The organism is Shewanella sp. 433 (genome assembly GCF_059338565.1).
Genome location: NZ_CM181703.1, coordinates 2,364,528 through 2,479,870 on the forward strand (window position 1 = coordinate 2,364,528; position 115,343 = coordinate 2,479,870).

The 115,343-nt window shown below is 45.3% G+C and carries 100 protein-coding genes and 5 tRNA genes (1 of these 105 only partly in view); 62 read left to right on the forward strand and 43 right to left on the reverse strand.

What is annotated here, in order from left to right; all coding sequences use genetic code 11:
- Positions 1-1,579 precede the first annotated feature (1,579 nt).
- Positions 1,580-2,899 carry a tyrosine-type recombinase/integrase gene (locus AC5YB1_RS10430; protein ID WP_475516858.1) on the reverse strand — a complete coding sequence of 440 codons (1,320 nt, stop codon included), beginning with the start codon at positions 2,897-2,899 and terminating at the stop codon, positions 1,580-1,582.
- 296 nt (positions 2,900-3,195) lie between these two features.
- Positions 3,196-3,699 carry a hypothetical protein gene (locus AC5YB1_RS10435; protein WP_475516857.1) on the reverse strand — a complete coding sequence of 168 codons (504 nt, stop codon included), beginning with the start codon at positions 3,697-3,699 and terminating at the stop codon, positions 3,196-3,198.
- 266 nt (positions 3,700-3,965) lie between these two features.
- On the opposite strand from AC5YB1_RS10435, the gene ccoN reads away from it, so the two are divergent.
- The 11 genes from ccoN (at position 3,966) to ttcA (ending at position 13,899) form a co-directional block, all read left to right on the forward strand.
- Positions 3,966-5,393 (forward strand): cytochrome-c oxidase, cbb3-type subunit I, encoded by a 1,428-nt coding sequence (gene ccoN, locus AC5YB1_RS10440; protein ID WP_494519106.1) that lies wholly within the window; start codon positions 3,966-3,968, stop codon positions 5,391-5,393.
- Positions 5,394-5,405: 12 nt separating this feature from the next.
- Positions 5,406-6,011 carry a cytochrome-c oxidase, cbb3-type subunit II gene (ccoO, locus tag AC5YB1_RS10445; protein ID WP_475516856.1) on the forward strand — a complete coding sequence of 202 codons (606 nt, stop codon included), beginning with the start codon at positions 5,406-5,408 and terminating at the stop codon, positions 6,009-6,011.
- Positions 6,012-6,026: 15 nt separating this feature from the next.
- The gene (locus AC5YB1_RS10450; protein WP_475516855.1) at positions 6,027-6,194 is read left to right on the forward strand and encodes a cbb3-type cytochrome oxidase subunit 3; all 168 of its coding nucleotides are present in this window, start codon (positions 6,027-6,029) and stop codon (positions 6,192-6,194) included.
- Between the two features lie 2 nt (positions 6,195-6,196).
- Positions 6,197-7,165 carry a cytochrome-c oxidase, cbb3-type subunit III gene (gene ccoP / locus AC5YB1_RS10455; RefSeq protein ID WP_475516980.1) on the forward strand — a complete coding sequence of 323 codons (969 nt, stop codon included), beginning with the start codon at positions 6,197-6,199 and terminating at the stop codon, positions 7,163-7,165.
- Between the two features lie 109 nt (positions 7,166-7,274).
- Entirely contained in the window at positions 7,275-7,754 is a 480-nt protein-coding gene (locus AC5YB1_RS10460; RefSeq protein ID WP_494519107.1) for a FixH family protein, read from the forward strand.
- A gap of 7 nt (positions 7,755-7,761) precedes the next feature.
- Positions 7,762-10,161 (forward strand): heavy metal translocating P-type ATPase, encoded by a 2,400-nt coding sequence (locus AC5YB1_RS10465; protein ID WP_494519108.1) that lies wholly within the window; start codon positions 7,762-7,764, stop codon positions 10,159-10,161.
- Positions 10,158-10,340, forward strand: coding sequence for a cbb3-type cytochrome oxidase assembly protein CcoS (ccoS, locus tag AC5YB1_RS10470; protein ID WP_494519109.1), 183 nt, complete (start codon positions 10,158-10,160; stop codon positions 10,338-10,340). Before AC5YB1_RS10465 ends, ccoS begins: the two co-directional genes overlap by 4 nt.
- Positions 10,337-11,029, forward strand: a complete 693-nt coding sequence (locus tag AC5YB1_RS10475) for a sulfite exporter TauE/SafE family protein (protein WP_494519110.1) — start codon at positions 10,337-10,339, stop codon at positions 11,027-11,029. The genes ccoS and AC5YB1_RS10475 overlap by 4 nt, the downstream gene beginning before the upstream one ends.
- Before the next feature lie 55 nt (positions 11,030-11,084).
- Positions 11,085-11,834, forward strand: a complete 750-nt coding sequence (gene etrA / locus AC5YB1_RS10480; protein WP_494519111.1) for an electron transport transcriptional regulator EtrA — start codon at positions 11,085-11,087, stop codon at positions 11,832-11,834.
- Between the two features lie 94 nt (positions 11,835-11,928).
- A complete protein-coding gene (gene uspE / locus AC5YB1_RS10485; protein ID WP_494519112.1) occupies positions 11,929-12,861 on the forward strand; it encodes a universal stress protein UspE in 933 nt (310 codons plus the stop codon).
- 84 nt (positions 12,862-12,945) lie between these two features.
- On the forward strand, positions 12,946-13,899 hold the full coding sequence (gene ttcA / locus AC5YB1_RS10490; protein WP_494519113.1) for a tRNA 2-thiocytidine(32) synthetase TtcA: 954 nt from the start codon (positions 12,946-12,948) through the stop codon (positions 13,897-13,899).
- Between the two features lie 130 nt (positions 13,900-14,029).
- Here the strand turns inward: ttcA and AC5YB1_RS10495 are convergent, their stop codons facing one another.
- The gene (locus tag AC5YB1_RS10495) at positions 14,030-14,659 is read right to left on the reverse strand and encodes a DUF2987 domain-containing protein (RefSeq protein WP_494519114.1); all 630 of its coding nucleotides are present in this window, start codon (positions 14,657-14,659) and stop codon (positions 14,030-14,032) included.
- The gene (locus AC5YB1_RS10500; protein ID WP_494519115.1) at positions 14,637-15,464 is read right to left on the reverse strand and encodes a glucosaminidase domain-containing protein; all 828 of its coding nucleotides are present in this window, start codon (positions 15,462-15,464) and stop codon (positions 14,637-14,639) included. The genes AC5YB1_RS10495 and AC5YB1_RS10500 overlap by 23 nt, the downstream gene beginning before the upstream one ends.
- Positions 15,465-15,597: 133 nt before the next feature.
- Here AC5YB1_RS10500 and yvcK point away from each other — a divergent pair, with 133 nt between their 5' ends.
- Positions 15,598-16,503 (forward strand): uridine diphosphate-N-acetylglucosamine-binding protein YvcK, encoded by a 906-nt coding sequence (gene yvcK / locus AC5YB1_RS10505; protein WP_494519116.1) that lies wholly within the window; start codon positions 15,598-15,600, stop codon positions 16,501-16,503.
- A 128-nt stretch (positions 16,504-16,631) separates the two neighbouring features.
- On the opposite strand, the gene AC5YB1_RS10510 is transcribed toward yvcK, so the two are convergent.
- The 5 genes from AC5YB1_RS10510 to AC5YB1_RS10530 form a co-directional block, all read right to left on the reverse strand.
- Positions 16,632-17,825, reverse strand: a complete 1,194-nt coding sequence (locus AC5YB1_RS10510; RefSeq protein WP_494519117.1) for an amino acid aminotransferase — start codon at positions 17,823-17,825, stop codon at positions 16,632-16,634.
- A gap of 297 nt (positions 17,826-18,122) precedes the next feature.
- Positions 18,123-18,208, reverse strand: a tRNA-Leu gene (locus tag AC5YB1_RS10515).
- Between the two features lie 39 nt (positions 18,209-18,247).
- Positions 18,248-18,321 (reverse strand) — tRNA-Cys (locus tag AC5YB1_RS10520).
- 34 nt (positions 18,322-18,355) lie between these two features.
- A tRNA-Gly gene (locus AC5YB1_RS10525) sits at positions 18,356-18,431 on the reverse strand.
- A 243-nt stretch (positions 18,432-18,674) separates the two neighbouring features.
- The gene (locus AC5YB1_RS10530) at positions 18,675-20,111 is read right to left on the reverse strand and encodes a glyceraldehyde-3-phosphate dehydrogenase (RefSeq protein ID WP_494519118.1); all 1,437 of its coding nucleotides are present in this window, start codon (positions 20,109-20,111) and stop codon (positions 18,675-18,677) included.
- 203 nt (positions 20,112-20,314) lie between these two features.
- Between AC5YB1_RS10530 and AC5YB1_RS10535 the strand changes: the two genes are divergently transcribed.
- A complete protein-coding gene (locus AC5YB1_RS10535; protein ID WP_494519119.1) occupies positions 20,315-21,157 on the forward strand; it encodes a DUF2989 domain-containing protein in 843 nt (280 codons plus the stop codon).
- A 222-nt stretch (positions 21,158-21,379) separates the two neighbouring features.
- Complete coding sequence (gap, locus tag AC5YB1_RS10540) at positions 21,380-22,390, forward strand: type I glyceraldehyde-3-phosphate dehydrogenase (RefSeq protein ID WP_494519120.1); 1,011 nt, start codon at positions 21,380-21,382, stop codon at positions 22,388-22,390.
- 333 nt (positions 22,391-22,723) lie between these two features.
- Here gap and AC5YB1_RS10545 read toward each other — a convergent pair whose 3' ends face one another.
- Together AC5YB1_RS10545 and AC5YB1_RS10550 are read right to left on the reverse strand one after the other, a co-directional pair.
- Positions 22,724-22,999: a hypothetical protein gene (locus AC5YB1_RS10545; protein ID WP_494519121.1), complete on the reverse strand. Its 276-nt coding sequence runs from the start codon at positions 22,997-22,999 to the stop codon at positions 22,724-22,726.
- 221 nt (positions 23,000-23,220) lie between these two features.
- A complete protein-coding gene (locus AC5YB1_RS10550) occupies positions 23,221-23,916 on the reverse strand; it encodes an SDR family oxidoreductase (RefSeq protein ID WP_494519122.1) in 696 nt (231 codons plus the stop codon).
- Positions 23,917-24,084: 168 nt separating this feature from the next.
- Between AC5YB1_RS10550 and AC5YB1_RS10555 the strand changes: the two genes are divergently transcribed.
- The 3 genes from AC5YB1_RS10555 to AC5YB1_RS10565 all read left to right on the forward strand — a co-directional run bounded on the left by AC5YB1_RS10555 (position 24,085) and on the right by AC5YB1_RS10565 (position 29,784).
- Positions 24,085-25,092, forward strand: coding sequence for a phosphotransferase (locus tag AC5YB1_RS10555; protein WP_494519123.1), 1,008 nt, complete (start codon positions 24,085-24,087; stop codon positions 25,090-25,092).
- A 313-nt stretch (positions 25,093-25,405) separates the two neighbouring features.
- Positions 25,406-26,593 (forward strand): efflux RND transporter periplasmic adaptor subunit, encoded by a 1,188-nt coding sequence (locus tag AC5YB1_RS10560; protein ID WP_494519124.1) that lies wholly within the window; start codon positions 25,406-25,408, stop codon positions 26,591-26,593.
- Between the two features lie 5 nt (positions 26,594-26,598).
- Positions 26,599-29,784 (forward strand): efflux RND transporter permease subunit, encoded by a 3,186-nt coding sequence (locus AC5YB1_RS10565; protein WP_494519125.1) that lies wholly within the window; start codon positions 26,599-26,601, stop codon positions 29,782-29,784.
- 108 nt (positions 29,785-29,892) lie between these two features.
- Here AC5YB1_RS10565 and pgm read toward each other — a convergent pair whose 3' ends face one another.
- On the reverse strand, positions 29,893-31,560 hold the full coding sequence (gene pgm / locus AC5YB1_RS10570) for a phosphoglucomutase (alpha-D-glucose-1,6-bisphosphate-dependent) (RefSeq protein WP_494519126.1): 1,668 nt from the start codon (positions 31,558-31,560) through the stop codon (positions 29,893-29,895).
- A gap of 162 nt (positions 31,561-31,722) precedes the next feature.
- Positions 31,723-32,313, reverse strand: coding sequence for a replication initiation negative regulator SeqA (gene seqA / locus AC5YB1_RS10575; RefSeq protein WP_494519127.1), 591 nt, complete (start codon positions 32,311-32,313; stop codon positions 31,723-31,725).
- 276 nt (positions 32,314-32,589) lie between these two features.
- On the opposite strand from seqA, the gene AC5YB1_RS10580 reads away from it, so the two are divergent.
- From AC5YB1_RS10580 to AC5YB1_RS10620, 9 genes are all read left to right on the forward strand, one after another.
- Positions 32,590-33,372, forward strand: coding sequence for an alpha/beta fold hydrolase (locus AC5YB1_RS10580; protein ID WP_494519128.1), 783 nt, complete (start codon positions 32,590-32,592; stop codon positions 33,370-33,372).
- Positions 33,373-33,519: 147 nt separating this feature from the next.
- Complete coding sequence (locus AC5YB1_RS10585; RefSeq protein ID WP_475516834.1) at positions 33,520-33,741, forward strand: DUF2788 domain-containing protein; 222 nt, start codon at positions 33,520-33,522, stop codon at positions 33,739-33,741.
- Positions 33,742-33,753: 12 nt separating this feature from the next.
- A complete protein-coding gene (gene ybfE / locus AC5YB1_RS10590) occupies positions 33,754-34,026 on the forward strand; it encodes a LexA regulated protein (RefSeq protein WP_110457905.1) in 273 nt (90 codons plus the stop codon).
- A 52-nt stretch (positions 34,027-34,078) separates the two neighbouring features.
- Positions 34,079-34,606 carry a flavodoxin FldA gene (fldA, locus tag AC5YB1_RS10595; protein ID WP_494519129.1) on the forward strand — a complete coding sequence of 176 codons (528 nt, stop codon included), beginning with the start codon at positions 34,079-34,081 and terminating at the stop codon, positions 34,604-34,606.
- Between the two features lie 161 nt (positions 34,607-34,767).
- Positions 34,768-35,943: an elongation factor P maturation arginine rhamnosyltransferase EarP gene (gene earP, locus AC5YB1_RS10600; RefSeq protein WP_494519130.1), complete on the forward strand. Its 1,176-nt coding sequence runs from the start codon at positions 34,768-34,770 to the stop codon at positions 35,941-35,943.
- Positions 35,944-35,987: 44 nt separating this feature from the next.
- On the forward strand, positions 35,988-36,548 hold the full coding sequence (efp, locus tag AC5YB1_RS10605; protein ID WP_110457908.1) for an elongation factor P: 561 nt from the start codon (positions 35,988-35,990) through the stop codon (positions 36,546-36,548).
- Between the two features lie 273 nt (positions 36,549-36,821).
- Entirely contained in the window at positions 36,822-38,036 is a 1,215-nt protein-coding gene (locus AC5YB1_RS10610) for a pyridoxal phosphate-dependent aminotransferase (RefSeq protein WP_494519131.1), read from the forward strand.
- 203 nt (positions 38,037-38,239) lie between these two features.
- Entirely contained in the window at positions 38,240-38,827 is a 588-nt protein-coding gene (gene yfbR, locus AC5YB1_RS10615) for a 5'-deoxynucleotidase (protein ID WP_110457910.1), read from the forward strand.
- A 46-nt stretch (positions 38,828-38,873) separates the two neighbouring features.
- The gene (locus tag AC5YB1_RS10620) at positions 38,874-40,199 is read left to right on the forward strand and encodes an anti-phage deoxyguanosine triphosphatase (protein WP_475516830.1); all 1,326 of its coding nucleotides are present in this window, start codon (positions 38,874-38,876) and stop codon (positions 40,197-40,199) included.
- A gap of 188 nt (positions 40,200-40,387) precedes the next feature.
- Here AC5YB1_RS10620 and AC5YB1_RS10625 read toward each other — a convergent pair whose 3' ends face one another.
- Positions 40,388-41,020 carry a YchE family NAAT transporter gene (locus AC5YB1_RS10625; protein ID WP_475516829.1) on the reverse strand — a complete coding sequence of 211 codons (633 nt, stop codon included), beginning with the start codon at positions 41,018-41,020 and terminating at the stop codon, positions 40,388-40,390.
- Between the two features lie 565 nt (positions 41,021-41,585).
- Between AC5YB1_RS10625 and adhE the strand changes: the two genes are divergently transcribed.
- Both adhE and AC5YB1_RS10635 read left to right on the forward strand, forming a co-directional pair.
- Positions 41,586-44,186: a bifunctional acetaldehyde-CoA/alcohol dehydrogenase gene (gene adhE, locus AC5YB1_RS10630; RefSeq protein WP_494519132.1), complete on the forward strand. Its 2,601-nt coding sequence runs from the start codon at positions 41,586-41,588 to the stop codon at positions 44,184-44,186.
- Between the two features lie 184 nt (positions 44,187-44,370).
- The gene (locus AC5YB1_RS10635; protein WP_494519133.1) at positions 44,371-45,024 is read left to right on the forward strand and encodes a 2OG-Fe(II) oxygenase; all 654 of its coding nucleotides are present in this window, start codon (positions 44,371-44,373) and stop codon (positions 45,022-45,024) included.
- A 201-nt stretch (positions 45,025-45,225) separates the two neighbouring features.
- On the opposite strand, the gene AC5YB1_RS10640 is transcribed toward AC5YB1_RS10635, so the two are convergent.
- The 3 genes from AC5YB1_RS10640 to AC5YB1_RS10650 all read right to left on the reverse strand — a co-directional run bounded on the left by AC5YB1_RS10640 (position 45,226) and on the right by AC5YB1_RS10650 (position 49,934).
- Positions 45,226-45,957 carry a hypothetical protein gene (locus AC5YB1_RS10640; protein WP_494519134.1) on the reverse strand — a complete coding sequence of 244 codons (732 nt, stop codon included), beginning with the start codon at positions 45,955-45,957 and terminating at the stop codon, positions 45,226-45,228.
- A gap of 144 nt (positions 45,958-46,101) precedes the next feature.
- Entirely contained in the window at positions 46,102-48,150 is a 2,049-nt protein-coding gene (locus AC5YB1_RS10645; protein WP_494519135.1) for a dipeptidyl-peptidase 5, read from the reverse strand.
- Between the two features lie 266 nt (positions 48,151-48,416).
- Complete coding sequence (locus AC5YB1_RS10650) at positions 48,417-49,934, reverse strand: fumarate hydratase (protein ID WP_494519136.1); 1,518 nt, start codon at positions 49,932-49,934, stop codon at positions 48,417-48,419.
- A gap of 130 nt (positions 49,935-50,064) precedes the next feature.
- On the opposite strand from AC5YB1_RS10650, the gene pabB reads away from it, so the two are divergent.
- Entirely contained in the window at positions 50,065-51,507 is a 1,443-nt protein-coding gene (gene pabB, locus AC5YB1_RS10655; RefSeq protein WP_494519137.1) for an aminodeoxychorismate synthase component I, read from the forward strand.
- The gene (locus AC5YB1_RS10660; protein WP_494519138.1) at positions 51,488-52,078 is read left to right on the forward strand and encodes a CoA pyrophosphatase; all 591 of its coding nucleotides are present in this window, start codon (positions 51,488-51,490) and stop codon (positions 52,076-52,078) included. Before pabB ends, AC5YB1_RS10660 begins: the two co-directional genes overlap by 20 nt.
- 70 nt (positions 52,079-52,148) lie before the next feature.
- Here the strand turns inward: AC5YB1_RS10660 and AC5YB1_RS10665 are convergent, their stop codons facing one another.
- A complete protein-coding gene (locus AC5YB1_RS10665; RefSeq protein WP_494519139.1) occupies positions 52,149-52,484 on the reverse strand; it encodes a hypothetical protein in 336 nt (111 codons plus the stop codon).
- Between the two features lie 462 nt (positions 52,485-52,946).
- On the opposite strand from AC5YB1_RS10665, the gene asnS reads away from it, so the two are divergent.
- Both asnS and AC5YB1_RS10675 read left to right on the forward strand, forming a co-directional pair.
- Complete coding sequence (gene asnS, locus AC5YB1_RS10670) at positions 52,947-54,347, forward strand: asparagine--tRNA ligase (RefSeq protein ID WP_494519140.1); 1,401 nt, start codon at positions 52,947-52,949, stop codon at positions 54,345-54,347.
- Positions 54,348-54,549: 202 nt separating this feature from the next.
- A complete protein-coding gene (locus tag AC5YB1_RS10675; protein WP_494519141.1) occupies positions 54,550-54,978 on the forward strand; it encodes a secondary thiamine-phosphate synthase enzyme YjbQ in 429 nt (142 codons plus the stop codon).
- 73 nt (positions 54,979-55,051) lie between these two features.
- Here AC5YB1_RS10675 and AC5YB1_RS10680 read toward each other — a convergent pair whose 3' ends face one another.
- From AC5YB1_RS10680 to AC5YB1_RS10700, 5 genes are all read right to left on the reverse strand, one after another.
- Complete coding sequence (locus tag AC5YB1_RS10680) at positions 55,052-58,285, reverse strand: DEAD/DEAH box helicase (RefSeq protein ID WP_494519142.1); 3,234 nt, start codon at positions 58,283-58,285, stop codon at positions 55,052-55,054.
- A gap of 233 nt (positions 58,286-58,518) precedes the next feature.
- Positions 58,519-60,777, reverse strand: a complete 2,259-nt coding sequence (locus AC5YB1_RS10685; protein ID WP_494519143.1) for a bifunctional diguanylate cyclase/phosphodiesterase — start codon at positions 60,775-60,777, stop codon at positions 58,519-58,521.
- Between the two features lie 70 nt (positions 60,778-60,847).
- Positions 60,848-62,062, reverse strand: coding sequence for an RsmB/NOP family class I SAM-dependent RNA methyltransferase (locus AC5YB1_RS10690; protein WP_494519144.1), 1,215 nt, complete (start codon positions 62,060-62,062; stop codon positions 60,848-60,850).
- Positions 62,063-62,266: 204 nt separating this feature from the next.
- A complete protein-coding gene (locus tag AC5YB1_RS10695; RefSeq protein ID WP_494519145.1) occupies positions 62,267-63,667 on the reverse strand; it encodes a DEAD/DEAH box helicase in 1,401 nt (466 codons plus the stop codon).
- A 240-nt stretch (positions 63,668-63,907) separates the two neighbouring features.
- Positions 63,908-64,276 carry a hypothetical protein gene (locus AC5YB1_RS10700; RefSeq protein ID WP_494519146.1) on the reverse strand — a complete coding sequence of 123 codons (369 nt, stop codon included), beginning with the start codon at positions 64,274-64,276 and terminating at the stop codon, positions 63,908-63,910.
- Between the two features lie 387 nt (positions 64,277-64,663).
- On the opposite strand from AC5YB1_RS10700, the gene fusA reads away from it, so the two are divergent.
- Complete coding sequence (gene fusA, locus AC5YB1_RS10705; protein ID WP_494519147.1) at positions 64,664-66,748, forward strand: elongation factor G; 2,085 nt, start codon at positions 64,664-64,666, stop codon at positions 66,746-66,748.
- An 88-nt stretch (positions 66,749-66,836) separates the two neighbouring features.
- Positions 66,837-67,457, forward strand: a complete 621-nt coding sequence (locus AC5YB1_RS10710; protein ID WP_494519148.1) for a 3'-5' exonuclease — start codon at positions 66,837-66,839, stop codon at positions 67,455-67,457.
- Positions 67,458-67,634: 177 nt separating this feature from the next.
- Here AC5YB1_RS10710 and AC5YB1_RS10715 read toward each other — a convergent pair whose 3' ends face one another.
- On the reverse strand, positions 67,635-68,321 hold the full coding sequence (locus AC5YB1_RS10715) for a DUF3334 family protein (RefSeq protein ID WP_494519149.1): 687 nt from the start codon (positions 68,319-68,321) through the stop codon (positions 67,635-67,637).
- A 454-nt stretch (positions 68,322-68,775) separates the two neighbouring features.
- Here AC5YB1_RS10715 and AC5YB1_RS10720 point away from each other — a divergent pair, with 454 nt between their 5' ends.
- The 14 genes from AC5YB1_RS10720 to AC5YB1_RS10785 all read left to right on the forward strand — a co-directional run bounded on the left by AC5YB1_RS10720 (position 68,776) and on the right by AC5YB1_RS10785 (position 81,099).
- Entirely contained in the window at positions 68,776-70,404 is a 1,629-nt protein-coding gene (locus tag AC5YB1_RS10720) for a methyl-accepting chemotaxis protein (protein ID WP_494519150.1), read from the forward strand.
- A 110-nt stretch (positions 70,405-70,514) separates the two neighbouring features.
- Positions 70,515-70,910, forward strand: coding sequence for an ACT domain-containing protein (locus AC5YB1_RS10725; RefSeq protein WP_494519151.1), 396 nt, complete (start codon positions 70,515-70,517; stop codon positions 70,908-70,910).
- A 31-nt stretch (positions 70,911-70,941) separates the two neighbouring features.
- Entirely contained in the window at positions 70,942-71,199 is a 258-nt protein-coding gene (locus AC5YB1_RS10730; protein WP_494519152.1) for an HPr family phosphocarrier protein, read from the forward strand.
- 13 nt (positions 71,200-71,212) lie between these two features.
- A complete protein-coding gene (gene ptsP, locus AC5YB1_RS10735; RefSeq protein ID WP_494519153.1) occupies positions 71,213-72,919 on the forward strand; it encodes a phosphoenolpyruvate--protein phosphotransferase in 1,707 nt (568 codons plus the stop codon).
- 67 nt (positions 72,920-72,986) lie between these two features.
- Entirely contained in the window at positions 72,987-73,496 is a 510-nt protein-coding gene (gene crr / locus AC5YB1_RS10740) for a PTS glucose transporter subunit IIA (protein ID WP_494519154.1), read from the forward strand.
- Positions 73,497-73,764: 268 nt separating this feature from the next.
- Complete coding sequence (locus AC5YB1_RS10745; RefSeq protein WP_494519155.1) at positions 73,765-74,106, forward strand: ArsC family reductase; 342 nt, start codon at positions 73,765-73,767, stop codon at positions 74,104-74,106.
- Entirely contained in the window at positions 74,106-75,236 is a 1,131-nt protein-coding gene (gene dapE / locus AC5YB1_RS10750; protein WP_494519156.1) for a succinyl-diaminopimelate desuccinylase, read from the forward strand. The genes AC5YB1_RS10745 and dapE overlap by 1 nt, the downstream gene beginning before the upstream one ends.
- Entirely contained in the window at positions 75,230-75,907 is a 678-nt protein-coding gene (locus AC5YB1_RS10755) for a M15 family metallopeptidase (RefSeq protein ID WP_494519157.1), read from the forward strand. The genes dapE and AC5YB1_RS10755 overlap by 7 nt, the downstream gene beginning before the upstream one ends.
- Before the next feature lie 25 nt (positions 75,908-75,932).
- Positions 75,933-76,769 carry an alpha/beta fold hydrolase gene (locus AC5YB1_RS10760; RefSeq protein WP_494519158.1) on the forward strand — a complete coding sequence of 279 codons (837 nt, stop codon included), beginning with the start codon at positions 75,933-75,935 and terminating at the stop codon, positions 76,767-76,769.
- Positions 76,770-76,880: 111 nt separating this feature from the next.
- Complete coding sequence (can, locus tag AC5YB1_RS10765; RefSeq protein WP_494519159.1) at positions 76,881-77,492, forward strand: carbonate dehydratase; 612 nt, start codon at positions 76,881-76,883, stop codon at positions 77,490-77,492.
- A 204-nt stretch (positions 77,493-77,696) separates the two neighbouring features.
- Positions 77,697-78,881, forward strand: a complete 1,185-nt coding sequence (gene kdnA / locus AC5YB1_RS10770) for an 8-amino-3,8-dideoxy-alpha-D-manno-octulosonate transaminase KdnA (protein ID WP_494519160.1) — start codon at positions 77,697-77,699, stop codon at positions 78,879-78,881.
- An 86-nt stretch (positions 78,882-78,967) separates the two neighbouring features.
- Entirely contained in the window at positions 78,968-80,038 is a 1,071-nt protein-coding gene (kdnB, locus tag AC5YB1_RS10775; RefSeq protein WP_494519161.1) for a 3-deoxy-alpha-D-manno-octulosonate 8-oxidase KdnB, read from the forward strand.
- A 76-nt stretch (positions 80,039-80,114) separates the two neighbouring features.
- A complete protein-coding gene (kdsB, locus tag AC5YB1_RS10780; RefSeq protein ID WP_494519162.1) occupies positions 80,115-80,852 on the forward strand; it encodes an 8-amino-3,8-dideoxy-manno-octulosonate cytidylyltransferase KdsB in 738 nt (245 codons plus the stop codon).
- A 16-nt stretch (positions 80,853-80,868) separates the two neighbouring features.
- Entirely contained in the window at positions 80,869-81,099 is a 231-nt protein-coding gene (locus AC5YB1_RS10785) for a DUF2897 family protein (RefSeq protein WP_494519163.1), read from the forward strand.
- Positions 81,100-81,193: 94 nt separating this feature from the next.
- On the opposite strand, the gene AC5YB1_RS10790 is transcribed toward AC5YB1_RS10785, so the two are convergent.
- From AC5YB1_RS10790 to dapA, 5 genes are all read right to left on the reverse strand, one after another.
- A complete protein-coding gene (locus AC5YB1_RS10790) occupies positions 81,194-81,511 on the reverse strand; it encodes a hypothetical protein (RefSeq protein WP_494519164.1) in 318 nt (105 codons plus the stop codon).
- Between the two features lie 151 nt (positions 81,512-81,662).
- Positions 81,663-84,761: an efflux RND transporter permease subunit gene (locus AC5YB1_RS10795; protein WP_494519165.1), complete on the reverse strand. Its 3,099-nt coding sequence runs from the start codon at positions 84,759-84,761 to the stop codon at positions 81,663-81,665.
- Positions 84,758-85,843 carry an efflux RND transporter periplasmic adaptor subunit gene (locus AC5YB1_RS10800; RefSeq protein ID WP_494519166.1) on the reverse strand — a complete coding sequence of 362 codons (1,086 nt, stop codon included), beginning with the start codon at positions 85,841-85,843 and terminating at the stop codon, positions 84,758-84,760. The genes AC5YB1_RS10795 and AC5YB1_RS10800 overlap by 4 nt, the downstream gene beginning before the upstream one ends.
- A 237-nt stretch (positions 85,844-86,080) precedes the next feature.
- Positions 86,081-87,196 (reverse strand): NlpB/DapX family lipoprotein, encoded by a 1,116-nt coding sequence (gene bamC / locus AC5YB1_RS10805; RefSeq protein ID WP_494519167.1) that lies wholly within the window; start codon positions 87,194-87,196, stop codon positions 86,081-86,083.
- Between the two features lie 3 nt (positions 87,197-87,199).
- Positions 87,200-88,084 (reverse strand): 4-hydroxy-tetrahydrodipicolinate synthase, encoded by an 885-nt coding sequence (gene dapA, locus AC5YB1_RS10810; RefSeq protein ID WP_494519168.1) that lies wholly within the window; start codon positions 88,082-88,084, stop codon positions 87,200-87,202.
- Positions 88,085-88,322: 238 nt separating this feature from the next.
- Here dapA and AC5YB1_RS10815 point away from each other — a divergent pair, with 238 nt between their 5' ends.
- Both AC5YB1_RS10815 and bcp read left to right on the forward strand, forming a co-directional pair.
- A complete protein-coding gene (locus tag AC5YB1_RS10815; protein WP_494519169.1) occupies positions 88,323-88,877 on the forward strand; it encodes a glycine cleavage system transcriptional repressor in 555 nt (184 codons plus the stop codon).
- Positions 88,874-89,344 (forward strand): thioredoxin-dependent thiol peroxidase, encoded by a 471-nt coding sequence (gene bcp / locus AC5YB1_RS10820; RefSeq protein ID WP_494519170.1) that lies wholly within the window; start codon positions 88,874-88,876, stop codon positions 89,342-89,344. Before AC5YB1_RS10815 ends, bcp begins: the two co-directional genes overlap by 4 nt.
- A 172-nt stretch (positions 89,345-89,516) precedes the next feature.
- Here bcp and AC5YB1_RS10825 read toward each other — a convergent pair whose 3' ends face one another.
- Both AC5YB1_RS10825 and AC5YB1_RS10830 read right to left on the reverse strand, forming a co-directional pair.
- Positions 89,517-90,641, reverse strand: coding sequence for an AI-2E family transporter (locus AC5YB1_RS10825; RefSeq protein ID WP_494519171.1), 1,125 nt, complete (start codon positions 90,639-90,641; stop codon positions 89,517-89,519).
- 30 nt (positions 90,642-90,671) lie between these two features.
- Complete coding sequence (locus AC5YB1_RS10830; RefSeq protein ID WP_494519172.1) at positions 90,672-90,899, reverse strand: sulfurtransferase TusA family protein; 228 nt, start codon at positions 90,897-90,899, stop codon at positions 90,672-90,674.
- A 163-nt stretch (positions 90,900-91,062) separates the two neighbouring features.
- Here AC5YB1_RS10830 and bepA point away from each other — a divergent pair, with 163 nt between their 5' ends.
- The 3 genes from bepA to AC5YB1_RS10845 all read left to right on the forward strand — a co-directional run bounded on the left by bepA (position 91,063) and on the right by AC5YB1_RS10845 (position 93,366).
- The gene (bepA, locus tag AC5YB1_RS10835) at positions 91,063-92,550 is read left to right on the forward strand and encodes a beta-barrel assembly-enhancing protease (protein ID WP_494519173.1); all 1,488 of its coding nucleotides are present in this window, start codon (positions 91,063-91,065) and stop codon (positions 92,548-92,550) included.
- Between the two features lie 85 nt (positions 92,551-92,635).
- On the forward strand, positions 92,636-92,983 hold the full coding sequence (arsC, locus tag AC5YB1_RS10840) for an arsenate reductase (glutaredoxin) (RefSeq protein WP_494519174.1): 348 nt from the start codon (positions 92,636-92,638) through the stop codon (positions 92,981-92,983).
- Positions 92,984-92,991: 8 nt separating this feature from the next.
- On the forward strand, positions 92,992-93,366 hold the full coding sequence (locus AC5YB1_RS10845) for a DUF2069 domain-containing protein (RefSeq protein ID WP_494519175.1): 375 nt from the start codon (positions 92,992-92,994) through the stop codon (positions 93,364-93,366).
- A gap of 221 nt (positions 93,367-93,587) precedes the next feature.
- Here AC5YB1_RS10845 and AC5YB1_RS10850 read toward each other — a convergent pair whose 3' ends face one another.
- The 5 genes from AC5YB1_RS10850 to dnaQ form a co-directional block, all read right to left on the reverse strand.
- Entirely contained in the window at positions 93,588-95,465 is a 1,878-nt protein-coding gene (locus AC5YB1_RS10850) for a cation:proton antiporter (RefSeq protein ID WP_494519176.1), read from the reverse strand.
- 280 nt (positions 95,466-95,745) lie between these two features.
- Positions 95,746-95,822 (reverse strand) — tRNA-Asp (locus AC5YB1_RS10855).
- Positions 95,823-95,878: 56 nt separating this feature from the next.
- Positions 95,879-95,955, reverse strand: a tRNA-Asp gene (locus tag AC5YB1_RS10860).
- 86 nt (positions 95,956-96,041) lie between these two features.
- Positions 96,042-97,373 (reverse strand): TIGR03503 family protein, encoded by a 1,332-nt coding sequence (locus AC5YB1_RS10865; protein WP_494519177.1) that lies wholly within the window; start codon positions 97,371-97,373, stop codon positions 96,042-96,044.
- Positions 97,374-97,383: 10 nt separating this feature from the next.
- A complete protein-coding gene (gene dnaQ / locus AC5YB1_RS10870) occupies positions 97,384-98,112 on the reverse strand; it encodes a DNA polymerase III subunit epsilon (RefSeq protein ID WP_494519178.1) in 729 nt (242 codons plus the stop codon).
- Between the two features lie 68 nt (positions 98,113-98,180).
- Here dnaQ and rnhA point away from each other — a divergent pair, with 68 nt between their 5' ends.
- On the forward strand, positions 98,181-98,660 hold the full coding sequence (rnhA, locus tag AC5YB1_RS10875; protein ID WP_494519179.1) for a ribonuclease HI: 480 nt from the start codon (positions 98,181-98,183) through the stop codon (positions 98,658-98,660).
- 13 nt (positions 98,661-98,673) lie between these two features.
- Here rnhA and AC5YB1_RS10880 read toward each other — a convergent pair whose 3' ends face one another.
- A complete protein-coding gene (locus tag AC5YB1_RS10880; protein WP_494519180.1) occupies positions 98,674-99,570 on the reverse strand; it encodes a LysR substrate-binding domain-containing protein in 897 nt (298 codons plus the stop codon).
- Between the two features lie 4 nt (positions 99,571-99,574).
- Positions 99,575-100,306, reverse strand: coding sequence for a methyltransferase domain-containing protein (locus AC5YB1_RS10885; RefSeq protein WP_494521622.1), 732 nt, complete (start codon positions 100,304-100,306; stop codon positions 99,575-99,577).
- Positions 100,307-100,489: 183 nt separating this feature from the next.
- On the opposite strand from AC5YB1_RS10885, the gene gloB reads away from it, so the two are divergent.
- Together gloB and AC5YB1_RS10895 are read left to right on the forward strand one after the other, a co-directional pair.
- Entirely contained in the window at positions 100,490-101,269 is a 780-nt protein-coding gene (gloB, locus tag AC5YB1_RS10890; RefSeq protein WP_494519181.1) for a hydroxyacylglutathione hydrolase, read from the forward strand.
- Positions 101,270-101,355: 86 nt separating this feature from the next.
- Positions 101,356-102,894 (forward strand): lytic transglycosylase, encoded by a 1,539-nt coding sequence (locus tag AC5YB1_RS10895; protein ID WP_494519182.1) that lies wholly within the window; start codon positions 101,356-101,358, stop codon positions 102,892-102,894.
- 135 nt (positions 102,895-103,029) lie between these two features.
- On the opposite strand, the gene AC5YB1_RS10900 is transcribed toward AC5YB1_RS10895, so the two are convergent.
- The 3 genes from AC5YB1_RS10900 to AC5YB1_RS10910 are packed head-to-tail and all read right to left on the reverse strand — an operon-like array spanning position 103,030 to position 105,965.
- Positions 103,030-103,608: a BsuPI-related putative proteinase inhibitor gene (locus AC5YB1_RS10900; protein ID WP_494519183.1), complete on the reverse strand. Its 579-nt coding sequence runs from the start codon at positions 103,606-103,608 to the stop codon at positions 103,030-103,032.
- A complete protein-coding gene (locus tag AC5YB1_RS10905; RefSeq protein WP_494519184.1) occupies positions 103,608-105,431 on the reverse strand; it encodes an AsmA family protein in 1,824 nt (607 codons plus the stop codon). The genes AC5YB1_RS10900 and AC5YB1_RS10905 overlap by 1 nt, the downstream gene beginning before the upstream one ends.
- A gap of 45 nt (positions 105,432-105,476) precedes the next feature.
- Positions 105,477-105,965, reverse strand: coding sequence for a putative 4-hydroxy-4-methyl-2-oxoglutarate aldolase (locus AC5YB1_RS10910; RefSeq protein ID WP_494519185.1), 489 nt, complete (start codon positions 105,963-105,965; stop codon positions 105,477-105,479).
- 225 nt (positions 105,966-106,190) lie between these two features.
- On the opposite strand from AC5YB1_RS10910, the gene AC5YB1_RS10915 reads away from it, so the two are divergent.
- From AC5YB1_RS10915 to AC5YB1_RS10925, 3 genes are all read left to right on the forward strand, one after another.
- Positions 106,191-106,505, forward strand: a complete 315-nt coding sequence (locus AC5YB1_RS10915; protein ID WP_494519186.1) for a hypothetical protein — start codon at positions 106,191-106,193, stop codon at positions 106,503-106,505.
- Positions 106,506-107,032: 527 nt separating this feature from the next.
- Positions 107,033-108,013, forward strand: coding sequence for an ABC transporter substrate-binding protein (locus tag AC5YB1_RS10920; protein ID WP_494519187.1), 981 nt, complete (start codon positions 107,033-107,035; stop codon positions 108,011-108,013).
- Between the two features lie 42 nt (positions 108,014-108,055).
- Positions 108,056-109,357 (forward strand): diguanylate cyclase domain-containing protein, encoded by a 1,302-nt coding sequence (locus tag AC5YB1_RS10925; protein WP_494519188.1) that lies wholly within the window; start codon positions 108,056-108,058, stop codon positions 109,355-109,357.
- Positions 109,358-109,397: 40 nt separating this feature from the next.
- On the opposite strand, the gene msrQ is transcribed toward AC5YB1_RS10925, so the two are convergent.
- Both msrQ and msrP read right to left on the reverse strand, forming a co-directional pair.
- A complete protein-coding gene (gene msrQ, locus AC5YB1_RS10930; protein WP_494519189.1) occupies positions 109,398-110,006 on the reverse strand; it encodes a protein-methionine-sulfoxide reductase heme-binding subunit MsrQ in 609 nt (202 codons plus the stop codon).
- Between the two features lie 140 nt (positions 110,007-110,146).
- Entirely contained in the window at positions 110,147-111,178 is a 1,032-nt protein-coding gene (msrP, locus tag AC5YB1_RS10935) for a protein-methionine-sulfoxide reductase catalytic subunit MsrP (RefSeq protein WP_494519190.1), read from the reverse strand.
- Positions 111,179-111,347: 169 nt separating this feature from the next.
- Here msrP and rmuC point away from each other — a divergent pair, with 169 nt between their 5' ends.
- From rmuC to AC5YB1_RS10950, 3 genes are all read left to right on the forward strand, one after another.
- Positions 111,348-112,853, forward strand: a complete 1,506-nt coding sequence (rmuC, locus tag AC5YB1_RS10940) for a DNA recombination protein RmuC (RefSeq protein ID WP_494519191.1) — start codon at positions 111,348-111,350, stop codon at positions 112,851-112,853.
- A 129-nt stretch (positions 112,854-112,982) separates the two neighbouring features.
- Complete coding sequence (locus AC5YB1_RS10945) at positions 112,983-114,944, forward strand: transglycosylase SLT domain-containing protein (protein ID WP_494521623.1); 1,962 nt, start codon at positions 112,983-112,985, stop codon at positions 114,942-114,944.
- A gap of 242 nt (positions 114,945-115,186) precedes the next feature.
- Positions 115,187-115,343: the 5' portion of an AAA family ATPase gene (locus AC5YB1_RS10950; RefSeq protein WP_494519192.1), read on the forward strand. 755 nt of this gene lie beyond the right edge of the window; only the first 157 of its 912 coding nucleotides appear in the window; the start codon lies at positions 115,187-115,189; the stop codon falls past the right edge of the window.

The following is a 115,343-nucleotide window of genomic DNA, read 5'->3' on the forward strand; positions in this document are numbered from 1 at the left end:
ACTTCTATATCCTCACACACATAGCTGCGCACAATGTATATTATGTTAAATGAGGTGTGCGGATGTGGAAAGCTTCACTCAATTTCAGACTCCTCTCATTCCAATTAAGGTGATTAATTACCAATGCCTTGAATCATGGGTCGATAGCTAGCGCTTTTATGTACATCAACATCGTCCAGACATAATTATCGTAGCGTCCTATAACGTCCTAGAATGAAACTGCTTTTTATCGCTTTAGACTGTCAAGCAACGTAACATTGAGTATTGAGTATTGAGCGTTTAGATAGACCCATTTAGATAGATCAATGCTACTGATAATCGTCTGGTACCATGAATCATTAACTGAATCACTGCTCGGTAGTTATCCGCTGAGGTCACATTTGTTGAATACCGCAGACTAGTTATGAACGTATGCAATGCCTAAAGCACCTCTAATCAATTTCGTTTAACAGCATTTGTTGCCCTCAACACTGTAGTGAACGTTAATCGGTTGGCACTCAACTGAGTGCCAGGACACATTTTCAACGCGTCGCTACGTGAAATCTAGCCTAGGTAGACCCGCATTGATTTGTTTTATGCGCGTAGCGCCGCCTGAATTTTAAGCTATTAAACCTTTTTATACCGATATAGCTAGTCAATGACGTTAACACTCACAGTGTTGAGCGATTAATGAGAGTTATCGTTTGACTATGACACGCAAATAAGCTGAGTTTAGAAAGCATTAAAATAAGCCATAAATAAGCTTACCTTACGATTTAAAGTGTGACCGTTGAATCAATTACAAGGTTTCACTGATGTAGTGATAACCACTATTTCATACTTTTCAGGTTGATGCCTTACAAGCTAACATTAAAGATGATCGGTAATGTATTTTATTAATGATGACACTAATGTTAATAATTAAAGCCTACAAAATAGGTTGAGAAAGTCACGGAATAACGGAATAATAGTTGTGAACACAACCCCTTTTCACATTGACCTTTAATGCCGATAAGTATCATTATCGGCATTAAAATATTGGTTAAATATGGTGTAAACTTTTCTTATAATAAGCATCAAGTTCAGATGCATAGCAGATTCAAGTAAATGAATTAAAGGTGATGAACAGTACAGAAAATGTTTACCGCTATGAGTTTAAGCAGATTTGTTTTATTAATTTTTATTGAATCAACATTTTTAGCCGTAATGAGAAGGTTTACGTATAAACAATATGTAACTCTACAAGAATATTTGCGTGGATGTCATTTAAGTGGGTAATACCCTGCCCGCTCAAATAGTTATTCATTACTCTGTGTGGAACAATAAGATCCTCAAACTGAATCGAAAAAGTAAGGTCATGTTTATTTTATAAGTTTGAATAACCTTCGTTGTAACCTCTGACTAATAAGGCATACAAGCGTATAATTAGACTGCCCTAGCCCTCAAAAAAGCTCTCGCAATATACTCTAATTACGACTCAGAATATCTGTGCGATATCAACCATGCAGTCAGGTACAAATGACTTAGAACCATAGATGAAACGGCTGACTGCCTGACTTTGCCGCCTAAACCACCAACACAACTCCCCTTGTCATTTACCTTATTTTATTCCCGATAAGGTATCTATTGGTTTATTCGCCGCACTTTGGTGGCGATCCGATTGACTGGTGTGTAAATATTGCGATGTGGTATCAATACTTTCATGTCCGGCATCGGCTTGTACATGTGATAACGGTCTGCCGTGTAAATTAATATCGTGGGTGATCCCGGTATGACGAATGTTATGTACACTCAATAATCGCATCGCTTTGGCATCTTCTATCATACCGTCAGCTTCGGCGCAGTCGGCACTATACTCGATAATTTTTTGCACTTCTTCCCTCACCTGGCGAATACCAAGATTAGCGTTGATCAGTCCGCTTTCTCTACCTCGGCCAGCAGCGCGATGACGTACAAATAGTGGTGTTTGTTCATTAGAACTTGGTAGATCGCTTAAACCTAAATATTGTCTGTATTCGATTAATGCAGTGAGTATTGCATTGGATAAAGGCACTGAACGCTGCTTGCCGCCTTTGCTTTGCGGGATATTAAAGCGCCAAATACCCGTCTGTTTATTTTGAGTAAATTGCCCCATGATGGGGCTATATCCCGCCCTTGCGCTGACATCTGATACTCGTAAATAGCAAGAGTAGATGAGCTTAATTAAAAATAAACTGCGTTGATGAGTCTCTGGTGAGGTTTGGGCAAGCCCTTCAACACTGCTAATGACATATGACCATTGCAGTTCGGTAAAAGCCAAGCTGTCGATATCGTCTTGATTGACTAAAAATTTATGCTTTTTAGCAAATCGCGAGTGATTCAGCCAAGCCTGCGCTGGATTGCGCTCACAATAATCCTCGGCCATTAAAAAACCATAGTAAGATGACAAAATCGCCATTTTGGTTTTTAAGGCATTGTCACTCAGCTCATAAATCTGCTCGACGCCAAGTTGCTTTTTACCGACAAAGGGTCGCCAAAGCGGATTAGGTAGACGCTGCCCCGTTGCTTTATCAAGTTTAAATTGCGCCACATTATAATAGCCAATAAGCGCTTTAGGGGGCTGCTGGCAATAGGCTACAAACTTGTCGATATCTCGGCGTGAGATCTGCCCGGGTGATTGCTTAACCACATCAAAACACCAATGTAAAAAGCAGCTGAGTTCACTACGGTAACTTTTATAGCTGTTTTCATTGTCGCGCAGAGAAAATAATAGGTCGCAAGAGAGCTCATAAATAAAGCCCGCATCTTCAATGCCATTTATGCTCAATGCAGTGATATGTTGATTGATAATGGGGTTGCCTTGCTCGAGAAAGTCTTTTGACTCAAATAATGGCAATACATTAGGCAATGATGTGATTGATGGAGCGTGATTGTTTGGCATTAGCAAATTACTTGGAGAGTATACCGATTGATACCGCTAATTTTATCATGATTAATGCATTTAATAGCTTAATTTAATTAATCAATTCGAGTATTTAGATTAAACGGAAAACATTGAATCAAAGCTTTACACAGGACAATAAGGTTATCGTGCTTTACTTACCCAATATTAAATCCCAACAGCAAGTTAGTTTAATAAACAGCCTCGATACGCAGCTTAAAACGAACAAGGATGGCCTGATCTTATGTTTCGTCGTTAGCCGTACTCATGATGATGGCCAATCGACAAAAAATGGATTAGCGTGGATTATCGACAGCGTGATTGTCGGCTAAAAAGTCGAACATAACATGCTGTTGTTGCTCAGCGACACTAAAGCTAACAAACATCCGCCAAACCATGTAATTACTGCTACATGAGCCATAGATTAACGTGCCTTTATAGCTGCTTTTGTCGTTTTCAGTTAAATTTAAAGGAATAACCCCCATAAACATATCTCTTCCTTCAACGCGTGCGCTCAATAATTTTACGGGTTTAGAGAAGGTTAATGAAACGGCTAAGGGCTGTTCACTTGGCGTCGAACCTGGTGAAATGCTTAAGCTGACATCAATGTCATTTATTGTTTGTTGACAAGGTTTTTGGGCAAACTGACATAAGGTTTGGTCTACGGTAAATGCAGCTATTTGTCCTGTTTCATCACCCTTTACAACACTATTATTAGGCTCGGAGCATGCACTTAATAAAAGCGTGCTAAGTAGGCTAATGACGGTAATGTTAATGCGAGTTATTTGCTTGTGTAGCACAATTTTTAACCTTTTGAATCATGGTGTTTACATTCTATACGTGGACTTTGATCTGGATCAATGTTGTACTCCGCATAATTCCTATCTTTTTTGATATTGCTCAAGTATCATTGCGATACTTAACATTAATTTACATTAATGCTGAGCAACACGTTGACTCAATCAAGTTTGTTTCGTAGGAAGCAGGCTTTTTAACGTCATTCTCTAACGGGTAAAGTGTCGCTTTACTCTAACAATAAGTACAAGTAATAAGCAGTGGAAGCAATATGATGAATCATTCCCAGCCTCAAGGCGCTGATTACAATTACACTGTTGTCCGCCAATTTGCATTAACCACAGTTTTGTGGGGAATCATTGGTATGTCAATCGGTGTATTGATCGCGGCCCAGTTAATATGGCCACAACTGAACTTTGATACTCCATGGCTAACGTACAGTCGTCTTCGACCTCTGCACACAAACGCTGTGATTTTCGCGTTCGGTACTTCAGCACTTTTTGCAACATCTTACTATATCGTCCAGCGCACCTGTCAAACCCGTCTATTTGCACCTAAGCTAGCTGCATTTACTTTCTGGGGATGGCAAGCAATCCTTTTATCAGCTGTTATTACTCTGCCACTGGGGCTAACCAGTAGCAAAGAGTATGCTGAACTAGAATGGCCTATCGATATCGCTATTGCCGTCGTTTGGGTAACTTATGCGATTGTATTCTTCGGTACCATCATTAAAAGAACAACCTCGCACATTTATGTTGCGAACTGGTTTTTTGGTGCCTTTATCATTACGGTAGCCGTACTGCACATAGTTAACTCTATGGCGATACCTGTGAGCATGTTTAAGTCTTACTCTCTCTACTCTGGCGCAGTTGATGCCATGGTGCAGTGGTGGTACGGACATAACGCGGTAGGTTTCCTACTGACAGCAGGTTTCCTAGGTATGATGTATTACTTCGTGCCTAAGCAAGCAGGTCGCCCTGTTTACTCATACCGTTTATCTATTGTTCACTTTTGGGCTTTGATTGCATTGTACATTTGGGCTGGTCCTCACCACCTACATTACACTGCTTTGCCTGACTGGACTCAATCACTGGGTATGGTCATGTCGCTTATCCTATTCGCGCCTTCTTGGGGTGGTATGATCAACGGTATTATGACGCTATCAGGTGCTTGGCATAAATTAAGAACCGATCCTATTCTACGCTTCCTCGTGGTGTCATTATCTTTCTATGGTATGTCTACCTTCGAAGGCCCAATGATGGCGATTAAGACCGTTAACGCATTGTCTCACTACACTGACTGGACCATTGGTCACGTTCACTCTGGTGCGCTTGGTTGGGTTGCGATGGTGTCGATTGGTTCGTTATATCACTTAATTCCTTCTGTTTATGGCCACGGTCGTATGTACAGCACTCAGTTGATCAACGTGCATTTCTGGTTGGCGACTATCGGTACCGTACTTTATATCGTATCTATGTGGATTTCGGGTGTTATGCAGGGTCTAATGTGGCGCGCAGTTAACTCTGACGGTACCTTGACCTACAGCTTCGTTGAAGGCTTAGAAGCATCGTATCCATTCTACTTTGTTCGTTTCTTAGGTGGCGTGTTCTTTGTCACGGGTATGTTGTTAATGGCATATAACGTGTTCAAGACCGTAAAAGCACCAAAAGAATCTTTGCCAGCACTTGCTGAAGCATAAGGGGTAGATTAGATGAAATTTAATCATGAGATAGTTGAGAAAAACATCGGTCTGCTGGGCATCTTTACCGTTATTGCAATCAGTTTCGGTGGCTTGGTACAGATCACTCCTCTACTTTTTCAAAAAGATACCACTGAACCTGTCGATGGATTACGCCCTTACACAGCCCTAGAGCTTGAAGGCCGTGATATTTATATCCGCGAAGGTTGTGTTGGTTGTCACAGCCAAATGATCCGTCCATTACGTGCAGAAACTGAACGTTATGGTCACTACTCAGTTGCTGGTGAGTCAGTGTGGGAACACCCATTCCTTTGGGGTTCTAAGCGTACTGGTCCTGATCTTGCTCGTGTAGGCGGACGTTACAGTGACAAGTGGCACGAAGTGCACTTAATCGATCCTCGTGCTGTGGTACCTCAGTCAAACATGCCTGGGTTCCCATGGTTAGCAGAAAACGTACTTGACGGTAAGTTAACTGCTCAAAAGATGGAAGTGTTCCGTGGTTTCGGTGTGCCGTACACTCAGGAAGATATCGACAATGCCAAGAAGGCCGTTGAAGGTAAAACTGAGATGCAGGCAATAATTGCATACCTACAGTCGCTAGGTCACGCACTGAAATAAATTGGAGGCATAAATATGGATTACGGCACAATACAAGGGATTATCACCATTGTTGTTATGTTGACGTTTGTCGGTATTTTTGCGTGGGCTTATAGCGGTCGTCGTAAGAATCAATTTGACGAAGCCGCTAACCTTGTTTTCTCGGATGACGAGAAAAACAAGGACTCAGGAGAGCATAAGTGATGATGAGTAGCTTCTGGAGTATTTGGATTACCGTACTCACAATCGTGGTAATCGCAGGATGTTTTATCCTATTAAGACTCGTCTCTAAAAACACTACTGGTGTTGAAGAAGGCAAGTCAATGGGCCATGCCTTTGATGGTATTGAAGAGCTCAATAACCCACTACCTAAGTGGTGGAGTTATATGTTTTATCTCACAATCGTTTTCGGTGTGATTTACCTCGCTCTTTACCCAGGTTTGGGTAACTACAAAGGCTTACTCGGCTGGTCAAGCTCGAACCAAAGCATTGGTACCGAGAATGGTATTAAAGCTGATTCTGCCGCCGCTATTGAACTAGCAGCAAAAGAAGGTCGCTGGGTGCAGTATGACCAAGAAGTGAAGAAAGCCGACGAAAAATTTGGTCCAATCTTCGCGGCTTACCTTGCAACACCGTTAGAAGAATTAGTTAAAGACGAAGAAGCATTGAAAGTCGGTGGTCGTCTCTTCCTACAAAATTGTGCACAGTGTCATGGTAGTGACGCCCGTGGTAGTACTGGCTTCCCTAACCTGACAGACAATGCATGGTTGTACGGTGGTGATTTAGCGACGATTAAAACGACGCTAATGAATGGTCGTCACGGTATGATGCCACCTAAAGGCGGTTTACCTATCGATGATAGCGAACTTGAAGGATTAGCTGAGTATGTGGTTAAGCTTTCTGGTCGTGAACACGACGCCGCACTGGCAGCTCAGGGGCAAGGCTCATTCATGAAAGGCTGTTTTGCCTGTCATGGCATGGACGGTACTGGTAACAAGTTTATGGGTGCCCCTAACCTGACTGACTCTGCTTGGTTATACGGCGGTAGTCGTGGCGTGATCGTTGAAAGCATCAAAAACGGCCGTTCTGGTGTCATGCCAGCATGGAAAGACGTTTTAGGTGAAGAGAAAGTTCACGTGATCACTGCTTACGTTTATAGCTTGTCAAACAAGTAGTTACATATAAGTAACATTAAGGCCTCGAGATGATCGGGGCCTTTTTTTTAGCTGTGCTTTTACTCAATTATCGGTAAAATGAGCCCAACAAATTCAACAGGTAGTTTTCATGAATACACCGCAAGCTTGGTATAAACAATTTTGGCCTTGGTTTCTAATTATTTTGCCCTTGTGCGCCGTCATCGCCAGCATTAATTTACTGATGGTGGCCATCGATACCCAGGACTCGCTCGTGTCTGAGGATTACTATAAAGATGGTAAAGCCATCAATATGGATCTGCGTAAAATTAAGCATGCCAAACAGTTAGGTTTACAGTTTGAGCTGATAGTTAATGATGATGAAGTGCGCATAGTGCAGCACGGTGGTGAAGCATATTTAGCGGCATTAAGCGTATCGTTTTTTCACCCCACCTTAAAGCAGCGTGACTTTAGCCAAATTACCACAGCCGATGGCAATCAGGTTTACCGTATCAAGTTGGCCGAACCTATCTCTGGCGCCTGGGAAGTACGACTCGAAGGATTCGATCAAACTTGGCGTATTCAACAGCGTCTTGATCTTAAAGACGCTGCTCAGTACTGGCTAAATTAGTTTTCACATGAATAACCTTGAGTGTTTTCATTGCAGCGAGCCAGTATTAACTGGCTCGCAGTTTGTCACCGTTATTGATAATACCCCGCAACCCATGTGCTGTCCGGGTTGCCAAGCGGTATCAAAGGCCATTATCGACGCTGGCTTGAGTAATTATTACCGTTACCGTACCGAGCCTGGTAACAAACAGACGGCACTGGTGCCTGAAGCACTCAATGCCAATTCAGCTTTTGACCTTAAAGAGGTCCAGCAAGATTTTGTCCATCAACAGGACAATATTAGTCAAGTTTCATTGACCATCGATGGCATAACCTGCGCTGCGTGTGCCTGGTTGATAGAACATAAGTTAAAGCTGGTCGATGGGATAGTGAACATTGCTGTTAACACCACCACAGAGCGAGCCTTGGTGACTTGGGACCAAAGCCGAATTAAGCTTAGTGAGATCCTCAATTTAATCAGTAATATCGGCTACCAGGCAGCGCCTTATCAAGTCGATGATGAAGAGATCCAGACCAAAAAAAATAGCCGTAAATTTTTATTAAGACTCGGGCTAGCCGGCTTTGCCACCATGCAGGTGATGATGTTCGCCCTCGCCCTCTATTCCGAATACTTTACCGATCTGGATGTTGAATACCGCGACTATTTCCGCTGGGTCAGCATGATGTTTGCCGCACCAGTGGTGTTCTACTCGGCACAGCCTTTCTATTTTAGTGCCATTCGCTCCATGCTTTCGGGGCGGTTAAATATGGACGTGTCGGTGTCGATTGCTATTTGCGGCGCCTATATTGCCAGTTGTATTGCTACCGTCAGCGGCCAAGGAGAGGTCTATTTTGAATCGGTCAGCATGTTCACTTTCTTCTTGCTGTTGGGGCGTTACCTTGAGCAAAACGCGCGTCAAAAAGCGTCCGTCAGCTCCAATAATTTACATAAACTGATCCCCTTAACCGCACATTTAGTTGATGCTGACGGCCAGCACAGTGAAGTTCCTGCGAAACGTTTACGCATTGGCGACATTATTCTCATTAAACCGGGTGAAACCATTAGCGCCGATGGCGATATTATTGAAGGTAGCAGCAGTGTTAACGAAGCAATGTTAACTGGCGAGCAGATGCCGGTGACTAAACGGATGTCGAGCCAAGTATTTGCAGGCACTATCAATGTTGACCACCCAATTAAGGTGCGCGTCACTGCCATCGGACAAGATCAGTTAGTCGCTGAGATCATTCGCCTGCAAGAAGCCGCATCCAACAACAAGCCTGCAGTAGCGTTATACGTTGATACCATCTCTAATTATTTTACTTGGACGATTTTGATTATCGCCTTGTTAACCTACCTAGTGTGGAAGGCCTATTGGCCTGAAGATGCTTTTTGGGTGACCTTATCAGTACTGGTCGCGACCTGCCCCTGCGCACTAGCGCTTGCAACCCCTACCGCCGTCACTTGCGCTACTGGGTTATTTACACGAATGGGTGTCGTAGCGCGTCAATCGGGCGTATTTGAAAAGCTGCCGCTAATTAATCATGTGGTGTTTGATAAAACAGGCACCCTCACCTGTGGCAGCCTGACGGTGGCAAACACTCGGTTACACAGTGATATTAACCAAGCGCAAGCATTGGCCTTAGCGGCGGCATTAGAGTCCACATCACTTCATCCAATCGCGCGTGCCTTTGAACGTTATCGCGCCGATGATATTCGGGTCACTGATAGCCGTAATCATGCGGGTTCAGGTATTGAAGGAATGATAAATCAGCAGCACTATATTATTGGCAGTGCTGATTTTATACACCAGCGTCTTGGTATTGAGTGCCCGCCTAGTGCGCAGCAATGTGTTTACCTTAGCCGCGATAAACAGCTCATTGCCAGCTTCGAATTAATTGATAACATTCGCCCCGATGCCTTAACGACCGTTAACTTGCTACGCGGATCAGGCTGTGAGGTGAGCATTGCCAGTGGCGATAACTCAGCTCATGTTGATGAAGTGGCTCGCGCTATGGGCATAACCAATGTGCATAAAGCACTTAAGCCACAAGACAAGTTACGCCTAATTGAACACTTGCAACAGACACAGCAAGTCGCCATGTTTGGCGATGGTATTAACGATGCACCAGTATTAGCCGGCGCGAATTTGTCTGTGGCTATGGGCAGCGGTGCTGCCATAACCAAAAACAGTGCCGATCTCATTTTACTAGGTGATCAACTGGCCCGCTTTACTGATGCAATGGTGGTTGCCAAGTTAACCGGTAAAATCATTAAGCAAAATCTCTTTTGGGCGTTGGGCTACAACTTATTTATTATTCCGTTAGCGGTCACAGGCCACGTCGTGCCCTACATCGCTGCTATCGGCATGTCAGCCAGTTCACTTATTGTCGTGGCAAACAGCCTTAGACTATTGAAGGTACGAGTATGAGTATTATCTATGTGTTAATCCCCATTGCGATGTTGTTTGTACTCATCGCGGTAGGGATTTTTTTCTGGGCAGTAAAATCTGAGCAGTTTGATGATCTTGACCGCCAAAGCGTATCAATCTTGTTTGATGATGACGTCAAGCCGTCAACGTCAAAAGACGATGAGAGCAAACCGCAGTGATCGACTTTACCGTTACTGGTGCGTTTATTGTGGGCTTGATGGGCGCTGGTCATTGTATCGGTATGTGTGGTGGACTCGTGGGGGCGATATCGCAGCAGATGCCTTCTCAAACGAAAGGCAATGCACTGGCGGCTAAACTGCAATTTATTATCAGCTATAACACCGGACGTATCCTCAGTTATACCCTAGCTGGCGCCTTAATTGGTGGCTCGGCCAGCTTACTCAGTACCCTGTTTAGTTTAGATATCTACTTGCTCACTATGCGTATGTTGGCAGGGGTAATGATGATCGCCACTGGATTATATATCGCCAAAATTTGGTCTGGCATAGTGCAAGTAGAGCGACTCGGAAAACGGGTTTGGCAGGTGTTAGGCCCCATAGCCAATCGCTTACTGCCCATTAAAAGTTTAAAACAAGCTTTTGTGGCTGGCGTAATCTGGGGCTGGTTACCTTGCGGTTTGGTTTACAGCACCTTGACCTGGGCAGTGGCGGCGAATTCGGCGCAACAAGGGGCGCTGATCATGGCGGCGTTTGGACTCGGTACTCTACCAGCACTATTCAGTGCTGGTGTCGCAGCGCAAGTGTTTGCCCAATTCGTGTTACGAAATTCGGTGCGTATGATCAGCGGCCTTCTGTTAGTTGGCTTTGGCATACACACTTTGTATATTGCAATTGCGCAGCTAAACTAGCTCACTCTATTAAATTAGTTTAACATGGGCATAACTGTGAAATTCGAGAGATATTATGACGGATACCATTAAAAATCGTCGTTCAGCAGCTCCTGGCTGCGCTATTCATTGTCATGACTGTAGTATGGGTAGCCTTTGCATACCTTTCACATTAAATAACAATGAATTAGATCAGCTCGACGAGATCATTGAGCGTAAGAAGCCGATTCAAAAAGGTGAGCAGATTTTTAAATCTGGTGACGTACTAAAATCTCTCTATGCCATTCGCTCAGGTACCATTAAAAGCTTTACCATTACCGAGCAAGGCGATGAACAGATCACAGGTTTTCATTTGGCTGGCGATGTGATCGGTTTTGATGGTATTCACTCACAAATTCATCAGAGTTTCGCCCAAGCATTAGAAACCTCAATGGTGTGTGAAATTCCCTATGAAACCCTAGACGATTTATCTGGTACCATGCCTAAATTACGTCAGCAGATCATGCGCTTAATGAGTAACGAGATTCAAAGCGACCAAGAGATGATCTTATTACTGAGTAAGAAAAATGCCGAAGAGCGCCTCGCCGCTTTTATCAGTAATCTCGCTAATCGTTTTGGTAATCGTGGTTTCTCACCTAAAGAATTTCGCTTAACCATGACCCGTGGTGATATCGGCAACTATCTTGGCTTGACGGTCGAAACCATCAGCCGACTACTCGGCCGTTTTCAAAAATCAGAATTGATTGAAGTAAAAGGGAAGTATATTACTATCATCGATTTTGAGTCACTTAATAAACTCGCGGGTAACAATAAAATCGGTCGTTAAACAAGCGAATAAATGGGTAAACTTGATCTAAAACAAGGCAATTTACCCGTTATCGACCATTATTAAATTACAACGTCAGATAAAGGAATAATCTATGAAGGACTATCATAAAATCCTTGTTGTAGTGGACCCTACAAGCGATGAGCAACCGGCACTTGCAAGAGCTGTTGAGCTTGCCGTTAAAAACCATGCCGAAATTACGGTATTCTTGTCTATATTCGATTTTTCCTACGAAATGACCTCCATACTATCGGGCCAAGAACGCGAAGCCATGCGTCAAGGCGTGATAGCGCAGCGTCAAGCATGGTTAGCCGATATTTTGTTGCAATACAAAGATAGCGGTATCGATATTCAAAGTGAAGTCGTGTGGCATAATCGCCCGTTTGAAAGCATTATTCTACATGCGATCGAAGGCGAATTTGACCTCATTGTTAAAGGTACCCATCAGCACGATAAGCTTAAATCGGTGATTTTCACCCCTACCGACTGGCACCTAATGCGTAAAGCGCCTGTGCCGGTACTGCTGGTTAAAGAACATGACTGGCCAGTAGCAGGAAAAATACTGTGTGCCATCAACGTGGCATCAGAAGATGACGATCATCAAACCCTTAATGGCAAGATAATCGAACACGGCCAAGACTTAGCCAAGAAGTTTGATGCTAAAGTGCATCTCGTTAATGGTTATCCAGGCACACCGGTAAACTTAGCGATTGAACTGCCCGACTTTGATGCACATACCTATAGCGAAACCATTCGCATGCAGCATGAACAACGAGTTTGGCATTTGGCCAATCAATATGGCATCTCAACGGATTTTTGTCATATTAAAGAAGGGTTACCTGAAGATGTTATCCCTGAACTGGCTGAACAACTCGATGCAGAACTGGTGATCCTTGGCACCGTTGGTCGTACCGGATTTTCGGCAGCATTAATTGGTAATACCGCGGAGCATGTTATCGATAGCATTAATTGTGATTTATTGGCAGTTAAACCTGATGGTTATAAGTCACCGCTCGAAGATGAGTAACAGCTAACGCACCGCTTCTTTAGACCATTGATTTAAGCTATACTACGCGCCCAGAATTTGATGATACTAGGCGCGTTTTTTATTATGTCTGATGATACTCTCTTAAAAAAACAGACCACACGGTTAAATAAGCTACAGAAGCGTCTTAGACGTGAAGTGGGTAGCGCTATCGCTGATTACAATATGATTGAAGACGGTGATACTGTCATGTGCTGCCTTTCGGGTGGCAAAGATAGTTACGCAATGCTCGACATTTTACTTAATTTACAGCAGCGTGCGCCGATCTCTTTTAAACTGGTTGCAGTCAATCTTGATCAAAAGCAACCGGGTTTCCCTGAAGATATTTTGCCAGCGTATCTTGATACGTTAAATGTACCGTATCATATTCTTGAAAAAGACACCTACTCTATCGTTAAAGATAAGATCCCTGAAGGTAAAACCACTTGCTCTTTGTGCAGTCGTTTACGCCGAGGCACCTTATACGGTTTTGCGCAGCAGATAGGTGCCAACAAAATTGCGCTTGGCCACCACCGCGACGACATTATCGAAACCCTGTTTTTAAACATGTTTTATGCGGGCAAACTAAAAGCCATGCCACCTAAATTACTCTCAGATGATGGCGCTAACGTGGTTATTCGTCCCTTGGCGTACAGCCGAGAGAAAGACATTGCCGAGTACGCCGCCTTAAAAGATTTTCCAATCATCCCTTGTAACCTGTGTGGTTCACAAGAAAATCTTAAACGCGCAGCCGTAAAAGAGATGCTTAGCACCTGGGACAAACAGTTTCCTGGCCGTATCGAAACGATTTTTACCGCTATGCAAAATACTAGCCCATCGCAAGGGGTAGACAGAGCGCAATTTGACTTTACTTCGCTTACGCGCGATCCAGACGCCCCGATGAAAGGTGATGTGGCCGAATCAGATCTGCCCGCCTTTGATTTTCTCGATATTGCCAATAACGGTCATATCGACTTAGATGCGGCTAAGCGCAATACCGATGCCTTAAAAATTGAGGTTGTCAGTACCTATACGCCTTAGCATTTAATGCCCAGAGCGCGACATAAAAAAACCTCCGATGGAGGTTTTTTTATGTCTGTGATTTTTATCCGTTATCGACGATTAACCCTCTATAAAACAACCTGTAAAGGGCTGAGTAACAAGCTATCTGTTATTTATCGCTAGCATTGACCCAAGGGCTGACGACATCAGGGCGGCGATCAAAGCTAATGCTATCTAGCTGATTGATACGTTCACGAGACAATCGGAAAATACCTTCGAAGCCAATGGTTTCGCCATCAATCTTTACTGTTGCGGCTTGGTCAAATTCAAAGTTAAGGCCACGAATATCATCAGTAAAATAACGCATAGGGAAGCCCTGCATGGTATGCAGTAGATCATCCATTTGTGCTTGCAACATGACTAAGTCAGCTTGTTGATATTGCGGCTGTGTTTGCTTGGCGCGTATTTGCATCGCAATGCCACATTGGCTGGCGTCATTTTCCATCTCTAAATGCACTAATGCCCTGTCCGATTTAAGCCTGCCATCATAGGGAATAAAAATGCGCTGCGAGTCAGTAATGGTTAATGGGAACTGCTCTTTTTCGGTCGCAATATAGCCACTTATTACCACGCAGCCTTGCGCTTTGGGTACTGAAAAAGTTAACTCAATCAACGGATAATGGCCTTTACTCACCTGTTTAAGACGTTGATAAAAACCTTGGTATTCCAGCGATATCGGCGTTGCTTGAGCAGTAATACTGCCAAGCAGTAGGCAACTAAACAGCAGAGCCTTGTTCATAGTTTTCCACCAAAAATTGATTATTGTGACGTAACATATCGAGCAATTCTTCGATATAAGCTTCTTGTCGTTCAGAATAATTGAGCAAACCATAGACTAATTTGTCAGCTCTAACGTGCTCCCCTTGAGCGCGTAGATCGGCACGAATAGATCGCAATAGCGAATAGGCGGCGTTCGAATTTAAATTACGCATGTAAGAGCCCACAGAATCATCGACACTGTTAAACACGGCGACTTCATGGCTCATCCCTTCACTGCGTGATTGTGGTACAAGACCACAGCCTTTTCTAAAGCACCATTGACCAAAAAAGTTAAGTCCCTCTTTAGCAAAGCGGCTACTGCCCCAACCCGTTTCATTGGCAGCCTGAATTAATACTAAGTCTTCTGGGATAATATCGACACGTCTAAGTAACTGATTAAGATTCTCAACGGTCACGCTGCGCATGCTGTATTGGTATTTACTGGCTAATTGCTGAATACGAAACTGCTCCGCTTCAGAAAGCACTTCTTCGTCTGCGAGATGTTGTTGCGCTGCAAGCAGAAACTTGCGCTCTTCTGCAATAATATTATTGTGATGCTGCACTGCAGGGCGTAAGAAATCAAAGAAAGCTTTTTTCTTTTCTGCCACATCGGCAATCGCTTCGAAATTTGGGATTTGGCTGTATTGACGCTTATTTTTTAATAACTGGCCTTGGCTGCTCTCTTCGCTGGGCTGCTGGTCAACCAGCAAGAGCTTCACCGCCAATAGGGCTGCCACCACAATGGCCAACGATAAGATAACTTTATTTATACTACCTGTTTTCAAATTGCTAACTCTTTTAAGGGTTTAGGAGGAGATTATATGCGATTTGTGCCGCAAAACAAAACCGCTATGCCTCAAGGCATTATTCGCTATAATATCTCGCGATATATTGGGGATTCAGGAAGGAAAAACCCGCATGCACAACTCTGCACTTAATCAATTTACAAATGTGGTTGCCATTGGTGGCGGTCATGGGCTGGGACGAGTGCTTTCTGCATTATCATTTTTAGGCCCGAGGCTGACAGGCATTGTGGCCACCACTGATAATGGTGGCTCAACGGGGCGATTAAGACAGCAGCAAGATTGCATTGCATGGGGAGATTTACGCAATTGTTTATCACAACTTGCATCGCGGCCATCTGTAGGCTCACTATTATTTGAATACCGCTTTAGTGGCCAGCATGAGTTAAATAATCATAACCTCGGCAACCTTATTTTATTGGCGCTCGATGAACTTTGTGTCCGCCCTCTTGATGCCGTTAACTTGATCCGTAAGCTGCTCAATATCGAAACCCAAGTGATCCCAATGTCGGAGCAGCCAACCCATTTAGTCGCCATACAATCTTGTGGTACTAAGATTTTAGGCGAGGTGGAAGTGGATGGTATGACAGAATCGCCTATCGCTTTATCACTTGAGCCAATGGTTGAGGCAACAGCCGAAGCCTGCAATGCGATAAAAGCCGCCGATTTGATTATTTTAGGCCCTGGTAGTTTTCTCACCAGTATCATGCCGCCCTTATTATTGCCTATCTTAAGCGAAGCTTTGGCGAGCAGTAACGGCAAGGTTATTTTTATCGATAACTTAACTGCCGAGCCGTCATCGGCAGTGGATTTTAGTCTCGAAAAACGCTTACATTGGTGCGAGCAAGTGCTGGGGAATAAAGTGATTAACCACGTATTAAGCCATGGTGAGCAGTGCCACACTGAAGGTAATATCACCTACTTTCCGCTGCGCAGTAAACATCATGTAGGCCTACATGATCGCAGCGCTTTAGCTGAAGCTATCTCCTTTATCACTCAGCTGCCTACGCTCGAATCTTAATGGCTTAACCACCACTCACATCGCTTAAACACGATACAAAGCGAAAGCACTAAAAAAACGGTTAGCGCGTAAGGCGATAACCGTTTTATGAAGAACACATGTGATCAGTACATTAGCGTCGTTGTAATTTACACCACTTGCGCGATAGCCTTGCAGATTGCTGGCATATTGTCACGGGTCATCCCCGCCACACTGATACGGCCAGATCCGACAATATAAATACCAAACTCGTCACGTAGACGTTCGACTTGGGCTTTGTTCAGCCCAGAGAAGCTAAACATGCCATTTTGCGTCGAAATAAAGCTAAAATCTTGGCTAACACCAGCGCTTTTAAGAGTATCAACAAACAGAACCCGCATCTGAGCAATACGTTCACGCATCTGTTGTAGCTCTACTTCCCACATAGCTCTTAATTCATTGTCACCCAAAATGGTGGCTACGATCAGCGCGCCATGAGCCGGAGGATTAGAATAGTTACCTCGAATAGTGCTCTTCACCTGGCTAAATGCAGTTTTAGCTGTGTCTTGATCTTTCGCCACCAAAGTAACAGCGCCAATACGTTCGTTATAGAGGCCGAAGTTTTTAGAAAATGAGTTAGCCACGATCAGTTCAGGAACGATATCGGCAACCAAACGTAACCCTTGGGCATCTTCTTCAACACCGTCACCAAAGCCTTGGTAGGCAAAATCGAATAAGGGCACTAATTCTTTTTGTAAACATAACTCAGCAACGGCTTGCCATTGGTTCTGATTAAGATCGATACCCGTTGGGTTATGACAACAGCCATGCAACAGCACTAAGTCCCCAGCTTTGGCGGTGGCTAAATCAGCCAGCATTGCGTCAAAATCCATGCTATGAGTTGGCGCATCATAATAACGATACTGTTTTACTTGCAGCTGGGCAGACTGAAAAATATTGTTGTGGTTGGCCCAGGTTGGGTTACTCACCCAAATGGTATTAGAGTCAGTATTGCGTGCCACAAATTCAGCAGCCACTCGCAGAGAACCTGTACCGCCTGGCGCCTGAGCGGTCACGGTACGTTGTTGTTGCAATACTTGATGTTGCTCACCAAAAAGCAATGTTTGTACCGCGCTGTTATAAGCCTGTACGCCATCGATACCGAGATAACTTTTACTTGTTTCATTATCAAGCAGTTTTTGCTCTGCTAATTTAACCGACTTAAGAATAGGAGTTTGACCTGACTCATCCTTATAGATCCCTACTCCCAAATTAACTTTATCTGAACGTGGGTCGGCTTTAAAAGCATCGGTAAGGCCAAGAATGGGATCGGCTGGAGCCAGTTCTACCTGGTTAAATATCATGACAGCATTCCTAAAAATTAGAGTAAATGTAGGGAGTTCGCCGCCATTTATACCATTGTCGACGACGGCTTCATAGCGGATTTTCATCAGCATCCGTTTTTTTGCGTTGCGATAGGGTTTATCTCATTTTTCTGCTTAATAACTATCGATATTGCAATATATGGGTAAGATTTTCACGTTCGGTTAATTGCGTAGCGATGACACTCTATCACGGTTTTATATCGCGTTTAATGGCTAAGCAGATTGACGAAAACAAAAAGGCCTCAACTTAGTTGAGGCCTTTTTGTCATCTTAAGATGGTACCCGTGGCCAGACTTGAACTGGCACGCTTATTCAGCGAGGGATTTTAAATCCCTTGTGTCTACCGATTCCACCACACGGGCAATGTGTGCGTTTTATCGCTGTTGCGCTAAAACTTAAAGTGGAGGCGCGACCCGGAGTCGAACCGAGATCGACGGATTTGCAATCCGCAGCATAGCCATTCTGCCATCGCGCCTTATATTGAAGGCGTTAAGGCCAACCCTAAAGATTGGAGCGACATATCGGGTTCGAACCGATGACCTATACCTTGGCAAGGTATCGCTCTACCAACTGAGCTAATGTCGCAAGTCTTAATGCTTTCAATCTCAATCAAGTTCTACTTAAGAAGCTTTCCCCTGACTGCGGAATGGCATTCTACCGATTTACGCCCAAGAGTCAACGCTAAATTATGTAATAATCGAGATTAATTAACTGGTTGCTGCAATATTGCTCGTTGTGACTTTTTGTTAACCAATTTAGGTGATAAGCGAATAAAAAAACGCCTGAATCACTGACTCAGGCGTTTATAATCATGCATAATCGGATACGTTACAGGTTAGGCAATGACTGATATTGTAAGCCCAACATCTTTTGCATCACGCCAACAACTTGGCAGCTGTAGCCAAATTCATTGTCATACCAGACATATAAGATAGTACGATTGCCTTCGGCAATGGTGGCCTGTGAATCAACTACGCCCGCGTAACGTGAACCAACTAAGTCTGACGATACAATCTCAGTTGACTCGGTAAAATCAACTTGGTTTTGCAATTCAGATGACAAGGCCACTTTACGTAGATATTCGTTCATATCTTCTTTATTGGTTTCGCCATTGAGGTTTAGGCTGATAATCGCCATCGAGACATTGGGCGTAGGCACGCGAATGGCGTTACCTGTTAACTTACCTGCCAAAATCGGTAGCGCTTTAGCAACTGCTTTCGCAGCACCAGTTTCGGTGATCACCATATTTAATGGTGCGCTGCGGCCACGACGGTCTGCTTTATGATAGTTATCAATTAAATTTTGGTCGTTGGTATAAGAGTGGATCGTTTCAACGTGACCATTAACAATGCCGTACTTGTCATTGACCGCTTTGAGTACTGGTGTTATCGCATTTGTCGTGCAGCTTGCCGCCGATACGATAGTGTCCTCATCTAAGATATCATTCTCATTCACGCCATAAACGATATTCTTAATCGCGCCCTTCGCAGGAGCTGTCAGCAATACTTTTGCCGCGCCTTTCGACTTAAGATGAAGACCTAAACCGTCTTCATCTTTCCAAATACCGGTGTTGTCGACAACTAAGGCATTATTGATGCCATATTGGGTGTAATCAATTTCATCTGGCGAGTTGGCGTAAATAACCTGAATATAAGTGCCGTTAGCAATAATAGCATTGTTGTCTTCATCAACTTCTACTGAACCATTAAATGGTCCATGTACTGAGTCACGACGTAACAAGCTGGCACGTTTTTCTAAATCGCCTTTACGGCCACCACGAAGTACGATAGCACGCAAACATAATTTGTTGCTCACGCCCGTTCTTTCAATCAATAGGCGTGCTAATAAACGTCCGATACGACCAAAACCATACAGCACAACATCACGTGCTTGTTGATCATCTTCGTGATCGATAGCGCTTGCCAGTTCTTGGCTCATATAGGCTTCTATCTGACTTGCATCCTGATGCTCACGCCAGTAGTTGACCGCTAATTTTCCGATATCAACTTTGCATTGCTTTACTGCAAGCTTGCTGAGTGCTTCTACAAATGGGAAGCTTTCACGCAATCTGAGTTTTTCGCCAACATGACGGCGTACTAAACGATGGGATTTAATGATTTCAATAGTCGAAGCATTAAGAAGGGGTTTACCGTATAGCACGACTTCTACACCTTGATTACGGTACAGCTTACCCAACAGAGGCTGCATCGCTTCTGCCATTTCAAAACGTTCTTGCCAACTTTGTAGGTGTTTATCAGCGGTCATTTACAGATCCTTTATCTCACTTTAACTACTTTATTTGTAGAAATATTTGAGTAACAAAGAGAAAAGCCCAATAATCTACTCTTATCGGTACCAAATCCCCTTATTGGTCGGCGCTATTGTAATGAAAACAAGGCTGACGATCTAGTAAGATATTTCCCGTAAATATGTAATAATATTAGATAAAATCACCAGAGGAACTCAGCTTGCGCATAAAGTTTGTAATCATTACACCATTATTGTCGGTTTTAAGCGTTTTCACCCTTTTTGGCTGTGATAATGGCGTTAATACCAGCACCATTTGTAAAAATAATCCTGAACTTTGTGACGATTTACATCGTGACAGTTGGTGTAAATATGAAAAAGCAGACCTGATTAAACAGCGCTATGTGCTAAAAAACAGCCCATCGCCCTCTGGCGAGCAAGTTTACCAACAGCTGATCAACCTAGAAAACTACAATAAATGTATCGAACTGGCTGCAGGTGTTGAGCATATTTTGCACCCAGAGCGCACTAACGATCGCGCTAAAGCTTTTGGTGTCAGCGCACAAAACCTCTCGCAACTGCAAGCTACCACAAAAAATAATCCAGATATCTATCTGTCATTTTATCACTGGACGCGTTTAAGCGATGCTAAGGCGCAAGCACGAGTGATTAAGGCTGAGCGTGCGGGTAAGATAAATGATCCGTTAATATTGGCGCAGTTGGCTGCCTACTATCAAAAATCAGATGTGAATAAGGCAATGGCGCTATATTTTGATTTGTTAGCGTCCACCAGCCCTGAGCAGTTTAATCCCGACTGGTTATTGGGACTCGCCAGCATTTACCAGCAACAAGGCGATTTAGAGAAAACCTACCTGTTTTCTAAAGCTAACATCTTAATGACCAATAATAAGGCTTCAGCGCAAAAAATGAGTGCCTTAGTCAACGGTAATGCTAAGGTTGAGGCACTCTTAACCGAGCAAGCACAAGCCTTGGTTGTGCATCTCAATCAGGGCGACTACGCTTCTAGTGATATTCGACAGCAATTACACCCAAGTGGGCAGTAAATGCTGTTAAGGTAACTTCCGAGACATGGCGCGTTATCCGAGCTAAAAGTATTTTTTTTACAGAAAAGAACCTCTCTTTTGTAAAAAACCTGATCTTTGTAAAGGAAACAGCAAAATTGTTACGCTATTTGACCGATAATTGCTGATATTGCTTGACGATAGCTGTCATTTTGGTAATTTTACTACCAGATTACTTTTATACATTTACTTGAGGGATATGAGATGACTATCCGCGTTGCAATTAACGGCTATGGCCGTATCGGTAGAAACATACTTCGTGCGCTTTATGAAAGCGACAAAAACTATCCAATCCAGATCGTTGCCATCAATGATTTAGGCGATGCTTCTATTAATGCTCATCTCACCAAGTACGACTCTGTACATGGTCGCTTTAATGCCAAGGTTGAGCATGATGACGAAGCTATCTATGTAAACCAAGATAAAATCTTGACCTTCTCTGAGCGCGACCCAGGCAAACTACCTTGGGCAGAGTTAAATATCGATGTGGTATTTGAATGTACAGGTATCTTTACTTCCAAAGAAGCGGTACAACCACACCTAACGGCAGGCGCCAAGAAAGTGATTATTTCAGCTCCTGGGAAGAATGTTGACGCGACTGTCGTCTATGGTGTTAACAATAATGAAATCACCGCAGATATGACGGTCATTTCTAATGCTTCTTGCACCACAAACTGCCTAGCGCCTTTTGCTAAGCCATTAAACGATGAGATTGGTATCGAGTCGGGTTTGATGACCACTATCCATGCTTATACCAACGATCAACGTTTATCGGATGTGTATCACACAGACTTACGTCGTGCTCGTGCTGCGGCTATGTCGATGATCCCAACTAAAACGGGTGCTGCGGCGGCTGTTGGCCTTGTGGTACCTGAGTTAGCAGGCAAATTTGACGGACTCGCCGTGCGCGTGCCTACGGTTAACGTATCATTAGTTGATCTGTCTTTTATCGCAGCACGTGATACCTCGGTTGAAGAGATCAATGCCATCATTGAAAAAGCGGCAAGTGTTGCGCCAATGAGTGAAGTCTTAGCGGTAAATCATGAACCTTTGGTTTCTATCGATTTTAACCACAATCCTTACTCATCAAACTTTGATGCAACTCAGACTCGCGTTAATGGTCGTCTAGTGAAAGTCATGGCTTGGTACGACAACGAGTGGGGCTTTAGCAACCGTATGCTAGATAACGCCGTTGCCTTAATGAATGCTAAGTGATAATTAAGTCTCACTAACCGATAATTATTACCTAAGTCAATGATCAGCAAAAGGAGCCTAATGGCTCCTTTTTCATTTTCTCTTATTCATTTAATACACTTTTACTTCTGGGAATAGTGTCAATTAGGAGAAATTCAATCGTTAAACAGGGTACTAACAAGCAAGGACTTTTATGAAAGGTAAAATGCTCAGTATTTTGCTTGTCTCATTACCTTAATTGATATTGCTGATGTTGATTTTTTCGTGAACGAGAGACACTTATAAAACTGATAAAAAGTGTAAGGTATAAGCTGAATTGACAGATGAGTTTACGATATAGCATGCCATTGATGCTTAAAAGCGTTTGATCCGCACAACTTTCATCACTTCAAATTCAAGTCCTGCCACGGTTTCAACCTCAGGGTAGTAGGTTATATTCACCTTATGTCCTTGTAAACTACGGTATTTTTTCGTGCGCTTAAATTTAAACGGAGCATCGCAGCCTTCTATCATTACCGTATGTTGTACCCACTCGTTGGTTTCTCTTTGAGTATGAGAAAGAATTTTCACCCCCTCTGAATGCACTAAACCATCATGTTTATCGAGCATTTTATCTACAACATGTTTCATAATCAGACCTTTTTACGATGAGTGAGTTTTAACCTACAAAAATGACAATAAAAAATTATACAACATCTCATCGACTTTGCATGCGGCCTTAAATTGTACCAAATTGAGACCGTTAACAATACCTAATCAATTACTTATTAATCGATTAGGTTATCAAGCCCTATCGTTAACGGCTTATCGAACGCAGCAACCAGTAGCACAGTAGCAAGCCAAAAGTGACCTTACCAAGGGAGTGTGCTGCCGTCGTAATTATAAAATCCACCACTGTCTACTAATACAAGCTTTTCGAAACAATGGCTTAAGCCCGCAACAGACTCTTCCACACTGATAAGTGCATTAGGGCCTCCCATTGCGGTTTGTACCCAGCCTGGGTGATATACAGCACAGGCGATACTGTTAGCATGTAAGTCAATGGCGAGACTTTTTACCGCGGCATTAAGCGCCGCTTTAGATGAACGATACAGGTATGCCCCGCCACTACTATTATCGCTAATACTGCCCATTTTAGAGGAGATAAAAATCACTTTACTCTGCCTGCTTTGCTTTAAGAGCGGATAACAGGCTTGCGTCAGCATGATTGGGGCGATGGCATTAACTTGCATCACCTTAAGCCACTCTTGCTCGTCACAATGGCCAAATGCAATCCCTTTAGGGCCATAGTAACCCGCATTATTAATCAGCAGATCGATTGGCTCACCAGCAAGGCTATCAATAAACGCATTCATCTCAGCTTTAACGGTGATATCTAATTTAGTCAAGGTTAATTGAGAATACTGCTGACTTAATCGCAGCAATGCATCGGCGTGTTGCGGCGTACGGCAACACGCCGTGACGCGCATACCTTGTTTGAGGTAATGGTTAACAAACCCTAATCCTATGCCACGATTGGCACCAGTGATCACTACATGTTGACTCATATTTCCTTCCTTCTTTTGTCTGCATGTTTAACACTATGGGCGTTACACAAACGCCTTATGACATTCATTCTAGCCAGTATGTTATCTGATTTCGCGTTGGTGCCTCTGTTATCAAGAGAATGTTTTTGCCACAATATCCCCCCTTGTTCTTTTAGATGGCCATCTGCTTTGGATATTTGCCAGTATTTAGCGTCGACATTAGATGCCACTCAAGTGGTTAAAGTGGCGAGTCTACAAACCTTATGGAGCGGTTATGGTGAAATCGCCCGCTATCAGGTTCAGCTCAACGCCAAGCGACACAGTGTGATTGTGAAACATATTTGTCCACCACTTGACGTTGACCATCCCTATCAATGGCACAATGCTAATTCACACCAACGTAAGATGCGCTCCTATCAAGTTGAAGCGCATTGGTATCAACACTGGTCGCACTTATGCGGACAAGCCACGCCAATGCCAACTTATATTGGCCATTACCATGATGACAAGACTAACGAGTCGATCATGATACTGTCTGACTTAGATGCTGCAGGCTATCCACTGCGTTATCAGTCGTTAACGGTTACGCAGACCAAGGCGGTATTAAGTTGGCTCGCGGCGTTCCATGGCCAATTTATTATCCAGGATCCCGCACAGGAGTGGCCAGAAGGGTTATGGCCTCAAGGCACCTACTGGTATCTGGCCACGCGAATGCAAGAATATACCGCCATGGATGACGGCGCGCTTAAACAAGCTGCGCAAGCCATTGATGCGCGGTTAAATCTAGCTCAATTTCAAACCTTAGTGCATGGCGATGCTAAAGTGGCTAATTTTTGCTTTCAGCCTGATGCAGCTGAACATGGTGCAAGTGTGAGTGTTGCTGCCTTAGATTTTCAATATGTGGGTAAAGGTTGCGGTGTAAAAGATGTTATCTATCTCTTAGGCAGTTGCTTGGACGAAGCCATTCTCTTTACACATTATGACGAGCTCATGGAATATTACTTTAGTCAATTTCGCAAGTCAGCTAGCGCTATGTTAAGTGATGCTCAAATCAACGCAGCTATCAACGAATGGCAACAACTGCTCCCCTTTGCTTGGGCTGATTTTGAACGTTTCTTAGCGGGTTGGGCGCCATCACACCATAAGCGTCATCGTTTTAGTGACAAGATGACCCGCCAAGCACTAGCGCTGTTGTAAGTTATGTTGCTAAGTTGCCCCTCAATTGACTTGCCGTCAGTGCTCAATTTTAATTGAGTTCAGCTTCAAAACTATGGCTGCGAGCCTTGGGTCAATAACACTGAACTTACGATTCTTGTCAAGGTGGCATCCCGCCCAATAGCGGTTGTTTACCTAATTGTTACATACCTGTTTACATTATTAGGCTGTAACAAATGCGCCATTAGGCTACCATTCCAACCTTGAACTTAAACATGTCCGTATCATCGCCTCCTTATCGAGGCCGTATGACGACAAATAAGCATACCTTCGCTTCAACAAGAGGAAGCCATTTGTGGCAAGTAAAAAACAAATAATATTACCTATTGTCGTGCTCGCCGCCGGGATTGGCGGATACGCCATCATGGCATCGATGAAACAGCCACCGCAAGAGAAGCCCGCTGTTGATACTACCCCTGTGGTATCGGTCGATATTATTGAAAAGCAGCCGCTGACCTTCGCTGTTAACTCTTATGGCATAGTCTCGGCTAAATATGAAACCGAATTGGTATCTCAGGTCAATGGTGAAATCGTTTATTTAGCCGATGCCTTTGTTCGTGGGGGCTTTGTCAAACAGGGCCAAGTGCTGGCTAAGATTGACCCTAGTGATTACGAGGCGGCGTTAATTGATGCCGAGGCCACGCTGGCATCGGCCAAGGCGACCTTAGTACAAGAAAAAGCCTTTGGCAAAGTCGCCGAAGAGGAGTGGAAACGTATCGAAAATGGCGCCCCAACTCCCCTAAGTCTGCGTAAGCCCCAGCTTGCACAAGAGTTAGCTCGTCTGCATTCATCTGAAGCCGGTGTTTTGCGCGCCAAGCGCAACCTCGAGCGCACCATTATCAAAGCGCCCTACGATGCCCTAATTGAAAGCCGTCACGTCGGCCTTGGCTCTTATGTCAGTACAGGCACGGCACTTGGCAATGTACTCAGTACCCAAAAAGCCGAGATCCGCTTGCCACTACCCGATAAAGAAGTTCGCTACCTTAACGATCGTGGCATAGGTGCTAGTGTCACCCTTAAAGGCGAAATCGCTGGCTTACCACAACAATGGCAAGCCACCATAGTCCGCAGCGAGGGCGTCATCGATGACCGTAGTCGCATGACCTATCTGGTGGCTGAAGTGATTGACCCTTATGGTTTGGTATCGCCTAAGCAGCCGCTACGTTTTGGCAGTTATATCACAGCCAATATCAAAGGCCGCCAAGCCAAAAGTGTCACGACAGTTGCACGGCATCTTATTATCGATAACAAAATTGCGTTGCTCGATGATAATAACCAACTTAAATATCAAAAGGTGCAGGTGCTACGAGAACAAGGGGCTCAAGTTGTCATAAGCGAGGGGCTTGAGTCAGGTATGAGAGTGATCACCTCTGCCCTTGACTACCCAATAGCAGGCATGGCATTGGCACTAGAAACGAGGCAACCAAAACTTGATGCGCCTCAGGCCACCCCAACCCAAATGGCAATGGACGATAAGGAATAATTTGGATGCCTGATACTCATAAAGGCATCATTGCCTGGTTTGCACGTAATAGCGTGGCAGCCAATCTGTTGATGATCATCATCATTCTGGGTGGCTTAATGACAGCCAACACCATTCGAAAACAGTTCTTCCCGCAAGTGGAAATTAACTGGGTTCAATTCAGTGCTTTCTATCCTGGGGCGGCGCCACAGGAGGTTGAAGAAGGGATCACCATAAAAGTAGAAGAGGCACTCGAGCGGGTTCAAGGCTTGAAACGGGTGATCACCTATTCAAACCGTAATTCAGCATCGGGTTACTTTCGTATCGAAGACTCCTATGATCCACAAGTGGTGCTCGATGAAATCAAATCTGAAATTGACTCCATCTCCAGCTTTCCCGATGGCATGGAGCGTCCACGGGTTGAGCGCATCAAGTTAAGGCAAGAGGTGTTTTACATCAGCTTGTATGGTGACGTTCCACCTAAACAGTTAAAAGAACTCGGCGAAAAAATTCACGATGAGCTGATGCAACTGCCGCTGGTTAATATCACTGAGTTTTATGGCGGTTTAGGCTATGAAGTTGCCATCGAAGTCAGCAAAGATAGGCTGCGTGAATATAACCTGACCTTTAGCGATGTCGCAAGCGCAGTGCGCGGTTATTCGCGCAATATGTCCGCTGGGCAAATTAAAGCGGAAAACGGTTATATCAATCTTAGGGTACAAAATCAGGCGTATGTGGGCTATGAATTTGAAAACCTGCCGCTGATCACCTTAGAAGATGGCACGAATGTGTTACTTGGGGATGTGGCCACCGTTATCGATGGTTTTGAAGAAGGGATCCAATACTCAAAATTTAACGGCAAAAACTCGGTCACTTTCTTTATTGGCGCATCCAACGATCAGAGCATGACAGATGTGGCCAAAGTCGTTAAGCAATACGTTAACGATAAACAGCAAACCTTGCCAGCAGGGCTCAAGCTAGAAACCTGGGTCGATATGACCTACTACCTTGAGGGCAGGCTCAACCTAATGCTCGACAGCATGAAAAGTGGCGCCGTATTGGTGTTTATCATGCTGGCGCTGTTTTTACGGGTACGTTTAGCGTTTTGGGTCATGATGGGGCTGCCGGTCTGTTTCCTTGGCACATTATTATTTATGCCCATGGCGATGATCGATGTCACCATTAATGTCATTAGCCTCTTTGCCTTTATCTTAGTGCTGGGGATTGTGGTCGATGATGCCATTGTGATGGGAGAAAGCGCCCACACCGAATGTGAAAAGCATGGGCAAAATATCGACAATGTGATCCGCGGGGTGAAACGGGTCGCCATGCCTGCCACCTTTGGCGTATTGACCACCATAGCGGCGTTTTTGCCTATTACGCTCGATAATGGCCCCTCGTCGGCATTTGGCCAATCTATTGGCTATGTGGTGATCTTGTGTCTGCTATTCTCTCTGGTGGAGTCTAAGCTCATTTTACCCGCACACTTAGCCCGCATGAAACCTAAAACCATTGTTAAATCCGGCTCTAAAAAGCCGCTCGACTTACTTAGATTGGCCGTCAACGCGCTGCAATCTCGAGTCGATAACGGCTTACAATATGTGATACGCCATTGGTATCATCCATCATTAACCTTAGCGGTAAAGTATCGCTACGCCGTCATCATGCTGTTTATCAGTTTTATCTTAATCTGCGCTGGGCTCTACTCTGGTGGCATTATCCGCTATGTGGGTCAGCCTAAGATCCCCCATGATTTCCCGCGGGTGAATGTTGAGATGAATGTTGATGCCTCGGAGAAAGCAACTCTGGCGGCCGCCCTCGCTATTGAACAAGCCTTATATGATGTGGATAAAGCCATAGAAGCCGAATATGGGCAAAAAATGATAGCCGATATGCAGGTTGACCTTGAAGGCCGTACCAGTGCCAATATCATGACCAAGTTGGTCGACCCTGAACTGAGGCCAATGGATACCTTTGCCCTTGCCGAGCGTTGGCGACAAGCCATGCCCACCATTGCCGGGGTCAAGTCCTTTACCATACAAGATAATTTATTTGGTGGCGGCCGTGATGACGGTGACATTAGCTTTCGTTTAGAGGGGAAAGATGACGCGCAGCTAGTCGCCGCGGCCTTGGCGTTAAAAGCGAAACTGAACACCTTAAAAGGGGTCGGCGATGTGAATGATAGCCGCCAATCCAGTGCTAAAGAGGTGCAGTTTAAGCTTAAACCCCTCGCTAACAGTGTCGGCTTAACGTTAGCTGATATTGCCGCCCAAGTGAGTGCCAGTTTCTATGGTATGGAGGCGCAGCGGATTTTACGTAACGGCGAGGAGATAAAGGTGATGCTGCGCTATCCTGAGGCGCAGCGTAATGCGATAACCCATGTGACAGAGGTGATGATCCAGACGCCCCAAGGCGCTGAGATCCCATTGTCAGAGCTGGCTGAAATCGAAGTCACTCAAGGGGTGAATGGCATTCGCCGCGAAAACGGTAATCGCACCATCAATGTGTGGGCTACCGTCGATGCTGCGCAGGCTGAACCCTTTAAATTAGCGCAAGATATTCGTGATAACTTTATTCCTGACCTATTGAAGCAATACCCAAGAGTGAAGAGTGAAGTGTCCGGTAATATTCAAGAGCAGATGGAAAGCGCCAGTACTCAGCTACGGGACTTTGTCATTTCGCTCTTGGTGATCTACAGCTTGCTTGCCGTGCCGTTAAAGTCGTACTTGCAACCCTTTATGATCATGTCGGTGATCCCCTTTGGGGTGATCGGCTCAGTTCTGGGCCATATGATCTTAGGCATAGATTTAAGTGCCTTGTCACTGTTTGGGATTATTGCCGCCGCTGGGGTGGTGGTTAATGACTCTTTGGTGATGGTGGATTACATCAATCGCTCACGCCAAAACGGCGTGGCGATGAAAGTCGCGGTGATCAATGCTGGCTGTCGCCGCTTTAGGGCCATTTTATTGACCTCGCTGACCACCTTTATCGGCTTAGTGCCCATCATGACTGAAACCAGCATGCAGGCGCAGATGGTGATCCCTATGGCGGTATCCTTGGCCTTTGGGGTGTTATTTGCGACTGTTGTCACCTTGGTATTGATCCCCTGCCTCTATCTGATGATTGAAGATATTAAGGCGTTATTTCAGCCAGCATCGACAGGAGATACTGCAATGTCACCCACAGATCTACACCCTGAGCCACAATCTTAAATGGTTTAGGCAAGTCGATGACGGTTTAACGACGCAACAAAAAAGCCAGCGAGATGCTGGCTTTTTTATGTTGACCGTCTTTTATGTGACCGTCTTAAGCAATGGCCGTTATGCCGACAGCATGGATTCTATCATCTGCTGCGCCTGTGCCAATAGCTGCTCAAGATGCTCGGCCGATACAAAGCTCTCGCCATAGAGCTTAAACAAGGCTTCGGTACCCGAGGGGCGCGCGGCAAACCAGCCATTCGCCGTCACCACCTTTACCCCCCCAATTGGCGCCTGATTGCCCGGAGCATGGGTTAAGATAGCGGTAATGGCATCGCCCGCCAAAGTATCACTTCCCAATAACTCACAAGTGACACTTTGGGTGATTAATTGATTAAATTTGGCTTTACGTTTGGGAGTTACTGGCGAATCGATGCGCTGATAAAAACTTTGGCCGTGACGCTCAACCATCTTCTGATAACGCTGCGCAGGCGTCTGGCCCGTTACCGCTACGATCTCTGCCGCCAGCAAGGCCATAATAAAACCATCTTTATCGCTACACCAAGTGCGGCCATCACGTTGCAAAAATGCCGCGCCAGCACTCTCTTCACCGCCAAAGGCCAATGTGGCCTCACTCAGGCCATCAACAAACCATTTAAAGCCCACCGGTACTTCACACAATGGCCGACCTTGCTCAAGGCATACCTTATCGATCATCGCGCTGGAGACCAAGGTTTTGCCGATGGCTAAGCTGTCAGCCCACTTGGGGCGATGGGTGAGTAAATATTCGATTGCCACCGCGAGGAAGTGATTGGGGTTCATTAAGCCGGTGCTCGGGCACACAATACCGTGACGATCATAATCGGGATCATTGCCTACACAGATATCAAACTCATGTTGATGCGCCAGCAATCCCGCCATGGCATAGGGCGATGAGCAGTCCATACGGATCTTGCCATCTTTATCTAACGGCATAAAGCTAAAGCTGGGGTCAACCTTGTCATTGACTAAGGTAATATCAAGTTGATAGCGCTTAGCAATTTTGTCCCAATAATGAATACCAGAACCCCCAAGAGGATCGACGCCAATCCGCACGCCTGCACGGCTGATGGCCTGCATATCGATAACATCGTCAAGGGTATCCACATAGGCCGACATAAAGTCGACAGGCTGAATCAAACTGGTGTGGGTCGCCAATGAATAGGTAAGCCGTTTAACGCCCTCGAGCTGCTTAGCCAAATACTGATTGGCGCGCGCTTCAATCCAGGCGGTTATCTCACCTTCTGCTGGACCACCATGTGGAGGGTTATATTTAATACCGCCATCTTGTGGCGGATTATGTGATGGGGTGATGATTAAGCCATCAGTTAATGCCGCGCCAGGTGTTGATTTAGCGCGGTTCGCCCGAACAATCCCATGGGAGATCACCGGCGTTGGCGTAAATTCATCATGGGCTGCCACTCGCGCAGTTACCGCGTTGCCGCTTAACACTTCTAAGGTGGTCACAAACGCGGCTTGTGATAACGCATGGGTATCAATGCCAACTAACATGGGGCCTGTGATCCCGGCTTGCTGACGATAATCGACCACAGCTTGAACTATGGCTAAAATATGCTTTTCATTAAAACTCTTGGCAAAAGCGCAGCCACGATGACCTGAAGTACCAAAACTAACCCGTTGTGAGTCAATGTTGACGTCGGGAGACAATCGATAATAATGGCTCATCAATTTAGGGATATTAACCAAATCCATTTGTGTTGCTGCAAGTCCTGCCCGTTTATCTATCGCCAAAATTGAATCCTGTTTTCGAACACTAAGGGAGTATACCTTGCCAAGGCAAGTACCAAGCTTGTACTGGCAATGTAGTGAATAAATCACTTTTTATAGCCTGAACTTATTACTGAACAATAAAGCCAGTACGCTCAAACTATTGGCGAATTAAAGTCGCACCACTTAAATAAGGCTGACTATCTGTTCAATCTGCTCGCCGTCCACCCCAAACTGGGTTAACACTTCACTTAATATGGTGCGCTTTTTAGCAGTATTGTTATTGGTGGTCACCCAAAAACCGCTTTGGCCAATCTCTTTCGGATTGGCTGACTTACTGGCTTTAAGCAATGAAGCTTTAGAGGTCGCAAAATAGAGACGGTCGCGGCCTTGAATTTGCAATACTTGATCAAATTGCTGTGGCATTGCTTTATAAATGGTTTCTAAACTAAATAAGAAACGACCTACCGCGCCTTTTTGTTGCGCTAAGGCTTCGGTATCGGTCAAGTTATTCACTAAGTTAGGTAACGATGTCGTCGCAACGGCAACAGAAGCAGTCTCATGATTCATCGTGGTTGATGTGACGTGCTCTTGCTGTCTATCCATGCTTGGGTGGCTGATTTTTTCTGGCGGCAGTGTCGTCACGGCCTCCACATCTACACCTTCAATATCTAGGCCCAATAGTCGACGGAGGATCTCAGAAGCACTCTCCCCTATGCGCTCAGTTTTACTTGCGATATGGCGATACAACTCTTCATCAATCTCAATATATTTCATGACCAAAATCTTCCTTAGACAGTGAAAATTAACTCATTATTATTGTTTACTTAGCGATCCATACACTCATTTGTCAGATCCTCCCAAGTGTATGCTATCTGCCCTTATGGAATAAAGAGCTGTGTAGTTAAATTTGATCCATATAGCCCAATGCACCGCAAATTATGGCCCAACAGCCTAAAAACCATGCAGCCAAACTCGGTGTAACGGAATAGCACTGTTATTTAGCCCCGTTTACAGGCACAATTTGGCGCAAATTTTCAACACCGCACACTTATGTCTACTGTCAATTACGTCGTCACAGGCCAAGGGTCGCCAGTTGTCCTGATCCATGGTCTGTTTGGTAATCTCGATAACCTCAAAGCATTAGGCGCTGCCTTGACTAATCATCAAGTGATCCGCGTTGATGTGCCTAATCATGGCCTTAGCCCCCATTGGCAGCAGATGGATTACCTCCGTTTGGCTAAGGCGATGGTTGATCTATTAGATGAGTTGTCCATTGAAGCGGCACATTTTGTTGGTCATTCTATGGGCGGTAAAATTGCCATGGCCACCGCGCTGCGCTATCCAGATCGCGTACTGAGTATGACGGCCGCCGATATTGCTCCTGTAACCTATCAACCTCGACATCAGAGCGTGTTTGCCGGCTTAACAAGCCTAGATGTAAGCCAATTAACCAATCGGGCCCAGGCGCTGGTGCAACTGACTGATGCCGGCATAGACGAAGCAACCGCCCTGTTTTTACTGAAAAACTTACAAAAGTCTGATGTTGGATTTAGTTGGAAGATGAATTTGGCAGGGCTACAAGCCTGCTATGACAACCTTATCGGCTGGCCATTTAGTGACGCCTCCCACTTCCCCCCTTATAGCGGGCCAAGCCTGTGCATTCGCGGCGCAGATTCTGACTATGTTTTAGCCGCGCATCGCCAAGCCTTTCTTGATCAGTTTCCCGCAACTCAAGCTAAAACCATCGCGGGGACGGGTCATTGGCTACATGCACAAAAACCAGCCATTTTTAATCGTATTGTCAGTGAATTTATAGCTCAAAATGATCACTAATGATAAGGGGGTTAACCACATACCGGCTGTGATTAAGGGCAAGCATTACGGCGATAGTTTTCAAATGACGTCGCATAAATCGTATAGCAGCGCGTCATTAACTGTGGTATATTCGCGCCTCTTTTTTTAACCTGAGGGAACGCGGTCATGTTATCTCAGTATATGGAACAGATAGAGGCTTTAGGTTTAAACCTGTTCTTTGCAGCGATATTTTTCTTTATAGGTATGGCGATACATGATGTGCTTAAACAGGGTGAAGTGCCCAAGTTTGGCCGTTACATTGTATGGCTGGTTTTGTTTCTCGGCTGCGCCGGATTTATAGCAAAAGGATTAATACAGATGTCCTGGGAAGGCTCAGGCATTGGTTAACATGTAGTTTCAATGGCAAAAGAATCATCTGACAGAACAACGATAGACCTGTTTGCTACTGAAAAACGTCGAGGTCGTCCTCGCAGCAACCCGTTATCCAGAGAGCAACAGTTAAAGGTCAATAAGCGCAATCAAATACAGCGCGACAGGGCTAATGGTTTAAAACGTATAGAGTTAAAGGTGTCACAAGATTTGTATGACGCCTTGAATGAAAAGGCATTGGCCAGTAACATCAGCCGCAGCCAGTTAATCGAGTCAATTTTGCAGCAGCAGGTTGATCGCTGAACACTTTGCAAATTTGCATCAATAAATTAATGAACTAGATAAAGGAAAGACAATGGCAACTGTAGGTCTTTTTTTCGGCAGTGACACAGGTAACACCGAAGCCGTCGCCAAAATGATCCAGAAGAAACTGGGTAAAAAAATGGTCGATGTTAAAGATATCGCCAAGAGTACTAAAGAGCAGATCGCCGATTACGATCTCCTCATTTTTGGTATTCCCACCTGGTATTACGGCGAAGCGCAATGTGATTGGGATGATTTTTTCCCTGAATTAGAACAAATTGACTTCGATGGTAAGCTGGTGGCCATTTTTGGTTGTGGCGATCAAGAAGACTACGCCGAATATTTCCTTGATGCGATGGGTATGGTTAACGAGATTGTTGAAGCGCGTGGTGCTGTAGTAATTGGCCATTGGCCAACCGACAGCTATGACTTTGAAGCTTCAAAAGGCTTAGCCGATGACAAGCATTTTGTGGGTCTTGGTATCGATGAAGACCGTCAACCAGAATTAACCGAAGAACGAGTTGATGCTTGGGTTAAACAGATCTACGAAGAGATGTGTCTGGCTGAACTAGAAGATTAATCTCCTGCTTTAGTAAGGATGATTGCAGATATATAAAAGCGGCTTATGGCCGCTTTTTTTAGCACATCACTATAGATAGAAACAGCTAGAAACCGCTGCAATTCTAGCCGACAACTTTTCTAGTCTTGTAGATAACCAAAGATAGCAAAGATAACAGTAAGATGGATAACAATAGCACACCTCAACATTGGGATATCTTTTGCGCTGTAGTCGATAACTATGGTGACATCGGCGTCACTTGGCGCCTTGCTAAGCAATTGGCGGCAGAATATCAACTTGAAATTAATTTGTGGGTCGATGATCTGCACAGTTTTTCGCATATTTTACCCAGTCTAGATCCAACTCTGGCGATACAATCTTTTAATGGCGTCACCATCAAGCAGTGGCATCACCCCTTGGATCTTGAGTATCGCTGCGGCGCAGTCTTGATTGAAGCCTTTGCCTGCGAGCTGCCCGAAGCAGTGATTGATACGATCACAGCTTGCCATCGCAGTAGCGAACAAAGACCGCCAGTTTGGCTTAATCTTGAATACTTAAGCGCAGAAGATTGGGTCGAAGGCTGTCATGGGCTGCCATCTCTGCAACATAGTGGTTTAAAAAAGTATTTCTACTTCCCAGGCTTCACCGCTAAAACAGGTGGACTCATATGTGAACGCAGCTTATTCACACAAAGAGATGAGTGGCAGGCAGATCCACAAAACAAACTGGACTTGTTTAAGCAGCTAGGACTCAACGGCATTGCAGCGCAAGACACTGTGGTGAGTATCTTTAGCTACGAGACGCCCTGCCTCAATGGCTTATGCGAGTTATGGCAAACATCAGCGCAAAAGATCCATGCGCTTATCCCCCTTGGTCGCAGTTTAAACAGTCTCAGTCAATCGCTACCGGCATTGGCTAACGCCCCTGCTGGCCAGCAATTTGAATTAGGTAAGCTAACGCTACATATCCTGCCAATGACAGATCAATTGGGCTTCGATCGCTTGTTATGGAGCTGTGACATCAACATTGTACGCGGCGAAGACTCGTTTTTGCGGGCTCAATGGGCAGCAAAACCCTTCATATGGCACATTTATCCTCAAGAAGATGATTATCACCTAATAAAATTACGAGCCTTTTTGCAACTTTATTGTCATAATCTGCCCCCTGAAATAGCCAAGGGCTATGCAGCATTGAATTTGGCCTTCAATCAAGACGACACCACCACATTGATTGAACTGTGGCAAACACTTAATTTAGCCAGTAGGCCGATGATGCAACACGCAAAACAATGGCCTATTGACGCATTAAATGACACAGATCTTGCTTCGCGACTAGTTCAGTTCGTTAAAAATAGCTAAGATACTGCGTTGAAAATAGAAAAACCTAAAATAGGAAAAGTAAAATGAAAACTGCTCATGAAATCCGTCCTGGTAACGTGATCATGTTAGATGGCAGCCCATGGGTTGTGCAGAAAACTGAAACAACTCGTTCTGGCCGTAACGCGGCTATCGTTAAGATGAAGTTGAAGAACGTGTTGCAAGATTCTACAACCGAAACCACCTTCAAAGGTGAAGACAAGATGGACGATATCATTCTAGATCGTCTAGATTGCACCTACTCTTACTATGCTGATCCTATGTATGTATTCATGGACTCTGAATACAACCAGTACGATGTTGAAGCGGATAACCTAGGTGACGCAGCAGCTTATATCGTCGACGGCATGGAAGATATTTGCCAAGTGACCTTCTACGAAGGCAAAGCGATCTCTGTTGAACTACCAACGACTATCGTACGTGAAGTGACTTACACTGAGCCTTCTGCTCGTGGTGACACATCAGGTAAAGTGATGAAGCCTGCAACTATCGCTGGCGGCGCGACACTGAGCGTAGCTGACTTCGTTAAGACTGGCGATTTAATTGAAATCGATACTCGTACTAACGAATTCAAAAAACGCGCTTAATCTTATTTAAACGTGTATCAATTAAGCCAGCATAATATGCTGGCTTTTTTATTATATGCTCGCCACAAACTAGATAAAAACTCCGCGATTTACCACCAACCAGTACAATCATCTAAATGATCTATTTAAGAATGGCATAAACAGCAGTGTGTGCTGAATTTTGCGTGTCTTTTTACTTTTAGCCCCTTTCAAATCAGTGATTTTTTCGTTATTGTTCGCAGACTTAAGCTAGTACCACATTTTTAATACGCTGTTAGCATTGACGAGGTTTAGATGCGCCCAATCATTAAGTCCAACAAACTCGATACCGTCTGTTATGACATTAGAGGACCGGTACACAAAGAGGCTCGTCGCCTTGAAGATGAAGGTCATAGGATCTTAAAACTTAATATCGGCAACCCAGCCTCATTTGGTTTCGACGCCCCAGAAGAGATCGTCCGCGACGTGATCCTCAATTTACCCAGTGCTCAAGGCTATAGCGAATCTAAAGGGTTATTTTCAGCCCGTAAAGCGATCGTCCAACATTACCAAAGCCAAGGCTTATTCGGCGTCGACATCGAAGATATCTACATAGGCAATGGCGTGTCGGAACTGATTGTTATGGCCATGCAAGGCTTGCTTAATAGCGACGATGAAGTGTTAGTGCCCTCACCCGATTACCCATTATGGACCGCCGCGGTGCATCTGTCTGGCGGCAAGGCCCAGCATTATCGCTGTGATGAAGAGTCCGATTGGTTTCCCGATCTTGATGATATCAAAGCTAAGATCACTCATCGCACCCGCGGCATCGTGTTAATTAATCCCAACAACCCAACGGGCGCTGTGTATTCAAAAGCCTTGCTACTCGAGGTGATTGAGTTGTGTCGTCAACACGACATCATTTTATTTGCCGATGAGATATACGACAAAATTTTATATGATGGCGCGGTGCATATTCCAGCATCCACTCTCTCTGATGATATCCTCACAGTGACCTTCAATGGCTTGTCAAAATCGTATCGCGCTGCCGGTTTTCGAGTGGGTTGGATGATGTTATCGGGAAACCTTAAAGCGGCGAAAAGCTATATTGAAGGCTTAGATATGCTCGCTTCGATGCGCTTATGCTCTAACGTACCCAATCAGCATGCGATTCAGACCGCGCTAGGGGGCTATCAAAGCATAAACGAATTAGTGGCGCCTCAAGGGCGACTGGCTGTGCAACGTGACATCTGTTACGAAATGCTAAATCAGATCCCTGGTGTGAGCTGTAAAAAGCCCCGCGGTGCCCTGTATGCCTTTGCAAAATTAGATGCGAAAAAGTTTAATCTACGCGACGATGAACGCTTGGTATTAGATTTACTGAGAGAGAAAAAAATTCTACTGGTACAAGGTAGCGCCTTCAATTGGCCCGAGCCCGATCACCTCAGAGTGGTGTTCTTGCCTCACAAAGAAGATTTAAGTAAAGCCATTACTGAACTGGGTGATTTTTTAGCGAACTACCGCCAATAATCACTCAATACTCAGCTAATAACTCTAACAAGCCTAAGAGAGGTGCCTAAGCGCATAGACTATGCTAAACAATACCTTACTTGGCTGAGTCCATCACTTAAAAAGCGATCAATGTGATCGCTTTTTTTATCGCCTTCCCTCTACGTTTTAATCCATTGGGTGTGTTAATGTAATCATCCAAGTCGTAGAAAATAGATTGAAGTATGAGCCATTTATTTGCCCATTTAGCCAGAATGAAATTAATACAGCGTTGGCCGCTGATGTATAACGTCCGTTCAGAGAACGTGCAGGAGCACTCGTTGCAGGTTGCCATGGTGGCACATGCCTTGGTCGTTATCAGCAATAATAAATTTGCCACAGACTTAAGCCCAGATCGCGCCGCCACCGTGGCGATATTTCATGATGCCAGCGAAATATTAACCGGTGACTTACCAACACCTGTTAAGTATTTCAATAAAGAAATTGAAGCTGAATACAAAAAAATTGAAGCCATTGCTGAACATCGACTGTTAGAGATGGTGCCCGATGATTTTAAAGATGATTATCGTGATCTACTCACAAGCGACAACATAGACCAGCAATATAAACAGATAGTTAAGTCGGCAGACACCTTATGTGCTTACCTCAAGTGTTTAGAAGAGCAACGAGCGGGTAATCACGAGTTTAACACAGCCAAACGGCGTTTATCTGAGTCACTTGCGCAAAATAACGACCCTGCTGTGAAATATTTTATCGATACTTATATTCCCAGTTTTGAACTGAACCTAGACGATATCAATCGCCTATTGTAGTGATTGCGCTAAAGCGTGAATAACACCGGCTTAATAAGGAACCAGTATGATGTCAGGCCTTTGGCATGAGCGACGTTTAGGCGAGGATAAACAGCGCCGTAACGATCACCGCAGCCCATATCAACGCGATAGAGCCCGTATATTGCATTCGGCGGCATTTAGGCGTCTGCAAGCCAAGACTCAGGTATTGGGGGTTGGCATGAATGATTTTTATCGAACCCGACTCACGCACTCTTTAGAAGTGTCGCAAATCGGCACTGGGATCTGCGCCCAGCTAAAACAAAAATACCCTGAGCTACTCTCGCTACTCGACTCTATGAGCCTGATAGAATCTTTGTGCTTGGCGCATGATTTGGGCCATCCGCCATTTGGCCACGGTGGTGAAGTCGCGCTGAACTATATGATGCGCAGCGACGGCGGTTTTGAGGGTAACGGCCAAACTTTTCGCATTTTAACCGCATTAGAGCCTTACACTGAGCACTACGGCATGAACCTATGTCGGCGCACATTACTGGGAGTATTGAAGTACCCTGCCTGTCATGGCCAACTGTATCAGTCACTGCCCAAACCGACTGTGAGCAGTTATCGGCAACTCAAACCGTCACAATGGCAGCCTGTTAAGGGTATTTTCGACGAAGATAAGCCCATTTTAGATTGGGTGCTCGCGCCATTATCAAATAATGATGCCGCGCTGTTTGTCTCTAATACCACCTTAGATCCTAATCAGCACAAACGCACCTTATACAAGTCACTCGACTGTTCCATCATGGAGCTGGCCGATGATACCGCTTATGCTATCCATGATCTTGAAGATGCCATCGTGATGGGCATTGTGACTCAAGCCATGTGGCAAGAGGATGTGGCCGATAAACTCGCTGCAAGTGATGACAGCTGGATAAGGCAAGAGTTTGTTAATATTGGCACTAAGTTGTTTGCCAGTGAACACCATCTACGTAAAGATGCTATCGGTACCCTGGTCAACGGCTTTGTCACTGCCATTGAGATTAATGACAACTCACACTTTAGTGAGCCTTTGCTGCGTTATAACGCAGTATTAGAGCCTGCATTTCAGCACGCGCTGGATATACTCAAGCAGTTTGTCTACCGACGGGTGATCCGTAAACCAGAAATTCAGATGTTAGAATACAAGGGTCAGCAAATTGTGATGGAGTTATTTGAAGCCTTCGCCTCGGATCCCCAACGCCTGCTGCCGCTCAATACCCAAGAGCGTTGGCAAACCACCTATGATAATAACGGCAATGCACATCGCGTCATCGCCGATTATATCTCTGGTATGACAGATGAATTTGCCGCAAGGCTGCATCAGCATCTGTTTAGTGCTCGTGCAGGCTCGCTTATCGATTTACAGTAACGGCTTAGTGTCATTTATCTACTCACTATGCATTCTCTACTCAATAAAAAACGCGCCGATGCGCGTTTTTTATTATTGAATAGAACCATTAGCGAGGGATAGTCACTCAACGATGACGTCACTGCATAAGATATTTTAATGAGTGAGCAGTACAAACAAGACTAGAGTCATGGCTAAAGCTTATTCCATTAGCCCATTAAAGAGGGAAATAAGCCTTTAAAACCCGCGGCAATCACTTCAATACCGATAGACAGCATTAATAGACCCATCAAACGGGTGATGACGTTAATCCCTGTTTTACCTAAGACTTTAAAAATAACTGGCGCCATTCTAAATAAAGCAAAACTGACCAGACCAAAGATAATCACAGTGATCCCCATGCCGATGTGCACCATGATGCTATCGTATCGCGCCGAAGTGACAATCACCGAGCTAATCGCACCAGGACCTGCCATCAAAGGCAAGGCTAGCGGCACAACCGCAACCGACTCCATGCCCGACGCCTCGCGATCTTCTTCTTGGTTGCGTTTAACTTCACCCAATTTACCTTGTAACATCGACATGGCAATTAAGGCGATTAGTGATCCGCCGGCTATCCTAAAGGCAGACAGTGAAATACTGAACATATTTAAGATATGTTGCCCGGCAACGATAGTGACTAATAAAATCACCACCACGGCAAAATTAGCCACTTTGCCCGTATGATTGCGCTCAGCTTCAGTCTGATGACTGGTTAAGCTAACGAAAACCGGTAACAGGCCAATCGGATTGATAATCGCGACTAAACCAAGAAAAAATTTAACATAAAGTGTTAAATCCAATGCCATGTCCTCAGTGACTTTTAACTAGGTTAAAAAGGTTGCTGGTAGAAAAGGCGCTACTGTACATGATCCGTCAGATTTGCCAAATGAGATTTTCTAACGTGTTTCACATCTTGATTAAAATAACGCGATTTTTTGGCTTTGATAACCCCTTATATGAGCTGTCGGCACATATCGATAAGCAAGCGTCACTCTAATGTAGTCGTAAATAGTACATATCGCTAGCCAAGATAGTGAAGCTATATCCTTGATATTATTGCAAGCTCATCATTTTACCTAATGCTATGTCTGGCGCTTAACGTCCACTTTAACTGGGATGCTTATCTTTACACACTTAAGCTCTTCACCTTACGCATACCTGGTTAGTCAGGGCTTGAGTCGATGATTTTTATGGTGCCGATTTAACGTCCATTGCTCAAGCAGGTACTAATGTTGTTATTTTATTACGAAAATAGCTTAATTGTGGCGATGATCACTGTGTTTATAAGCTTATTACTGTAATTTTTATTCACAAAGAGGCTTTAGCAAAAATACATTTTTGCTAAATTTTCTTAAGGAACCCACTATGACGGTCAACAATCAACAGGAACTTAACTTACTGGTGGCAAGGGTCGCTAAGGCCCAAGCCCAATATGCCAACTATAGTCAGCAACAGGTCGATCATATCTTTCGCGCTGCGGCACTTGCTGCTGCCGATGCGCGGATCAGCTTAGCCAAAATGGCCGTGACAGAAACGGCGATGGGAGTGCTAGAAGATAAGGTGATCAAAAATCACTTTGCTTCTGAATATATTTACAATAAATATAAAGATGATAAAACTTGCGGCATCCTAGCCGAAGACCCAACCTTTGGTACCATCACCATAGCCGAGCCCGTGGGCTTAATTTGCGCTGTTGTGCCCACCACAAACCCAACGTCAACCGCGATTTTTAAAGCCTTAATTAGCCTTAAAACCCGTAACGGCATCATATTTTCGCCCCATCCACGCGCTAAAGCCTCCACCATAAAGGCTGCAAAAATTGTATTGGATGCCGCCATTGCTGCAGGTGCCCCTGCCGATATTATTGGCTGGGTTGATGAGCCCAGTGTCGCCTTGTCAAATCAGCTAATGACTCACGATAAGATCAACCTTATTCTCGCCACGGGTGGCCCTGGTATGGTGAAAGCCGCCTACTCTTCGGGTAAACCCGCTATCGGTGTCGGTGCAGGTAATACCCCCATTGTGATCGACGAAACCGCCGATATAAAACGCGCCGTTAGCTCAATATTAATGTCAAAAACCTTTGATAACGGTGTGGTATGTGCATCCGAGCAAGCTGTCATTGTCGTCGATGCCATTTATGACAGTGTCAAACAGCGCTTTGCTAGCCATGGCGGATATATCTTGTCTGCCAAAGAAACTAAAGCGATGCAAAAGGTTATCCTTAACAATGGCGCGCTCAATGCCGATATCGTCGGCCAAAGTGCGGCAACTATCGCAGCCATGGCCAACATTAAGGTGCCAGCATCGACTAAGGTGTTGATTGGCGAAGTCAGCGATATCTCGGCATTAGAAGCCTTTGCGCACGAAAAACTCTCTCCTTTACTGGCCATGTATCGCGCCGATGATTTTAATCAAGCGATGGATAAGGCTGAAGCCTTAGTGACGTTGGGCGGCATCGGCCATACTTCGGGGCTGTATACAGATCAAGATACTCAAGATGAGCGAGTAAAAGCCTTTGGTTTTAGAATGAAAACGGCGCGGATCTTAATCAACACCCCGGCATCACAAGGCGGAATTGGCGACCTGTATAACTTCAAATTAGCGCCATCATTGACCTTAGGTTGTGGCTCATGGGGAGGCAATTCCATTTCAGAGAACGTCGGCCCAAGTCACCTGATCAATAAAAAAACCGTGGCTAAGCGAGCTGAAAATATGTTGTGGCATAAACTCCCCTCTTCTATCTATTTCCGTCGTGGCAGTTTACCGATTGCCCTTGAAGAACTCAGCGATAAGAAACGCGCCTTAATCATCACAGATAAGTATCTATTTAATCATGGCTACTGCGATGAAACCATTAAGATCCTTAAAGCCCAAGGGCTTGAAACCGATGTGTTTTATGATGTCGAAGCCGATCCGACTTTGGCGATTGTGGAGCAAGGCGCCAAGATGGCGCAGAGTTTTCAACCCGATGTCATTATCGCTCTGGGCGGTGGCTCGCCTATGGACGCGGCTAAAATTATCTGGGTCATGTATGAGCATCCAGATGTGGATTTTGCCGATCTTGCGCTGCGCTTTATGGATATTCGTAAGCGTATCTATAAATTCCCGAAATTAGGCAAAAAGGCGATAATGGTCGCAGTCCCTACGACCTCAGGGACAGGATCGGAAGTGACCCCATTTGCGGTCGTGACCGATGAGAAAACCGGCATGAAATACCCCATAGCCGATTATCAACTTACCCCAAATATGGCCATAGTGGATCCCAATTTAGTGATGGATATGCCAAAATCGTTAACCGCCTTTGGTGGTATCGATGCCATCACCCATGCATTGGAAGCCTATGTCAGCGTGATGGCGAATGAATATAGCGACGGTCAGGCACTTCAAGCGTTAGAGCTGCTGTTTGAACATCTTCCCGATGCCTATACTTTAGGCGCGAGCGCACCAATCGCACGTGAAAAAGTGCATAACGGCGCGACCATTGCGGGTATCGCCTTTGCTAATGCTTTCTTAGGGGTGTGTCACTCGATGGCCCACAAATTAGGCGCTGAATTTCACTTAGCCCATGGATTAGCCAATGCACTGCTGATAAGCAACGTGATTCGGTTTAACGCTACCGACTTGCCCACCAAGCAAGCCGCATTTAGTCAGTACGATCGTCCTAAGGCCCTTTGCCGCTATGCCAAGGTGGCTGAACATCTCAAATTAACCGGTGATAGCGATGCACAAAAAGTGGAAGCTTTGCTCGAGAAAATCAGTCAACTCAAGAAGACGATTGGCATTCCTGATTCTATCCAAGCAGCGGGCGTCAACGAAGCCGACTTCTTAGCTAAACTTGACGAACTCGCCGAAGCCGCATTTGACGACCAATGCACGGGAGCGAACCCAAGATACCCATTGATTAGTGAAATCAAGCAATTATTTATCGCGAGCTTTTACGGCAAAGACTATCAAGATAGCTAACGTAACAAGCCAAGCACGTTAACTTCATTTAATGCACGGCACGCGATTTTTATTTAGCCATTAGGCGCCCTTGCTGGGCGCCTTTTTTATATGACACCTACTGATTAAAATTTTTTGTCTACACTATAGAAATTATTCAATAGGTAAATAAGCGTAATTAGTCTATAACGCCTTACCGCGTCATATGAAACTTAAATTATTGAACTCACAAACCAACATGCAACTGACCCCAGATATTTTTGACGATATCTGCGATAGCATCGCCAGTAAAGGCTATGTCGTGTTGCCAAACCTATTTCCCTTGGCAGTACTCAACGCCTTATTAGACAATTTAACCCAATTAGACACCAGTGCGTTTAAACCTGCGGCAATTGGTCGCCATAACACACAACAGGTGATAGACACCATCCGCGGCGATAAAATCTGCTGGTTAAATAAGTCCATGAGCTTCGCCTCAACCTATTTCGATTGGTCAGAGCAACTGCGCCAAGCGGTGAATCGCTATTTTTTCTTAGGCTTGTTCGATTACGAAACCATGTTTGCCTATTATGAACCGGGCGCATTTTATAAGCGTCACGTGGATGCCTTTAAAGGCCAATCAAACCGCAAACTGACGTCCATTCTCTATCTGAACCCCAACTGGCAATCGGGGGATGGCGGCGAATTATTGATGTATCAAGCCGATGAGACCAGCCCTTTTGAGACTGTTGAACCGCGCTTTGGCACCATGGTGATTTTTTTAAGTGAACGTTTTCCCCATGAAGTACTGCTGTCGCATAAAGACCGCTACAGCCTCACCGGTTGGTATCGTATTAATGAAGGTATACCGTTAGATTGATGTTGGCATTATGCTCAATCGCAAAGGTGAGAAGCCAACATTGCTCGTGGGCTCACAAGGTTATAGTAAGTTCGGCACTTTAACGCAAAAAGGTAGCATTAGTTAATGCTACCTTTTTGCATATGCAGGGTAAGTATTCGACAAACTGCAATGAGTGAACAACCGATTAACACCATCTTCTGTTGGTTTTATTTTAAATAATTACTTATAAATATAATTAGTTATAGAGTAACTACCATTATCGACTTGAAAAATAAGAGCCGTGATATCATCAATACGTTGCACCGTGCCCAAACCGCTGTAATTACCGTTAAACTCTCCACAATTGCTGACACCAAGTGAGATGCTATATACATTGATATTCGTATCTGGAGCTTGAATAGAGCCTATATAAATACATCCTCGCGTATCACTCCCAGAAATAGCACCGCCTTTATCAATACCGATACTGGTTTGCTGATCTGCTGTTACGAATGTCCCTGCAACCCTCTCCAAACTTGCACCTAAGTGAGTGCTTGAATCAAGATTTAAGCTAACTTTACTGGTGACATTCCCATTAATGATAGTTTCAGCGTTAATAGTATCCTGAGTATAAGACCCACTAAAGCTGCCACGATATAGAAGCGAACCACTATAGCTATAAGACACCATATTACCGCTGAAAGTTTGTCCATAGAGGTTTAGTTTACCTTTCACCTGCTCACCACTATCAGCAATCAGCCTAGCTTCACCATTAGGAGCAATAAGCCCAACAACCGTATATATAGATCCATCCATTTGGTAAAGAGATGTTCCTTGCCAAACACCAGTTGGCATCATTACTCTTTGTAATAAAGCGGATGAGTTATCACTTTCAGATCCTGAATCACCACACGCGACTAAGAAAAATGCAGACAGTGCTAACGTAAAAGTTGAGATAGAAAATTTACACATTGATTTATATCCTTATAAAGTCTTATGTAACAAACCTTATTAGCTTAGCAGAACCCAACAATATTAAATTTGAAACTTGGATTTTATTGTTCACAAAAAAGCCAGAACACTTGTTCTGGCTTTTTATGATAGGGGCTCAAAAGGTTACTTTTGGGTCCAGCGATCCATCCAACCTAACACATTAGCGTACCATTGCTCTAAGTTGTCAGGGTTTAAGATCCAGTGATTTTCATCTGGGTAAATCAGTAGTTCTGACGGGATCCCTTTACGCTGCATAAAACTAAATGCCGCCAAACCTTGCCCATAAGGGACACGGAAATCTTTTTCACCGTGAATAACTAACATAGGTGTCTGCCAGTTATCGACATAGTTCACCGGATTAAACTTCTCATACAGCTCTTTATTGTCTTGATAAGGGCCACCGAATTCATATTCAGGGAACCATAACTCTTCTGTCACATAGTACATAGAGCGCATATCAAATAAGCCCGCGTGGTTAACGAGACACTTAAAACCGTCATTCCAGTTGCCTTGGATCCAGTTCATCATGTAGCCACCGTAAGAGCCGCCAAGTGCACAAGCCTTGTCAGCGTCTAACCAAGGTTGCTGCTGGGTGACCGCCGCGAGTCCTTTTTGCAGATCTTCTAACGGTTTGCCGCCCCAATCCTGTGTGATTGAGTCGGTAAAGGCTTGCCCATAACCAGTAGAGCCGTGGAAATCGATCATCACCACGCCATAACCTGCTCCCGCCCAAAGCTGTGCATTCCAGCGGCTGCTAAAAGAGTTACCGAATGAGCCTTGTGGACCACCATGCACTAAAAAGGCGATTGGATATTGTGTTCCCGCTTTGTAATTAGTCGGTTTTATCCAGTAACCGTAAACATCTTCATTGTTCCAGCCTTTAAAACTGAACTGCTCATATTCACCAAATTTAATTTGCGAGAGCTTAGCCTCGTTAACCTGTGTGAGTCGGTTAAGTTGCTGACCGTCAAGCGTCACAGTATAAAGATCGCCCGGCTCAACTAAGCTTTTGTGATTAAAGACGATGCGCTCTGGAGTCACGCCAACCACACTGTTGCTGCCTTCGTTGTAGATAGTCTTAACGTCGCCAAACTGAGTATTGACCTCAAAAATACTCACCTGCCCCACATCCTGTGCCGTCACATACAGGGTGCGATTGTCTGGTGCAAAGATTAATGAGCTGGGGCTACGATCCCACAGCGGCGCGACCTCTTTCTCTTGATTGGTCACCGTATCGCGCAACATGATGCGGTAGCGGTCGGCTTCAAAACCCGGTTTGCTCATGGCTAAGTAAGCCATATAACGGCCATCGGCCGAGAAGGTCGGCTGTGCATCCCAAGCTTTATTAGCCTCGGTCAGGTTTCTCGCCTCACCGCCAGTCACAGGCACTTGCCATAAATCGTAGTTGGTTTGCCATGCTTGCGATGAGCTAGGGGCTTTAGCGCTATAAACCACATATTTACCGTCTGGGGTAAAAGTCACCTCTTCCATACCTGAAAAAGGTTTAGGTGGCGTTTCAGTGTCTAAGCCTTGAGTCACATCGATAGGCGCCGTAATGGGCTTGCCATCGAGTTTAGCCACAAATAGGTGGCTACGGGTATGGTCGCCCCAAGTATCCCAATGACGCACCATCAACTGTTTATACTCACGCCCTGTTGAGCTGCGTTCAGCCTCGGCGGCCAACTTATCAGCCGTGCAACTTAACTGTTCACATTGTGGAAATACGCGCATATTGAGTACCACTTGCGCGCCATCTTGTGACAGCTTAAAGCCTTCAATATCCAGCGGTAACGTAGAAATCTGTTTGGCTTCACCACCATCAAGCGCCAGCTCATATAACTGTGAACTGCCATCACGGGCGGCTAGGAAATAGATTTTTTTATCATCGTGACTAAAAGCAACGCTGTGCTCTGTACCTGGCGCCGAGGTCAGCTGTTTTACAGGCTGAGAGCCGTCTAACGATTGAATGTAGAGATCTGATTGTGCCTCACCCTTGTCATCAACTTTTTTAACAGCATAAACGATTTTAGCGCCATCATTAGACAGCGCAGTCGAATGCAGCTTATTCATTTTTACTAGGTGTTGAACCGTAAAAGGCTCTGGTGACACAGCATTCGCGCCAAATGTCATGCCGGCAGTTGCCAAGGCTAATATGAGTGCAGTTTTTTTCATTGTTATTATCATCTTTTTCAAATGAACGCCGGAATAAACCCGACCCGAGAATGTATATGCGCAAGCACACTAAACAAAAATGGGGGATTAGGCAAGTTGCCTATCCCCCATTTTTATTTACTTGGTTAACACAAGTAACCAACACAAGTGACTCACGCCTATAGCGAATGTGTACTTATGCGCTTAACTTTGGTTAATAAGTGCCGCTAAAAACTAGCACACTGGCAGACTGATTAATTCAGATGCGAGTAAACTGTTAAGCGGTATTAACTCAGCTTGACTTTCCACATTGCCGGGCCCGTTTCGTGGGCATTCACACCATCACTGTCCACGGCGACAGTGACAGGCATATCTTGCACATCAAATTCATAGATAGCTTCCATACCTAAATCTTCAAATGCCACGATCCGTGACTTCTTAATCGCTTTGGATACTAAATATGCTGCGCCGCCAACCGCCATTAAATAAACGGCTTTATGCTTCTTAATCGACTCAACGGTTGCAGGTCCACGCTCAGCTTTACCTATCATGCCCATAAGCCCGGTTTTATCGAGCATAAGATCGGTGAATTTATCCATACGGGTTGCGGTTGTGGGTCCTGCTGGGCCAACCACTTCGTTGCCAACAGGATCGACTGGGCCAACGTAATAGATAAATTTACCGGTAAAGTCGACGCCTTCTGGCAAGCCTTCGCCACTTTCTATCAATGTTTGAATGCGCTTATGCGCCGCATCGCGGCCGGTAAGCATTTTACCGTTGAGTAATAGCACATCACCGCTCTTCCACTGCTCAATATCGGCTTGGGTGACGGTATCAAGGTTGACACGGCGCACATCTTCGCCCGCTTCACGGGTGATCTCTGGCCAATCGGCAAGTGATGGCGGCGTGAGCTCTGCAGGGCCAGTGCCATCTAAATGAAAGTGCACGTGGCGCGTGGCGGCGCAGTTTGGGATCATCACCACAGGTTTTGATGCCGCATGGGTTGGCGCCGATTTAATTTTAATGTCGAGCACTGTGGTTAACCCGCCGAGCCCCTGCGCGCCGATGCCTAACTTGTTAGCACGCTCGAAGATCTCCAGACGCAGCTTTTCTTCAGTGGTTTCTGCGCCGCGCGCTTGCAACTCGTGAATATCAACCGGATCCATTAATGATTCTTTGGCCATCACAGCGGCTTTCTCGGCGGTGCCGCCAATGCCTATGCCAAGCATGCCCGGTGGACACCAGCCAGCGCCCATGGTCGGTAAGGTTTTTTCGACCCATGCGGCAATATCATCCGATGGGTTTAACATCACCATCTTAGATTTGTTTTCCGATCCACCGCCTTTAGCGGCAATGGCCACTTCAACATGATTGCCAGGTACCATATCGATATGCACAACCGACGGTGTGTTATCACGGGTATTTTTACGGCTGCCAGCAGGATCGGCCACTATCGAGGCACGCAGTGGATTGTCAGGATTGGTGTAAGCACGGCGAACGCCCTCATCGACCATCTGCTGCACTGTCATGTCGGTCTTGTCCCACTGAACGCCCATGCCCACTTTAACAAAACAGGTGACGATACCCGTATCTTGACATAGTGGACGTTTGCCTTCGGCTGACATACGAGAGTTAATCAAAATCTGAGCGATCGCATCTTTAGCCGCCGCACTCTCTTCTCTGTCATAAGCTTCGGCCATGGCATCGACAAAGTCTTTTGGGTGGTAATAAGAGATATATTGCAATGCATCGGCGATGCTTTCGATAAGATCCGCTTGCTTAATAATGGGCTGTTCTATACTCACAGACGTTTCCTTGGTTGCAGTTTAGTTATTTATGCCCTGTGACAGGGTCGGCTATTTTTTTGAATCCAGTCACAATATGATACTCTTTCGCGACTTTTAGGGGAACATCACATTTTACAAAGGTTAATTGATGGTTTATTCGTCTACTCAAGGTGTTGCAGTAAAAACCTTACCGTGGAAATACTCTACCACCGAGGTATTTAGCCATTTTTCACAGCGTCCTTGGGCCATACTGCTCGACTCGGCCAATGCCGAGCATGTTGATGCCCGTTACGACATCATTTGTCTCGATCCTATCGCCACCTTAGTCACCCAAGGCGACACCACGTTTATCACTCATTTACCGCAAACCAGCGCTATGCAACAGCCACCGTTTAAGAGTGAACATGGTGTAGAGCACAGCAATGCCGATCCCTTTACCTTGCTTAAGCAGCTAATTAAGCGGTATTTTCCCGAGTCTAAAGCCTGCCACTTGCCATTCAGTGGCGGCGCCGTCGGCGCCTTTAGTTATGATTTGGGCCGGCGCTTAGAATCCTTGCCCAGCATTGCAGAAAAAGATATAGACCTACCTGAGATGAATGTCGGCATTTATCCTTGGGCGCTGATTTTTGACTATCACACCCAACAATGGTCAATGGTGCATTATCACGGTGAGGCGCAGTTACAATGGCAACTGACACAGATTGAGCAAGCATTAGCCGGTACGCCAAGCCACGCCCCTTTTGCGCTGACGAGCGACTGGCATGCACAAATCGATGTAACGGACTACCACGCTAAATTTAATGCGGTGCAAGCTTATCTGCACAGTGGTGATTGCTATCAAATTAATCTTACCCAGCGCTTTATGGCTAATTATCAGGGAGATGAATGGCTAGCCTACCAAACCCTGCGCCAAAGCAATGGTGCGCCCTTTTCAGCGTTTATACGCCTAGAACACCATGCCTTATTGTCTATATCGCCTGAGCGTTTTATTCAACTACGCGAAGATCAAATTCAAACTAAACCCATTAAGGGCACCTTACCCCGAGCAGCCGATCCCGTTGCTGACCGTAATGCTGCGGCGCAGCTTGCCAGCTCAGAGAAAGACCGCGCTGAAAACCTAATGATTGTAGACCTGCTGCGCAATGACATAGGTAAAGTGGCCAAACCTGGTAGTGTTAGCGTGCCAAGCCTGTTTGCCATCGAAAGCTTTCCGGCGGTGCATCACTTAGTCAGCACAGTCACAGCAACACTCGACGTGGGTTATCATGCTAGCGATCTGCTGCGCGCCGCATTTCCGGGCGGGTCGATCACTGGCGCACCCAAAATTCGGGCGATGGCGATCATTGAAGAGCTTGAACCTTCAAGACGCAGCCTCTATTGCGGCTCCATCGGCTATCTAAGTCAAGATGGGCAAATGGACACCAGCATCACCATTCGCACCTTAGTGGCTGAAAAGCAGCGTTTATATTGCTGGGCGGGTGGCGGTATTGTGGCAGACTCGCAAGTGGATGCCGAATATCAAGAGAGCTATGATAAGGTAAGTAAGATCCTCCCTATTTTAGCGAAGAGTCATGACACTGGACGAATTTAAGCAGCGCTACGCCCTGCAGCTGTTGCCCGAAGATAACGCCCCTCAAATCACTCGCTCGCTGCGTGAAGCGGCAGTATTGGTGGGGCTAATCGAAAAAGAGCACGAACTGCACCTTATCTTAACTAGGCGCCCGACTCACCTGCGTGCCCACCCTGGACAGATCAGTTTCCCCGGCGGAAAAGTAGAAGCGCAAGATGTGGATTATACTGCGACGGCGCTGCGCGAAGCCTTTGAGGAGATCGCCCTGCCACAAGATAATGTGCAAGTGTTGGGGCAATACCCCATGTTTAATACCTTAACGGGTTTTACCATCGCCCCCATTGTCGGCATTATTAAGCAAGAGTTTGAGATTATTTTAGATCCGGGCGAAGTGGATGAGCTCTTTACTGTGCCGCTGTCATTCTTATTAAACCCAGATAACCGCGTCATGAAGCGATTTACTCGCCGAGGGATAAGTTACCCAGTGTATTTTATTCCCTTTAATCAGCATATGATTTGGGGAGCCACTGCGGCGATGATTGATAAAATGTGTCGTCAGCTTAGTAACGATGTCGATAGAAGCATGGATTAATCCAGTGATTAATCTTTAAATTAACAACAATTATGACACTTACCTCAGTCGATAGCCTATTCACTTTAGCTTAAATCACAAAGCTCAAATAAAGCCCTGCCGCTGTCGAAGTGAGTAACAATAGCGGGATATTAAACCAGTAACCCAATCGACTACGATTCGCCACATAAAAATTAAACCCTAAATTAAGTAGACTTATGGCGGCGCAGGTCCAAATCACATATTCGAGTCGTAAGGTGATTTCAGGGTCCCAACTCAAACGCACACTAGCCCCTTTACTGATAAAGTAACCGACCGCGCGATCAGGCCTTGCTGCATCAAATAACAGCAGCGCATAAACGGCTAACGACCAGCCCAGAATCGACAGTGAGCCTAATAATACATGGAACAGCTTAATTTTTGTCATTGAGTCGCCTTTTATCTGGCATTAACAGTAGATCACTGTTGCTTAGCTCCGTTAGGCCGTCATTAGAGTGGACAATAAGCCCAGAGCCATTAACAAAGTTATCAACCATGCTTATGGATATCCATTTATTCCATCACGTAGCAATCGGCTAATCTTGAGTCTAACTCATTCAATCACCAATGAAAGATAACGATGCACTTTATGGCATCATTTTTTTGGCTGGCGAGATTTTAAACCTAACAAGTACCTCCCTTGCCCCATTGAGTATCATCATGGATTCTCATCCTGACCATAGTCTGTGCTGATAATTGCACAGACTTAACCCAAGCTAACCGTTAAACAGCAGATTATTTGCCGTCAACTGGGTTTATATGTGGTTTTTCCCTTGAGAAAAGCCGCCAGCAAGGTAAGATAAACCTCCAAAATTTTTAATAAAACGATTCGTTGGAGAACTAAGCAACAATGAGCATTGCATCTGTCGCTTCTGTATTTAAAGGTGATTTTGCGGTTGGTTCGCAAGTTACTGTGCGCGGTTGGGTAAGAACTCGCCGAGATTCCAAAGCCGGCATCTCTTTTCTTGCCGTTTATGATGGTTCCTGTTTTGACCCAATCCAGGGCGTGGTGCCAAATAGCTTAGCCAATTATGACGAAGAGGTCCTTAAACTGACCACAGGTTGTTCTGTGATAATGACGGGTGACGTCGTTGAATCACCAGGCCAAGGTCAAGCATTTGAGCTGCAAGTATCTAACATTGAAGTCACTGGTTGGGTGGATGATCCTGATACCTACCCCATGGCAGCAAAACGCCACTCTATCGAACACCTGCGAGAATTAGCGCACCTGCGTCCACGTACCAATATTATTGGTGCTGTAGCGCGCGTGCGTAACTGTCTATCACAAGCTATCCACCGTTTTTATAACGAAGAGGGCTTCATCTGGGTTTCGACTCCACTGATCACCGCATCAGATTGTGAAGGTGCCGGTGAAATGTTCCGCGTATCGACCCTGAATATGGAAAACTTACCTCGCACCGACGACGGTAAAGTCGACTATAAAGAAGACTTTTTCGGCAAAGAGGCCTTTTTAACGGTATCGGGGCAGCTTAACGCTGAAACCTACGCAAGCGCCTTGTCTAAGGTCTATACCTTTGGCCCCACTTTCCGCGCCGAGAATTCAAACACCAGCCGTCACCTTGCTGAATTTTGGATGGTCGAGCCTGAAGTGGCCTTCGCCGATTTAGATGATGTGGCCGGTCTAGCCGAGCGCATGTTGAAATACTGTTTCAAAGCCGTGCTTGAAGAACGCCCTGATGATTTAGCCTTTTTCGCCCAACGCGTCGATAAAACCGTTATTGAGCGTTTAGAAAACTTCGTTAATAGCGACTTTGCCCAAGTCGACTATACCGATGCGGTTGAGATCCTCAAAAACTGCGGTAAAAAGTTTGATTTCAATGTTGAATGGGGCATTGACCTGCAATCTGAGCATGAGCGCTATCTGGCTGAAGAACACTTCAAAGCCCCAGTGGTTGTGAAGAACTATCCAAAAGATATTAAAGCCTTCTATATGCGCCTTAACGAAGACGGCAAAACCGTTGCCGCGATGGACGTATTAGCGCCAGGTATCGGTGAGATCATCGGTGGTGCCCAGCGTGAAGAGCGTTTAGATGTGCTCGATATGCGTCTTGCTGAAATGAACCTGAGCAAAGAAGATTACTGGTGGTACCGTGATCTGCGTCGTTATGGCACGGTGCCACACGCAGGTTTTGGTCTAGGTTTTGAGCGCTTAGTCTCTTATGTGACGGGTGTGTCTAACATTCGCGATGTGATCCCTTTCCCACGCGCACCTAAATCAGCCAACTTTTAAGCGACAACCGATTAGCTTGGTGATCAAGACAAACGCCCCTAAGAGTTAATTTTAGGGGCGTTTTTTTATGGTCTTTATTGTGCGATAAGTTGTAATAGCAATTGAGAAAACATTTACGATAGCCATCAGACAGTGGTTACGATAACCATCAGACAGTGGTTGAGAATCGTCATTTACGATTGCAATGAGGAGATAATGCCCCATGTGGATACAAAAACAGATAATCTTAACGCGTAAGCCACGCGGATTTCATCTGATAACCGATGAGGTAATGGCTGCCGTGCCAGAACTGCACAAACTTAATATTGGTCTGGCCCACCTGCTATTACAGCATACCTCGGCCGGACTGACCCTGAACGAAAATGCCGATCCCAGCGTGCGCGAGGATTTTGAGCAATATTTTAATCGCCTCGCCCCAGAAAATGCGCCTTACTATACCCACACCTATGAAGGAAGCGATGATATGCCTGCGCACCTTAAGTCATCCTTGCTGGGGGCTCAGTTGAGTGTCCCCATCACCCGCGGCCAGTTTAATTTAGGCACTTGGCAAGGGATATACCTGTGTGAGGCGAGAAACCATGCCAGCGAGCGCACGTTACTGATCACCATACAAGGTGAAGAGTCACTGTGACTTAGGTAAAGTAACAAGCCAAGTGACTAAAACCAATAATAACTAGCCAACTGACAAACCACTATTGCCAATATTAACCAGGTGGCACATCATCAATAGGTTGCAATAGCGCGAGCCAATCATCACTGTCCATCTCGGCTACCGACAGGCTTTCTGTCTGATACATGCTTTGCGCTAATGCTTGTTTGGATTGCTGCAGCTGTTGAATACGTTCTTCGACAGTATTTTGGCAAATCAACTTATATACAAACACCGGCTTTTGCTGACCAATACGGTATGCGCGATCGCTGGCTTGCTCTTCGGCCGCAGGATTCCACCAAGGGTCGACATGAATAACCACATCCGCCTCGGTCAAATTGAGGCCTGAGCCCCCCGCTTTAAGGCTAATAAGAAACACATTGACCTCGCCGCTGCGAAACCTGTCGATGCTTTTATCTCGATGGCGACTCTTACCCGTTAACATCTCATAATCGATCCCTTGCTGGTTTAGCTGGGCGGCGATGAGATCGAGCATGGTGGTAAACGATGAAAAAATAAGGATATTACGCCCATCTTCAATCATGTTAGGTAATTTATTGGCAAGCCATGCCAGCTTGGATGACACTTGTGGCCCGTCATCTGTCAGCTCAGCTAACTGAATATCTGCGCCGATAAGTTTGCCCTTGGCGGCCTCGCTAGCGTCGCTGTCATTGCCTTTACCATTATCAAGATATTCGAGCCCAAGGTATTGGGCATCCGTTGCTTGGCTTGTGTCAGACACATTGCCGAGTTTGAGCATAGCCGGATGACAACACACTTGCCGCAGCTTTAACAGTGCATTGCTTATTGCCAACCGGTTGGCCTTGGCCCCGGTTTGCAGTAAGGCCAGTTGCAGCTGCTCAGCGACCGTTAACCTAATTGTTTCATACAGATCGGCCTGTGTTTCGCTAAGTTCAATCAGGGTATTTATGACGGTTTTCTTTGGCAGTTCGGTCGCCACTTCCGCTTTGGTGCGGCGTAGCATAAAGGGCGCGATCCGCTGGGCTAACTTACACCGCGCGGTATCGCACTGATCTTTTTCTATCGGCAGTTTAAATTGACGTTGATATTGGGCGGCAGTGCCCAGAAAGCCCGGCATCAAAAAGTTAAATAAAGACCACAGCTCACCCAAGTGATTTTCCATCGGTGTCCCCGTGAGGCACAGCCGGTGTTGGGTCTTTAACCTATTAACCAATTTAGTCACTTGGCTGCGGCTATTTTTGATGGTTTGCGCTTCATCTAAAATCACTTGATACCATTGCTGGGCTAATAACAGCTGTGCATCTTGAGCCAAGATCCCGTAACTGGTGATCACCATATCCACCTTATTAAGCTGAGATAGCTGCTCATGCCTAGCTCGTCCACTCCAGACTAAGGTCGTTAATGACGGCGCGAAGGTCGCCGCTTCACGTTGCCAGTTACTCAGTAAGCTGGTGGGCGCGATAACCAGCACAGGCGCGGTTAATAGCCCCTGTTGTTTATCTAGCAGTAAACTGCACAAGGTCTGAATGGTTTTGCCTAGCCCCATATCATCGGCCAAGATCCCGGCAAAATGGTGCTGTTTTAAAAACTGTAACCAACTGACGCCTTGGGCCTGATAAGGCCGCAGTTCAGCCTTGAGCCCTGCCGGTGCACTGAAGGCTGCCGCTTTTGGGTTAGCCCGTAAATAGGCGGTCAAGGCCTGTGCTTGTTTCTTCAGCCAAGTGGCACCGAGCCATTTAAGGGCTTTAGTGCGCTTGTCAGTTAAATCTTGGCGCATGGCATCATCTAACTGAGGTAATCGCGCTAACTGGTGACGCGGTAAGGCTAAATGTTGTGCTTCATTAAGCGGTTGCTGGTCAAATAACTCACCCAGTACGCTTAAGATCCGCGCGACTCGGGTTGCAGGCAAGATCAAAATCTCACCCGATTCGAGCTCCAGTGATACGGGCTCGCGCCCCGCTTTATCGGTTAACTTGCCTTGGCGAATAAGATTAATGAGTAAGGGAAGAATATTGACGCGCTCGCCATCTACCTCAACGCCTAAGCTCAGTTCAAACCAATCGGCATTTGGGGTATTAATTTCGGCGTACCAAGTATTGGCCGCTAATTTTACAAAACGATTTTTAGCGGCAAAATGGACATGCCACCCCACCAATGATAACTGGCGAAAGAAGACAGCATGTTCGCTAATATCATCAGGGATCACCCGCGTGCCCGCTGGCACACTCATGGCGATGGGTGGCTCAAAACAATGGCTAACTAGCGCTAACGCATTAAGTTGCAGTTGATACTGAGCGATTTGGCCTAATAAGGGTTGATGATCACAAGCGATATAAAGCAGTTGCGCTAAGGAGTATGCTACGCCGCGATGCACCATAGTAAATACCGCCACATCTAACGGCTGCATCGCCTGCACTTGCCAGGGGAAATCGATACTGTGGCGCACCACTTCGATACAGGGCTGCCATTCTCCGTCACGATCAATGTGTTCAAGCAGTTGCTGGTTTAATTCACTGTTTTGGCGCTCATCAATAACGATTGTGCAGCTTACTGGCTCGACATACACCTGGTCACTGACAGCGACAAGAAAGTGAGTATCGACATAATCTTCATCGTAGTGGGCATCACAACGCAGTGGCGTCTTATCTAACGTTTGGTAGAAACTGCGGCCACTGGCACAGAGTAAGCGATAAAAATCGCTCGTCAATCTTGGCGGTAACGCTAAGTCTATCTGCTCGAACTGCGTGAGGATCTCATCGCCACTGAGCTGGGCTGTTAACAGTGACAATAACTGTTGGTCAGTTTGACTGACATACTTAGGCAATGGCGCACTACCAATGATGTCAAAACCTAACTTGCCCCTTAGCTGATAGGTGCCATTTTTATTCAAATAGCCTTTATGAACACTTAAACGCAGCGCACCTTCATCGCCATAAATCACATACAGTACCCTGTGGCGAGCCATCGCTGGGAACGGGTCAAACTGTTGATTGGCTTCACTCTTAAATAAACGAATTGCCGTATCGATGCGCCGGCTGCGTTCATTGGTATTATTGCTTTGCTGTGCAAGGTGTTCTATGGCCAAAGCGGCGATATGTGCACAGTTGGCAGCGTGGCAGCTGCAATGGCCGCTAAAGCGATCACTGGGCACAAGTGAGAGATGAGCGGCGTAGTCCCCTTGCTCGGTTGTAAAGTGCCCTGCTATCTCAGTGGCGGACAACTTAACGTCGTTAAGTTGTCCCGCTAATAGCAGTTGTAATCCCGCGAAAACTTGTTGATGGGCAAAAACCTGGGTTAGTGCAAACAATGACATCTTCCATAGCCCAATAATCAGGCCATTAATCTTTCGACAAAGGCCGAATCATAGCATTAGTTGCCCGCTTTCCCTAGCCGATAAACACCTCATTTGTCCCTGAGGAACAGATATTGCGCAATCTCGCTAAACTCAGATAAACAGCGGCTGTGGTTGAAGATAAATATAAACCCCTGACATCAGTTAGCGATGTTAAAGGCACTATAAGATCATTGATGTGGGCCATGCTACTGAGCAGAGGTTCTACCATTAACCTCACCCAAAAGCGCGATAAAATCGGCTTTAGGCAAGGGGCGAGAAAAATAATATCCTTGCACCAACTCAATGCCCAGCGACTTTACCAAATCTAATTGTTCTGTATTTTCAACACCTTCAGCAACTACACTAAGCTCTAGTGCTTGACTCATTTTAGTGATGGCATTTACTAATGCTTGTTGCTTAGTCGAGTGCTCGCAGTTATGGATAAAACTTTTATCAATTTTGAGTTGATCGCTTGGAAAGTGATACAGATAAGACAGTGATGAGTAACCTGTACCAAAGTCATCCACCGCAATACTGCAGCCCAACTGCCGTAACTGAGCTAATTGATCGACTAAACTATTCGCTTGCTGAATTAACACCGACTCGGTGATCTCTAGTGTTAAGCGCTTATAGTCAAATGGTTTATCGAGAGTGCTAACAATTGACTCAATCGAAGCCAGTACACCTAGCGGTTGCGAGTGCATCATTAACTCTTGGCTTGATACATTAACCGCGACCGAAAAATCATAACCCTCGCCATGCTCCACAATCAAGTGCATCGCCTGTTCTCGTACCCAATGACCAATATCGATAATTAAGCCGCTCGACTCTGCAACTGGTATAAATTCATCTGGGCGGATAAATTCGCCAGCATGACACCATCTTAATAACGCTTCAGCGTGTGTTATTCTACCGCTAGCGATATTAATAACGGGTTGGAAATACACTTCAAACTCATTATTCAGTAACGCCGTTTTCAGCCACGAGTACAATAACGCCAGACGCTGGGCGTTGTCGCGCATGGTTAGATCAAAAAAAGTGAACTGATTTCGGCCTGCATCTTTAGCGGCATACATGGCTTGGTCGGTGCAATTAAGTAAGGACTCTAAGCTGTCGGCGTCTTGCGGGTAAAGCGCAATTCCGATACTCGAGCTAGTGTAAACCCGTTGAGTATCACTGAGTAAATACGGCTGCGCACACGCCTCGTTTAAGGCACCGGCCAACTCGCCGATTATCTGTTTATCAAGCAGGTTGGGCAGTAGTATTGCAAATTCATCACCGCTAAGCCGACCAACAACACCTTGAGGGGGTTCGGTGTGTGACCCAATGACGTCACTGAGCCGCTGCGCGACCTGTATTAATAGTTGATCACCATAATGGTGGCCTAGGTTATCGTTAACCTGCTTAAAATTATCTAAATCCATCAGCATCAGGGTAAAACCGTAACCCAACTGACTTAGGTCAATTTCTGCTTCAATGCGTTGCAGTAGTTGGGTTCGATTGGGTAAAGATGTTAAGGCATCAAAATTAGCTTGGAAGTCTATTAGGGCTAGATCTTGTTTTCGCACACTAATATCGAAAAATAGCCAAGCATAGAGCCGTTCATCATGGCGGATATCGTCTACCAGCATGACGGTCATATCTGCATAAAATAGGCTGCCGTTCTCGCGGCTGAGCTGCACTTCACCTTGCCAATGAACATGATCATCAAGTTGATTGAATAACCCTGCCAACGGGTGTTTTTCATCGCACAAAATATGCCTGCCAGGAACGAAATGCTCACTTGCCGCCGTCGTTTGCATCAGTTGGTAATAACATGGGTTGGCATCGAGCACACGCCACTGGTCATTGGTGGTAACTAAGGCGATAGGAAGGTGGTTGAAAATAGCACTGGCTTGACGTTGAAACTCAAACGCACGGCTGCGCTCAATGGCGAGACTCGCCAAACGCGCGGCTTCTTGGATTAACAACAAATCGACGGGCTTGGGTGACTTAACTTGCCCATAATACATGGCAAACGTGCCTAAGACATTACCGTTACTGCCTTTAATGGGCTCTGACCAACACGCCAGCAAATCATTATCAAGGGCAATCTGCCGATAATTACGCCAATTGGGATGGTTGGCAATATCACTAGCGATGACGCGTTTACCCGTATAGGCCGCTTCGCCACAAGAGCCGATCCCAACGCCAATCGGAAGCCCTTCGATGGCGTGGTTATAGCGGGCTGGTAAGCTTGGGGCAATACAAAACTGCAAGTGTTGCCCATCACTGCTAAGCAACAATACCGAGCTGCGAGTACCGGGCTGTTGCTGCTCAATTAAGCGCACTAGCGCCGCCAAAATATCACTCAGCGGCGCGCCAGCTAAAAGCATATTGAGAATTTTGTTATAACGTTTAATACTTATTTCAACATCGCTGCACTCATCAATAACGACATCCGTTACGTTATCCCCTGTCTGCATAGCTTTCCTTGTTTTTAGCGCTGCCCTGCGCGCTCTTTACACTATTACTTTATTGCGCTTACTCATCAGGTTATTCGGCATCACGCTTCATTCTAGCAAGATAAAAACCATCAAATCCTGACTCAGCCACACTGATGGTTTCATCATCGATAAAGCTAAAGTGTGGATTGGCGGCCAAAAACGCATCCACTTGTTGACGATTTTCTTGTGGCATTATCGAACAGGTGGCGTAAATCAATATGCCATCGACTTTGACCATACGGCTATAACTTTGCAAAATGTCTTTTTGCAGCTGCACCAGCACAGGTAAACGTTCTGGAGTGTCACGCCATTTAGCATCGGGATTACGTTTAAGGACCCCAAGGCCTGAGCAAGGCACATCGAGCAAGACTCTATCGGCGGTCAATTTTAGGCGTTTAATGGTTTTGCTGCTGGCAATGATCCGAGTTTCGACATTATGTGCGCCGCCACGTCGAGCGCGTTGCTTAAGGCTATCGAGTTTCCACTGCTCGACATCCATCGCTAACAAGCGACCTTTACCTTGCATTTGCGCTGCGATCGACAGGGTTTTTCCGCCAGCACCGGCGCATGCATCAATGACGCGCATGCCAGGTTTGGCGTCCACAGCTGCCGCAACCAGTTGTGAACCTGCATCTTGCTGTTCAAATAATCCCGCTTTAAAACTATCGGTGCGAAACAGTGCCGAGTCAGATGTCACCTGTAGCGCCGTGTCTACGCCATCAACGCGCTGAGTTTGTACCCCTTCGCGAGCCAATTTTTGCTGTAACTCTTCTGGCTGACACTTCAATAAATTAGTACGTAAAAATCGCTGTGGCGCCATGGCTAATGCGGCGCGCTCAGCAGCCCAAAGGCTGCCCATTTGTGCCACGCCGAGTTCGTCGAGCCACTCGGGGCAACCATCAAACAGCGGCTGGTCAAGCTTGGCATGCGCTAAACGCTGGTCAAAATCGGCTTGCTCTATCGTCAAGGTATATGGCAATTTGGGCAATTCAAGCCCATGGAACATATGCCAAGCATTAAGTAACCGTGAACCTAAACGTTCAATATCTACTGGCGCCATATCTGCTAAATAACAATACAGGTTTAACCGACGTAATAAATCGCCCGCTACGGTGGTGATCCTCGCCTGTTCTGAAGGCGCTAACTTTAGCCCAGAAAAATGATGCGAATAGGCTCTATCTAAGGGTTTCCCCTCATTGAGCACCATAGTGAGTACATTAATAACTAATTCGGTTGAACTTGGAGAGAGTGACGCGTTTAGCATGATAAAGCCTGTTAAGAAAAATCGGGAGGATCATAGGAGTTAGCGCGCCAATACGCAAGTACAACGCGCGTAGCTAATGTGATAAAAATAAATAACGTTTGATACTTATATAAACGTATTACCTAAGCTGTCTGCACTGATATCAACAAGCATGTGAATGCTTATTGATATCTTAAGGCCACCATTTCAGCTAATAACGTCAGGTTATGATTTATCGGTCCATGGGTTAAAGCTAGGCTGTGAAGTGGCATTATCAGCCTTTTTACTTATAGAGTTAGTTTTACTGGCACCCGGTTGATGTCGAACAGACCCTGAGCGGCCCTTATTACCATCACCTTGAATGCTGCAGGTTGATTGGCCCTTACTCTTTTGTGGCATTTTGTTACCGTCATCTGCCGATAAAGCGCCTTCTACACGCTGTTTAGGTCGATAATTTAAAATTGAGGTTGGCACGGCTTTACGCGGCGCAAACCCTTCTATTTCTCGGCGCTCCAGTAAATGCCCCAAGCGACTTTCAATCATACATAAATTTTTAAAATCATCTTTAGACACGAGTGATATCGCCTGCCCTTGAGCACCAGCACGACCGGTACGGCCAATTCGATGTACATATTCATCGGCGGGGAATGGCAAGTCATAGTTGATCACCAAAGGCAGATTATCAATATCGATGCCACGGGCAGATATTCCAGTGGAGATAAGATACTTAATCTTACCCGCCTTGAAGTCGGCTAAGATCTGCTCTCGGATCGCCTGAGCGCGGCCGCTGTGAATGCAATCGGCCTCAATGTCACGCTTCTCGAGTTGGCTAACCAACTTCGCCGCGCCATGCTTGGTCTCGATAAAGATCAGCGCCTGCGGCCAATTATGTTGTTGAATAAGGTGACTCAGTAAGGCCGACTTTTTATCTTTATCGACTGTGGTGATCCACTGCTCGATATTGGGCTTGGCTGACTCATCTTTAGTCACCGACAAATGAATGGCATTGGGAACGGTCTCTTTTGCCAATTCGCGAACCTGACGCGATAGGGTCGCCGAAAACAACAAGTTTTGCCTATCTTGTGGCAAACTATCGATGATCTTAGTGATATCTTCGATAAAGCCCATGTCGAGCATTCTGTCGGCTTCATCAAGCACTAACACTTCAATTTCATCAAAATGAATCGCGCGTTGGGTGTAAAGATCCCTTAAGCGACCAGGGGTGGCCACCACAATATCGACGCCATCAATGAGTTGCTGCTTTTGCGCCGCTAACTCCACACCACCATAAATCGCCATCGATTTAAGGTTAAGGTATTTACCATACAGCGCAATGCTGTTGTCGACCTGCAGAGCTAGCTCGCGCGTGGGAGTTAAGATTAATGCCCGCGCCCGTTTTTTACGTTGCGTCTCACCGGTTGCTAGACGAGTCAGAATAGGCAACACGAAACTGGCTGTTTTACCGCTACCGGTCTGGGCTGCGGCAATCAAATTTTTCCCCTTTATCGCCAGCGGAATCGCTTCGGCTTGGATAGGTGTTGGGGTCGAATAGTCTAATTCGTTAAGCGCGGTAATTATGGCGGGGTTTAGCCCGAGTGTAGCAAACCCAAGTGATGAAAATGACATGTAAAATCTCAGTGTGAGTCCTAAACCTGACTTCAAGGCGCCTTGCAAGGCAGCATTAAACGCAAAATGGGACAAAAAAATTAGCTAAATAGATTGTAGCCCTGCTAACTTAATCAACAAGTCTATCAAGAAGCGGCACCACAATCGTGGCGCGGATTATAACAGAACTCCAGCAAGTGTATAAAACCCTTTGCGGCCAGTCACTCCACTGTGTGTGACTGAGCCAATCATAAAATCGACTTAGTGACCCTGATTAATCGCAATTAACCGGGTAATAAAACGCGTTAATGCGGCTGCATCGGCAAATTTAAAGCCTAAACCGTAATGGATACCGTTAAGACTCTTTTGTACTCGCTTAGGAAAACGAGTCATCTCACTATGGTGTACGAACCCTGTTTTATGTTTTACCCCATCAAGAGCTGTCAATTCAGTTAAAAACACTTCATAGGCCGGACGAATAACCAAGAGACAATCTTTTTCAGCGCCGTAGAGATAAAAAGGCTCTTTTAACTCGGGTAACATATATTCGGTCATTTTTTTAACCGTAAAATTAGTTCTGCAGTTAAGCTCGCTCAACAGCCCGGTGATGTCACTGTGTTCAATGGCCACGCTAATACTCCTGATAGATGATGCCCCTTGCCGATGATGTCGCCAGACAAGAGGCCGTTCGTTATGTTAACAGTGCACGGTCCAATAACCTACAAAACACCGCCATTGAATACGCATCACCATCACCACATAATCTTCAGTGCTGAAAGCGGCTTACATTTAAACAAAATAATATAAGTGATAAATGGGCTCGCGCCAAACGCACAAAAAAGCACCAACCCAAGGCATGACAAGGCTTGTAGCTAGGGGTAATCGTTTATGTATAAGGAGAAAGTTGACCTAATTGGGCAAAATTGAATGATTTTAAGAAAAATCTATAAAACAATTCTAAAAGTATTGATATACTTCCCCCCGAATTTTAGAACGTAACTCCAATAGAGTAGAAAAATGACTGATTTATCAAAGTACAGAAACATTGGTATCTTTGCTCACGTTGATGCGGGTAAAACTACTACAACTGAGCGTATCCTTAAGCTAACTGGTAAAATCCATAAATCCGGTGAAACTCATGACGGTGAATCTACAACTGACTTCATGGAACAGGAAGCTGAGCGTGGTATTACCATTCAGTCTGCTGCTGTAAGTTGTTTTTGGAAAGACCACCGTTTTAACGTTATTGACACCCCTGGCCACGTTGACTTTACAGTAGAAGTATATCGCTCTCTTAAAGTACTAGATGGTGGTATCGGTGTATTCTGTGGTTCTGGTGGTGTTGAACCACAATCAGAAACCAACTGGCGTTATGCGAACGAATCAGGTGTTGCTCGTATCATCTTCGTAAACAAGTTAGACCGTATGGGTGCTGACTTCCTACGCGTTGTTAAGCAAACTAAAGACGTACTAGCGGCTACGCCACTAGTTATGGTTCTGCCAATCGGTATCGAAGATGAGTTCAAAGGTGTTGTTGACCTACTGACTCGTAAAGCATGGGTTTGGGATGATTCTGGTGAAGCAGAAAACTACGCCATCGAAGACGTACCAGCTGACATGGTTGACCTAGTTGAAGAATACCGTGAAATGCTAATCGAGACTGCTGTTGAGCAAGACGATGACCTGATGGAAGCTTACATGGAAGGCGAAGAGCCATCTATTGAAGAGATCAAGCGTTGTATCCGTAAAGGTACACGTAATCTTGACCTATTCCCAACATACTGTGGTAGCGCATTTAAAAACAAAGGTATGCAGCTACTACTAGACGCAGTTGTTGACTACCTGCCAGCACCGACTGAAGTTGATCCTCAGCCGCTGACTGATGAAGAAGGTAACGATACAGGTGAAGTTGCCCTAGTTTCTGTAGACGAGCCACTAAAAGCACTTGCATTCAAAATCATGGATGACCGTTTTGGTGCCCTAACCTTCGTACGTATCTACTCTGGTAAGCTTAAGAAGGGTGACACCATCCTTAACAGCGCAACGGGTAAGACTGAACGTATTGGTCGTATGTGTGAAATGCAAGCTGATGAGCGTAACGAACTTGAATACGCACAAGCGGGTGACATCATCGCTATCGTTGGCATGAAAAACGTACAAACAGGTCACACACTATGTGATGTTAAGCACCCTTGTACTCTTGAAGCCATGGTATTCCCTGAGCCAGTTATCTCTATCGCTGTGGCGCCAAAAGATAAAGGCGGCAGTGAGAAAATGGGGATCGCTATCGGTAAGATGATCGCTGAAGATCCATCATTCCGCGTAGAAACTGACGAAGACTCAGGCGAAACCATCCTTAAAGGTATGGGTGAGCTTCACCTAGACATCAAAGTTGATATCCTAAAACGTACTTACGGTGTTGACCTAATTGTGGGTGAGCCACAAGTTGCTTACCGTGAAACTATCACCAAAGAAGTTGCTGATAGCTACACGCACAAGAAGCAATCAGGTGGTTCTGGTCAGTTTGGTAAAATTGACTATGTTATCCGTCCTGGCGAGCAAAACTCTGGCTTTACATTTAAGTCATCAGTTGTTGGTGGTAACGTACCAAAAGAATTCTGGCCTGCTGTTGAAAAAGGTTTCGCCAGCATGATGAATACCGGTACTGTTGCTGGTTTCCCTGTGCTTGACGTTGAACTAGAACTTACCGACGGTGCTTTCCACGCAGTTGACTCGTCAGCTATCGCGTTCGAAATCGCAGCTAAAGGTGCATTCCGTCAGTCAATGCCTAAAGCCGGTGCACAACTTCTTGAGCCTATCATGAATGTGGATGTATTCAGCCCAGAAGACAACGTTGGTGATGTGATTGGTGACCTTAACCGTCGTCGTGGCATGATCAAAGACCAAATGGCTGGTGTTACTGGTGTTCGTATTAAAGCAGACGTACCGCTATCAGAAATGTTCGGTTACATCGGCTCATTACGTACAATGACATCTGGTCGTGGTCAGTTCTCTATGGAGTTCGCTCATTATGCACCATGTCCAAACAGCGTAGCTGAGAAAGTTATTGCTGAAGTTAAAGAAAGAAACGCTAAGAAGTAATTTTGACTTTTTAGCTTAATTCTTAAACTTAAAAACCCTGACGATGTAAATCGTCAGGGTTTTATTTTTTTAATGGATAAACAATAAGATGAACAGTGCAAACAGCGTTGTGGTATTAGATTTCGAAACCACGGGTCTCTCCCCTACTCAGGGTGATCGCGCCATCGAAATTGGTGCAGTGAAATTGCAGCAAGGTGTGATTGTTGACCGTTTTCAGCAGTTAATTAATCCGGGGTTCAAGATCACTCATTTTATTGAGCAGTACACAGGCATTACCAATGCCATGTTAAGCGAGGCGCCTAGTAGTAACGTCGTGATGCATGATTTTGCCGACTTCATGGGTGACGCTAACCTCATCGCACACAATGCCAGTTTCGACCAGCGCTTTCTTGATGCTGAATTGGCACGGATACACCGCCACTATTCTGGCCGTTTTGCCTGCTCAATGTTGGTAGCTCGACGTATTTACCCAGAGGCCAGTAATCATCAACTATCCACCTTAGTGGCTCATAATCGTATCGAGCAACAAGGTGACTTTCACCGCGCATTAGCCGATGCAGAGATGACGGCGTTATTATGGCAACATATTCTCGACACCTTATGCCAACACTGGCAGTGCCATGCGCCAAGTTTTGCGATGATGGCGGCATTGCAGAAACAGCCCAAAGCTAACCTTGAGCGTTTCTTTGCCAAATATGCAAATAAGTAAATTACTACAAGCTATCTCATTTAATCACGGACAAGCGATAACGTTTATTAGCTTCAATACACTGGCATGGCCGCATTATATTGAGCGTCACTTTTATACTGACACTTTAAAGTAACTCTTACTTTCCCAGCGAAGCTGACCTGCCGTTAGTTTTATAGCGGTCAACGCTAGTGTCAATTAAATACCCAACTCCTTCATTAAGTCATCAGTATCGTCGACCACCACCGCTTGATTGACCGATTTAGCCCAAGACGTCGACGCTCCGGTACCATGTTGTGCCAATAGCGCATCGGGATCGTGCTCTTCATCATGCTCAAAATCTGCCAATTTAATAAATTCGGTTTTATCCATGGCAAATTCAAGGTAAAAAATATGGTGTTGCGCTGTCTTAAATGCCACACGCCTTGCCACGGCTTCATCAAGGTTGGTATCAATGGAAATGGTCAGCTCTTTATTAATGGTGAGCATTTTAGGTTGGCTTTGATTAATCGAGGTTTGTAGTTCTTTATTCACCTTAACGATAAAGTCGCCTAAAATCTGATTCATCAGTTCGCCCATAATATCGGCGACTTCATCTGAGGTATGTGAGAAGGCTAACTCAGACTCAGGCATCCCCATCTGCTTCATATAAGCTTGATAAAGTTCGATAGCCGCCTTAGCTGAGAAGTTGATCACCACTAAACCAGAGAAACCACCATCGAAAATAGAGAAACAACCTAGATCAGGTTTTAAGCAGGTCTTATTAATACTCTGCACCATGGCAGCATGCGAGACTGGGCTCGATGTGGCGCTCGACAGCACGTGAGAAACCGAGTGGCAAAGCTTTAATAAAATATCATCTGAGGTGATCACTTGAGATGTCATCGTTACGTTTATTCCAAAAAATACAATGTTTAATTCTGCGCGTAAATGCCATAAAAATCAAAGCTAAAACAATATATTAGTCTGTCTAATCACTAAGCTAATGACTAAATAGTAACTTTTGACTTAAGTCACTGCTCGAATTCACTTCACCTGCGCTTTATTATTACCAAGTTTGTCTGTGTTATCTAAGGTATTAGGCTTGCACACTCATATCACGCCGCCGACTGACAGTTGGGTTTAACGAATCTATTAACAACTCCTGCCTAAATAAAAAATCCATTTCAGCTGGCTAAAGTAGACCTTAGTAGTAAGGCGACCCAATGAATATATATTTCGTGAACTTGATCAATTATTTAATAATTATAACCGCTTAAATCGACTATTCATTCTCGCCCCCACCGATGACAAGGTATATTGGCTGTAGATAATGGCTTGCAACATAAGTAGGGACATCATGCTCGCGATTCTTAGACGATTTACGATACTGCAACGGCTAATTTTTATGCTAGTACTTGCCGCAATTGGCACGTTCGTTTTTGCTAGTTTTTCAATTAATGAGCAACGCAATAATTTAATTAATGAGAAATGGGTACAAAACAATGCCCAACTCGCCACCATGTTAAGCATCATCAAGTCGCATTATTTCCAAGTGGAACAAGGTAAAATCAGTGCTACTGCAGCACAAACCGAAGCCGCCGAACTGGTTAATCACGCTCAATATGGCCAACATGGTTATTTCATCTTGTTTGATGACAGCAACAGTATTATCGCTAACGGCGGCAATACTGATTTAATCGGTCAATCGATCCAGGCTCTTGGTCATGCTGAGGCCTTTAAACAGCTGTTAAGTCAGGCACAGCACGGCGAAACCGCTCAACATATGATCGATATGCTCAACCCCAGTGACGGCAGCCAAGAACAGGCATTGGTCAGTGCCCAAACTTTTACGCCTTGGGGCTGGACCTTGATAACAAATGGCTACATGAGCGATGTCAATGACACAACCATCAGTGTGATGTATGACTATTTAGGCATTATGCTGCTGATTTCTCTACCTATTTTTGCTTTCTTCTTGGTGCTTAATCACTCCATTAGTGCACCATTGACCCAAGCGATTGATGCCATGAATGATATCGCCCAAGGTGAAGGTGACTTAACCAAACGTCTGCCTACTATAGGTCAAGATGAAGTGGTTGAATTGGCCAAAGCATTTAATGTTTTTGTCGGTAAAATCAATCATATGGTCGCAGAGCTGCAACCGGTAGGACATCATCTTAACCAAGACGCCGATCGTTTACTTAATGCAGTTAGCGAATCCAATGCCAGTGTCGATCACTTACATCAAGAAACCAGCAATGTTGCCACCGCCATAAACCAAATGTTGTCGACCACCCAAGAGATGGCCAGTAATACTCAGCAAGCGGCCGATGCCGCAAACAGTGTCAAACGACAAGCCCTTGACAGTAAAACGCAAATGGATAGCACGGTTCGTAATACCCATAAGCTGGTGGAAGAGCTGCGCAGTGCTGAGATGATCACCGAACATCTTGGGGTGTCTTCACAGCAAATTGGCAATATTTTAGAGGTGATCAGAGGCATCGCAGACCAAACTAATTTGCTGGCACTCAATGCCGCTATCGAAGCAGCTCGTGCAGGAACTCATGGTCGTGGGTTCGCCGTAGTCGCCGATGAAGTACGTGCATTAGCCAACCGTACTCAAGACTCAACGAATGAAATCCAAAAAATTGTGACTGATATTCAAACCGGTGTTGCGAGTGTTATCGCCAGCAACAATCAAAATCAAGGCCAATCTGAACAGCTACAGACTCAAGCCCAAGCGGTTGGTGACTCACTCACCGCCATTTTGGAGTTAATCGCCCATATCAGCGATATGAATACTCAATTGGCCAGCGCGACAGAGGAGCAATCTTTGGTGACAGAAGAGATTAATCGTAACGTCTGTAGCATAACCGAACTATCAGAAGTCTCAGTAAAAGCTAACGAAAGTAATCGCCTAGCAGCGGAGTCACTTAAGCAAATAAGTCAGACAAGTACCCAGATCTTGGGGCAATTTAAAGTGTAAGGCTAAAGCCTATACCAGATAGAGGAGCGCGATTTAGCGCTCCTTTTTTTTAAGTAAACTGTGATAAGCTTAACGTTATTGTTACTCCCCCTTAAGCGAGAGCTAGGATTATGGCGCGCATGACATTGGCAGTTCACCCGCAGCTTTACACTATCCACAGCTTTAGTCCTGATGCAATACTTGATCCTGCCGTGTTACATCAACCAATGTTTTTTATTGGGAAAACCAAAGATGAATTGTCTGTGGTGGTCCCAGCCACATTAGCCTTAAACAGTCTTGAGCAGGAAAATGATTGGCGTTGCTTTGAAGTCGTGGGGCCGCTTGGTTTTTCAATGACAGGTATATTGGCAAATGTCTCCGCCACCCTAGCTAAGGCACAAGTGAGTATTTTTGCTATTTCAACCTTCGATACTGATTATCTACTGGTTAAAAAGAATAAGCTTGACATAGCCATCACTGCGCTCAAAAAAAATAATTATCAGATCATTCATTATCAAGGTGAGTAGCAGTATTTTTCCTGGTTAAAAGAGTCCATTTATGTACCAAAAAACAGTGACCATCATGGCTGAGCACGGCATTCATACCCGTCCAGCGGCGTTATTAGTAAAAGCGGCGAAACAGTACGATTGTGATATCCTCGTCGAGTGTCAAGGCAAACATGCTAGTGCCAAGAGCTTGTTTAAGCTACAAACATTAGGCTTATATAAAGGTGTTTCTGTCACCGTCAGTGCGGACGGTGACCAAGCACAACAAGCGGTAGAGCATGTCTCTGCACTGCTGATCACCTTAAGTTAACAAGGAATTGAAGATGAGCATTACAGGTATAGCCGTGGCGGGGGAAATTGCCTTTGGGCAGGCGAAAGTGCTCTCCCCTTATAACAGCCAACTCGATTACCATCTGTTACCGCCTGCGCAGCTGGGCATTGAACAAGCACGACTCGATAAAGCGCTCGCCTCATTAATTCACCAAATCAAGCGCAGCGCAGCGCATCTCGCTCCCAGTAGTGAACATTACCAACTAATCGAGGCTGATTTACTGCTGTTAGAAGATGCAGAGTTGCAAGCGGAACTGCACACGGCAATATACCAGCAACAGTTTTCAGCGGCATTAGCGGTGGAGCATACTTTTGCTAAGCAAGCTCAAGCACTGCAGGCGCTGGATTCCCCTTATTTAGCCAGTCGCGCTGATGATGTCTTAGCGTTAGGCCAAAGAGTTATAACCACACTGCTCACGGGTAAATGCAGTACATTAACCCAGCTGCCCAGTAACAGCATAGTGATCGCCAAAGATATCACCCCTGCAGAATTTGCCTTGTTACCGTTAGATAACATCGCTGGTCTAGTGTTGCAGACGGGGGGGATTACCAGCCATAGCGCAATTTTAGCCCGGAGCTTCAATATCCCCACTCTGGTGGGCTGTGAATGCAAGCTTGAGGATATCGCCGATGGCACCCCCCTCGCCATCGATACCCTCAATGGCTTACTGTATATCAACCCAGATGCTGAGCAGATCACTCAACTGACACTCGCCCAGCAACAAGCATCACAACGCAAAACTGAACTTCTTAAGTATAAAAACCAACCTACTCAAACCGCAGATGGTCACGCGATTACCCTACTGGCTAACGTTGGCTGCATCAGCGAAATTAATCATCTTAGCGAAGTTGGCGGTGAGGGCGTTGGGCTATTTCGCACCGAATTTATGTTGATGAACCGCCAACAACTGCCCGATGAGCAGCAACAATATCAACTCTATTGTGATGCATTGCAGCTACTTGACGGTAGAACACTGACTATTCGTACTATCGATATCGGCGCTGATAAAGAGGTACCAGCTTTATCGATGCCCGTGGAAGAAAACCCAGCATTAGGACTACGCGGTGTACGATACACCCTCGCCCATCCCCAACTATTTTGCACGCAGCTTAAAGCCATTTTGCGAGCAGCCAATCAGGGGCAGATTCGATTAATGTTCCCCATGGTCAATCAAGTAGAAGATCTTGAAGCCATATTGGCGCTTATCGACCAGTGTAAAGCTGAGCTCATTGAACAAGAAAAGGGCTATGGTCCACTATCGATAGGTATCGTCGTCGAGACCCCCGCAGCGGTATTAAATCTCGATTCGATGTTACCACTGCTGGACTTTATCAGCATAGGGACTAATGACTTAACTCAATATGCAATGGCAGCGGATAGAGGTAACCCCGAGCTGATTAAACGCTACCCGGTACTCTCACCAGCTATCGTCAAGCTCATGAGTCAAACCATTAACCAAGCCAATGTAGCCAAGGTGACAGTCTCATTATGTGGCGAATTAGCCAGTAACCCACGCGCCACCGCCCTGCTGGTAGGCCTTGGCATTGATGAGTTAAGCGTCAACTTAGCCGCGCTATTAGAGATAAAACAAGAGCTCAGCCGCTGGACTTATACCGAGTGTGTCGAACTGGCGCAACAGGCTAGAGTGATTTCGCGCATAGATACACTAAATGAGTTGTTAACACGCTGTCACTCTTGATAATTTTTGAGTATGCTATCGAAAACATATTCACCGTTCAGCTGTGCATCAGCATAGGGGAAAATTAATGGGATTTTTAAGTCGAATTCGGCGTTTAGTGTCTGGCCAGCCGCCTGTCAGTGGTGGCATAGATGTATTCGCCCCCGTTTCGGGTGAAATTGTGGCGATAGAGAAAGTACCCGATGTGGTGTTTGCCGAAAAAATAGTCGGCGATGGCATAGCTATCGCCCCAAAGGGCAAGCAAATATTAGCCCCAATCGATGGAACTATCGGGAAAATATTTGAAACAAATCACGCCTTTAGCATTGAGTCGCCTCATGGCCTAGAGTTATTTGTGCATTTTGGTGTCGGCACAGTTGAATTACGCGGTAATGGGTTTAAGCGCTTAGCCGAAGAAGGCCAGCAAGTGAAGATGGGCGATCCTATATTGGAGTTTGATCTCGATTATCTGAAAACCCATGTAGAAAGTCTGTTGACTCCTGTGGTGTTGGCCAATATGGAAGATATTAAGCGTATTGATAAGCATCAAGGTTCTATCGAGGCAGGTAAAGACATAATCTTTTCAGTGCAGTTGTGAGCATCTCCCTTAACCCTAAAGCCCGCTTTAGGGTTTACCGCTTAACAATTACAGATACCTTTGTTAAAACAGCCCTTTCCTCTTAATATAACCAACATATCATTGCGGCCAAATGATGCAATAATCTTACAGCCTTCACGCAAATCGACTGATTTTATATCATTTATTGTTACCGCCTATCGTAACGCTTGAGCCGAACTACACACAATGACACAATGATGATTCATAGCCCAGTGATAAAGCAACTCAAATAGCAAGGAGACCCATTTTGATCCTTTATGGCATTAAAAATTGCGATACCGTTAAGAAAGCCCGTAAGTGGTTAGAACAACATCAACAAGCAGTTGCTTTTCATGATTTTCGTGAGGATGGTTTAAATCGAGATGATTTAGAAGCTTGGGTCGATGCTCTAAATTGGGAGACGTTATTTAACAAACGTAGCACCAGTTTTAGAAATCTGAGTGATGACGATAAGACCGCCATAGACAAAAACAAAGCGATTGAATTGATGCTCGCACACCCGACTTTGATTAAGCGTCCGGTATTAGTCATTCAAGGTAAGGTATGGGTTGGCTTTAAAGCCGAGCAATACCAGGAGATCTTTAGCTAATGACTCAAGATGTCTTAACGCTGGCACAAGATCTGATTAGCCGTGCGTCTATCACCCCACTCGACGAAGGATGTCAGCAGGTTATGGCGGACCGCCTAGCCGCGAAAGGTTTTAATATTGAGTCAATGGTGTTTGAAGACACCACCAATATGTGGGCCAGACGCGGTAATGATGGCCCATTGTTTTGTTTTGCGGGTCACACTGATGTGGTTCCTGTTGGCGATCTCAATCGCTGGCATACGCCCCCTTTTGACCCTGTGGTGATTGACGGTTATCTGCATGGACGCGGCGCAGCTGACATGAAAGGGTCGCTCGCCGCCATGGTGGTCGCCACCGAACGCTTTGTTGAGCAACACCCCAACCATCATGGCTCAATCGCCTTTTTGATCACCAGTGATGAGGAAGGTCCATTTATTAATGGTACGCCACGCGTGATTGACACACTCGAAGCGCGCAACGAGAAAATCACTTGGTCATTGGTAGGTGAACCCTCATCGACCCATAAGTTAGGTGACATAGTCAAAAATGGTCGCCGTGGTAGCCTCACAGGTAACTTGACGGTCAAAGGGATTCAAGGCCATGTCGCCTACCCTCATCTAGCCGATAACCCGATTCATAAGGCCGCGCCCGCACTGGATGAATTGGCGCGCATGACTTGGGATAAAGGCAATGACTTTTTTCCGCCAACCAGTTTCCAAATCGCCAATATTAATGGCGGCACGGGCGCATCGAATGTGATCCCAGGTACCCTTGAGGTGATGTTTAATTTCCGTTACTCGACCGAGGTGACCGCCGAGATATTGATCCAGCGTGTGCTTAACATACTCGATGCACACGGCTTAGATTATGATATCAGTTGGATCTACAACGGCTTGCCATTTTTAACCGAAGATGGACCACTCCTGCAAGCGACCAAAGAAGCCATTAAAGAGCACACCACTCTCGATACCGATCCGCAAACTTCCGGTGGCACCTCTGATGGCCGTTTTATTGCGCCTACAGGTGCCCAAGTCATTGAAGTCGGCCCGGTAAATGCGACCATCCACAAGGTGAATGAATGCGTTAAAGTCGCCGATATTGAACAGCTGGCCTTGATATACCAGCGCATACTGGAAAAGCTATTGTGCTGAGCACTGGCCACCTTTATGGCCTTGAAAATAATCTGCTTATTGATTATCAAGGCCATAAATTACAAAGTGATACTGCTCATCAATTTGCTTTGATGCAAGCCGCGGCTGCCAAAGACAATATTGCACTGCAAATTGGCTCCGCTTATCGCGATTTTGCACGGCAACTCACCATATGGAACGCCAAAGCTAAGGGACAACGTACGGTACTCGATGCGCAATCACAGCCTATCGATATCGGTCAGCTGAGCGAGGATCAATTAATTGATGCCATCCTACATTGGTCAGCGCTGCCTGGTACATCACGCCACCACTGGGGGACTGATATTGACGTATTTGATGCTCATCAAATAGCGCGTATGCAGTTGCAACTTGTGCCCAGCGAATATCAAGCCCATGGCCCCTGCCATGCGCTGCACACTTGGCTCACCCGTTACAGTGGCGATTTTGGGTTTTATTTCCCCTTTCAAGCGGGCTTAAGCGGCGTCAGCCCTGAGCCATGGCATTTGAGTTATTATCCTAAAGCTAACGATAATCTAGCTGCGTTCGATATTCGCACCTTAGCAGCTATCTTGTCGCAGCAACCTATAGCATTAAAAAGCACGATATTAGCTAGACTCGAACACTTAGTCAGCCACTATGTGTTTCATGTTGCCCCCTCTCCTGTGGGCTAACCTTTATACTTTATATTGAGCCACCATGAACCAACATCCAACACAACACACCCAGCTTATTGACGGTCATACCATGCACTACCTTGATATAGGCCAAGGTCCGGTATTGTTATTTGGTCACAGCTATCTATGTGACAGCACAACATGGCAGGCGCAACTGACCACACTCAGTCAAGATTACCGCTGTATCGTGCCAGATCTGTGGGGACATGGTCAGTCTGATAACCTGCCAGCCTCTTGCCGCTCACTTAAACAGCTCGCCGAGCACCATTTGAGCTTGCTCGACAGACTCAATATCGACACCTTTGCCATTATTGGTCATGGTATTGGTGGCATGTGGGGAGCGGAACTCACCTTACTCGCCCCCGCTCGGGTGAACAGCCTGGTGTTGCTGGGCTGTTTTCTCGGTTTTGAACCCGAAGTAAGCCGCGCTAACTATTACGCCATGCTCGATGAGATAAATCTGGCTAAATCCATCTCTAGTGACAATATCGACCAGCTTGCAACACGTTACTTTAGCGCTGTTGCGCAGCAAGATAATCCGCGGTTAATTGAGGCTTTCAAACAACAGCTAAGCACCATTGCACCTGAGCGTATCGACTCGCTATACCGCTTAGGCCGCATCCTTCATGGTAGGCGCGATATCATGGAAGATATTGAGCAATTAACCTTACCTTGTCTTATCATGACAGGTACTGATGACAGACTGCACCCCATACTCGAAGGTTACCTGATGCACGATGCCATTGATGGCAGCCATTATATTCACCTGCCGCAAGCGGGCCACATGGCCAACCTTGAACAAGCTGAGCTAGTCAATCAACATCTGTTAGCATTTCATACTCAGCACATAAAAGGCTAAGCACTGATATAAAAGTATTTACTGTATTTAGCACTGAATAGACCAGCCAAGCTAATATTCGGTGCTAAGATCCCCAGCGAAAAACCTTTAGAAAGACACGATAGTTATAAAATGAAACTACTTAAACCCCTGTTTGACAACAATCGCCGCTGGGCGGGCCGAATTCTCGAAGAGAATCCTGATTTTTTTCAGCAACTGGCACAACAGCAGAACCCAGAATATCTGTGGATCGGCTGCTCCGACAGTCGAGTCCCCTCTAACCAGATAATCGACTTGATGCCCGGTGAAGTGTTTGTACATCGAAATATCGCCAATATGGTTATCCATACAGATTTAAACTGTTTGTCTGTACTGCAATACGCGGTAGAAGTGCTCAAAGTAAAACACATTATGGTGGTAGGCCACTATGGCTGCGGCGGCATTAAAGCGTCGATGGGCAAACAACGCTTAGGGCTGATCGACAACTGGTTAGGCCACATTCGTGATATTTACCGACTGCACGACAGCGAGCTCGCTCAGCTTGATGAAAAGACCCGCTTCGATCGTTTATGTGAGCTCAATGTCATTGAACAGGTAGGCAATGTGGTCAGCACAAACATAGTGCAAGATGCTTGGGAGAGTGGCCACAATGTGGCTGTACACGGCTGGATTTACGGTGTCGAAAATGGCTTACTGACCGATCTCGATGTCACCGTTGATAGAGATATCTTTAATCGACGTTAAGCTTACGTTTGATGAGCTAGTAAAATAAGTCAGCGCACGATTTACACATAGTGCGCTTTTTATATTCAGCCTTAAAGTTGTGCTAAAAAATAGCTATTTCAGATAAATATTGCTTAATAAACATCGCAGTTCCCCTCCTATCCCAGTTATAATCGAGTATCTTTTTTCGCGCAGTGCGCGCAGCGAACGCTAAGGAAACTTTCAATGCCTGGTTTTGAACTATTTGGTCCTGAAGAGAAGCAAGAAGTTGCAGATGTAATGGAAAACGGATTTACCTTTCGATATAACTTCGATCACATGCGTAATGACCGCTGGAAAACGCGTGAGATGGAAACCTTGCTTTGCGAAAAAATGAATGTAAAACATGCTCACTTAGTCTCAAGCGGTACCGCAGCGCTGCAAACGGCTATGGCCGCAGCGGGAATTGGCGCCGGCGATGAGGTCATTGTACCGCCATTTACCTTCGTGGCATCAGTAGAAGCGGTATTCATGGCAGGGGCCGTGCCGGTTTTTGCTGAAATTGATGAAACGCTCTGCCTATCGCCAGCAGGGATTGAAGCGGTGATTACTCCACGCACCAAGGCAATTAATTTAGTGCATATGTGCGGTTCTATGGCGAAGATGGACGACATTAAAGCCATCTGCGAGAAACACAACTTAGTGATTTTAGAAGATGCTTGCCAAGCCATTGGCGGCAGTTATAAAGGTCAAGCACTAGGCACCATTGGTGATGTTGGTTGTTACTCGTTTGACTCTGTTAAAACCATCACTTGCGGTGAAGGCGGTGCGGTGATCACCAATAATGACACCATTTATAATCATGCTCATATGTTCTCAGATCATGGTCATGATCATGTGGGTAATGATCGCGGTGCCGAAGGCCACCCTATTATGGGGCTAAATTTTCGCATTTCAGAAATGAACTCAGCAATGGGGCTGGCGCAGCTGCGTAAACTTGACAAGATTATTGAGATCCAGCGTAAGCATAAAAAATGGCTAAAAGAGGCCATGGCTGAATTACCAGAAGTCTCATTTCGGGAAATTCCCGACCCCGAAGGCGACTCAGCTGGTTTCTTAACCTTTATGATGCCCACCGAAGCCCGCACGATTGAGATCAATAAAAAGCTAGCAGAAAATGGGGTTGACGGCTGCTTCTACTGGTATGTCAATAACTGGCATTACTTACGTAATTGGAAACATATTCAAGAGCTTAAATCACCAGCGGCCTTGCCTATCACTCTCATAAAAGATAAACCTGATTACACTCAGGTTGCAGTTCCAAAATCTGATGCCATCATGGGTCGTACTATCTCGATGCTGATCAAACTCTCTTGGACAGAGGATGAGATCAAGCAACGCATCGAAAACATTAAGCGTGCTTTTGCTTAAAACACCTATTATGCCCGCCGCGCAGTAACCCTATACCAACTGCGAAGCCAGCTCTTACAGTACTAATCCCAAAGGAGAATGTGGTAATGAGTTTTAAAAATTTTAAGTGTGTTCCTAAGATGATCTTTGGTCGAGGCTCATTCGCTGAGCTTGATAAGGTAGTTGGTGCGGAGCGCCAGCAAGCCGATGACTTTGTCGTGTTTCTGGTCGATGATGTTCATCAACATAAACCCTTAGCGGCACGCGTCCCGGCAAAAGCACAAGATTTAACCATTTATGTCAATGTTGATGATGAGCCAACAACGGCACAAGTTGACGCATTAACTGAACAAGTTCAAAAGTTTAATACGAAGCTCCCAGTCAGTGTGGTGGGTTTAGGCGGCGGTTCTACCATGGATTTGGCTAAGGCTGTCTCTTTGATGTTAACCAATCCAGGGGGCTCTGCTATGTATCAAGGCTGGGATCTGATTAACCACCCAGCGGTGCATCATGTAGGTATTCCAACCGTATCGGGTACAGGCGCAGAAGCATCGCGTACTGCGGTATTATGTGGGCCGGTGCGAAAATTAGGCTTAAATTCAGACTACACCGTATTTGATCAAATCATCATGGATTCTGAGCTCATCGAAGGCGTACCCACAGAACAGTGGTTTTACACTGGGATGGATTGTTATATCCACTGCGTTGAGTCACTACAAGGCACTTACCTCAACGAATTTGCCCGAGCCTTTGCTGAAAAGTCGATGGATCTTTGCCGCGAGGTTTTCTTAGGCGATCACCCAGAAAAAGATGACAAACTTATGATGGCGTCATATATGGGTGGGATGAGTATCGCATATAGCCAAGTCGGCGCATGCCATGCTGTTTCTTATGGTCTAGGCTATGTATTAGGCTACCACCATGGAATAGGTAACTGCTTGGCTTTTGACGTACTTGAAGAGTTTTATCCTGAAGGCGTAGCGGAATTTCGCCATATGATGAAAAAGCACAATATCGTGCTCCCCAAAAATATCTGTAAAGATCTTCCTGATGAAACCATCGCTAAGATGGTCGCTGTTACTAAGAGCATGGGTCCATTATGGGATAATGTTTACGGTAGCGGATGGGAAGAAAAAGTCACCGACGAGATGCTTACTAAGCTGTTCCGTCGTATCTAACCTCCGGCCTCACGAATTAGGCTCTATATGAGCCTTTTATCTTGAGGCCACTTACTTGCAAAAATAGGTACCTATAATGAATGTAACTCTGTTAATCCCTGCGCGCTATGGTTCTAGTCGTTTCCCCGGCAAACCGCTAGCTCCGATTAACGGTAAACCAATGATCCAGCACGTATACGAGCGTGCCGCATTGGCAAAAGGCATCACCGCGATTTATGTGGCCACTGACGATGAACGCATTAAAGCGGCGGTAGAATCCTTTGGTGGTCAAGTTGTTATGACAGATGAGAATGCCGCATCGGGCACTGACCGGATTGAAGATGCCATCACTCAACTGGGGTTAAAAGACGATGACTTAGTGATTAACCTACAAGGTGATCAACCGCTTATCGATCCCATCACCATTGAGCAGATCGTCAGTTTATTTGAGCGCCACCCAGGTGAATTTGATATGGCAACCTTAGGTGTTGAAATCACTAATGAGAGTGAGTTAAACGATCCTATGCACGTTAAAATGGTGTTTGATAACGATTATAATGCCTTGTATTTCTCCCGTGCTCGTATCCCTTTTGGCCGTGATACCAACGACTATCCAGCCTATAAACATTTAGGCATTTACGGTTACACTCGTGCCTTCATCTCGACGTTTGCTAAGCTGCCTTTAGGCCGCCTAGAAAATTTAGAGAAATTAGAACAACTACGTGCCTTAGAATACGGTTATAAAATCAAAGTGGCGATCAGTGCATTTGATTCACCAGAAGTTGACACCCCTGAAGATATTCGCATCTGCGAAGCGCGTTTAGCGGTCGACTAACAACAAGAGGTGGGTCATGTCGAATCTGGAAGTTTGGTTAATCATCATCTTAGTTATCGCTGTAATCGTCAGCAATCTTGCTGTGCTTAAATACAGTGCTAAATTTAAAATGACTCAATTTGGTAAAGATCATGCTCAAAAAACTACATCTGAGAAGCGTAAACAACGGGACGAAGATGACTCATCTCAAACGACAGCACAAAATCAAGATGATCATAGCGACAATGACGTCACACCTAAGCGTTAAAGCCAAGCTCAATCGCTAATCGCAACTATGCTGGTCTACCTTTAGCATTTTGTTACAAAAGGCTTACTCATTGGTTAAGCCTTTTCTCCCATCTCTAGCCTAATAATCGTGCGATCCACAGTTGTGGTTCACCGACTATAAATTGATATTGGCTGCCATCTTTTAAGGTGATTTCGATACCATCAGGTGTAATAGGTAAAATCCCCGCCCCTTTGCCCCAACAGGTATCAACATTAACAATATCAATTAATGGTAATAGATAAGGTCCAATGGTAGCAGACCTATTAAAAGGTTCAAACTGCAGGTAATGCCGTGTTTTGGTCAGTCGACCATCACAGCGAACCACCCCCTTTTGAGCTGCCACTATCGATGACTGAATGTTTGCCTCTGCCATATTAATGATGGATTCCATTATCTCAACATGCTCCTTGATTGCATCGCCTTAGGCGATAAAAAGTCCTTAGTCTCATCATACAAAACATTATTTACGCTGTTAATTAGCAAAACGTATAGATAAAAAAAGCCAACCTAGCAAGGTTGGCTCTTTAATTAATAGCTACAACTTAATGAGGATCTTGCAACTCTTGCGCTAACTGCCGGCTAATTGCTTCTGGCGAGCCGGTATTTTGTGCTAACAATGAATAGGCCACGGGGATCACAAGCAAGGTAAAGATGGTCGCCAGCACAATGCCTGACAACACTACAACCCCAATCACAAAACGTGTTTCAGCGCCTGCCCCTTGCGCCATGACTAAGGGAATAGCCCCTGCCGCAGTGGTGATCCCCGTCATCAAAATGGGGCGTAAACGCTGGCTTGATGCTTGCACAATAGCCTGTTGAAACGCCATACCTTTGTCACGTAGCTGGTTAGTAAATTCAACAATCAAAATACCATTTTTAGCCGCTAAGCCAACTAGCATGATAATGCCAATCTGGCTGTAAATATTGAGACTTTGTCCCGTCAGCCATAACCCTATCAGTGCGCCTAAGGTGGCAAGCGGTACTGTCAGCATGATCACTATCGGATGCACATAGCTTTCAAATTGCGCAGCCAGAACTAAAAAGACAATCCCAAGGGCCAGAAGGAAGACAAAATACATTGAGCTCCCCGACTCTTGATAATCCAACGATTGCCCTTTATAGCTAATGATCGCCTCAGCGGGTAGATAGGTGTAAGCCATCTCGTTAAGGTAATCTAACGCCTCACCTAAACTGTAGCCATCGGCTAAATTCGCCTCAATGGTAATTGAGCGCATACGGTTGTAGCGGTTAAGCTGGCTTGCATCGGCAAACTCCTCCACCGACACTAAGTTGGCTAGCGGGATCAGAGCCTTGGTGCGGTCGGAGCGAACATAGATGTTAGTTAAATCATGAGCGGTGTTTTGATTATCTCGCTCCCCTTCAATGATCACATCATACTCTTCACCGCCCTGCATGAAGGTCGTCACGAGTCTTGAGCCTAACATCGACTCCAATGTTCGACCTATATGTGAAATAGATACCCCTAGGGCTGCGGCGCGATCTTTATCGATGACCACTCGCAGCTGCGGCTTGGTTTCTTGATAGTCGTGATCTAGGCCAATAAGGTTAGGATTATCTTTGGCTTTTTCCAAAATGATGTCTCGCCATTTAGCGATCTCTTCATAGCTAGGACCACCTAAGACAAACTGCACAGGTTTACCCACCCCGCGCCCAAACGCTTGTCGCATAACCGGAAAAGCACGTACCCCGGCAAGATCGGCTAGCCGTGCACGTACATCACCGATGATCTCAAAGGCGCTACGTCGCTGTGACCAATCTTCTAATACGATAATCGCCATTCCGTTAGAGAAATCGGCACTGCGACCGAAACTGCGCGGCGCCCTGATAAGCAAACGCTTAATATCTCCGCTCTCAACCAAAGGCATCAGCCTTGACTCAATCTCATCCATATAGGGGGTGATATATTCAAAGCTAGCACCTTGAGGCCCGTTAACGATTAAGAACATAGAACCACGATCTTCACGAGGAGCAAATTCTTGTGGAACCTGAGTCATTAACCAACCGCTGCTAGCAAGTGCAATAATTACCAGAGACGACACTACAAAAGGATGCTGCATCGCCTTGGTCAGAGTAACTCGATAAAAATGAGTTAAACGTGCCATCCCAGCATCTATTTTTTTGACCAACCAAGAGTCTTGCTCTGCAGGTTTGAGTAACTTAGAGCACATCATCGGACTTAAGGTTAACGCCACAATACTTGAGAACACCACTGCAGAACTCATGGCAACTGCAAACTCTTTAAACAACTTACCTAAATCACCTTCTAGGAAAGTGATTGGCATAAAGACAGCAACTAACACTAGCGTCGTCGCGACTACGGCAAATGCCACCTCCCGTGAGCCTAAATAAGCGGCTTTTAACGGAGAGTCACCTTGTTCAATGCGTCGATGAATATTCTCTAGGGCCACGATAGCATCATCAACCACCATACCAATGGCTAAAATCATCGCCAGTAGAGTTAACAAGTTAATGGTGTAACCTAAGGCGTAAAGCACGATAAACGTGGCCATTAGCGATACAGGTACGGTCAAGGCCGGAATTAACATGGCGCGCACACTGCCTAAAAACAGGTAGATCACCACTATGACTAAAAACATGGCAATAAATAAGGTGCGATACACCTCTTCAACCGAGGCTTCGATAAATACCGAGCTGTCGTATGAACGCTTAATTTCCATCCCCGCGGGTAAGGTGGGGTTAATCTTATCGACTAATGCATTAGCCGCTCGCGCCACATCTAAGGTGTTGGCGGTCGATTGTTTAGACACACCAAGACCTATCATCGACTCTTTGTTTCCTCTAAAAGTGATGCGTTCCTCTTCTGATCCCACTTCCACTCGGGCAACATCACCTAACTTAATCAGATAACCATCATCGCCTTCAGCCAAGACTAAATTGGCAAAATCGGTAGCATTTTTAAAGCTGCGCTCCAAACGCACAGTAAAATGACGATCTTGAGATTCGACCGAGCCTGCGGGTAACTCAACGTTTTCTGAGCGTAGCACTCGTTCAATATCCGCCACCGTCAGCTTACGTGCCGCTAAGGCTTGCCGATCGATCCACACCCGCATGGCATACACCTTACCGCCACCGATACGGATATTGGCCACGCCATCAATAACCGAGAATCGATCGACTAGATAACGCCGCGCATAGTCGGTCAGTTGTAGGGTATTCATCTGATCTGAGACCAAGTTAAGCCACATGATCACTTCATCGCCGCCATTGGCTTTTTGCACCTCTGGCGGATCGGCTTCCTCGGGTAGATTATTAAGTAATCCTGAGATGCGGTCTCTCACATCGTTCGCAGCCGCCTCTATGTCTCGACCAACGTCAAACTCTAAGGTCACAGACGAGCGTCCATCCCGGCTCGATGAATTTATGTTGCGGATCCCCTCGACACCACTAATACGATCTTCGACCAACTGGGTGATGCGACTTTCAACCACTGCGGCGCTTGCACCGCGATAGTTAGTTTGGACCGACACGATAGGGGGATCAATATTAGGGTATTCACGCAGCGGCAGTTTCTCAAACGCTACCAAACCGAAGACAATCAACAAGATGCTAATAACGGAAGCAAAGACCGGTCGTTTTACTGACAAATCCGTTAAGATCATACTAAGGGCTCCACCTTAGCCTGCTGAAGAAAACTAAAGTTTTCGCTCATCTGCACTTTAACTGCATCACCGGGACGGACTTTTAAAATGCCGCGGGTCACAACCTGATCACCCACTTTTAAGCCATCAATAACCTCTACCCAGCCACGTTTACGAATACCTATTTTAACTTGGCGTTGCTCTATCACATCGTCCTCATTCACGAGATAGACAAATTGATCGCGTTGGATCGGGATAATCGCCGCTTCGGGTATGATTAACGCTTCGCGGTTTTGCTTGATAAGTTTTACCTTCATCAGCATCCCAGGTAGTAAACGTAAATCTTGATTAGGCAACTCGGCGCGCACGACGACCGCGCGGGTGGTGGGATTGACTCGGCTATCGATGGAGACCACTTTACCGCTAAACATTTCGCCATCATAGGCAACCGCACTGGTTTCCACCGTCTTACCCACTTTAAGTGACTGTAAGAAACGCTCGGGCACCGAAAAATCCAGTTTAATGGTGGAGATATCATCTAGGGTGGTGATCACTGTGCCGGGAGTGACCAAACTGCCTTCACTGACTTGGCGTAAACCCAAGCGACCTGAGAATGGCGCCAGTATGCGTCTATCTTTTAACGCCGATTCCGCTTGCTCTAATTGGGCCTTAGCGGTGTCGATTAAGGTTTGCAGTCGATCCCGCTCAAGTGCGGCAACCGATTGGCTAGTCACCAGTGAGCTAATCCGTGCCAACTCCCTTTTGTGATCGTTCATCTTAACCTGCGCCACTGTAACACTGGCCATCTGCTCTCGGTCTTGCAAACGCACCAATAGACGGCCCTTTTCAACAATGTCACCGTCGTCAAAGTTAATCTCGGTGATCATGTCGGTCACTTTAGGTGTCACGGTTATCGATTCATTTGCTTTGCCTGTGCCTAATGCTTCAACCTCATCTCGGATTGGCTGCATTGCTACCTTGGCAATAACGACATTGGGCATAGGCCTAGCTTTTACTCTGACCTGGTCTGTAGACTGGGTTTGATAATAATAGGCGCCAGCGATTGCCGCTAATATGATTAAGAATATTATAGTTTTTTTCATCAATCTTCCGAATGGCATCATTTTGTTAACGGTAGTTTACCTAGGATTCAATACGCATCAAGGGGTTTTACTTTTGGTTACAAACTTAACACGTAAGATACTCAGATACAGTACGACAAGGCATTACAATGGGATCAATAACACTGGAATGAGCGAGAAAATTAACCCAATAATCAATTAGTAGACATAAAAAAAGAGGCTATATTAGCCTCTTTTTTATCATTGTGCAGTGCAAGATTAACGCACTTTACGGTCTTCTCGCATTAACTCTGCTAAGGTCTCGTAAACGGTTTCAATCACATCATTACTCAATGGTTCATCATTCATGTCATTAAGGTAAATACGGGTGTTAGCATTATCACTATCTTGTTCGATACGAAGACGATATCCACCTTGTTCTAACGGCAGTTTATTATCGTTCCATAACGAACTCCAGAAACCAGAGTCATCATTAATACTAATAAAATAGAGCCCTTTATTACTGTCCATATCGACAATTTCAAACCCCATTTCTGGTAAGACAATGCGTAAGCGCTCCCATGTACGAGTGTAAGGTGCTTGAGCTAACCAATAAGCCACCGCAGGCTCAGTGACTGCGGAAGGCTCAGCCTTCACTAAACTCACATCAATACCTAGGCTCTGTTTCAGGCGTTTAGCCTTGATCAATTGCTCGCGCTTTATGCTCATGTAAGCGATAGTATTATTGAGCATATCGACCGTATAACGGCGCTTATCTTCACCCGTAAGGATAACATCTTGAGTTTGACCATCAAAACGCTCTTCATGATCAATAAGTTCGATAGCTAAATTACCGCTACGGCCATGGGGACGCACATTAACCGTAAAGCGATAACGTTGGCGAACTAAATAAACATCGTCATCGCCCCATAAATTAGAGTCGATTAACTCTTGGTGTTCAATCCAATCCGTTTCGATAATTCCGGCATCATCATCTTCTTTAACCATCTCAATCGATTGGCTATTAAGATATGCTTTAAGAATATCCAGCATTTCGGTTCGTAAGTCGATATCGTTATCTATCGATTCAACCACGATTTTAATGCTATCACTCGACTCCTCAACATGAGTACCTTCGGCCATGGGCAACACTTGTAATGGCGGGCGAATATCCAGTTTTTTGCCCACTAGGCTAGTGTCGACTTTATTGCCGACTGCTGGGATCTCATATTCATTACTGTATTTAGGTTGATTAAGCCCTTCGGGTATCACCAATTTAGGCTGAGACTCCAATAACACATACTCATCGCTACCATTAGCCTGACGTCTATCAATAGGTGAACTACACGCTGTAACAGCTGCGATCAGTAAAATTGGGGTGACTTGCTTTAGCATCTATTATTGAACCTCTATTCGGGCATTTTTCATCGCTTCTAGCAACAGACCATGAAACTGGGGAGAAAGTTCCGTTAAGGGTAAACGAATATCACCGTGGCTTATCAAGCCCATACGGTGCGCAGCCCATTTAACAGGAATTGGATTAGCCTCCAAGAACAGTGAACTAAACAAAGGTTTAATTTGCTCTTCTATTGCAATAGCCGTGGCCATATCTCCACTAAGGGCGGCGGCGCACATCACTTTAAACTGTTTAGGGACAATGTTATTAGTAACAGATATAACACCATCACCACCTAAGGCGAGGAACTCACGAGCCGTAGGATCATCACCACTATAGAGTTTAAAATCGTTACCACATAACTGCCGTAATCTGGCCACGCGGCTGAGATCGCCGGTTGCTTCTTTAACACCGATGATATTAGGCACGGATACGAGTTCGGCCACTGTTTCGGGTAACATATCAACCGAAGTACGGCCTGGTACGTTATATAAAATTTGTGGGATGTCGGTGGACGCTGCAACCGCACGGTAGTGGGCTATCAGGCCTTTGGGGGTGGGCTTATTATAATAGGGCGTAACACCAAGCATCGCGGCTACGCCACTGTTTGCCTGTGCCTTGGTCAGTTCTATTGCTTCGGCCGTGGCATTAGCACCATTGCCACCGATGATCGGCAGTCGTCCAGCTGCAAACTTAACCACGTGCTTGACCACTTCAATGTGTTCAGTCATGGGTAAAGTAGCTGATTCGCCAGTGGTGCCAACCGCAACAATAGCGTCAGTCCCCTGCTCTATATGGTATTCGACCAGTTTTTCTAGACTTGCATAATCGACTGAGCCATCACTATTCATTGGTGTGATTAAGGCTACAATGCTTCCGTTTATCATGTGACTTCCCCAAGGATTCAGGATTGGCTATGGTACTGATGCTAAGCGGTAAAAACAAGCATAACTCTCACTACAACGTCAGAATTTCACCATAACATTACCCAAGGTATTTGTTTGAACGTTTGTTAAGACGGGGATCGCAAAACCACTAACATGTGTTAGCATGTCGTGCTGCAAAAAACGTTATCGTTAAGTAGCGTTTATTTGTACTATTTTCACAGTAATACGGGGGAATTTCATGTCTAATCATCTGGTCGTCACCGCGCTGGGAGCGGATCGTCCCGGTATCGTCAGTAAATTTGCACGCCTTGCAAGTGAATGTGACTGCGATATTGTCGATAGTAGAATGGCCATTTTCGGCAATGAGTTTACCTTGATCATGATGATTTCTGGCTCTTGGCCTGCCATCACGAAGATGGAAGCAAACTTGCCAGCATTGAGTGTTGAACTCGGCCTGTTAAGTGTGATGAAACGGACCTCAAAACATACGCCACGCAATTATGTCTCTCGCCTGCAAGTCTCTTTTAATGGTCAAGATCAGCGTGGCACCATGAAACGCTTAACCCAATTCTTGGCTGATCGGTCATTGGATCTGGCAGCCGTGCGCTCTCACGCTGAAGAAACCGTTGACGGTGAACCCATACAAAATGTGTTTTTAACCATTAATGTGCCAGAGAAAGTGGATATCGAACAACTCGAACAAAATATCATCGAACTGGCCGACGAATTAAACCTAAGCTGCAATATTGAACGTATGCAGGGGATCGACAGCAATCAAAAGGAACGCGAATGAAAACCTTAGCCCAAGGGGATGTAGCCCCATCCTTTACCTTAAAAAATCAAAACGATGAAGCCATTTCACTTGAAGCGGCATTAAAAAACGGTCCCGTGCTGGTGTATTTTTATCCTAAGGCGCTGACCCCTGGCTGTACTGTACAGGCGTGTGGCTTAAGAGACAGTAAACCTCAGCTTGACGCCAATCAGGTCACTGTACTGGGTATCAGCCCGGACCCTGTGGCCAAGCTGGCACGTTTTGCCGATAAACATCAACTTAACTTCTCTTTATTAAGTGACGAAGACCATGCCATTGCCGATGCATTCGGGGTGTGGGGCGAGAAGAAGTTTATGGGCAAAGTGTATGACGGCATACACCGCCTCAGCTTTCTTGTTGGCCAAGATGGAAAAATCCAGCATGTATTCGATAAATTTAAAACCAAAGACCATCATGAAGTTGTAATGAAAGTTATTGATAACCAGTAGCCAATAAGTTAAAGCGACAAAAAAAGCCAGCAAAGATGCTGGCTTTTTAATATCAAAATAATGGTTAGCTGTTTAGTTGATGGTGTGACTTGCCATTACATTAAACACGCTATTGTACCTCACCAGCCTTTTACCACCCCGAAATTATTGATGCATTGTACAGTGAATAGGCTTAGGCCGACGGCGATGCTGATGGCTGTTTATCTGGGTTATCATTCTCTGCTTTAGCCACAGTCGCCGTAGCCGAATTCACTTGAGGCCAGGCATTGAGCACCGCTTTCACTAAAGACGCCAACGGGATCGCAAAGAATACTCCCCAAACACCCCACATGCCGCCAAACACCAATACCGCTGCGATAATAAATACCGGGTGCAGGTCAACCGCATCCGAAAACAACACCGGCACTAACACATTGCCATCGAGTGCTTGAATGATGCCATAACCTAACATTAAATAACCAAACTCAGGGCTTACACCCCACTGAAAGAAAGCCACCAAGGCAATGGGCAGTGTCACCAGCGTGGCACCGACATAGGGGATCAAAACCGACAAGCCGGTAAGCACGCCAAGTAATGCCGCATAACGTAGATCCATAATGGCAAAAAATAGATAACTGACCACGCCAATAATGAAAATTTCGATGACTTTACCACGTATATAATTAAAGATTTGCTGATTCATCTCTAACCACACTTTACGCGCTAAATCGCGATTGGATGGGATAAAACGTTTGCTGCCACGGATCAGCAACTCTTTATCTTTCAGGAAAAAGAACACCAGCAAAGGTACTAAGATGGTGTAAACCATTAACACCAATAATGACGCCGAGTAACCAATAAGCTGTTTGCCTAAATCCAGTAGGTGCTGTGTATCGAGCAGTTTTTTAAGCTCGCCAACGGTTGTATCTAACTGTTCAGTACTTAAAAATTGCGGGTATTGTTCAACATACCCTTTAATCGTAATAAGCCCTTTATCGAGCATGGAGGGTAAATCCGTGACTAAGCCCAGCCCCTGCTTCCAAATGCTGGGCACTAAACCAAACATCAGCAATATCATCATGCCAATAAACAGCACTAAGACTAATGAGGCACCAGTGGTGCGGTTGATCCCAAGGCGCCCCATTTGCGCGACGGGCCACTCCAACAAAAAGGCTAACACTAAGGCAACCAGCAGTGGCGCTAATAACCCACCTGCAAAATAGAGTGCCAACGCAATACCCACAATGATGAATACCAGCGTTACCGCTTGGGGATCGCTAAATCGGTCTTTATACCAATTGCTTAATAAGGATAACATTCACACTTCCTACTCAGTAACACATTACAATTACGACCGGACCGTTTTAACCACGGCGAGCACTAATACTTGGTCATTATTTTGTTGTTCGGTGTACAGATAACCTTGTCGCGTTAAAAAACGCGGCGCATCTTGACGTGTGCCTTTATCGGCAAGACTCACCACTAGTTGCTCACCATCGCTCATCTGTTTAAGCGCCAGCTTAAGCTTAACTAAGGCTAAGGGACATCGATAAGAGGTCAAATCAATAAAAGTCATAATCAACTTGCTAAAGACAAACTCAGGCTATTATCCTAAGTCTCTGACTAAACCACAAGTTATCAATTAAGTCGCAGTAAACTTTGCCAATATCTCATGATAAGCACAATGAGATACTCGACATAAATGAACTAATGGTGTTCTATTCACTCTGATAATCAATATGATAAAAAATAACCCGCTAAGGATAAGTTTGAGTAAAATTAACACAGCCAAGTCCCTCCTTGCGGGGGCGATGTCACTGGCCTTGTTTGCCGTAGCCCCTATAGGGTTTGCTAATAATGACCTACCGGATCTGGGGACGGCCGCGGTAAACACCTTCAGTCTAGAAAAAGAAAATACCTACGGCGATGCTTATATGCGCGTCATTCGCTCGTCAGCGCCAGTGCTAAACGATCCTGTATTAAATCAATATATGACAGAGTTAGGCAATAAACTGGTGGCTCACGCTAGTGGGGTCAAAACCCCCTTTTACTTTTTTTTACTGCGCAATGATGAGATCAACGCATTTGCGTTTTTCGGCGGCCATGTCGGCGTTCATACAGGCCTGTTTTTAAACGCTGATAATGAAAGCCAGTTAGCATCGGTTATCGGCCATGAAATTACCCATGTCACTCAACGTCATTTAGCCCGCTCGATTGAGGCCAGAGATAAGAGTTCAACGGCCACTATGGTGGGCCTGCTTGGGGCCATTTTGTTGACTATTGCGGCGCCGCAGGCCGGAATGGCGGCGATGGCTACCACCCAAGCTTTGGCAACCCAATCCCAAATTAACTACACCCGCCTGCACGAGAAGGAAGCCGACCGTATTGGGATGCAAATCCTCGTCGATGCTGGGTTTGACCCTAATGGCGCCGCGGATTTTTTTGCTAAGCTGGCCACTCGCTACCGTTTTACCACTAAACCACCACAGATGTTATTGACTCACCCGCTGCCTGAATCGCGGATCAGTGAAGCGCGCAACCGCGCCGCGCAGTATCCCCATCGATATATCGCCGATAATCTCGATTTTCAGTTAGCCAAAGCCCGTATTCAGGTGCGCTTTTCAAGTTATAGCGAAGAGGCCGCATTAAGCCTATTTCAAAATCAGTTGAAAAAAGGCCAATATGAATATAAACAAGCGGCCGAGTACGGATTAGCGTTAGCGCTGCTGCGCTCAGAGCAAGCACAACAGGCCGAAAAGATCATCGATGAGCTCCTGACTCACGCGCCCAATAACGTGTTTTACTTAGATACCAAAACCGACTTACTGCTGGAACGTAAACAGCATGATCAGGCGATTGCCATGTTGGAAAAGCAGCGACAATTGAAACCCACTTCTCAAGTGATAAATATCAATTTGGCTAATGCTTATATTGAACACAAGCAGCCCCTTAAGGCGATCCCTATCTTAGAGGAGATAATTTTCCTCGATAAACAAAATCAACTGCCACTGCAGTTGCTTAGTGAAGCCTATAAAGCTGCGGGTAATAAATCGATGGAGCATTATATTAAAGCTGAAGCCATGGCCTTGGCGGCAAATTACGACGGCGCCATTGATCAACTTAATTTTGCCTATCGATTATCCGAGCAGGATCCATTGCAGTTGGCGCGTATCGAAGCCCGTATTCGCCAATTTAAACTATCGAAGAAAGCTATTGAGCAATTGTAACAACGGGAGGTGAGCGAACTCTTTGTGACTCCGCTCACCTTTTACAGTAGAATATCGGCAACTTTTGACAATCAGCAGATAACCTATGACGCAAGTTAGTATTATTCATAACCCTCGCTGTTCAAAAAGCCGTCAAACTTTGGCGCTACTTGAAGAAAATGGCTGTGATATTCAAATCATAGAGTACCTCAAGACTCCACTCACTAAGGTTGAGATCCGCGGCATTCTGACTAAATTAGCCCTCCCCCCTCGCCAATTAATGCGTACTAAAGAAGATGAATATAAGGCGTTAGGTCTCGCCGATATTGACGATGACGAACTGCTTATCCAAGCCATGGTCGATACGCCCAAACTTATCGAACGCCCCATAGTGTTAGCCAATAACCGTGCGGCGATCGGGCGCCCCCCAGAAAACGTGTTAAGTATTTTATAAGGCGTCTCATGAGCTCAAATAAGTTATTTCAAATCAGTCGAGCCTGCTACCTAGCACTACTGTTATTGATGACCGCATGGTTTGGTAATCAAGGGCTAAGTGGCGAATATTCGCTTATTTTTAGCCTGTTATGGATTTTGCCCCTGCTGGCACCATTAAAAGGGATCTTAAGCGGCGATCCCTACACATACGCTTGGGGCAGTTTTATTATCTGTCTCTATATGCTGCATGGATTAACCTTACTGTATGTAACCGACACGGCCTTTGTGTTTGCCGCGATTGAAGTGCTGCTACTGGCGATACTACTGGTAACATTGCCATTTTATGCGCGTATTCGAGGCCGTGAACTGGGATTAGGATTAAAAAAGAAAAACAAGCAGTGATTGAATATCTTAACTGACTCATCAGCAACCTGTATCACTAAAAATAGCCCTATGATTACCCCATAGGGCTATTTTTTATGCGAACTAATGAGTAATAAACAATGCCATTACAATTAAATAAGCGTCCTATTTGCTGATAAGCCCATAATTGATGCAGCAATACGTGCTTAGATTAGAGGCTTATGTCAGGCTTTAAACAGCTACCTAATAATTTACTTCAATTACCTATTACGACTATCAGTATCACTATCAGCGGGCTTAGACTTAGCTTCTGTGACCTTTTTCCCTTTAAACTCATCGGCCACATTAGCATCACTTAGGGCCTCGACAGATAACAAGCTTATCAACTCAATGCCAACAGGTAAGTCGGTGATCGCCTCGGTAATAAGCTTCACTTTACCCTCTTGCAGATAGATAAGCGGCAATGCCATGTCTGCGTAACGACGTTTAAAATCGGCAAAGGTGAAGTTATCGGTAATGCTGGTTACCTTGATCATGCCGCCTTTTGCCATGGTTGTGGCTAAACGTGTATAGGATACCGACTCACCAAATAAACATAAGCGCTGCCGATAAGATTCTGACAGCTTATGCCGGGCACTATTGCCTTCATTATTATTTAATCCGAACACTTTATCTTTACCCAGTACATCTTGGTAATGAAAGGTCACTAATGGATTTAACTGCCGATAAGGTGATAGCACTAATAAGCGACCCACACCGCTCATATCAATTGCATTTTCAGCATGCTCAGACGCGGGATTACCAAAATAAACCGGAATATTATCCATACGCGATAATCGAATGTTATCCCAGTTATTATCGGCCAGGATCACAGGCACATTCTTACTCAACAAGACTTTTGCAAGGGCTCTAGCAAACTTTGAGGCACCAAAAATAAGTAAACCTTGTGACGAGCCTGATTTCACCCCTAAAAAACGCGCCCAACGGCTGGCCGTGAGACTTTGGGCCACCACAGTGCCAATAATAATAAGAAACACCAGCGGCACTATCTGTTCGGCGCCGGGTAAGCCTTGGTTTTCCAGTTTAATGGCAAACAAGGATGATACCGCAGCGGCAACAATACCGCGTGGCGCCACCCAACTTAAAAACCATTTATCAGCTCTAGCTAAAGAACTGCCAATGCCACAACACCAAACGCTAACGGGCCGCGCGATAAACATTACCACACACAATAATGCGATTCCTTGCCAGCCCAAATTCAGCAGTGCTTGCGAGTCTAGGCGCGCCGCCAGTAAGATAAACAGGCCCGAAATAAATAACACTGTGAGGGTTTCTTTAAATTCAATAATATCGTCAATATCGACGCCGCGCATATTAGCCAGCCAAATCCCCATCACAGTAACAGTCAGCAGGCCCGACTCCTCCTGTAACAGATTGGATAACACAAACACACCCAGCATAATCGTTAACACGGCAGTATTTTTCAGATAATGTGGCACAAGGGCACGCCGTATCACAATACCAATGGCGTAGCCTGTACACGCTCCCAAGCCGATACCAATACCTAACATATAGACTAAAGAGTGAAGCACATGGGTAGTCGGCTCGGCTGCTACTGCAATGTATTCAAACACCAACACCGCCAGTAAAGCCCCGATGGGATCGATGACTATGCCTTCCCAACGTAAGATACTGGCTAATTGCGCTTTAGGCTTGATACTGCGGAGCATGGGCACAATTACAGTTGGGCCCGTTACGACCACTAAGGCGCCAAATAACATCGACAACTCCCAGCTGAATCCCATGATGAAATGGGTCGCACAACCTATGATGGCCCAAGTGATCAAAGTGCCAATGCTGACAAGATTGGTTACCATGCGGCCATGTTCACGGATCTCGGAAAAGTTAAGAGTGAGCGCCCCTTCAAATAAAATAACCGCCACCCCAAGGGAGATGATAGGAAACAACAGATCGCCAAAAACCACATCGGGATCGAGAATACCAAAGGCCGGCCCCACCAGAAGACCACACAGCAATAGCGGTAAAATAGCAGGTAAACGAAGTTTCCAGCCTAACCATTGGCAAAGGATGGATAACGCACCGACCAGTCCCAGCATGGCAGTGATCTGCTCAACCATTGATATGTCCTTTGATATAAACAAAAATTACACTCTATAGCATGCGTGACACATGCATACTTGTCGATTTTTTAATACCGCCCTTTTTCCAGCGCATAGCCACAACAAGTATTATCATCTCTCATCATGACAATAACAGAACCGATATAAGTTGGTATGCAATAGAAAAACCATAAGAAGAATACCCGTGCAGTCAGCTCGGCAGAAGTGCGATTAACAGGAATGGATATTAAAAAGACATTAAAAAAGCCCTAGCATGGCTGCTAGGGCTTTTTTAATTTGGCGGAGCGGACGGGACTCGAACCCGCGACCCCCGGCGTGACAGGCCGGTATTCTAACCAACTGAACTACCGCTCCAAAAGGTCATGTAATGTTAAACTTACTAATACTACATTTAAAATTAGGCACTTGATTGGCGGAGCGGACGGGACTCGAACCCGCGACCCCCGGCGTGACAGGCCGGTATTCTAACCAACTGAACTACCGCTCCACATCAAGTTGCGATGCATATTACTGAGGCGATAAACCCCCGTCAATCATTTTTTAAAAAAAGCGATTTGATTAGTTAAAAATTCATCAACTTAAGCTAAAGCGATTACTTTCTGTCTTATTCCTAGGCAGATCTTCTGGCATAGAGAGGTCTATCTCATCTAACGTTGGGCCTACCTCTTGACTGCGTTGTTGATCTAACCGCGCTGCGGCCACAGCCATTGCACGATGTAGATTTTGTCGTTTACGCCAAACCACTAAAGCGATAAGGCCAACTACCAATAAGGTGCCGTTAATGGTCATTATCCAAAATAAAGCAGCATCTTTAGCTTTTGCTTCAGCTATTGCGGCTTTTTTGGCGGCAATAACCGCTAACTCTTCTGGCGTTGGCGGCGGCGCTGGCGGCGGCACTAAATTAAAAAATTGCTCTGGCAGTTTAAGCACCACTTCACGCCCATTTTGGGTAGTGGAAACTACCGAGCCCGTAATTCGATAACTGCCAAACTCGGTGATTGTAGGTAGTTGCAGCTCAAAGGGGGTTACTGTGATGCTGGGCAACGGCAAATTTATCCGCAGCCCAGCCGGGCCAACAAGTTCAAACTCGAAATGGGTATTCTCTAACGCTAATTGGCTATCATCGACCGACAGTTGTAACTGCCAACGGCCATTTAAATGATCATCGGGCTCAATGATCTGCAAGGTCACTGGCATCGGTGATAACATAAAGTCGCGACGAAACTCGCGGCTAAAAATAGTGTTTTCTGCCGTCACTTGAAAACTGTAATGGCCCCAGGGGTAAGTTAGATTGATCTCGCTGGTAAACACCCCATCATCGGGTTGCTCATCAAATTGCTCGCCATTATCTTTATAGCTGCCCACTATTAAGGTGCCTTCAGCAAAATTAGCATCGCCTGGGCGATGTTCACTGACAAAACGTACCGTCCAATTGACGAGATAATCAAGCCCAGGCATGCGCAAGCGCTGCTCATCGCCCATCAATTTGGCGACCACTTTAAGGCGCTCTCCTTGATAAACCGGCTGTGGTAATGGCTGAACATCGATATTCAGCTTGGAGACTTGCTCAACCATTGAGCCCTTTGCCACCTGCCCTAACAGTTGCCATGGGCCGGGCATGGGATCTTTGATGGTGATGATGTCGCCACTTAACCCATCGGCCCATTTAACAGACTCAGGATGACGCGATTGATACCATTTCGAGCCATCGGGTAGCACCACAATCACAGGCGAACTGCCGTAATCCCGTTGAATAAACAAGGTTACCTCATCGACCATATGATCAATTCGAAAGCGATTTTTTAATGCTTTGGCATAAGTTGCATCGACCACTTGTGCGCTTACATTGACACTCGCTAAACCTAGCATCAATATCACACTGATGGATGTTAACCATTTTTTCATAAAGTGACGCTTATCCTCGCCAAATACATTGCCCTGACTTCGCAACTAAATCTAACCTTTGTTCATGCATAGTTAGTTCATCGGCCGCAGCAGCGATCACTTTAAGTTTTGTACGATTAGGTGCTAAACGCTGAATACCACCGCCCTCTTGACCAGGCTTTTCATTGGACAATTCAAACTTAGTTTGCCCACCCGTCATGATGAGGTAGACATCGGCCAAAATTTCAGCATCGAGTAATGCGCCATGGAGATCGCGGCGCGAGTTATCTATGCCGTAGCGTTTACATAACGCATCTAGGTTATTTTTTTGCCCAGGGTGTAAAAATTTAGCCAGTTCAAGGGAGTCGAGGATCTGACAAATATCACTGGTCTTGGGCCCCTTTGGCTGTAATAGCGAAAACTCATGATCCATAAAGCTAACGTCGAAGTTTGCGTTATGTGCCACAATTTCAGCGCCAGCAATAAAGTCGATAAAGGACTGTGATATTTGGGCAAATACGGGTTTGTTGGCGACAAATTCATTGGTGATGCCGTGAACGGCTATCGCCTCTTCATCAATCGCCTGCATCGGATTGATATATTCATGATAGTGGCGACCAGTGAGCTTGCGGTTAATCACCTCAACACAACCAATTTCAATAATACGATGACCAAAATAAATGGCCCCAGCACCTTGGTTCATACCGGTAGTTTCGGTATCGAGAATAACTTGGCGCTTTGCGCTAGAGATAAGATTCATGTTTACGACCGCTTTTATCTAAAAATTTTGGGTATACTGCCCAGATTATTCGCTATGGTAGCAACTTGATGACTGGACTGAAACAACTGTTAATCTTCACCGATGGATCTTGCTTAGGAAATCCCGGCCCTGGTGGTTATGGCGTGGTGATGAAATATAAGGCACAGGTGAAAGAACTCGCCGAGGGTTTTGCCCTCACCACCAATAATCGTATGGAGCTGCTAGCGCCGATCATCGCCCTAGAAGCACTACATGAGCCATGCAATATTATCTTAACCAGTGACAGCCAGTATATGCGCCAAGGGATCACCCAATGGATCCACGGCTGGAAAAAACGCGGTTGGCTCACAGCCAGTAAACAACCGGTAAAGAATATCGATTTGTGGCAACGCCTCGACACGGCCACTCAATCTCACCAGATTGAGTGGCGTTGGGTAAAGGGCCACACTGGCCACCGAGAAAATGAGCGCTGCGACACATTGGCGCGTCAAGCAGCCGAAGCCAAACCCACACAAGTCGATAAAGGTTATATCGACAGCACCGAGTGATCGGCAACCGTTATCAGGGAGCGATATTTAAGAATCGCTGGCTAAAATGATCAAAGGCATCACAAAGGGCACTGGGGTTACGGCTCTTGTGACGAATACGGTAAAACTGCCGTGCTAGGCTTAAGCCGTTAACTTCAATCACTGCCAGCTCTTTACGATTTAACTCTTTCTCTAGCGTCAGCTCAGACAATACCGCAAGGCCTGCACCTTGCCTAACCGCTTGCTTAATCGCATCTGGAGTAGAAAAACTGAATTTTTCAATCGGCTGCAGATCGAGCATATTCGCCGCATTAATAAAATAATCGCGGGTGCCCGAGCCTGACTCACGCATCACCCAATGCTGGCCTCGCAGCTGCGAGGGATCTACCTGCAACCCTGCCAGAGGATGCCCTGGATGACAAAATACCAAGAGTTTATCTTTATGCCACGCCTCAACCTTAATACGACTGTCTAAACATTGCCCCTCGATAAAACCAACTTCAGCGCTGAACTCCAATACTGCTTTAATCACCGTTTGGGTATTGGTGATATTGAGATCCACCATAGATGAGGTAAATTGCTGACAAAAAGCAACCGCACTTTTCGCCAAGAGATAATTACCAATGGTGGAGCTGGCAGCCACATTTAAGGTACCGCTTAAAGAGGCTTCGGGTGATGAAAACAGTTGTTCAATTTGTTCTACTTTTTGTAGGGCTTCAGTCGCTAACGGCAACAACAAACTGCCTTGTGCATTAAGGCGTAACCGATTTCCTACCCGTTCAAACAGACGTGTATCGAGCTGTTTTTCCAACTCAGCTAGTGCCATTGAGGTCGCAGGAGCCGATAAATTAACGAGCTCAGCCGCTCTAGCGACTTGACCACTGCGTGCAACTGCCTCAAAAATCATCAGTTGCTTTAGGGTGATTCTCATTTATTCACTCTTTATTATTGCCATCAAGCCGCAACGGGCTATTACGACCAGCGGTGGGCGCCGCCGACCAATTGGGTTGCCGCACCCGCTGGCGGTCGACGATTGGGGTTAATGGGGTTTCTAGTTTACGTGCCACTAAAATATATACGGCTCCGCTGCCTGGCAGCCAGGCTTGCAGAGCATGCTGCCAAATACTTTCATCTTTGATATCTGTCATCAAGTGGTGATAGGCAAGTCGCTCATCGCCGACCACTTGGTAACCGAGTAGTCCAAGCCAGTCTTTGACCCGCGCAGGGGTAAAAAATCGACCACACCAAGGGAGACGCTCTTGATATCGGGGCAGTATTTTACCCAAAATGGCTGGACTTAACGGATTAAAGCCAACAATAAACAGGTAGCCACCTGAAATTAACACCCTATCGGTTTCGCGAAGCACACTATAGGGGTTGGTTTCAAAATCGAGTAAAAAGCTGCATATCGCCGCATCAATGACCCCATTTTGGATTGGCAGCTCACTGTAATGACCAGCAAGCGACGCTTCGCCCTCTGGTGCCATAGCAAATGTCCTGCCAATTGGTAAATTGGGTTTATCTAATGCGGCGCTGAGAGGGCCAAGATTGAGCAAGTGGTAACCAAAGACTTTAGGCCACCATGGCGCCAGCTTATCTTCAATAGCTTCTTGCAGCCATTGACCATTAGGCAGATCTTGCCATCGCTGTGGTTTGCAGGCCGTTATGAACACAATAGGCTCCCGTTTTGCTACAAGTGATATCAATAGAATGAGTTTTTGACGATTTGATTCAATGCTATTTTTATAAAATCAATATCTTGTATTAAATCGTTAAAGGGCTATACACGCAATAGCTTTGCTTATTAAACTACTTCATTAAGCTGACACATTTTTGAGGCAAACATCATTATGATTTCTGTTATTCCCATTTTAGCCTTTAACGACAACTATATTTGGTTAATCAAATCTCCAGACTCACGCAATTGCTATGTGGTAGACCCAGGTGATGCGCAGCCTGTTATCACTTACTTAGCCGAGAACCAACTTGAGTTAACGGGTATTTTAATCACGCATCATCACCATGATCACACTGGTGGTATTACTCAGTTGCAGCAACACTTTAACCAGATGCTGAAGGTTTATGGCCCCGCAAGCGAAAACATCGAGGGTATTACAGACAAGCTCACTCAAGCCACTAGTGCTATCACCTTAGAGGGCATCGATACCCCAGTGGCGATTTTTCACCTACCGGGCCACACTTTAGGGCATATTGCCTACCATATAGGCTCGCACCTGTTCTGCGGCGACACCCTGTTTAGTGGTGGTTGTGGCAGGTTATTTGAAGGCACACCTGAGCAGATGCTGAGTTCGTTGACCTTACTCAGTGAGCTCGACGATGACACGTTAGTTTATCCGGCCCATGAGTATACATTGGCCAACTTACGCTTTGCTTTGGCGGTCGACCCTAGTAATAGTGCACTAAAGACCTACATGGAGCAGGCGCAGCAATATCGAGCAGTTAATCGCCCGACACTGCCCACCACTATCGGCCATGAGAACGCAATTAATCCCTTTTTACGGGCTGATGCTCCTAAGATACAACAATCTCTAACCGCACAATTTCAACAACCTATCCCTGATAAAACCACCAGTTTCACGCTTCTTAGGCAATGGAAAGACAATTTCTAGGAAATCATTTACAATAGCGCGCTAATTTAGTCCCCTTTCTCATCCGAGGTACGATACTGGGACATATCTGTAAGGAATAATGTTTAATGCGCTTACCACTTGTCCTGATGGCGGCAGGGTTTTCCCTGCTTGCTGGTTGTCAGCACTTAACCGTACAACCCGTAACACCGCTACCATCACAGGTCGAAACGCCTGTCACCCCAGAGGTCAAACCCACTGAGCAGCAACCTGAGCCGGTGGTGATAACCGATGTATGGCAACGCATCCGCTTAGGGCTCAGCATGCCTGTGCCCGACCAAAAACTGGTTAAGCAATATCGTGATTGGTATATCAAGCATCCACAACACCTAGCTCGCGTCTCTGAGCGTGCTGAACCCTTTATGTACTTGATTGTTGAGGAAATTGAAAAGCGTAATTTACCTATAGAGCTGGCCTTATTACCGATAGTTGAAAGCGCGTTTGACCCCTTTGCCTACTCCCATGGGGCTGCATCTGGCCTATGGCAATTCACCTCGCCAATGGCGAAGTACTTTGGCTTAGAGATGAACTGGTGGTATGACGGTCGTCGTGATGTGCCAGCTGCCACCACTGCGGCACTCGATATGATGGAATACCTGTACCAAAAGACCCATCAAAATTGGTTATACGCCATTGCGGCCTATAACACGGGTGAAGGCCGAGTACTCAATGCCATCAAGCGCAACCAACGTAAAGGGGTATCGAGTGACTTCTGGTCTCTGGATTTACCACGTGAAACCGAGCGTTATGTACCACAGCTAATTGCCCTTGCCGATGTCATTAACAATGCAGAAGCGTACGGTATTGAACTGCATCCGATCCCGAATCAACCACAACTTAAAGTGGTCGATATAGGCAGTCAAATCGACTTGGCACTCGCGGCTAAAATGGCCGATATGACCCTTAATCAACTGCACTCGCTTAACCCGGGTTTCAATCAATGGGCCACCGCGCCGCAAGGTCCACACAAATTAGTGTTACCCATTGATAAAGCTGAAGCATTTGAAATGGTGCTTGGCCAAAGCGCTGCCGCTGATCGCCTAACGTGGAAACGTTATAAGATCAAATCAGGCGACAGCCTAGGTACCATCGCTGAGCGCTTTAATACGACTTCAGCAGCACTGCGCGCCGTTAATGACATGCAAAGCAATACGATTATCGCTGGCAAGCACTTGCTGATCCCGGTTGCGGCGAAAGATCCTTCGCAATATCTATTATCGGCAGATCAACGCCTGCAACAACAGCAATCTCGCAGCGGTAAAGGGGTCAAACTTAATTACACCGTCAAACCCGGCGACTCTTTTTGGAAAATAGCCAAAGACCATAAGGTTAATGTATCGAGCCTTGCTAAATGGAATGCAATGGCACCAAAAGATCCCTTGAAATTGGGTAAAACCTTAGTCATTTGGCAAAAAAATAACAAGAGCAGCATTACTCGTACCGTTAATTACACCGTACGCAGGGGTGACTCTCTGGCTAAAATCGCCGCAAAGTTTAAGGTACAGGTCAACCAACTAGTGCAGTGGAATAACCTATCTGAGAAAAAATATTTGCAGCCAGGGCAAAAATTAACCGTGCATGTTGATGTCACCCGCTCCAGAGTCTAAACATAAAAACCATCTATACAAAAAAGCGATGCCTTAGGCATCGCTTTTTATTATCAATCAGTTAGTTCGTTATTCGCGTATCACTAACCTTTACTCACCGAAGCGATAACAACCTCTAATTTACACATCGCTGTCTCAACGTGGCAAAGGCGCAATAATATCTGCCAATACAACTTGACTCGACTCCGTCGCCACTCCGGCATAGCGAGCGACCAACTTGGCATCTTCAGGGAATGTTGCTAAGTCCGCCGCCGGGATGATGAAACTTGCCTTAACCTGCTGATTTGGTGCAATAATTACATCTCTTAACGCCTGAGTAAACATCATCTCATTCGACCATGCCCATAAGCGTTTGCCCTTGGCATTGATAACCCACAGATCCGCTGTCATTCCTGAACGATATTGAATTGGCACGCCGTACTGATGAGGGTTGCTCACGGTTAACAACACCTTTAAACCTTTATCAGTGGCTAAAGAAGTTAGCTCACCTTTAAATAAGCTTTGCTGGGTCATTTCAGGCTCCGTTGGTTGCCCATGACTTGGGGCTGCGTCACCCGTTTGGCCTTTTACCATAGCAAGAGTGTTCGCTTGCCTCTCTATAGGCGCATCCGATGTTTGAGTCATTTTAGTGATAGGCTCAGAGGTGCTACTTTCAGGCGATTGAGAGCAGCCGACCGACACAAGTAACAAGGGCAATAACAAGATTGATTTCACTAAAAACCTCCGAACTTTTTCAATAATTCATCTTTGAGCTTATCTTTCGCTTTATCGGTTTCTTGCTTTAATTTGGCATCAAACAAGGCAGCCGTATCGAGCTTGAACTCGGGCTCAGTCATGGTTCCGGTTATCGCAAAAGGAATTTCAACACCATACAGTGCATCTCGCTCATTGCCACCTTGCCCTTCTAGTGAGCCCACCACAGAAGTCGTTAACTTATAATCTAGCCCTTGAGTAATAATGTTGGCATTGCCTTGACCACTGAGGCGAATAAGTGGTGATGCCATCGCCAGATCGGGATTATTAACCACCCCTTTTGCCACTGAGAAACTTCCCGTTAAGCTCGTAAAGTCGGTTTTTTTCTCGCCGGTGGATGTGGCATTAAGATCGCCACTTAATTTTGCTTTGGCATCACGTAACATCTGCGGGATATTGACACCGTAAAGGGCTCCATCGGTCACACTAAATTGACCCTTTGCTAGAAGGTTTCGTTTAATATTGTCACTAATTAAACTGTTACCGCTACCCGATACACTTAAATTAGTGGTACCAGCTAACAGATCAACCTCTGCTGCGTCGGTTAACAATGGCCGCACTTGCACGCCAGTCACCTTAGTATCAAAACGATAGCTGGCCACCGCTTGACGTCCATCGAGACGGGCCGAAGTGGTCAAAGAGCCCTGATAAAGGTCTGCCGACAGCTGATTAACATCTAATATGCCATCTTTTATCGCCAGCTTCATTAACCAATTATTCGTGGTCAAATTATTCGCTACAATCGATTTAATACTTAATTCCAAGGCAAGATTAACCGCCTTTAGCCCAGTCAGATCTGGCTCTTGTTGCTTAGCTGAAGGTTGAGACTGCTCAGTCGCCTTACCTGCTTCATTCTTGGGCAATAAGTGATCTAAATTAACATCACCAAAAGCCAGTGCCGCAATCACATTAGGCACTGGCGCACCATAATTGATATCAAATTTACCCGTAGCAGTAATTGAGTCTATCGCCATGTGCTCTAATGTCAGCGTTGCGCGTTTGTCCTGCGTATTCACCGCCACTTGCGTCATTAAATTGATTGACATAGCTTGGTTAGGGATCCCTGCACCTTTGATGCTATTGTTGATCGCAAAATCACTTAAGCTAATTTGCTTTAGATCCTCAGACACTTTCAACTTACCCTTACCTTCGCTAAGCAGTTCCATCTCAGGCATACTCGCTGCAAACTTATACGACAAATCAGCTAACTGCCCTAAAGAGAATACCCCTAAATTAAGCTCTTCCAAAGCCAATACTTGAACCTTACCGCTTGCCTCGTCAAACAGATTTATCTGAGCATTAGTAATTGCGATACCACCAATATTAAGACTGCTTAATTGCACATTGGCTGGTACTTGCTCAGTATCGACTTGGGTTGTTTGCGCCTTTTCAGGAGAGGTTAAACCATCAAAACTACTGCGACCATCTTTGTAGGTGTCAAGGTTAACCGTTAGTCCATCTAAGTTAAGTTGTGCAATATTCACCTCTTTACTTAACAAGGGTAATAGCGCGACCTCGGCCACAATACCATCAATATTGACCATGGTTGGGTTGTTAAACCCTTGTGGATTTGACAAGGTAATATCGCCAAGTGAAATGCCGATAGCCGGAAAAAATGTCCAACTTAGATCTTGGTTAATGGATAAATCTCGTCCAGTTTGTTTTTTGACGGCATCTACAATTTGGGGTTTAAAGTCATTAGGGTCGAATATGACGATTAAATATAGGGCGAGTAAAACAAACAATGAAACGACAGCAAGCAGCAACCATTTAATAAATTTCATAACAGGTTCCATCTGGTGAATAAATCGATAGCAATACGCTTAAGATTATAGTGGCAATTGCAGTGTTCTTGACGACACGGCAATCCCATTATCATCGGCGTAAAGCATCATGCCTGGTTTAATTATAACGCGGTCTATCTCTAACGGAACATTAACATCTCCAAGGTCACGCTTATCGGTTTTTATCGGGTTAGCCCCTAATGCTTGGATCCCTATTGGCATCAGTTTGAGTGCAGCGACATCACGAACATAACCATTAATAACAATACCACTCCAGCCATTATCCACTGCACTCTGGGCTATCATATCGCCTAGTAACGCGCGTCTTGTCGATGCGCCACCATCAACAACCAATATTTTTCCCTCACCGGGCTGGGCTAATATCTGTTTCACTTTTGAGTTATCTTCAAAACACTTAACGGTAACCACCTCTCCCCAAAATATCGACTTCTGACCAAATTGGCGATAATGAGGTGAAAGTAAAGATAAGTCGGACTCGTAAAGATCAAAAAGATCAGGTAATAGGTCAAGCATACGCGCCTCCATGCATCAACAAAAAGAATAGATTACTATAGCAAGGCAAATTTAAAATGAACATGAGATAAATTTGCAATTAAGTAGTTTTAGAATATCTATTATCCATCTATAATTAGACAAAATCTTCATCAGGTTCAATCTGCACCACATATTTAAGTCGTTAACGTGGTGCTAAGAGCCGTATTGACTATATTCATTCCACATCAACCTATTTGAGATAATATGACTGATAATTTTGACCTACAAGATGCCATCTCCGCGCTCGATGAATACGGCTATGAAAAGAAACAAACCAGTGGATTAGAGAATGCTCGCAATGCGAGCCAAATGGAAACGTACCTCAAATCACTTAATTATAATTTACGTCGATTAACCACATTACAAACTGTGGTCAACAAGCTAGTTGACGAAGAGCAATATAAACAAGCGCAGAAAGAGAACATTCAAACCTATAAAACCAAGATTATTAATTTATCACGTCAATATAACCTCTCATTTGATGAAGTGATTGAGATAATGCGTCAACATGAAGGCTAACATAGTCTTTCATTAGCAGATTATAGACACGCCACTGCTGTAGACACAAAAAACTTTTAAAACAGAGGTTTATAAGAGAAATCTAATTCACTTAATATTGCTATTCATGATCAGACGCTTAATTATGGAACGATTATCGAATATTAGGATAGCATTTATTATGACACAATTAATAGACGACTTCTAAGCTAGACCGCCCATCCTCCGTCAGCGATGAGATCAACTTGAACTCGTTAGCCTTTTTATGTGCACCGCCACTGTTTACTAGATTACGCGTGTCTAAGTAAGTTTTTCAGTAGCAGCTTCCACTTTCCAGCCCCCCACAAATATACTTATCGATTTAAGTCAATCAGGCTCACAACAAGCTGAAGCGCTTAAGCCAATAATTTTCCAATTTAGTTAAATGCTTACTACACTCAAGTTGGTATTGCTGCACACCTTGTACAATGGCTTGGCTAACGCCCAGTCAAACACAAGTCGATGAATTGCTAAATCATAATCATTATAATGAAGGATAAAATCGCGATATGAAATCCATAGGGATCATTATAATCTTAGCGTTAATGGTAGGACTTACCCTATCGTTTTTGTTGCCCGAACGGTTTTCATCATCTCAATCGACACAACCCATCCGTATCGCCATATCAATCACACCTTTAAGTGCCCCTTTGATTATTGCCAAGCAGCAAGGTTTTTTTAAGCGTCATAATGTTCAAGTGCAACTAGTTCCCTTACCCGGCGGCCACCTGTGTTTTAACGCCATGATACGCGGCGACGTTGATTTAGCCACCAGCTCTGAATCTGTGGTCATGTTTAATAGTTTTACTCGCCAAGACTTTCGATTATTAGCCAGTTTTGCCGAATCCGATAATGATCTTAAGTTACTGACTTTGCGTGACCGACATCAGCCAAATATCAATCAACTTACTCACCGCAAAATCGGTGTTGTGAAAGCCAGTGCCAGTGAGTTTTTTACCGATTCATTATTGATAGTGACAGGGCAAGAGGATATAAATTTTGAAAAAGTGTATCTGTCACCACAAGCATTAGGCCCTGCACTGGTAGCCAAAGAGGTCGATGCTATTGCCGTGTGGGAACCTTATGGTTACCGACTAGTAGAGCAAGCTGGCGATGAGATATATCAATATCCAAGTAAAGGCACCTATAACTTGTCGTTTAATTTAATCAGTAATGAGGTCAACAGTTCACTGCACTACACACAACATGTAAAGATTCTACAAGCGCTCAATGAAGCGCAAGAGTATATTGCCCATTCACCTGTACTTGCCAAAAAAATCGTCAGTGATTACCTCAATATGCCCATGGCCGCAGTTGAATGGTCATGGAACGACAATATCTTTCGATTATCGTTAAACAATTCATTACTCTCCATGTTGCAAACACAAGCACGTTGGGCGGTTGCCAGTGGTGCAGTGACTAAACAACCCTTGCCTGACTTTAGATTATATCTTGACGATTCTGCACTGATTACAGCCATCACTCACTAGGAAACTTGTCGTAAAATGATGATAACAACAAGATTGAAGTCAATGTTAATCTTAAGTTTATGCTTAACCACCCTTATTATTATTGTATTTGCTGGCTTAAAATTATTGCAACAACAGAGCCTAGAGCAGCTGACTTACATCATTGAACTCGACGAATCGGTTGATGTATTACGCAGTCGCTTGTGGGTATTACAAGAGTTTCAAGATAATGATGCCTTAGTACAAACCGAATCGGCATTATCCAATATCAACAAAAAACTGGCCCTAGATGAATTAATGCAAGCCGAGACCCAAATCTACATGATAAATCTACGCAGAATGGTCGACAATTTAACCGCACTGCTGTCCATTGCCAGCAACGACATTATCTCGCAGCCTGATCAAGGAATAACCTCAACCAATGGCATGCTCACAGCCCGCTTTAATATCACTATCCAGACCATGAGTGAAGAGTTGACCAAGCTGCAACGTCAATTACTCGACCAATCATCTCAGCAGCAAGCCTTGATTCTTCTTATCGCAGTGATTGTATTACTGATAGGCTCAGTGGTATTAGTGTTATTAACCATCTCAACGCTTAATAGTTTTAATCAAAGCATACTGCGTTTAACGGCCGGCATTGTTCGCTTGACGCAAGGAGACCTAGGAAACGAAATTAAAGTTAACAGTAAAAATGAGTTAGCAACGGTCACTCAACAATTTAACACCATGAGCAAACGGCTCTTGGAAACCACCGTCAAAAAAGATGCACTACAACAAGAAGTTGATGAGCAAACCAAGCAACTCACATTACAAACACAGCGATTAAAGTATGTTGCCGAACATGATGACTTAACGGGACTCTACTCACGCAGTGCATTTGAACGCCAAATAGACACCGCCTTAGCAAGATGTCAACGTACCCACTCTTTGGCGGCGATGCTGTTTATCGACTTAGATAAATTTAAGCAAGTGAACGATACCCTGGGTCATGATGTAGGCGATCGAGTATTAATCACTATCGCTAACCGTTTACAGCATACCTTAAGAAGTTCAGATATTTGTGGCCGATTAGGCGGTGATGAGTTTGTCGTATGGCTTGAACCCATCAATGGGATTGACGAGATAAAGATGGTCACCGAAAAAATTATTGACCATCTATCACCTACTATCATAGATCACGAAGTGGACATCAATTTAACCATAAGTATCGGCATTGCCGTATATCCAAGTGATGATGTCGCTCGTTTAACCTTAATCAAAATCGCCGATGAAAATATGTATGCAGCCAAAAAAGTCGCGGGGAATAGCTTTTGTTTTAGCCGATTAATCAGTGAAAAACGGTCTAACCTTCAGCTTGAATAATCAGATTAAATTGCTTTAGCCGTTAACAAGGTTAACAACCCTAGGTCCGAAGGCGTTTTATCAAGCGTTGCCAATTTATTCTGACTAAGAGTAAAACACCAAACAGAATGAGATAGATACTCGGCTCGATCACTTCAGACTTCACCGACCAATAAAAATGAATCGGCGCTAATATCGCAATCAAATAAATCCCATTATGCAAGGTTTGCCAGCGGCGGCCCATTTTTCGTTTCAAACGATTAACCGAGGTAATGGCCAATAACAACAGTAATATATATCCGCTTGCACCCACCAAAATATAAGGTCGCTTAACTACTTCACTGGCGAGTAATGTCCACTCAAACAGTAAATCTAAACTGATAAATGCGCTGATGTGTAACGTGGCATAGGCAAACACATACAGCCCTAATAAACGACGAGTCTGAATTAATAATCCAAGCTTAAACCGCTTAGCAATAGGGCTGACTAATAACACCGCCAGCAGCGAGTTTAATGCCCCCATCCCGGTAAAATGAATAATATATTCCACAGGATCGCCACCAGCATGACCCACTAATACCGCCCACACCAAATACCCCATAGGTGATAGAGCCAATAAATGAAACAAAGACTTAATTGCAAACAAATGGCTGGCTTTTAATCTCAACAAACGACACTCCAAGGATGATATAGCGGCAAACAGCGAGTCAATTTAACAGGCTTGCCAAGCCATCACAGTCACATGACCAACAACCGCCATCGAAGGGCTAAGCGACAAGGTAACTAAACTACCCACTACAAACTATAAAGTTAATAGTACTGTTTTAAATCCATATTTTTATAGAGATGGGCGACCTGCTCGCCATAGCCATTAAAAGGTAATGTCGCGATCCGCGTCGCCGAGAAGAGACCACCTTCTCCGATCCGCCGCTCAGTGGCTTGAGACCACCTAGGATGATCGACAGCAGGATTCACATTGGCAAAGAACCCATATTCATGGGAAGCCAGCTGATTCCAACTGGTTGGCGGTTGTTTATCCATCACGCGAATACGCACTACAGACTTAATGCTTTTAAAACCATATTTCCACGGCACCACCAAACGTATGGGCGCGCCATTTTGCGCCGGTAACGTTTTGCCATATAGCCCAACCGCCATAAAGGCGAGTTCATTCATCGCTTCATCTAAACGTAACCCTTCGACATAAGGGTAATGAATGCCCCCACCCATTAAACGACTGCGTTGTCCCGGCATTTGATCAGGATCGAACAAGGTTTCAAACGCCACATGGGTCGCCCCAGCCTTGACCCCAGCCTTTTTCAGCAATGCCCCAAGCGAGAATCCTACCCAAGGGATCACCATAGACCAAGCTTCAACACAACGAAGCCGGTAAATACGCTCCTCTAACGGTAACAAGCGCGTCAAATCATCCAGATCAAGCGTCAAAGGCGTATCGACTAACCCCTCAATTTTCAACACCCAAGGATCGACTTTAAACCCTTGAGCATTATCAATAGGATCGGTTTTACTGGTACCGAATTCATAAAAGTTATTATGTGAAATCACTTTCTGCTCAGGGGTTAATATCTCTCCTTGGCCAAACGCGGCGTTTGGGCTGAAACTCAGCGGGCGAATCACAAAAGGGGTCGATGATTTTGTTTCTCCGAACAGGTCAAAAATCCCCGCCTGCACCTGTCCAGGAATACTGGCGCCTATCGCGCCAAGGCCCAGCGCTTTAATAATATTACGTCTATCGTTAAACACCGCCTCGGGTGTTACATGAGCTGCTTTTTCATTCCAGCTTGGGCTAGCTGAACCTTTAGTTGTTTTATTTATCGCCACAAGAAACCTCACCAATATACTTGTTGATATCCATTAGATAGAGATACGCGCAAAAAAATTTCAATTAAACATATTTAACCACTAATTGTTAATCATTTAACCGCAGCATACTTGAACCACACAGCCGCTCATGAGAGGCTTATGCCATCGATAAAGACAGGTCTCCCTTATGCCAACAGCTATTCCACTCACTTTACCCGAACTCATTGTTTTAGCAGCAGTAGCATTCTTATCACTATTGATTGGCGCCTTACTCAATCAAAAGTTAACTCGCAATAAATGGCAGTCAGTAAAACAGCAGTTAATTGATGAACACGCCCAAGAGATGCAGCACCGTCAGCTTGAGCTCGAGTTTATGCAAACCAGTCTCGACGATAAACAAGATCAATACCAAGCATTACAGCAAAAGTTAGACCATCAACTCAGCTTACTGGGTATGAGTCAAGCACAGGCCCAGCGCGCTAACGAACTGGAAGGACAGTTGCAACATGCTCAACGAAAACAGCTTGAAACCCAGCTTGCATTATCCAAAGCCAATGCGATGCAGCAAACTCTCACGGTGAAATTTGAAACCGAACAAAAGGCACTCGAAGACAAGATAGCTCACCTAGATCAATCAGAAGCGCGGTTGACGCAACAGTTTGAGAATTTAGCTAACAAAATTTTTGATGCTAAATCGCAAAACTTGCAAAACCAAAGTGAGCAACACCTATCAAATGTACTTTCTCCGTTTAAGCAGCAGCTTGAAGGATTTAGAAAGCAAGTCCAAGAATCCTATACGGTTGAACAGGCTGAGCGCAGTGCTTTTAATCATCAACTGGAATCGTTAAAAGCCCTTAATCTACAGATGAGTCAAGATGCTATTAATCTGACTAAAGCCTTAAAAGGCGATAACAAACAGCAAGGGAATTGGGGCGAAGTGATCCTAGAACGGGTACTACAGGAAAGCGGCCTACGTGAAGGGCACGAATATGAGACTCAACAAGATCTTAAAAACGAACGAGGCCAGCGATTTAAGCCAGATGTGATCGTGCACCTACCGGAAAACAAGGATGTGGTGATCGATGCAAAAATGTCCCTCGTGGCATATGAGCGCTACTTCAATAGCGATGATGAGCTGACTAAAGCTGCCGCGATAAAAGAGCATTGCAACTCGATTAGAAATCATATCAAGGGACTCAGTCAAAAGGACTATCAACAGCTCCACGGATTAACAAGCCTAGATTATGTGCTAATGTTTATTCCACTGGAGCCTGCATTTTTACTCGCATTAGAACATGAGCCAAGTCTTATCAACTATGCTTTAGACAATAATATTATGTTAGTCAGCCCGACCAATTTACTGGTTGCCCTGCGTACCATTAATAATATTTGGCGCTATGAGTATCAAAACCAAAATGCACAACGTATCGCTAAGCAAGCAGGCAAAATATACGATAAATTATGTGGTTATCTTGAAGATATGGAACGTATTGGCCGAAGTATAGAGTCTCTAGACAAGAGCTATAACAACGCCATGGGTAAACTCAGTACTGGCAAAGGTAACTTGATCAGGCAAGCCCACCAAATGCAGCAACTGGGCGTAACTACCTCAAAACAGCTCGATAGCCAGCTACTTGATCAAGCACTTGACGAACATTTAAGGGCGCCTCATGCAGAAATGCAGCTGAATTAATCTAACATCACGGTGGTCATCCACAAGGTGCAGCGTGACGGAATTAAATAACGGCGGTATAAGCCCTTAGGTTACGCAGAAAATATCAGCATAACGACTTGCTTTATCAAAATGGATGATTTATTTGTGATAAAAGTCATTAACATATTGAAGGGATCACCTCGATTCTGTCTACGTCACTATTCATATGTTGCTGGTTATCTTGCACTTGCCGCCGCGCTGCTCAGCGCGGTGGCTCATAGCACTACATTTTCGCCCCAACAGCAACAATACCTCGATGCTAGGGCTGCATTGTCAAAAGGTAATACAGAAGCTTATCTCGCCCTTAGGCAAGAGTTAGAAGGGTATCCCCTGACCCCTTATTTAGACTTTCATGCCAAGCTAGGCGATATACTGGAGTTACCAGCAGATCAAGCACTGAGGCAACTCAAGCGGTTTAAAGATACACCACTGTACGCGACGGCACGTTACCGTTATTTACTGGCAGCAGGCCAAGATAAACGTTGGCAGGACTTTCTGAAAGTCTCACCCACAACACCACGTGATGTGGCTCTGCAATGCTATTTTTATCGCGCTAACTTGGCTCGACAACAATCTAAAACGGCTTATCAGGGTGCGCAGCAGTTATGGCTCTATGGTCAATCTCGTCCTAAAGCCTGCGACCCACTGTTTCATGCGTGGGAAAAAGCCGGCTATCGCACCCAAGCGTTAGTCTGGTCACGCATGTTACTCGCCTTCAATAGTGGTCAATATAGTTTGCTGCGCTACTTAGCCTCTAAGGTCCATAATCAAACCCAAGCGAAACAACTCTTGGCGGTGTATAAAGATCCGCAGCGTCTGCGCCACACTCAAAAATTTATGGCGTCAGCGCCGATTAATGCCGACATCGTCGATGCTGGATTACGCCGCTTAGCCAAACAAGATCTGCAGCAAAGCGTCAAATTATACGTCACTTACCAGCAAGCCGGTCGCTTCAGTGAGCATCAAGGACGTAAACTTAGTCATTATTTGGTGAGACGCGCCCTAATTACCCAAAATGTTGATCTGCAACCTTTTGTCGATAACCTGCTGCCGTTAATTGACCGTGACGATCTTAAAGAGCTGCGTTTACGCTGGGCGATCCGAGCTAAGGATCAGCAAAATATCGACAACTACCTACCTCGTTTAAGTAGCGCTAAACAAGCCAAATCCCGTTGGCAATTTTGGGCCGCTAAACGTGCACTTAGCCAAGATGAAAAAGCGGCTAATACACTCTTATCGACCTTAAGTCAGGAGCGAAATTTTTATGGTTTCAGCGCGGCTTATTTACTCAACACTCAAGTGCAGTTGCAACACCAGGCGACCGTTTTTGATGCCACTTTAGCCGCCACATTAGCCAATGACCCAGGGCTTGCGCGCGTGACGGAGTTATTAGCCTTAGATAAAGCCATCGATGCTCGGGCCGAATGGGTGTTACTACTTGGCAGGCACGATAAACCCTTGCAGGCGCAATACGCATTACTGGCACAGCAAAACCAGTGGCATGATTTAGTGGTACAAGCGACCATTCAAGGCAAACTATGGAACGACATGACGCTGCGTTTTCCGTTTGCTGCAAACCGCGCTTTTGACATCGCTAGCCAACAAACGAAAGTTGATATTGACGATTTAAGAGCCATCGCACGGCGAGAATCCGCTTTTTACCCTTATGCCACCTCGGGTGTCGGAGCCCGAGGCTTGATGCAACTCATGCCTGCAACGGCTAAAGAAACCGCCAATAAAAGTGGCCTCAAATACCGAGGTAAAAAAAGCCTCTATGACGTCCAATTTAACACCCAGCTGGGAAGCCGATATTATGCTAGCCTACTGGAGCGCTTCGATAATAACCGTGTACTGGCGACTGCGGCGTATAACGCAGGGCCCCACCGAGTGACGCGCTGGCTCGAAGAGAGTAATGGCCAACTGGATGTTATCGCCTTTATAGAGTCCATTCCGTTTCGCGAAACCCGTGAATACGTTCAAGCGGTGCTGAGTTATCGAGTGATATACCAAGTCAAACAGGACAAACCTGTCGACCTGTTTTCGGCGCAAGAATGGCAGTTCAAATATTAACTCACCCAAATATGAAACCCGCCAAAAACTCAATCAGCACTGAGCCATCACGGCACAGCCAGTGCGGAGCCTTTCACCTATACAAGTCTCATAGCCTTGAGTTAAGCAGTTGTCATTCCCTCCTTTGGTGAGTATGGTTAAACGTATCTATAAAATGTATAGACGACTGACCTAGATGGCTTTTTAGTGGCTGCTATGAAGTTACCAAGATTAGGTTACCATTGAGGCTAAAAAGGACTGATATGGCTCATCCCACCATTGCATCATTATTAACCCAACTGGAACGGGTGTTACTGGGTAAACCACAACAGATCAAATTGGCATTAGCCTGCATTTTGGCCAAAGGTCATCTATTGATAGAAGATCTACCTGGCATGGGGAAAACCAGCCTATCTCAGG

Coding starts and splice junctions, on each gene's coding strand:
- AC5YB1_RS10825 (WP_494519171.1), bottom strand. CDS start 90,641: ATGTTATCCTTATTAAGCAATTGGTATAAAGACCGATTTAGCGATCCC.
- AC5YB1_RS10905 (WP_494519184.1), bottom strand. CDS start 105,431: ATGAAATTTATTAAATGGTTGCTGCTTGCTGTCGTTTCATTGTTTGTT.
- ccoN (WP_494519106.1), top strand. CDS start 3,966: ATGATGAATCATTCCCAGCCTCAAGGCGCTGATTACAATTACACTGTT.
- AC5YB1_RS10510 (WP_494519117.1), bottom strand. CDS start 17,825: ATGATATTTAACCAGGTAGAACTGGCTCCAGCCGATCCCATTCTTGGC.
- yvcK (WP_494519116.1), top strand. CDS start 15,598: ATGCACAACTCTGCACTTAATCAATTTACAAATGTGGTTGCCATTGGT.
- earP (WP_494519130.1), top strand. CDS start 34,768: ATGGATAACAATAGCACACCTCAACATTGGGATATCTTTTGCGCTGTA.
- AC5YB1_RS10920 (WP_494519187.1), top strand. CDS start 107,033: ATGAAATCCATAGGGATCATTATAATCTTAGCGTTAATGGTAGGACTT.
- ccoP (WP_475516980.1), top strand. CDS start 6,197: ATGAGTAGCTTCTGGAGTATTTGGATTACCGTACTCACAATCGTGGTA.
- AC5YB1_RS10685 (WP_494519143.1), bottom strand. CDS start 60,777: ATGCAGACAGGGGATAACGTAACGGATGTCGTTATTGATGAGTGCAGC.
- ccoS (WP_494519109.1), top strand. CDS start 10,158: ATGAGTATTATCTATGTGTTAATCCCCATTGCGATGTTGTTTGTACTC.
- dnaQ (WP_494519178.1), bottom strand. CDS start 98,112: ATGAATCTTATCTCTAGCGCAAAGCGCCAAGTTATTCTCGATACCGAA.
- AC5YB1_RS10665 (WP_494519139.1), bottom strand. CDS start 52,484: ATGACAAAAATTAAGCTGTTCCATGTATTATTAGGCTCACTGTCGATT.
- AC5YB1_RS10880 (WP_494519180.1), bottom strand. CDS start 99,570: ATGAGAATCACCCTAAAGCAACTGATGATTTTTGAGGCAGTTGCACGC.
- AC5YB1_RS10620 (WP_475516830.1), top strand. CDS start 38,874: ATGATGTCAGGCCTTTGGCATGAGCGACGTTTAGGCGAGGATAAACAG.
- AC5YB1_RS10610 (WP_494519131.1), top strand. CDS start 36,822: ATGCGCCCAATCATTAAGTCCAACAAACTCGATACCGTCTGTTATGAC.
- AC5YB1_RS10450 (WP_475516855.1), top strand. CDS start 6,027: ATGGATTACGGCACAATACAAGGGATTATCACCATTGTTGTTATGTTG.
- AC5YB1_RS10545 (WP_494519121.1), bottom strand. CDS start 22,999: ATGAAACATGTTGTAGATAAAATGCTCGATAAACATGATGGTTTAGTG.
- AC5YB1_RS10910 (WP_494519185.1), bottom strand. CDS start 105,965: ATGCTTGACCTATTACCTGATCTTTTTGATCTTTACGAGTCCGACTTA.
- pabB (WP_494519137.1), top strand. CDS start 50,065: ATGGTTTATTCGTCTACTCAAGGTGTTGCAGTAAAAACCTTACCGTGG.
- can (WP_494519159.1), top strand. CDS start 76,881: ATGAAACTACTTAAACCCCTGTTTGACAACAATCGCCGCTGGGCGGGC.
- bamC (WP_494519167.1), bottom strand. CDS start 87,196: ATGCTAAAGCAAGTCACCCCAATTTTACTGATCGCAGCTGTTACAGCG.
- AC5YB1_RS10530 (WP_494519118.1), bottom strand. CDS start 20,111: ATGACCGCTGATAAACACCTACAAAGTTGGCAAGAACGTTTTGAAATG.
- AC5YB1_RS10465 (WP_494519108.1), top strand. CDS start 7,762: ATGAATAACCTTGAGTGTTTTCATTGCAGCGAGCCAGTATTAACTGGC.
- AC5YB1_RS10730 (WP_494519152.1), top strand. CDS start 70,942: ATGTACCAAAAAACAGTGACCATCATGGCTGAGCACGGCATTCATACC.
- yfbR (WP_110457910.1), top strand. CDS start 38,240: ATGAGCCATTTATTTGCCCATTTAGCCAGAATGAAATTAATACAGCGT.
- AC5YB1_RS10795 (WP_494519165.1), bottom strand. CDS start 84,761: ATGATCTTAACGGATTTGTCAGTAAAACGACCGGTCTTTGCTTCCGTT.
- AC5YB1_RS10815 (WP_494519169.1), top strand. CDS start 88,323: ATGTCTAATCATCTGGTCGTCACCGCGCTGGGAGCGGATCGTCCCGGT.
- AC5YB1_RS10690 (WP_494519144.1), bottom strand. CDS start 62,062: ATGCTAAACGCGTCACTCTCTCCAAGTTCAACCGAATTAGTTATTAAT.
- AC5YB1_RS10865 (WP_494519177.1), bottom strand. CDS start 97,373: ATGAAAAAATGGTTAACATCCATCAGTGTGATATTGATGCTAGGTTTA.
- kdnB (WP_494519161.1), top strand. CDS start 78,968: ATGAGTTTTAAAAATTTTAAGTGTGTTCCTAAGATGATCTTTGGTCGA.
- AC5YB1_RS10550 (WP_494519122.1), bottom strand. CDS start 23,916: ATGAGTCAACATGTAGTGATCACTGGTGCCAATCGTGGCATAGGATTA.
- AC5YB1_RS10495 (WP_494519114.1), bottom strand. CDS start 14,659: ATGAACAAGGCTCTGCTGTTTAGTTGCCTACTGCTTGGCAGTATTACT.
- ptsP (WP_494519153.1), top strand. CDS start 71,213: ATGAGCATTACAGGTATAGCCGTGGCGGGGGAAATTGCCTTTGGGCAG.
- dapA (WP_494519168.1), bottom strand. CDS start 88,084: ATGATAAACGGAAGCATTGTAGCCTTAATCACACCAATGAATAGTGAT.
- AC5YB1_RS10725 (WP_494519151.1), top strand. CDS start 70,515: ATGGCGCGCATGACATTGGCAGTTCACCCGCAGCTTTACACTATCCAC.
- AC5YB1_RS10585 (WP_475516834.1), top strand. CDS start 33,520: ATGTTATCTCAGTATATGGAACAGATAGAGGCTTTAGGTTTAAACCTG.
- AC5YB1_RS10830 (WP_494519172.1), bottom strand. CDS start 90,899: ATGACTTTTATTGATTTGACCTCTTATCGATGTCCCTTAGCCTTAGTT.
- AC5YB1_RS10645 (WP_494519135.1), bottom strand. CDS start 48,150: ATGAAAAAAACTGCACTCATATTAGCCTTGGCAACTGCCGGCATGACA.
- AC5YB1_RS10915 (WP_494519186.1), top strand. CDS start 106,191: ATGACTGATAATTTTGACCTACAAGATGCCATCTCCGCGCTCGATGAA.
- AC5YB1_RS10635 (WP_494519133.1), top strand. CDS start 44,371: ATGAAACTTAAATTATTGAACTCACAAACCAACATGCAACTGACCCCA.
- fusA (WP_494519147.1), top strand. CDS start 64,664: ATGACTGATTTATCAAAGTACAGAAACATTGGTATCTTTGCTCACGTT.
- AC5YB1_RS10895 (WP_494519182.1), top strand. CDS start 101,356: ATGCGCTTACCACTTGTCCTGATGGCGGCAGGGTTTTCCCTGCTTGCT.
- AC5YB1_RS10460 (WP_494519107.1), top strand. CDS start 7,275: ATGAATACACCGCAAGCTTGGTATAAACAATTTTGGCCTTGGTTTCTA.
- seqA (WP_494519127.1), bottom strand. CDS start 32,313: ATGAAATATATTGAGATTGATGAAGAGTTGTATCGCCATATCGCAAGT.
- crr (WP_494519154.1), top strand. CDS start 72,987: ATGGGATTTTTAAGTCGAATTCGGCGTTTAGTGTCTGGCCAGCCGCCT.
- rmuC (WP_494519191.1), top strand. CDS start 111,348: ATGCCAACAGCTATTCCACTCACTTTACCCGAACTCATTGTTTTAGCA.
- AC5YB1_RS10715 (WP_494519149.1), bottom strand. CDS start 68,321: ATGACATCTCAAGTGATCACCTCAGATGATATTTTATTAAAGCTTTGC.
- AC5YB1_RS10660 (WP_494519138.1), top strand. CDS start 51,488: ATGACACTGGACGAATTTAAGCAGCGCTACGCCCTGCAGCTGTTGCCC.
- AC5YB1_RS10800 (WP_494519166.1), bottom strand. CDS start 85,843: ATGAAAAAAACTATAATATTCTTAATCATATTAGCGGCAATCGCTGGC.
- AC5YB1_RS10760 (WP_494519158.1), top strand. CDS start 75,933: ATGAACCAACATCCAACACAACACACCCAGCTTATTGACGGTCATACC.
- uspE (WP_494519112.1), top strand. CDS start 11,929: ATGAAGGACTATCATAAAATCCTTGTTGTAGTGGACCCTACAAGCGAT.
- AC5YB1_RS10850 (WP_494519176.1), bottom strand. CDS start 95,465: ATGGTTGAGCAGATCACTGCCATGCTGGGACTGGTCGGTGCGTTATCC.
- gloB (WP_494519181.1), top strand. CDS start 100,490: ATGATTTCTGTTATTCCCATTTTAGCCTTTAACGACAACTATATTTGG.
- bepA (WP_494519173.1), top strand. CDS start 91,063: ATGATAAAAAATAACCCGCTAAGGATAAGTTTGAGTAAAATTAACACA.
- AC5YB1_RS10790 (WP_494519164.1), bottom strand. CDS start 81,511: ATGGAATCCATCATTAATATGGCAGAGGCAAACATTCAGTCATCGATA.
- asnS (WP_494519140.1), top strand. CDS start 52,947: ATGAGCATTGCATCTGTCGCTTCTGTATTTAAAGGTGATTTTGCGGTT.
- AC5YB1_RS10785 (WP_494519163.1), top strand. CDS start 80,869: ATGTCGAATCTGGAAGTTTGGTTAATCATCATCTTAGTTATCGCTGTA.
- etrA (WP_494519111.1), top strand. CDS start 11,085: ATGACGGATACCATTAAAAATCGTCGTTCAGCAGCTCCTGGCTGCGCT.
- gap (WP_494519120.1), top strand. CDS start 21,380: ATGACTATCCGCGTTGCAATTAACGGCTATGGCCGTATCGGTAGAAAC.
- efp (WP_110457908.1), top strand. CDS start 35,988: ATGAAAACTGCTCATGAAATCCGTCCTGGTAACGTGATCATGTTAGAT.
- adhE (WP_494519132.1), top strand. CDS start 41,586: ATGACGGTCAACAATCAACAGGAACTTAACTTACTGGTGGCAAGGGTC.
- dapE (WP_494519156.1), top strand. CDS start 74,106: ATGACTCAAGATGTCTTAACGCTGGCACAAGATCTGATTAGCCGTGCG.
- bcp (WP_494519170.1), top strand. CDS start 88,874: ATGAAAACCTTAGCCCAAGGGGATGTAGCCCCATCCTTTACCTTAAAA.
- AC5YB1_RS10565 (WP_494519125.1), top strand. CDS start 26,599: ATGCCTGATACTCATAAAGGCATCATTGCCTGGTTTGCACGTAATAGC.
- AC5YB1_RS10845 (WP_494519175.1), top strand. CDS start 92,992: ATGAGCTCAAATAAGTTATTTCAAATCAGTCGAGCCTGCTACCTAGCA.
- rnhA (WP_494519179.1), top strand. CDS start 98,181: ATGACTGGACTGAAACAACTGTTAATCTTCACCGATGGATCTTGCTTA.
- AC5YB1_RS10695 (WP_494519145.1), bottom strand. CDS start 63,667: ATGTCATTTTCATCACTTGGGTTTGCTACACTCGGGCTAAACCCCGCC.
- kdnA (WP_494519160.1), top strand. CDS start 77,697: ATGCCTGGTTTTGAACTATTTGGTCCTGAAGAGAAGCAAGAAGTTGCA.
- ybfE (WP_110457905.1), top strand. CDS start 33,754: ATGGCAAAAGAATCATCTGACAGAACAACGATAGACCTGTTTGCTACT.
- AC5YB1_RS10430 (WP_475516858.1), bottom strand. CDS start 2,899: ATGCCAAACAATCACGCTCCATCAATCACATCATTGCCTAATGTATTG.
- AC5YB1_RS10710 (WP_494519148.1), top strand. CDS start 66,837: ATGAACAGTGCAAACAGCGTTGTGGTATTAGATTTCGAAACCACGGGT.
- arsC (WP_494519174.1), top strand. CDS start 92,636: ATGACGCAAGTTAGTATTATTCATAACCCTCGCTGTTCAAAAAGCCGT.
- AC5YB1_RS10640 (WP_494519134.1), bottom strand. CDS start 45,957: ATGTGTAAATTTTCTATCTCAACTTTTACGTTAGCACTGTCTGCATTT.
- kdsB (WP_494519162.1), top strand. CDS start 80,115: ATGAATGTAACTCTGTTAATCCCTGCGCGCTATGGTTCTAGTCGTTTC.
- ttcA (WP_494519113.1), top strand. CDS start 12,946: ATGTCTGATGATACTCTCTTAAAAAAACAGACCACACGGTTAAATAAG.
- ccoO (WP_475516856.1), top strand. CDS start 5,406: ATGAAATTTAATCATGAGATAGTTGAGAAAAACATCGGTCTGCTGGGC.
- fldA (WP_494519129.1), top strand. CDS start 34,079: ATGGCAACTGTAGGTCTTTTTTTCGGCAGTGACACAGGTAACACCGAA.
- AC5YB1_RS10925 (WP_494519188.1), top strand. CDS start 108,056: ATGTTAATCTTAAGTTTATGCTTAACCACCCTTATTATTATTGTATTT.
- AC5YB1_RS10675 (WP_494519141.1), top strand. CDS start 54,550: ATGTGGATACAAAAACAGATAATCTTAACGCGTAAGCCACGCGGATTT.
- AC5YB1_RS10720 (WP_494519150.1), top strand. CDS start 68,776: ATGCTCGCGATTCTTAGACGATTTACGATACTGCAACGGCTAATTTTT.
- AC5YB1_RS10580 (WP_494519128.1), top strand. CDS start 32,590: ATGTCTACTGTCAATTACGTCGTCACAGGCCAAGGGTCGCCAGTTGTC.